The organism is Roseibium algicola, from assembly GCF_001999245.1.
Taxonomy (GTDB): Bacteria; Pseudomonadota; Alphaproteobacteria; order Rhizobiales; family Stappiaceae; genus Roseibium; species Roseibium algicola.
Genome location: NZ_CP019631.1, coordinates 229,096 through 344,438, shown reverse-complemented (window position 1 = coordinate 344,438; position 115,343 = coordinate 229,096). Strand labels below are relative to the sequence as shown.

102 protein-coding genes and 1 pseudogene (2 of these 103 only partly in view) are annotated in these 115,343 nt (G+C 59.2%); 40 read left to right on the top strand and 63 right to left on the bottom strand.

What is annotated here, in order from left to right:
* Positions 1 to 2,059 carry the 5' portion of a cation-translocating P-type ATPase gene (locus tag B0E33_RS29870; protein ID WP_322853570.1) on the bottom strand. The gene continues 560 nt to the left of window position 1, outside the view, so 2,059 of the gene's 2,619 nt are visible here — the first part of the coding sequence; the start codon lies at positions 2,057 to 2,059; its stop codon lies beyond the left edge, outside the window.
* A gap of 346 nt (positions 2,060 to 2,405) precedes the next feature.
* On the opposite strand from B0E33_RS29870, the gene B0E33_RS29865 reads away from it, so the two are divergent.
* Positions 2,406 to 3,248 (top strand): universal stress protein, encoded by an 843-nt coding sequence (locus tag B0E33_RS29865; protein WP_023001354.1) that lies wholly within the window; start codon positions 2,406 to 2,408, stop codon positions 3,246 to 3,248.
* A gap of 149 nt (positions 3,249 to 3,397) precedes the next feature.
* On the opposite strand, the gene B0E33_RS29860 is transcribed toward B0E33_RS29865, so the two are convergent.
* Both B0E33_RS29860 and B0E33_RS29855 read right to left on the bottom strand, forming a co-directional pair.
* Entirely contained in the window at positions 3,398 to 4,183 is a 786-nt protein-coding gene (locus tag B0E33_RS29860; protein WP_023001355.1) for a DNA/RNA non-specific endonuclease, read from the bottom strand.
* A 558-nt stretch (positions 4,184 to 4,741) separates the two neighbouring features.
* Entirely contained in the window at positions 4,742 to 5,263 is a 522-nt protein-coding gene (locus B0E33_RS29855) for a PRC-barrel domain-containing protein (RefSeq protein ID WP_167579709.1), read from the bottom strand.
* A gap of 909 nt (positions 5,264 to 6,172) precedes the next feature.
* Between B0E33_RS29855 and B0E33_RS29850 the strand changes: the two genes are divergently transcribed.
* Positions 6,173 to 6,658 (top strand): hypothetical protein, encoded by a 486-nt coding sequence (locus tag B0E33_RS29850; RefSeq protein ID WP_156912574.1) that lies wholly within the window; start codon positions 6,173 to 6,175, stop codon positions 6,656 to 6,658.
* Between the two features lie 25 nt (positions 6,659 to 6,683).
* Here B0E33_RS29850 and B0E33_RS29845 read toward each other — a convergent pair whose 3' ends face one another.
* The 17 genes from B0E33_RS29845 to B0E33_RS29765 form a co-directional block, all read right to left on the bottom strand.
* Entirely contained in the window at positions 6,684 to 8,234 is a 1,551-nt protein-coding gene (locus B0E33_RS29845; RefSeq protein WP_077294402.1) for an OpgD/OpgG family glucan biosynthesis protein, read from the bottom strand.
* A 322-nt stretch (positions 8,235 to 8,556) separates the two neighbouring features.
* Complete coding sequence (repC, locus tag B0E33_RS29840; protein ID WP_077294399.1) at positions 8,557 to 9,831, bottom strand: plasmid replication protein RepC; 1,275 nt, start codon at positions 9,829 to 9,831, stop codon at positions 8,557 to 8,559.
* 373 nt (positions 9,832 to 10,204) lie between these two features.
* Positions 10,205 to 11,209 (bottom strand): plasmid partitioning protein RepB, encoded by a 1,005-nt coding sequence (gene repB / locus B0E33_RS29835; RefSeq protein ID WP_077294397.1) that lies wholly within the window; start codon positions 11,207 to 11,209, stop codon positions 10,205 to 10,207.
* A gap of 2 nt (positions 11,210 to 11,211) precedes the next feature.
* Complete coding sequence (repA, locus tag B0E33_RS29830) at positions 11,212 to 12,450, bottom strand: plasmid partitioning protein RepA (protein ID WP_023001362.1); 1,239 nt, start codon at positions 12,448 to 12,450, stop codon at positions 11,212 to 11,214.
* Positions 12,451 to 12,941: 491 nt separating this feature from the next.
* On the bottom strand, positions 12,942 to 15,182 hold the full coding sequence (locus B0E33_RS29825; RefSeq protein WP_167579707.1) for a nitric oxide reductase activation protein NorD: 2,241 nt from the start codon (positions 15,180 to 15,182) through the stop codon (positions 12,942 to 12,944).
* A gap of 15 nt (positions 15,183 to 15,197) precedes the next feature.
* Positions 15,198 to 16,025 carry a CbbQ/NirQ/NorQ/GpvN family protein gene (locus tag B0E33_RS29820; RefSeq protein ID WP_077294391.1) on the bottom strand — a complete coding sequence of 276 codons (828 nt, stop codon included), beginning with the start codon at positions 16,023 to 16,025 and terminating at the stop codon, positions 15,198 to 15,200.
* A 189-nt stretch (positions 16,026 to 16,214) separates the two neighbouring features.
* The gene (locus B0E33_RS29815) at positions 16,215 to 17,252 is read right to left on the bottom strand and encodes an aliphatic amidase (protein ID WP_023001365.1); all 1,038 of its coding nucleotides are present in this window, start codon (positions 17,250 to 17,252) and stop codon (positions 16,215 to 16,217) included.
* A 33-nt stretch (positions 17,253 to 17,285) separates the two neighbouring features.
* On the bottom strand, positions 17,286 to 17,981 hold the full coding sequence (gene urtE / locus B0E33_RS29810; RefSeq protein WP_023001366.1) for an urea ABC transporter ATP-binding subunit UrtE: 696 nt from the start codon (positions 17,979 to 17,981) through the stop codon (positions 17,286 to 17,288).
* Positions 17,974 to 18,735, bottom strand: a complete 762-nt coding sequence (urtD, locus tag B0E33_RS29805; protein ID WP_075283434.1) for an urea ABC transporter ATP-binding protein UrtD — start codon at positions 18,733 to 18,735, stop codon at positions 17,974 to 17,976. Before urtD ends, urtE begins: the two co-directional genes overlap by 8 nt.
* Positions 18,732 to 19,850, bottom strand: coding sequence for an urea ABC transporter permease subunit UrtC (urtC, locus tag B0E33_RS29800; protein ID WP_077294388.1), 1,119 nt, complete (start codon positions 19,848 to 19,850; stop codon positions 18,732 to 18,734). The genes urtD and urtC overlap by 4 nt, the downstream gene beginning before the upstream one ends.
* A gap of 28 nt (positions 19,851 to 19,878) precedes the next feature.
* A complete protein-coding gene (urtB, locus tag B0E33_RS29795; RefSeq protein WP_023001369.1) occupies positions 19,879 to 20,748 on the bottom strand; it encodes an urea ABC transporter permease subunit UrtB in 870 nt (289 codons plus the stop codon).
* 80 nt (positions 20,749 to 20,828) lie between these two features.
* Complete coding sequence (locus B0E33_RS29790; protein WP_023001370.1) at positions 20,829 to 22,076, bottom strand: transporter substrate-binding domain-containing protein; 1,248 nt, start codon at positions 22,074 to 22,076, stop codon at positions 20,829 to 20,831.
* 220 nt (positions 22,077 to 22,296) lie between these two features.
* On the bottom strand, positions 22,297 to 22,953 hold the full coding sequence (locus B0E33_RS29785; protein WP_167579705.1) for an ANTAR domain-containing response regulator: 657 nt from the start codon (positions 22,951 to 22,953) through the stop codon (positions 22,297 to 22,299).
* Between the two features lie 56 nt (positions 22,954 to 23,009).
* Complete coding sequence (locus B0E33_RS29780) at positions 23,010 to 24,086, bottom strand: transporter substrate-binding domain-containing protein (protein ID WP_077294643.1); 1,077 nt, start codon at positions 24,084 to 24,086, stop codon at positions 23,010 to 23,012.
* A 131-nt stretch (positions 24,087 to 24,217) separates the two neighbouring features.
* On the bottom strand, positions 24,218 to 25,240 hold the full coding sequence (locus B0E33_RS29775) for an alpha/beta fold hydrolase (protein WP_077294382.1): 1,023 nt from the start codon (positions 25,238 to 25,240) through the stop codon (positions 24,218 to 24,220).
* A 57-nt stretch (positions 25,241 to 25,297) separates the two neighbouring features.
* The gene (locus B0E33_RS29770; RefSeq protein WP_077294379.1) at positions 25,298 to 26,614 is read right to left on the bottom strand and encodes a purine-cytosine permease family protein; all 1,317 of its coding nucleotides are present in this window, start codon (positions 26,612 to 26,614) and stop codon (positions 25,298 to 25,300) included.
* Between the two features lie 483 nt (positions 26,615 to 27,097).
* On the bottom strand, positions 27,098 to 28,405 hold the full coding sequence (locus B0E33_RS29765; protein ID WP_077294376.1) for an NtaA/DmoA family FMN-dependent monooxygenase: 1,308 nt from the start codon (positions 28,403 to 28,405) through the stop codon (positions 27,098 to 27,100).
* Between the two features lie 112 nt (positions 28,406 to 28,517).
* Between B0E33_RS29765 and B0E33_RS29760 the strand changes: the two genes are divergently transcribed.
* From B0E33_RS29760 to B0E33_RS29735, 6 genes are all read left to right on the top strand, one after another.
* On the top strand, positions 28,518 to 29,303 hold the full coding sequence (locus tag B0E33_RS29760; protein WP_228148154.1) for an ABC transporter ATP-binding protein: 786 nt from the start codon (positions 28,518 to 28,520) through the stop codon (positions 29,301 to 29,303).
* Complete coding sequence (locus B0E33_RS29755) at positions 29,303 to 30,316, top strand: FecCD family ABC transporter permease (protein ID WP_077294370.1); 1,014 nt, start codon at positions 29,303 to 29,305, stop codon at positions 30,314 to 30,316. The genes B0E33_RS29760 and B0E33_RS29755 overlap by 1 nt, the downstream gene beginning before the upstream one ends.
* Entirely contained in the window at positions 30,313 to 31,380 is a 1,068-nt protein-coding gene (locus tag B0E33_RS29750; protein ID WP_439126696.1) for a FecCD family ABC transporter permease, read from the top strand. The genes B0E33_RS29755 and B0E33_RS29750 overlap by 4 nt, the downstream gene beginning before the upstream one ends.
* A 10-nt stretch (positions 31,381 to 31,390) precedes the next feature.
* The gene (locus tag B0E33_RS29745) at positions 31,391 to 32,356 is read left to right on the top strand and encodes an ABC transporter substrate-binding protein (protein ID WP_077294367.1); all 966 of its coding nucleotides are present in this window, start codon (positions 31,391 to 31,393) and stop codon (positions 32,354 to 32,356) included.
* 299 nt (positions 32,357 to 32,655) lie between these two features.
* The gene (locus B0E33_RS29740; protein ID WP_167579703.1) at positions 32,656 to 35,679 is read left to right on the top strand and encodes a condensation domain-containing protein; all 3,024 of its coding nucleotides are present in this window, start codon (positions 32,656 to 32,658) and stop codon (positions 35,677 to 35,679) included.
* 339 nt (positions 35,680 to 36,018) lie between these two features.
* Positions 36,019 to 37,092 (top strand): fatty acid desaturase, encoded by a 1,074-nt coding sequence (locus B0E33_RS29735; protein ID WP_077294361.1) that lies wholly within the window; start codon positions 36,019 to 36,021, stop codon positions 37,090 to 37,092.
* Between the two features lie 271 nt (positions 37,093 to 37,363).
* Here the strand turns inward: B0E33_RS29735 and B0E33_RS29730 are convergent, their stop codons facing one another.
* The gene (locus B0E33_RS29730; protein WP_077294358.1) at positions 37,364 to 38,071 is read right to left on the bottom strand and encodes a response regulator transcription factor; all 708 of its coding nucleotides are present in this window, start codon (positions 38,069 to 38,071) and stop codon (positions 37,364 to 37,366) included.
* Positions 38,072 to 38,650: 579 nt separating this feature from the next.
* Positions 38,651 to 38,875: a DUF4287 domain-containing protein gene (locus tag B0E33_RS29725; protein WP_075283427.1), complete on the bottom strand. Its 225-nt coding sequence runs from the start codon at positions 38,873 to 38,875 to the stop codon at positions 38,651 to 38,653.
* Between the two features lie 117 nt (positions 38,876 to 38,992).
* Between B0E33_RS29725 and B0E33_RS29720 the strand changes: the two genes are divergently transcribed.
* The 7 genes from B0E33_RS29720 to B0E33_RS29690 all read left to right on the top strand — a co-directional run bounded on the left by B0E33_RS29720 (position 38,993) and on the right by B0E33_RS29690 (position 42,957).
* Positions 38,993 to 39,514 carry a MarR family winged helix-turn-helix transcriptional regulator gene (locus B0E33_RS29720; protein ID WP_077294356.1) on the top strand — a complete coding sequence of 174 codons (522 nt, stop codon included), beginning with the start codon at positions 38,993 to 38,995 and terminating at the stop codon, positions 39,512 to 39,514.
* 95 nt (positions 39,515 to 39,609) lie between these two features.
* Positions 39,610 to 39,987, top strand: a complete 378-nt coding sequence (locus B0E33_RS29715) for a YciI family protein (protein ID WP_077294637.1) — start codon at positions 39,610 to 39,612, stop codon at positions 39,985 to 39,987.
* A gap of 46 nt (positions 39,988 to 40,033) precedes the next feature.
* Positions 40,034 to 41,227, top strand: a complete 1,194-nt coding sequence (locus tag B0E33_RS29710) for an RNA polymerase sigma factor (RefSeq protein WP_265733579.1) — start codon at positions 40,034 to 40,036, stop codon at positions 41,225 to 41,227.
* 71 nt (positions 41,228 to 41,298) lie between these two features.
* Positions 41,299 to 41,763 carry an SRPBCC family protein gene (locus B0E33_RS29705; protein ID WP_077294350.1) on the top strand — a complete coding sequence of 155 codons (465 nt, stop codon included), beginning with the start codon at positions 41,299 to 41,301 and terminating at the stop codon, positions 41,761 to 41,763.
* Positions 41,764 to 41,774: 11 nt separating this feature from the next.
* Positions 41,775 to 42,170 (top strand): DoxX family protein, encoded by a 396-nt coding sequence (locus tag B0E33_RS29700; protein ID WP_077294634.1) that lies wholly within the window; start codon positions 41,775 to 41,777, stop codon positions 42,168 to 42,170.
* A gap of 254 nt (positions 42,171 to 42,424) precedes the next feature.
* On the top strand, positions 42,425 to 42,658 hold the full coding sequence (locus B0E33_RS29695) for a type II toxin-antitoxin system CcdA family antitoxin (RefSeq protein WP_023001389.1): 234 nt from the start codon (positions 42,425 to 42,427) through the stop codon (positions 42,656 to 42,658).
* Entirely contained in the window at positions 42,658 to 42,957 is a 300-nt protein-coding gene (locus B0E33_RS29690; protein ID WP_077294347.1) for a CcdB family protein, read from the top strand. Before B0E33_RS29695 ends, B0E33_RS29690 begins: the two co-directional genes overlap by 1 nt.
* 37 nt (positions 42,958 to 42,994) lie before the next feature.
* Here B0E33_RS29690 and B0E33_RS29685 read toward each other — a convergent pair whose 3' ends face one another.
* From B0E33_RS29685 to B0E33_RS29655, 7 genes are all read right to left on the bottom strand, one after another.
* Complete coding sequence (locus B0E33_RS29685) at positions 42,995 to 44,023, bottom strand: ABC transporter ATP-binding protein (protein ID WP_077294344.1); 1,029 nt, start codon at positions 44,021 to 44,023, stop codon at positions 42,995 to 42,997.
* Positions 44,020 to 44,769, bottom strand: coding sequence for a glycerophosphodiester phosphodiesterase family protein (locus B0E33_RS29680; protein ID WP_156912573.1), 750 nt, complete (start codon positions 44,767 to 44,769; stop codon positions 44,020 to 44,022). Before B0E33_RS29680 ends, B0E33_RS29685 begins: the two co-directional genes overlap by 4 nt.
* Positions 44,770 to 44,781: 12 nt before the next feature.
* Positions 44,782 to 45,591 (bottom strand): carbohydrate ABC transporter permease, encoded by an 810-nt coding sequence (locus B0E33_RS29675; protein WP_023001393.1) that lies wholly within the window; start codon positions 45,589 to 45,591, stop codon positions 44,782 to 44,784.
* Complete coding sequence (locus B0E33_RS29670; RefSeq protein ID WP_023001394.1) at positions 45,581 to 46,450, bottom strand: carbohydrate ABC transporter permease; 870 nt, start codon at positions 46,448 to 46,450, stop codon at positions 45,581 to 45,583. Before B0E33_RS29670 ends, B0E33_RS29675 begins: the two co-directional genes overlap by 11 nt.
* Before the next feature lie 70 nt (positions 46,451 to 46,520).
* Positions 46,521 to 47,777 (bottom strand): ABC transporter substrate-binding protein, encoded by a 1,257-nt coding sequence (locus B0E33_RS29665; RefSeq protein ID WP_077294338.1) that lies wholly within the window; start codon positions 47,775 to 47,777, stop codon positions 46,521 to 46,523.
* A 140-nt stretch (positions 47,778 to 47,917) separates the two neighbouring features.
* Entirely contained in the window at positions 47,918 to 48,802 is an 885-nt protein-coding gene (locus B0E33_RS29660) for a MurR/RpiR family transcriptional regulator (protein WP_023001396.1), read from the bottom strand.
* A gap of 128 nt (positions 48,803 to 48,930) precedes the next feature.
* Positions 48,931 to 49,590 (bottom strand): winged helix-turn-helix transcriptional regulator, encoded by a 660-nt coding sequence (locus tag B0E33_RS29655; RefSeq protein ID WP_077294335.1) that lies wholly within the window; start codon positions 49,588 to 49,590, stop codon positions 48,931 to 48,933.
* A gap of 100 nt (positions 49,591 to 49,690) precedes the next feature.
* Here B0E33_RS29655 and B0E33_RS29650 point away from each other — a divergent pair, with 100 nt between their 5' ends.
* The 3 genes from B0E33_RS29650 (at position 49,691) to B0E33_RS29640 (ending at position 51,660) form a co-directional block, all read left to right on the top strand.
* On the top strand, positions 49,691 to 50,416 hold the full coding sequence (locus B0E33_RS29650; protein WP_077294629.1) for a DUF1428 domain-containing protein: 726 nt from the start codon (positions 49,691 to 49,693) through the stop codon (positions 50,414 to 50,416).
* Positions 50,413 to 51,087, top strand: a complete 675-nt coding sequence (locus B0E33_RS29645; protein ID WP_077294332.1) for a glutathione S-transferase family protein — start codon at positions 50,413 to 50,415, stop codon at positions 51,085 to 51,087. The genes B0E33_RS29650 and B0E33_RS29645 overlap by 4 nt, the downstream gene beginning before the upstream one ends.
* Positions 51,088 to 51,177: 90 nt before the next feature.
* Positions 51,178 to 51,660 (top strand): VOC family protein, encoded by a 483-nt coding sequence (locus B0E33_RS29640; RefSeq protein WP_077294329.1) that lies wholly within the window; start codon positions 51,178 to 51,180, stop codon positions 51,658 to 51,660.
* 42 nt (positions 51,661 to 51,702) lie between these two features.
* On the opposite strand, the gene B0E33_RS29635 is transcribed toward B0E33_RS29640, so the two are convergent.
* From B0E33_RS29635 to B0E33_RS29590, 10 genes are all read right to left on the bottom strand, one after another.
* Positions 51,703 to 52,179, bottom strand: coding sequence for a deoxycytidylate deaminase (locus B0E33_RS29635; protein ID WP_077294326.1), 477 nt, complete (start codon positions 52,177 to 52,179; stop codon positions 51,703 to 51,705).
* A 10-nt stretch (positions 52,180 to 52,189) separates the two neighbouring features.
* Entirely contained in the window at positions 52,190 to 53,626 is a 1,437-nt protein-coding gene (locus B0E33_RS29630; RefSeq protein WP_077294323.1) for an aldehyde dehydrogenase family protein, read from the bottom strand.
* A gap of 13 nt (positions 53,627 to 53,639) precedes the next feature.
* Entirely contained in the window at positions 53,640 to 54,503 is an 864-nt protein-coding gene (locus B0E33_RS29625; protein ID WP_077294320.1) for a dihydrodipicolinate synthase family protein, read from the bottom strand.
* Positions 54,500 to 54,847 (bottom strand): 4Fe-4S dicluster domain-containing protein, encoded by a 348-nt coding sequence (locus B0E33_RS29620; RefSeq protein ID WP_077294317.1) that lies wholly within the window; start codon positions 54,845 to 54,847, stop codon positions 54,500 to 54,502. Before B0E33_RS29620 ends, B0E33_RS29625 begins: the two co-directional genes overlap by 4 nt.
* Before the next feature lie 14 nt (positions 54,848 to 54,861).
* Positions 54,862 to 55,638, bottom strand: coding sequence for an enoyl-CoA hydratase-related protein (locus B0E33_RS29615; RefSeq protein WP_077294314.1), 777 nt, complete (start codon positions 55,636 to 55,638; stop codon positions 54,862 to 54,864).
* Positions 55,635 to 56,744: a CaiB/BaiF CoA transferase family protein gene (locus B0E33_RS29610; protein ID WP_265733583.1), complete on the bottom strand. Its 1,110-nt coding sequence runs from the start codon at positions 56,742 to 56,744 to the stop codon at positions 55,635 to 55,637. The genes B0E33_RS29615 and B0E33_RS29610 overlap by 4 nt, the downstream gene beginning before the upstream one ends.
* Positions 56,745 to 56,815: 71 nt before the next feature.
* Positions 56,816 to 58,183, bottom strand: a complete 1,368-nt coding sequence (locus tag B0E33_RS29605) for an FAD-dependent oxidoreductase (protein ID WP_077294308.1) — start codon at positions 58,181 to 58,183, stop codon at positions 56,816 to 56,818.
* A gap of 77 nt (positions 58,184 to 58,260) precedes the next feature.
* Positions 58,261 to 59,070, bottom strand: a complete 810-nt coding sequence (locus B0E33_RS29600) for an ABC transporter permease (RefSeq protein ID WP_077294306.1) — start codon at positions 59,068 to 59,070, stop codon at positions 58,261 to 58,263.
* Complete coding sequence (locus B0E33_RS29595; protein WP_055660967.1) at positions 59,070 to 59,867, bottom strand: ABC transporter ATP-binding protein; 798 nt, start codon at positions 59,865 to 59,867, stop codon at positions 59,070 to 59,072. Before B0E33_RS29595 ends, B0E33_RS29600 begins: the two co-directional genes overlap by 1 nt.
* A gap of 4 nt (positions 59,868 to 59,871) precedes the next feature.
* Positions 59,872 to 60,915 (bottom strand): ABC transporter substrate-binding protein, encoded by a 1,044-nt coding sequence (locus B0E33_RS29590; RefSeq protein WP_031269507.1) that lies wholly within the window; start codon positions 60,913 to 60,915, stop codon positions 59,872 to 59,874.
* 182 nt (positions 60,916 to 61,097) lie between these two features.
* On the opposite strand from B0E33_RS29590, the gene B0E33_RS29585 reads away from it, so the two are divergent.
* The 8 genes from B0E33_RS29585 (at position 61,098) to B0E33_RS29550 (ending at position 71,187) form a co-directional block, all read left to right on the top strand.
* Positions 61,098 to 62,003, top strand: coding sequence for a LysR family transcriptional regulator (locus tag B0E33_RS29585; RefSeq protein WP_055660965.1), 906 nt, complete (start codon positions 61,098 to 61,100; stop codon positions 62,001 to 62,003).
* A 168-nt stretch (positions 62,004 to 62,171) separates the two neighbouring features.
* Positions 62,172 to 63,101, top strand: a complete 930-nt coding sequence (locus B0E33_RS29580; protein ID WP_023001413.1) for an ArsR/SmtB family transcription factor — start codon at positions 62,172 to 62,174, stop codon at positions 63,099 to 63,101.
* 151 nt (positions 63,102 to 63,252) lie between these two features.
* Positions 63,253 to 64,764, top strand: a complete 1,512-nt coding sequence (gene arfA, locus B0E33_RS29575) for an arabinosylfuranosidase ArfA (RefSeq protein ID WP_023001414.1) — start codon at positions 63,253 to 63,255, stop codon at positions 64,762 to 64,764.
* Between the two features lie 13 nt (positions 64,765 to 64,777).
* Positions 64,778 to 65,848: an ABC transporter ATP-binding protein gene (locus tag B0E33_RS29570; RefSeq protein ID WP_077294303.1), complete on the top strand. Its 1,071-nt coding sequence runs from the start codon at positions 64,778 to 64,780 to the stop codon at positions 65,846 to 65,848.
* 74 nt (positions 65,849 to 65,922) lie between these two features.
* A complete protein-coding gene (locus B0E33_RS29565) occupies positions 65,923 to 67,194 on the top strand; it encodes an extracellular solute-binding protein (RefSeq protein WP_077294300.1) in 1,272 nt (423 codons plus the stop codon).
* 90 nt (positions 67,195 to 67,284) lie between these two features.
* Entirely contained in the window at positions 67,285 to 68,166 is an 882-nt protein-coding gene (locus B0E33_RS29560; protein WP_023001417.1) for a carbohydrate ABC transporter permease, read from the top strand.
* On the top strand, positions 68,163 to 68,990 hold the full coding sequence (locus tag B0E33_RS29555; RefSeq protein ID WP_023001418.1) for a carbohydrate ABC transporter permease: 828 nt from the start codon (positions 68,163 to 68,165) through the stop codon (positions 68,988 to 68,990). The genes B0E33_RS29560 and B0E33_RS29555 overlap by 4 nt, the downstream gene beginning before the upstream one ends.
* A 202-nt stretch (positions 68,991 to 69,192) precedes the next feature.
* A complete protein-coding gene (locus B0E33_RS29550; RefSeq protein ID WP_077294297.1) occupies positions 69,193 to 71,187 on the top strand; it encodes an alkaline phosphatase D family protein in 1,995 nt (664 codons plus the stop codon).
* Positions 71,188 to 71,210: 23 nt separating this feature from the next.
* Here the strand turns inward: B0E33_RS29550 and B0E33_RS29545 are convergent, their stop codons facing one another.
* Both B0E33_RS29545 and B0E33_RS29540 read right to left on the bottom strand, forming a co-directional pair.
* The gene (locus B0E33_RS29545; RefSeq protein WP_228148153.1) at positions 71,211 to 71,831 is read right to left on the bottom strand and encodes a LysE family translocator; all 621 of its coding nucleotides are present in this window, start codon (positions 71,829 to 71,831) and stop codon (positions 71,211 to 71,213) included.
* Positions 71,832 to 71,833: 2 nt separating this feature from the next.
* Positions 71,834 to 72,715: a DMT family transporter gene (locus B0E33_RS29540; RefSeq protein ID WP_265733582.1), complete on the bottom strand. Its 882-nt coding sequence runs from the start codon at positions 72,713 to 72,715 to the stop codon at positions 71,834 to 71,836.
* Between the two features lie 141 nt (positions 72,716 to 72,856).
* Between B0E33_RS29540 and B0E33_RS29535 the strand changes: the two genes are divergently transcribed.
* The gene (locus tag B0E33_RS29535; protein ID WP_023001422.1) at positions 72,857 to 73,750 is read left to right on the top strand and encodes a LysR substrate-binding domain-containing protein; all 894 of its coding nucleotides are present in this window, start codon (positions 72,857 to 72,859) and stop codon (positions 73,748 to 73,750) included.
* A 54-nt stretch (positions 73,751 to 73,804) separates the two neighbouring features.
* Here B0E33_RS29535 and fba read toward each other — a convergent pair whose 3' ends face one another.
* Genes fba through B0E33_RS29510 form a run of 5 tightly spaced genes read right to left on the bottom strand, consistent with a single transcriptional unit; the run spans position 73,805 to position 77,877 of the window.
* The gene (gene fba / locus B0E33_RS29530) at positions 73,805 to 74,842 is read right to left on the bottom strand and encodes a class II fructose-bisphosphate aldolase (protein WP_077294288.1); all 1,038 of its coding nucleotides are present in this window, start codon (positions 74,840 to 74,842) and stop codon (positions 73,805 to 73,807) included.
* Positions 74,843 to 74,852: 10 nt separating this feature from the next.
* On the bottom strand, positions 74,853 to 75,839 hold the full coding sequence (locus tag B0E33_RS29525) for a class 1 fructose-bisphosphatase (protein WP_077294285.1): 987 nt from the start codon (positions 75,837 to 75,839) through the stop codon (positions 74,853 to 74,855).
* Positions 75,840 to 75,871: 32 nt separating this feature from the next.
* Positions 75,872 to 76,327, bottom strand: a complete 456-nt coding sequence (gene derI / locus B0E33_RS29520) for a D-erythrulose-4-phosphate isomerase (protein WP_077294282.1) — start codon at positions 76,325 to 76,327, stop codon at positions 75,872 to 75,874.
* A gap of 1 nt (position 76,328) precedes the next feature.
* Positions 76,329 to 77,108, bottom strand: a complete 780-nt coding sequence (locus B0E33_RS29515; protein WP_075281771.1) for a triose-phosphate isomerase — start codon at positions 77,106 to 77,108, stop codon at positions 76,329 to 76,331.
* A gap of 4 nt (positions 77,109 to 77,112) precedes the next feature.
* Positions 77,113 to 77,877, bottom strand: coding sequence for a DeoR/GlpR family DNA-binding transcription regulator (locus B0E33_RS29510; protein ID WP_031269510.1), 765 nt, complete (start codon positions 77,875 to 77,877; stop codon positions 77,113 to 77,115).
* 143 nt (positions 77,878 to 78,020) lie between these two features.
* Here B0E33_RS29510 and tkt point away from each other — a divergent pair, with 143 nt between their 5' ends.
* The gene (gene tkt, locus B0E33_RS29505; protein ID WP_077294279.1) at positions 78,021 to 80,036 is read left to right on the top strand and encodes a transketolase; all 2,016 of its coding nucleotides are present in this window, start codon (positions 78,021 to 78,023) and stop codon (positions 80,034 to 80,036) included.
* 26 nt (positions 80,037 to 80,062) lie between these two features.
* On the opposite strand, the gene B0E33_RS29500 is transcribed toward tkt, so the two are convergent.
* The 4 genes from B0E33_RS29500 to B0E33_RS29485 all read right to left on the bottom strand — a co-directional run bounded on the left by B0E33_RS29500 (position 80,063) and on the right by B0E33_RS29485 (position 85,246).
* Positions 80,063 to 81,007: a sugar-binding transcriptional regulator gene (locus tag B0E33_RS29500; RefSeq protein ID WP_206910401.1), complete on the bottom strand. Its 945-nt coding sequence runs from the start codon at positions 81,005 to 81,007 to the stop codon at positions 80,063 to 80,065.
* Positions 81,008 to 81,144: 137 nt separating this feature from the next.
* Positions 81,145 to 82,077: a sugar phosphate isomerase/epimerase family protein gene (locus B0E33_RS29495; RefSeq protein ID WP_055660940.1), complete on the bottom strand. Its 933-nt coding sequence runs from the start codon at positions 82,075 to 82,077 to the stop codon at positions 81,145 to 81,147.
* 45 nt (positions 82,078 to 82,122) lie between these two features.
* Positions 82,123 to 83,640: a glycerol-3-phosphate dehydrogenase gene (locus tag B0E33_RS29490; RefSeq protein WP_077294276.1), complete on the bottom strand. Its 1,518-nt coding sequence runs from the start codon at positions 83,638 to 83,640 to the stop codon at positions 82,123 to 82,125.
* Position 83,641: 1 nt separating this feature from the next.
* Entirely contained in the window at positions 83,642 to 85,246 is a 1,605-nt protein-coding gene (locus B0E33_RS29485; protein WP_369126934.1) for an FGGY-family carbohydrate kinase, read from the bottom strand.
* Positions 85,247 to 85,786: 540 nt separating this feature from the next.
* On the opposite strand from B0E33_RS29485, the gene B0E33_RS29480 reads away from it, so the two are divergent.
* The 6 genes from B0E33_RS29480 (at position 85,787) to B0E33_RS29455 (ending at position 92,217) form a co-directional block, all read left to right on the top strand.
* The gene (locus B0E33_RS29480; RefSeq protein WP_228148152.1) at positions 85,787 to 86,461 is read left to right on the top strand and encodes a DUF2291 family protein; all 675 of its coding nucleotides are present in this window, start codon (positions 85,787 to 85,789) and stop codon (positions 86,459 to 86,461) included.
* Complete coding sequence (locus B0E33_RS29475; RefSeq protein ID WP_077294273.1) at positions 86,458 to 87,999, top strand: sugar ABC transporter ATP-binding protein; 1,542 nt, start codon at positions 86,458 to 86,460, stop codon at positions 87,997 to 87,999. Before B0E33_RS29480 ends, B0E33_RS29475 begins: the two co-directional genes overlap by 4 nt.
* A 13-nt stretch (positions 88,000 to 88,012) precedes the next feature.
* Positions 88,013 to 89,062 (top strand): ABC transporter permease, encoded by a 1,050-nt coding sequence (locus B0E33_RS29470; protein WP_077294270.1) that lies wholly within the window; start codon positions 88,013 to 88,015, stop codon positions 89,060 to 89,062.
* Positions 89,063 to 89,160: 98 nt separating this feature from the next.
* The gene (locus tag B0E33_RS29465; protein WP_023001437.1) at positions 89,161 to 90,108 is read left to right on the top strand and encodes a D-ribose ABC transporter substrate-binding protein; all 948 of its coding nucleotides are present in this window, start codon (positions 89,161 to 89,163) and stop codon (positions 90,106 to 90,108) included.
* A 137-nt stretch (positions 90,109 to 90,245) separates the two neighbouring features.
* The gene (locus tag B0E33_RS29460) at positions 90,246 to 91,067 is read left to right on the top strand and encodes a DeoR/GlpR family DNA-binding transcription regulator (protein ID WP_167579701.1); all 822 of its coding nucleotides are present in this window, start codon (positions 90,246 to 90,248) and stop codon (positions 91,065 to 91,067) included.
* 169 nt (positions 91,068 to 91,236) lie between these two features.
* Entirely contained in the window at positions 91,237 to 92,217 is a 981-nt protein-coding gene (locus B0E33_RS29455) for a sugar-binding transcriptional regulator (RefSeq protein WP_023014444.1), read from the top strand.
* Between the two features lie 19 nt (positions 92,218 to 92,236).
* Here B0E33_RS29455 and B0E33_RS29450 read toward each other — a convergent pair whose 3' ends face one another.
* From B0E33_RS29450 to B0E33_RS29395, 12 genes and pseudogenes are all read right to left on the bottom strand, one after another.
* Complete coding sequence (locus tag B0E33_RS29450; RefSeq protein ID WP_077294264.1) at positions 92,237 to 93,181, bottom strand: carbohydrate kinase family protein; 945 nt, start codon at positions 93,179 to 93,181, stop codon at positions 92,237 to 92,239.
* A gap of 23 nt (positions 93,182 to 93,204) precedes the next feature.
* A complete protein-coding gene (locus tag B0E33_RS29445; RefSeq protein WP_031269518.1) occupies positions 93,205 to 94,215 on the bottom strand; it encodes an ABC transporter permease in 1,011 nt (336 codons plus the stop codon).
* Positions 94,216 to 94,220: 5 nt separating this feature from the next.
* Complete coding sequence (locus B0E33_RS29440) at positions 94,221 to 95,825, bottom strand: sugar ABC transporter ATP-binding protein (protein ID WP_077294261.1); 1,605 nt, start codon at positions 95,823 to 95,825, stop codon at positions 94,221 to 94,223.
* A gap of 78 nt (positions 95,826 to 95,903) precedes the next feature.
* The gene (locus tag B0E33_RS29435) at positions 95,904 to 96,905 is read right to left on the bottom strand and encodes a substrate-binding domain-containing protein (RefSeq protein WP_023001443.1); all 1,002 of its coding nucleotides are present in this window, start codon (positions 96,903 to 96,905) and stop codon (positions 95,904 to 95,906) included.
* Positions 96,906 to 96,985: 80 nt separating this feature from the next.
* Positions 96,986 to 97,966, bottom strand: coding sequence for an ABC transporter permease (locus B0E33_RS29430; RefSeq protein WP_077294620.1), 981 nt, complete (start codon positions 97,964 to 97,966; stop codon positions 96,986 to 96,988).
* 131 nt (positions 97,967 to 98,097) lie between these two features.
* Positions 98,098 to 100,184 (bottom strand): annotated as a pseudogene (locus tag B0E33_RS29425) (bifunctional sugar-binding transcriptional regulator/dihydroxyacetone kinase subunit DhaK).
* A complete protein-coding gene (dhaL, locus tag B0E33_RS29420) occupies positions 100,184 to 100,846 on the bottom strand; it encodes a dihydroxyacetone kinase subunit DhaL (protein WP_023014445.1) in 663 nt (220 codons plus the stop codon). Before dhaL (B0E33_RS29420) ends, B0E33_RS29425 begins: the two are co-directional and overlap by 1 nt.
* A 19-nt stretch (positions 100,847 to 100,865) precedes the next feature.
* Entirely contained in the window at positions 100,866 to 102,602 is a 1,737-nt protein-coding gene (dhaL, locus tag B0E33_RS29415) for a dihydroxyacetone kinase subunit DhaL (protein ID WP_077294616.1), read from the bottom strand.
* Positions 102,603 to 103,187: 585 nt separating this feature from the next.
* Entirely contained in the window at positions 103,188 to 105,569 is a 2,382-nt protein-coding gene (gene feoB, locus B0E33_RS29410; RefSeq protein ID WP_077294258.1) for a ferrous iron transport protein B, read from the bottom strand.
* Positions 105,569 to 105,898 carry a ferrous iron transport protein A gene (locus tag B0E33_RS29405; protein WP_077294255.1) on the bottom strand — a complete coding sequence of 110 codons (330 nt, stop codon included), beginning with the start codon at positions 105,896 to 105,898 and terminating at the stop codon, positions 105,569 to 105,571. Before B0E33_RS29405 ends, feoB begins: the two co-directional genes overlap by 1 nt.
* Positions 105,899 to 106,077: 179 nt before the next feature.
* Positions 106,078 to 106,659 (bottom strand): UbiX family flavin prenyltransferase, encoded by a 582-nt coding sequence (locus tag B0E33_RS29400; protein ID WP_077294252.1) that lies wholly within the window; start codon positions 106,657 to 106,659, stop codon positions 106,078 to 106,080.
* Complete coding sequence (locus B0E33_RS29395; RefSeq protein WP_228148151.1) at positions 106,656 to 108,170, bottom strand: UbiD family decarboxylase; 1,515 nt, start codon at positions 108,168 to 108,170, stop codon at positions 106,656 to 106,658. The genes B0E33_RS29400 and B0E33_RS29395 overlap by 4 nt, the downstream gene beginning before the upstream one ends.
* 149 nt (positions 108,171 to 108,319) lie before the next feature.
* Between B0E33_RS29395 and ubiT the strand changes: the two genes are divergently transcribed.
* The 4 genes from ubiT to B0E33_RS29375 are packed head-to-tail and all read left to right on the top strand — an operon-like array spanning position 108,320 to position 111,158.
* Positions 108,320 to 108,877 carry a ubiquinone anaerobic biosynthesis accessory factor UbiT gene (gene ubiT, locus B0E33_RS29390; RefSeq protein WP_075281785.1) on the top strand — a complete coding sequence of 186 codons (558 nt, stop codon included), beginning with the start codon at positions 108,320 to 108,322 and terminating at the stop codon, positions 108,875 to 108,877.
* Entirely contained in the window at positions 108,874 to 109,884 is a 1,011-nt protein-coding gene (ubiU, locus tag B0E33_RS29385) for a ubiquinone anaerobic biosynthesis protein UbiU (RefSeq protein WP_077294246.1), read from the top strand. The genes ubiT and ubiU overlap by 4 nt, the downstream gene beginning before the upstream one ends.
* 3 nt (positions 109,885 to 109,887) lie before the next feature.
* Positions 109,888 to 110,799 carry a ubiquinone anaerobic biosynthesis protein UbiV gene (gene ubiV, locus B0E33_RS29380; protein ID WP_077294613.1) on the top strand — a complete coding sequence of 304 codons (912 nt, stop codon included), beginning with the start codon at positions 109,888 to 109,890 and terminating at the stop codon, positions 110,797 to 110,799.
* Positions 110,772 to 111,158 carry a hypothetical protein gene (locus B0E33_RS29375; protein WP_077294243.1) on the top strand — a complete coding sequence of 129 codons (387 nt, stop codon included), beginning with the start codon at positions 110,772 to 110,774 and terminating at the stop codon, positions 111,156 to 111,158. The genes ubiV and B0E33_RS29375 overlap by 28 nt, the downstream gene beginning before the upstream one ends.
* 11 nt (positions 111,159 to 111,169) lie before the next feature.
* Here the strand turns inward: B0E33_RS29375 and B0E33_RS29370 are convergent, their stop codons facing one another.
* A complete protein-coding gene (locus B0E33_RS29370) occupies positions 111,170 to 111,931 on the bottom strand; it encodes an NnrU family protein (protein ID WP_228148150.1) in 762 nt (253 codons plus the stop codon).
* 250 nt (positions 111,932 to 112,181) lie between these two features.
* Between B0E33_RS29370 and B0E33_RS29365 the strand changes: the two genes are divergently transcribed.
* A complete protein-coding gene (locus B0E33_RS29365; protein WP_265733578.1) occupies positions 112,182 to 113,288 on the top strand; it encodes an NnrS family protein in 1,107 nt (368 codons plus the stop codon).
* 153 nt (positions 113,289 to 113,441) lie between these two features.
* A protein-coding gene (locus B0E33_RS29360) for a NosR/NirI family protein (RefSeq protein WP_156912571.1) crosses the window boundary here: on the top strand, positions 113,442 to 115,343 show its 5' portion. 312 nt of this gene lie beyond the right edge of the window; 1,902 of the gene's 2,214 nt are visible here — the first part of the coding sequence; it begins with the start codon at positions 113,442 to 113,444; its stop codon lies off the right edge, out of view.

Sequence of the window (115,343 nt, the reverse complement as noted above, 5' to 3'; positions counted from 1 at the left end):
CAACCGCAATGCCGACAATCAACACCTCGCTGACGTTGCAGGACATCAGATAAACGACGAATTTGCGGATATTCTCGAAAATGATCCTGCCCTGGCGCATTGCGGCGATGATCGTCGCGAAGTCGTCGTCCTTCAGGACGATGTCAGACGCTTCACGGGCAACCTGTGTGCCGCGCTTACCCATGGCAATTCCGATATCCGCTTTCTTGAGCGCCGGAGCGTCGTTGACGCCGTCGCCCGTCATGGCGACCACATGTCCGCCATCCTGAAAGAGTGAAACCAGGTTCAGCTTGGTGTCGGGTGCCACCCTTGCAAAGACATCGGTCGCCATGAGCTGTTCGCGCTGCTCTGTCGTCGCCTGTGCCATGTCGATCCCGTTTAACTCATGGCCGGACAGCACTTTCAGGCCGGACGGTCCGATGCCTGCGTCCTGTGCGATTTTCGCCGCGGTCTCGGCATGGTCACCGGTCATCATCACAACTCTGACACCCGCCTGCTGACTGGCCCTGATCGCTCCTGGAACGTCTTCCCGTATCGGATCAAGAAAGCAGACCAGTGCGACCAGCGTCAGACCCTCATTGGGATCTTCGGAAGGTGTTGCTGCCGTCTTGAAGGCAAGGGCGAGGAGACGCTGGCCGCATCGGGCTGCCTCTTCCTGACGGCCGCGCCACGCGGCACGGTCCGCATCCGTGAAGGCGCGGATACCTTCGTTTCCTAGAACCTCTGAAGCCGCGTTCAGGACGGCTTCCGGAGCGCCCTTGACGGCATAAAGAAAGTGCCCGTCACCATGATGGACCGTCGCCATCATCTTGCGTTGTGGAGTGAAAGCATACTGTTCTGCCGGCTTCATTGTCTGCAGCAGGCGAGATCTCGCAAGACCCGCGGCAGATGCAGTGGCCAGCAACGATATCTCCATCGGATCACCGATCCGTACTTCATCCGGACCATCTGAATATTCCGCCGAATTGCACAGCGCACCAATCCTGAGAGCGACAGCAAGGCCCTCCGTGGACGCTGGTTCGATGTCCTGGCCTTCTGAACAAAAGCGAATGCCGTTGCCTTCATGCAGAATGTCGATATCCGCGCTGTCGAGAAGATAACGGACGGCCGTCATCCGGTTTTCCGTCAAGGTTCCGGTCTTGTCGGTCAGGATCAGTGTCGTCGCCCCCAGCGTCTCTACAGCCGAAAGTTCGGTGACGAGCGCGTTGCGGGCCGCCATGCGCCACATGCCTCTGGCCAGGCACAACGTCGCCACGATTGGCAGACCTTCCGGAATGGCGGCAACCGCAAGCGCAATTCCGGTTTTAAGCATCTCTGACAGAGGATGACCCCAGAGAATGCCTGCCACGATCGTGAGCGCGGCAAGCACCAGCGTCAGCCAGACCAACTTCTGCCCCAGCCTGTCCAGTCTCCTTTCGAGGGGAGAGATTTCGGCGTCGGCCTGCTGCGCAAGGGCGCTGATCCGGCCAAGTTCCGTCGACATGCCGGTGGCAACAACGATGCCTTCGCCAAGCCCCTGGGTGACCGCCGTTCCGCTGAAAGCCATGTTGAAGCGTTCGGCAAGCACCGTGTCTTCGGCCATCCTGGAAGTCTGTTTTTCAACCGGGACGCTTTCCCCGGTCAGCAGGGACTCATCGCAATGAAGATCGGAAGCGGCCGTGAGGCGAAGGTCAGCCGTGACGACGTCTCCTGCCTCAAGGATCACGATGTCTCCAGGGACCAGAGCCGTTGCCTCGATCTCAAGCACCTTGCCGCCTCGGCGCACACGGGAGTGCGTCGTGGTGACCCGCAACAGTGCTTCCATCGACCGGGCCGCGCGCAACTCGGTGAAGAACCCGATGGCACCGTTCAGAACCAGGACGATGGATATCGCGATCGCGTCGGCGAAGTCGCCCAGAAGCAGAGACATGAAAACGGCGGCTGCAAGAAGCCAGACGATGATGCTCGCAAATTGATGGGCAAGGATTGCGAATGCACTCTTGGTTTTCAGCTCGCGAAACCTGTTGGTGCCGTAACGCCGTCGACGCCTGACAACTTCATCGTCCCCGAGCCCCGCCATGGGGTGAACCGAAAGCTCCTGAGCAACCACTTCAGGGTCGATTGCGAAGGGAGTGTCGATGCTGGTTTGGTGCAAACGGTTCAGGGCTGATGGATCCGTCGAGGCAGCGGCAACTTGGCCGTTCAGGATTAGATGAGAATGCTGAATACACTTGTATCACGGACGAATTCTCGCGGGTGGAACGCGGTACGCCAAGTCGGGACCAATGCTTAGTCCACCCGGAACACCTCGCCGACTGGCTACGTAGTCACCACCAGTTTGCCTCTCAATCGTTTTCCCGGACAATGCAGATGAAGCCCTGTACGGCGCGCGCCCACGCAGGCGAACAGGGGAGGGAGCCGGTACGATGACCTACAAGACGATACTCGCAATCACGGAACTTGATGTCTCCACGGAAACCGTCGGCAAGGCTGTCACGGTAGCGAGGGCTTTTGATGCTCATCTCACGGTGTTACCGATCGGTGAAGTCCCGCAACTGCCGTTCTACGGATCTGGCGGGCACGGATACATCGAAATCTGGGCGAAGGAATTCGACCAGCGAAAGATCGAGCTGACATCCCTTGCATCCCGAATAGAAGCACAGCTTGCAAGGGAAGGTATCTCGTTCGACGTCCGGCCAAGTCTGTCTTCTACCGCTCGCCAAGACAATCTTGTTGCCCGCCATGCCATCTATTGTGATCTGGCTGTTGTCCTGCGCTCCGTGGAGCAAGAGCTCAATTCCGTCGAAAAGAATGCGATCGATGGAGCGCTGTTCGATTCCGGCCGGCCCGTGCTTTATGTTCCCAATTCCTTCAAGGCCGACCACATTGGCACAAAAGTGGCCATCGCCTGGAATTCACGGCGGGAAGCCGCCCGCGCCGTTTCCGAGTCGCTGCCGTTTTTGAAGTCAGCCGAGGACATCACGCTGCTGCTGGTTGACCCGGTCGTCGGCGACAATGATCACGGGGAAGACCCTGGCAGCGATATCGCAACGGTCCTTGCCCGCCACGGACTCGGCATTTCCGTTCAAAGTGTGGCGTCCGCCGACAGGCCCGTGTCCGAAGCCTTGCTGGACAGCGTACGCGAACTGGGAGCCGACCTTCTGGTAATGGGTGCCTACGGACATTCACGCCTGCGGGAGAACATTCTGGGAGGAACGACACGGGAAATGCTGGAGCAAACCGTCATCCCCCTATTGCTGTCGCGCTGAACGACGCAGCTTCTGGCCCCTGGATTTGTCAGGGGCCAGAGGCCCGCGAAAGGCTCAATGCTGACCTTTACCGCGCACGCCGTTACCTTCGCCACGAATACACCGTTGGATTTTCGGCTTGTTCCTCGCTGAGTTCTGCACTCTGCTCCTTAGCTCTGATCCATGTATTCATCCTCGTCATCAATGTGACGATTGGCAAAATCGAACCAGTTCATGCCGTTTTGCCGTTGGGTCATTACCGGTTGTGCGCCGGGGAAGCTGGGGCTGGGCGTAATGGGGGGAGGCATGCCGATCGGATCTACCTCGTCCATTTTCGAATCCAGTGGGTCCGCAATGCGCCAGAACATTTGGTCATCGACGGAGCTGTGGGTGTTGTCGATCTGGTAGCGTTTGAGCAGCGAGTTCGTGTCGTTCAAGGTCAGGTCTACCTGGAACCCCGAGGGGCAAAGCCCGCGGGTGTGCGACAGAGAACCATTGTAATAAAGATGCACGGTCATCTTCACCAGACTGTCGTGCGCTTCTTGCTGCTGCGCGATCTCATGAACCTCGACTTCCATTCGCCGCCATTCGCCGTTCCGTTGGAATTGCGACCATTGCGGACAGATATTGGCCGGGACATCGGGGCCACCCAACTCCAGAGCAATGATGTGTCCCTTGTCCATGTCGACCTTGCCGCTATTGCGTGGGCTGATCAGTTTGGCCTTCTTGGGAATGCGCTTGGTCGCGCCAATCCGAAAGCCCGAAAACGGTTCCGGCGCCGATTTACGGCCCGACGTGGTGTCAAGAGGATAGACATATCCATAGACCGAGGTCTGCCGCTCGTACTGATGATGGGTTCCAGGGGCAATGATTTCAGTTAATACAGTCACCTCACCATATTCGTCGGGACGTTTTTCTTTTCGATCGTACAAAGTGTTGAAGGTGTATACAGGCATCCGGCAGACCCTTTGATAGCTGATCAAGTTATTGGTTGTGAAAATATGTCAATAAACGCGAATGTTGCAGACAGAGAAGATCCGTTCAAGTAACGGATGCAGTTTGATGGTTTTTAGAAGGATTGAACATCCTGTCTGCATTCTTTGGAACGCAGGTTGCTCCGGGCCAGGAGACCGACGGCGGAAAGGTCCAGCGTACCGCCATCACGAACGGCCCCAGGAGCTTTGCCGCTGAACATGGCTTCAAGAGCCACAGTCGGTGTCATTTCCAGATAAATCGTCGATCAGTGTCGTCCAGGGATCATCACAATTCGGCAAAGTGACACTTTCGCCTGACACCAGCGTTCAATCTTGCGGCGCACATGCAACGTCAGGGTGACTGTATTTTGATGCCATGACACAATCGTCTTGTCTGATAACCTATTGGGTTCAAACAGAAGTCGCACTTGGGAATAGCGCGCAACCGCCCACAAGCGAGAATCGCGTAATTTTGATTATGGAATATTTTTAGCGCGGGCGGCATTTCGGAATGCAGCCCGCGCTGTTCTGGTCGTGATGTCAGTTTGCAGGCGTAACGTTTCTATCCGCTTCGGAATCAATCAGCTCCTCAGGAGCTTTCTCGACCGGCGCATTGTTCAGATCCTCAGCCGTTGCCGGCCTGGTTTCATTCACGCTCTCATCAGCTGGAACGGGCCGATATGCAGCTTCCTCGAAGGGCTCCAGCGCATCCAGCTTTTCTGCGGTCGTTTCAACCACCAGCACCTCGCTATCGCTGCGATCTTCGAACTTCACAAGGCCGTACTCGATCGCGACGTTTTTCTCGCCCAGGCCAAGAAAGCCTCCGACACCGATCACGATTGCCTGAATCTGACCTTCAGGACCCACAGTGAAGTCGTTGACGTCGCCAATTGCTTCAGACTCTTCGCTCGTTCCATTGTAGACCGTTCTGCCAAGGAGATCCGTGGCCAGATGTCCTTCTGCCTTTTTCACCATTTGAACGGGCTCAGGGGTGGCAGGAGTTGCCGGCACGGTAGTCGTAGGTACTTCAGTCGAGCTTTGCGCATACGCACCGCCGACCATGAACAGTCCTATTGCGGACGCAGTGACAAGTTCACGTAGCATTGTAACTCTCCCAGATTGAAGTCGCCGGTATCTGATGGGGATGGGGCGACGATATGGGAGTAACGCTCCGGAAATCACCGAGTTCCGGCGCATTTCAAGATTGAAACAGAATGTGAATGTACTGCTCTCATTTGCAGCCATAAATTGAAACTGAGATCGGGAGTACTGAGCTTCCCAAGAACGCGTAGCAGTACCTGCAGGGCATTCTCTGTGAGCCGATCTTCAGTTTCCGAAGATCTTCAGCGCCGTGAACGTATTTGAAGACCAACGCAATTCCGGTGGAAAAGGTGCTCGTTAACTTGCCGACAGGCCTGGGTTTGCAGAACAACCGAATGCCTCGAGCCGGATCCACAAAAGATAGCCACGTTGCAAGTCCGCGAAACGCGGTTTTTATCAACCCGGCGGTTATGAAATCAGTGTATTTCCACAGCAAAAGTGGAACTCATTCCATATGCATATCCATGTTCCCATGATCAGCGGAAGAGATTTCAATCAATCAACTCTGATACTTAGAGATATATATTTCGAAACCTAGGTAACTTTCGCAAGGTATCATTGGGTACTGTTGCATTAACCTTTTCGGAATCAAGTTCACTCAGTTTCATCACGTCAGACCGACAGCAAGCGACCTCAAGCTCTCGATAATAGAACATGCGCACACCGAGTTACCTACTGGCAGTTTCCGTAATCAAGGGCATAATCTCAGGCACTGCGGCAGCGGCCTCCGCAACAGTCACGCCTGTTCACGCTGAGAATATCAAACCTTACGTCTGGTCTTTTTCAAAGCCATCTGAAAGTTCCTACAACATGACGGTAGGCGCTCAGCTTCCTGTTCCAGGCCGGCCTGCATTCGGATCGGATATCAACATGCCAGCAGCATTGCCCAGGCATGTGCTCAATGCGCCACGCAGCTACGTACCGAGTGGAACGCTATGGACACGACTGCGTTTCGAAGACGACTACAAATTGGCAGGAATGGACGAGACGGACCTGACCTTGCGCTTTGACCCGGACAGCGACCTTGCATCAACCAGATTCACTGCAGGAAAGAAAATCAAACTCACAAGGCACGCCAACCTGATCTTGCGAGATTCCTATTCTTTCCGGACGCCCGGTTTCGAGACGAATGACATTGACTGGAACACCACCAAGAGCGTGGAAGTGTCTCTGGGCCCGACCGCGACAGTCCTGGCAGCGGAATTCAACAACTCAAAAGACGACGCCGTGTGGCACTCGAGCGTTTCGTTGCAACAACCCTTGACCAAAGCCTTCACACTTCGGGCAAGCATCAGGGAAATACAGACACAAAATCCCAGTTCCGTTTTCAAGGCTCGGTATTCCCGCACCTGGTAACTGTGCCCTTTGCCACACCGGGGATCTATTCCAATTCCAGGTGCTCCGCTATCAGTTGCCCGAGCCAGGTTTCACTCAGGACATCATCGCCGCCTTTCAGAAAAGCGCGCGCCTCCACCGGATCACGCCCGTCGACTTTGACATCGAACGTCAAGCGCCAACGATCCGTACCGACGACAGGTTGAACGAAAAGATTTATTGGCTCGCCCTTGGAAAGCTCAACAACGGCCTCCACATCGTCCTTCTTCTTCATCCCGTTCAAGGATTTGCCCTGGAATTCGACCACGACTTTCATCTGGTCCTTCGGTCGAGGTTGTCCTGGAATTCCTCCCTGGCCGATGCGGGTTGCGAAAACCTGAGCACCTGACTGAGGCAGCGGATGCTGATCACGCCAGGTCATCTGGTAGGAAAACGTACGTTCGTCACCCGCTTTCGGCAGTTCGTCCGGTAAAAAATATGCGACTATGTTGTCATAGATCTCGTCGTCCGTGGGGATCTCCACCAGTTGAACCACTCCCTTTCCAAACGGTTCGCCAGGTTCGATCCAGACGGACGGTCGACGATCATAAAACACTCCGTCATCCTGAAAGTTCTCAAACTCCCGGTCTCGTTGTGCGAGGCCAAATCCTCTCACATTGTCCGCCCGAAATGTGGACGTGCGAACTTCGGACGGGTTGTTGAGGGGGCGCCATATCATCTCTCCCGACTGGCTAATCATCGCAAGACCATCGGTATCGTGTACTTCCGGGCGCCAATCCCGGCCTTTCAGGCGATTGGACTCAGAGTACCAGTACATGCTTGTGAGTGGCGCTATTCCCAGTCTTTCCACGGACTTTCGGAAGAATAGGTGGCTTGTCACATCCATGACCTGCCCACTGCCCTCCTCATTTTTCATGTGCATTCGATAGGCGCCGGCGACAGATGGGCTATCAAGAAGTGCATAGACAACCAAACCGTCATCTGTCGATGCGGATGGTTCGAACCAGAATTCCGTAAATCTGGGAAATTCCTCCGGAATCGAAAGTCCGGTGTTAAGGGCAAGTCCGCGCGCCGACTGCCCATACTGGCGAGACTGGCCATCTGTCCTGAAATAGGATGCGCCCAGGAAGGAAACCCAGTCGGTTTTCAAATCCTCCCGCATGACGCGGAACCCGGCAAATCCGAGATTTTCGGGCAACTTTCGCGCCGGACTGTCGTGCGGCATGTCGAAATAGTCAGGTGAATAGAGAATTTCTCGGGAAACGCCATCAGCGACTTCGTTCAGCTTGACCGGTTGCTTGAAGAAGCGGCCCAGGTGAAAAAACTGAATTGGGACGCCTGGTACCAGCTCCAGGGTAGCCGACTTGCGAAAGCTGATCTTCCAATGCGCGTCGTAGTCAATTTCCTCCAGAAGATCTTCAGATCGCACTTTTTGCGCTTCATACGGTCTTGTCCCGAGTTCCCGAGCCTTCGCGATCACCGTCGCAAAACTGAATTCTTCAGGGTCTCCCCGGTGGTTCTTCAGGTCACTGGATTTCGCATAAGCGCTTTGGACAAATGCCATGAAAAAAAGTGCAATGAAAACAGATCTGCTCATGAAGTTTCCAGTCGGTCTTGCTTCGTTGTCGTTGAAAGACGAACGAACGGACAAATTAGTTCATGGTGCAAAACACCGGGCTTCCAGGTTGGGAACAGGATCGCAGGAATGAGGCGTCGTTTTGACAAAAGTCGGCCATGCGTAAGGCAAGTTTATGAAGGCTCGAATCCAGCGCCACCGACGTGCCCTGTTGCGATTATCCGAGTTCGTGCAGGATCAGCACTCCCGGGAAGACCGCAAAGTTTCAAGATCCCTTCATTTTGGCGCCCCCTGCCCGGAAGCAGTACTCGCACAAGAGGATCCCGCTCCCCGCGGCGCCCGATCAGCGCGCAGCGAGGCCGAACAGGGATTTTGCCAGCGCAAGTTTGCCTTCGGTCGCCCGTTCACAACATGCCCGGAAGTAACCGCCCGGCGAGCTGATTTTTTCCGGATCCCGCAAGGCCTTTTCGGCCACCATCGCCAGAATTGCCGCCGCAACATGCCGCCCCAGCCTTCCGCAGGCTTCGGTAAAGCCTTTTTCACTTAATCCGATACCGATCCTCAGCACGTCGGTTGCGGCAATGAGGTCCGGCCAGCTTTTGAGAGACAGCCCAAAATCGCCCTGGATCGACGTACATGCGCTTTCCAGCAAAGAGATCGAAACAGCGTCCAGGGTTTCCGATCGGACAAAATCCGCCTTACCGGAGCCTTTCTGCAGTGTATATCCCTTGTTGGAGCCCCCACCCCGCTCCGCTTGCTCCCTTTCAGGAGCTATTTCGGCGCCGTAGGCGACGTTAGTCTTGTTTTTGATTTCATCTGCCTGAGCAGATGTCCGGTTATTTGAACAAGAGTCTGGTGAGTTTGTATTAAATATAGGGGTGACATTGATGTCATCTTCGCATGACGATTCCTCATTTTTATGTGCTGTTGACTGCGTATTGGAGGCCTCATTCAGAGCTTCCATCACCAGGTCGTAAAGGTCCAGCAACGCCTGAGCTTTTGCCTGAACATCAGTCTCCGCGTCCAGAATGCTTGCCATCTGATCCAGGAAGTCTGTCAGGTCGACGTCTTTCGTTGCATCGACGATGTCGACAATCGCCCTGGAGACCCTCATGACCGTCCGTTTGGATTCCCGGACGGCATTGAGATGAGCCTGCCATTCGTCGGCCTGGCGCTTGATTTCGCGGTATCGCACTCTTGCCGGCGTGAAATCGAGACCATAGGCAAAGGTAATGTCGCCACTGTCGTTGCGGTGCACCCACCTGCGGCCGGTAGAACTGTCCCTGTAGGCAAGAATACGGGCCTCGACCAGCTGCTTGATGGCGCGAATGACCGTTCGTTCACTCTTGCCGACATATGAGGCAAGCTTCTCGTTGGAGATGGCAACGACAGGCCTGTTGTCCCCTTTCCAGTCGTCCGGCTTTGACAGGCCAAGCAGGATGTCCAGGACATGGTAGGCTGTCGACGTGAGACCGATCGGCTGGGCCGCACGTTTCAAGGCAATAGCGACTTCGGATTTTCCAATATCGGGAATGTCGTTCGACATTGCCAGACGCTGGGACGCAAGTATCCCCGGCGTCACCTTCCGGAAGGAAGAGACGTTCGAAACAGCAGGCATGACAACCTCCGTTCACCGACACGAGCCAACGTGCGGCGTTATGCGTTTCAGGAGGTTCAACTTCGGGAAATCGGCAGAAATCCACCGTTCACACAAGATGGATCTTGCGCGTGATTCGGAATTCGCCTAAAACAGGGAAGTGTTGAGGTTCCTGTTTGGACGTTCCAAGTTGAACCGTGATTAAAGAGACTGAACGGTTGCCGCCGTTTCGGTCTCTTTTCATTTGGTCTCTATTTCTCTCGCACCGTCTCCTTCCTCACGGGGCCTGGCCGAAATCCGGCCTCTTGCCGATATGGCCCGGGACGACACCTGAACACCTGCCCCGGATCATTGTGCGCCCGGCATACCCTTTCGAGGTATGCTGCGACCATCTTCAGCCCTTCGTACGTCCCGTTTCCTGCCGTTGCCGCAGAAAATCGCGATAGACGTCCGGAAGGTTCTCCTCCAGCCAGTGACTGAATTCAGCTTCGGATTTCGGTATCGAGAACACGGTTGCCGCCGATGTTCTCTTCAGTTTTGCCAGTACCGTTCCGTTCGATGTGATTTCTGCTGCAGCCTGTGTTGCCAGCGCAGCCTTCTTTTGTTTGCCTCTTGCGGCCTGCGTTACCATGGACATTCTGTCCTGCGCAGCAGCCAGCCTGAAATCCTCACCGCCTATGACGGATCGAACGCGCTGTTCGGCGGCAGGGTCTTCAAACAGCTTCGCCAGTTCCATCCACGCCGGCCGGCCAACATTCCTGGCACGGCCAATCGCGCGAATGATGTCGTGCGGGATGCTGTCGGCGATCTTCCGCATATTGGAAATGACCGTTTGAACCTGGCCGAGCACCGGCTGCATCTCGCGCTGCTTGAGCCCTGCTTCGCGCAGCTGCACAGCCCACAGGACCATCTCTGCGAAGGTCAGGTTTTCGCGGACGCCGTTTTCAAGCGACTGTTCCTTGATCAGCTCGGCGTCGCTCAGCTTGCGAACGTACGCCTTGACCTTGAACGTCTCCGGTTTGCCGGCTTCCGCCATCAATGTCTGAATGGCAAACAGCCTGCGGTGTCCATAGGCCAGCTGATAGCGGTCTCGTTCCGTGGGGTGCGGGCGCACCAGAACGGGGATCCTCTGCCCCTCATCCTGGATCGAAAGCTTGAGTTCCTCCAGGGCCTCCTGCGCTTCGAGGTCTGTTTCGAAGCGATCGGAAAACGGGCTTGGGTCGATTTTCGACGGATCAAGGGCAACGATGCTGTCCTCGCGCATATGCGACAAGGCGCGCCCCATGGAATTCACGACGGGTGCGGTTACCTTCTGGCCCGCAACCGGTTTGGGCGGCTCCTTCTTGTCGGCAGCTGCAGCCGCCGCGTCGGACATCATTTTGACGATCGACTTTTTCATCGTCAAACCTCCCTGCCCCATACACTCTTGATCAGATCGAGAATTTCGGCGTTGACGCGGTCTGCGCTTTCCAGCGCCCGCTTCAGGGTTTCCCGGCCGACTTCACCGGATTCGATCTCGTAGAGACTTTTCTTGGCAACGCCGGCAGATGCGATGGCGGTCGATTCAATCGCCTCGGCCACAAGGACGTCGGTCCCGAACAAGTCCCGCATGGTGCCGGACATGATCTTCTGCGGCCCGTCATTGGGGTTGACCCTGGTCAGCAGAAACTTCGTGAAGTCATGTTCGAAAACCGCACCGCCTTCGGACAACGTATGGGTCACATCCGAAATCATCTTCAGGAACTGGGAGCAAGACGAGACGTCGAGCATGGCCGGGTGAACGGTGATGATCAGGCCCGTTGCCGCATAGAGAGCCGCCATCGTCGTGTAGCCGAGCGAAGGTGGCGTATCGAGGACAACGACGTCATAGTGCTCTTCAACCGACTGGATCACGGCATCGAGGCGCTGGAAGAACAGGCCAAGCTCGTCGGTCGTCCTTTCGGCAAGCGCGGTCGGCGTATCGTATTCGAAATCCATCAGGCGCAGGTTGCCGCAGGCAAGGTGAATGCCCGGGAAGTAGGTCTCGCGTATGACCTCGGAGAACGGCACGCGGTAATTGTCATACCGCAAAGCGTCGTAAGTCGTGTCGGTCCGCTCGTCATCGTCTTCGCCGGACCGAAGATCACGGTCCGGCTGAATGCCGAAGGTCGTGGTCATGGAGGCCTGGGGATCCAGGTCGACACACAGCACCCGGTAGCCCTGGATAGCCAGGTAATGGGCCAGGTGAACGGAGGTGGTCGTCTTAGAGCTGCCACCCTTGAAGTTCGCAGCAGCAACGACCTGCAGTTTCTCTCCCGGTCGGCGATGAGGCACGAGGCGATGCGCATCGTCAGGCCTGAGTTCCGCGAGGAATGCCCTCAGTTCCCAAACCTGATCGACTGTATAGATCCGGCGGTTGTTTTCGGCGCGATGCGGCTGCGGGCCCTTGCCTTCCAGCGTCAGGGTGCGCAGCGTGCTTTCCGGCACGCCCAGCAGACGAACCAGATCCGTCGTGGAAAACGTCCGGCCGAAAACCTTGCGGGCTTCCGGCGGGTAGGTCATTTCGCGCATCGTCTGCAAACGGTCCGAAAGCTTCTGCGTGAAACTTTCGATTTTTGCGGTCGTATCGCGTCCACCGGAAAATTGTTCGGTAACGGCCATTAATGCCCTCTGACGGTTTCGTGCCCGATATGAGCGGTAACTCCGTCATGGATGCAGGATTCCAGCAGATGGTGCAAGGAAATTTAAGTTAACGAAACCCTAACCCGGCCTGGTTGAACCGGCATTCCAGATGCCTCTACGAAACTTTCCGACCCGACGGGTGTGCCAATCTTTGCCAGTGCCAGAGCATCATTCTAGCCGATCCTAATTTTTCCTTATTTATTTCAATTACTTAATTTGCCCTCGAATACTACCGCGAGGTCTCCGGCGATGGACCGGCCACATTTTCAGAACACTGGCTGAAGTTAAACCCACGCAAAATCTTCCTTGAAACTTTTCCGGGTGTTTTGCCGGTTAAAGGCAGATTTTCTGATGTTTCAACAGAATCGGTACGGTCAGAACAGGCGATCAGAGCTCGCTCAGGACTGGCGCAAGGTTCACCACAGAACTGGCAATCCGGCAAAATGAGAGCAGCTCACCAGAGGCTGCTCCTACTTTTTCAACTCCCCATAGAGCCCAAGCAGAGCGCCAGGAAGCCTGGAAAGGTCCGCGAGCTTTCTGACATTCTTGCTGCCAAAAATCCTGCCGGAATAATCGTTACGGTTGTCGCCGAGCGAGAAACAGAAAACATCGATGCCGGCCATCGCCAATTCGCGCGAGGCGAAACGGGCGTCTTCCAGGAGATAATCCGGATCATCGACGTCAATATCGGACGGCTCGCCATCAGTCACCACCAGCAATACTTTTCGATATGCCGTCCTTTCGGCAAGCTCACGCCCACCGTGACGCATAACCGGGCCCAGCCGGGTCGAGAATGCACTTTGCAGTCCGGCCAAGCGTTCATACACGCCTTGGTCGACCGGTTGGCCGAAGTCCTTGATCCGCGCATATCGGACCGTCTCCCGAGTGTCCGAGCAAAACCCTGCTAGTGCACAATTGTCGCCGGTCGTCTCCATCGACCCGGCCATAATTGCGGCAGACAGGCGTTCAAGATCGAGAACGCTGGCGCCCCCCTCGCCTGCCGGCTCGCCGGTGGAGTGTGACTGGTCGATCAGCAACAGGATGTCCAGGTCCCGGCCCTTGCAACTCTTCCGGCCGAAGATCCTCGGATCGGGGATCTCCCGGTTGCGGCGACTTGCCTGGGCATCGATGCATGCATCCAGATCGAGAAAGTCACCGGTTTCCAGCCGGCGCTCCCGCTGGAACGCATTCACATTGGCACCGGAGATCAGAGAGATGAGAGAACTCTGTATCCTGGTTTCTTGCCTGAGGCTCCGCAACAGACCGGTTGCCGCCTTTCGCGGCGCCTCAGTGACATGAACAGTGCACCAGTCCGGGCGCATGCGGCGGCTGACATGATCGTATTCGGGATAGGTGATCAGCCGGGTTACCGCGTCCTCATCTCGAAGCCTTAGCTTTTCCGCTGCCGCGGCCTCCTCTTCGTGCTTTTCTTGCTCTTCGGGCTCCTGCTGCTCGGCCTCGTCGCGTTCTTGTTGCTCCAGGCGCACACCTTCCGTTTCAACCGCAACATCCATCTCGATCAGGTCCGGTTCCTCGTCGAAGGTCCAAATACCGAGGTTGTCGTCCCTGTAGGCCGGCTGCACCACATAGGTGCGGGCGTCGAACTGCAGCCGCATCTGCCCCAGATCGTTGGCAAGCAGTCCGCCAATTCTTCGGCAGAAGGTCTGGTCGTTGGGGGTCGCGGCAAAGGCTTCCTCGAACAGACGTTTTCCTTTCTCCACCCAACCGTTGGCATCGCTGTATTCCGGATCTATCAGCGTGCGCGACAACCGAGCCATCAAGGTTGTCGCCAGGTCTGCGGAGCGTGCATCGATGGTGTGGAAGCTGCTCCAGAGAGACCTCAGTCCCGGCATCTTTTGCAGAGCGAGCCGTTCGACCCGCGCATCTTCAAGCAAGGAGATAACGGCGACTTGCAAGGGTTTCAGGGACTTTCGCTCAAACACCTGCCGGGTGAAGGCAATGTGAGCGCCGACATGGGCAAGAGCCGCATGATAAAGCTTCAGGCTGTCCGCGCGGTCAAAACCCGGGAATCCCGACGGCAGACGAATGCCATCCCGTCCGAACCCGGCCCTGCGACGCATTTGCTCCGGAGCTGTGGCCGGGGTTTCGACAATGGGCGGAAGCTGCCCCCACAAGGCGGCATGAAATGTCTTCAACCGAAGCTCTTCGTCGTCAAATCGCAAGACTGACGACTGCCGGTCAAGAAAGTGCCGCGCTTCCGGGTCTTCACCAGCGAGAAACAACCGCGCCTTTTCGCGGTTCGTCAGTCTGAGTGCCAACCCCATGCCGACGAATGTCCTGTAGCCGGACAAGCCGATTTCTGCCAGGGATCTGTCAGACGTCTCAAGCAGTGCTTCAACGGCTTCCGGCAAGTCGCGTCCGGTCCGTTCCAAAAGAGCGCACCACTCCGAAAAAGCAGGAAACGTCTTCAAGTACTGCGCTGCGCGAGCCGCTGTATGCGGCACCCTTGCCGATGCGCAGCGGCCGGAACGAATGGCAATCCAGGAAACCAGGCGTCCGAGATCGGCTGCGGCTTCTTCCGAAACCGCCTCCGCAACCATCGGGCCACAAGTACGATAGGCTTGCGTTACGGTTTCGCCGTAACCGGCCTGGGCAATCCGGGACAGGGCTTTAGTCCAGACGGCAGACATTTGCCGTTCATATTCGCGCGTCTCAACGGTGTTGGTCTTTGCCGTGGCAGCCTCGGTCATCGTCGCCGCCATGTCTTACAGGCAGGCAGAAACAGCGGAGGACATCGCAGCGCGGATCTCCGGCTCATCCACGAGCGGCAGCACGATGGCAATCTGGCAGGCCTCTTCCAGCGGCACGCCTTGCGCTGTCAGCTGACCGGCTGCAATCAACATGCGCGTCGATGCACCTTCGCGCAGTCCGTGACCCTTGAGGTTCCGGGATCTTTCCGCAACCCGGACAAGAACCCTTGCTGTTTCAAGCTCGACACCGGCTTCGCGCGCCACGATTTCCGCTTCGATTGCCGCATCAGGATAGTCGAAGGAAATCGCGCAGAACCGCTGCCGGGTGGATTCCTTCAGATCTTTAAGCACACTCTGATAGCCGGGGTTGTAGGAAATCACGAGCTGGAAGTCCGGATGCGCCTGGACCAGTTCATTCTTCTTTTCCAGCGGCAAATGGCGGCGATGGTCAGTCAGGGAATGGATGACGACCGTCGTGTCCTGCCGCGCTTCCACCACTTCATCGAGATAACAGATCGCACCGTGCCGGACGGCCGCCGTCAGCGGTCCGTCGTGCCAGACGGTACCGTCGGCATCCAGCAGAAACCGTCCGACCAGATCCGACGCGGTCATGTCCTCATGACAGGACACCGTGATGAGAGGACGCTTCAGCCGCCAGGCCATGTGCTCGACAAACCGCGTCTTGCCGCATCCCGTCGGCCCCTTCAGAAGGATCGGCAACCGTGCGGCATAGGCGGCTTCATAATGGCCGACCTCCTGTGCAAAGGGGCGATAAAAGGGTTCGCTGACAATGCGATAGGCGTCAATCGGGTCCTCAACCGGACCAGCTATCGGTGCATTCATTCCTGGACTTCCTGTTGAAGACGCTGCAGCGGGGGAAATCGCTGCAGCGCCAGGAGGATGCGGCGCTGCGAACCGCATCGCTCGGGAGGATCGCTGGATCAGCGCGTGCCGCCAGGTTGCTGGCCTGCGGCAAGAGCTCATCGATTTCGAACCGGGCGAGAGACTTCCCGCCCGGATTGGACCTGAGCCCTAGCGGTGGGTGCTTGCGCCGTTCGGGATGCCTTCCATCGGACATTCCTCGGTGCCTACCGTCGTGCGGGTCATGGCCTCGACCATCTCCCGCGTTCCTTCCGGATCGTTCACCCAGTTGGCGTAGAAGTTATAGGGGCAGGCTGCCTGGCCCTTGTCGCCGTCGCCGGAGTTGATCGTGCCGGTGTAGCCACGGTGCAGCAGTTTGAAGAGGTGGTTCTGCGACTGCATGTTCTTGCGGGCATCGCGGATCCCCGACACCGACATCTGGGCATATTGAATGCCGTTTTCTTCGGTGCCGCATTCCCCCAGCGTCCGGCCGTCGAAACCGATCAGGGCCGAATGGCCGAAATAGGAATAGACGCCATCGAAGCCGGCGGCGTTTGCAACCGCCACATAGCAGTTGTTCGCCCAGGCCATGGATTTGGAAATCTGGATCTGCTGCTCCTTGGCCGGATACATGTAGCCCTGGCAGCGGATGATGAGTTCCGCCCCGCGCATGGCGCAGTCACGCCAGATTTCCGGATAGTTGCCGTCGTCACAGATGATCAGGCTGATCTTCATCCCCTTCGGGCCTTCCGAGACGTAGGTGCAATCGCCCGGATACCAACCTTCGATCGGCACCCAGGGCATGATCTTGCGGTATTTCTGGACGATCTCGCCCTTGTTGTTCATCAGGATGAGCGTGTTGTAAGGCGCCTTGTTTGGGTGATCCTCGTGTCGCTCGCCTGTCAGGGAGAACACGCCCCAGACGTTCGCCTTCTTGCAGGCTTCGGCGAAGATGGCCGTTTCCTCTCCAGGCACCTGGGAAGCGGTTTCGTACATCTCCTTGGGGTCATACATGATCCCGTGGGTGGAATATTCCGGGAAGATCACCAGGTCCATGCCCGGAAGGCCGACCTTCATTCCCGCGATCATGTCCGCGATGTTGCGGGCATTGGCCAGCACTTCCTCGCGGGTATGCAGACGCGGCATCTTGTAGTTGACCACCGCCACGCCGACGGTGTCGTTGCTGCTGGAAATATCACCGTGATACATCAATTCCTCCTTCTAGGAACGGGTTGCCGCGCCTCAGACCACGAGGTGTTCGTGGACAAGGTCGTCGGACAGTTGGGCAATGCCGGAAGTGACCGCGACGGTGCCGCGGTCGAGGATCGCGAACCGGTTCGAGGCCCGGCGTGCGAAAGTGAGGTTCTGCTCCACCAGAACGATGGTGAGGCCCCTGGTTCGGTTCAGGTCGATCAGGACATCCTCGATCTGCTCGACGATGTTGGGCTGGATGCCTTCCGTCGGCTCATCGAGCAGAAGCACCTTGGGCTGGGAAAGAAGCGCCCGACCGATTGCAAGCTGCTGCTGCTGACCTCCAGAAAGGTTGCCGCCCCGCCTGTTCAGGAACTCCTTCAGGATCGGAAACAGCTCCAGCACCCAGTCGGCGATCTCACCCTGGCCCGACTGGGCGGCGAAGGTGCCGATCATCAGGTTCTCGCGCACGGTGAAGGCCGGCAGGATGCCGCGGCCTTGCGGGACATAGCCGATGCCGGCGAGCGCTCTTGCGTGCGTCGGCAGGCTGTTCAATTCCATTCCGTCCAGCTTGACCGAACCGGACGTGCGGCTCATCAACCCGAGGACACTGCGAAGAAGCGTCGTCTTGCCCACGCCGTTGCGGCCGAGAACGGAGAAAAAATCACCCTCGTCAATGTCCATGGAAACGGACTGGAGCGCACGGCTTCGGCCGTAGAAACCATCGAGACCGTTCAGCTCAAGCATGGCCGGCCTCCTTCGTTCCAAGATATGCTTCCTTCACCCGCGGGTCGCTGGAGACTTCCTCCAGCGAACCTTCGGCAAGCAGCTTGCCCTGGTGCATGACCGAAATGGTTTCAGCGATGTCGCGCACGAATCCCATGTCGTGCTCGACGACTATCAGCGTGTGCTCGCCCCGCAGCCTGTTGAACAACTCGGCCGTCTTGCCGGTTTCCTGCGCGGTCATGCCGGCTGTCGGCTCGTCCATCAGGATGAGTGTCGGGTTCTGGGCCAGGATCAGCGCGATCTCCAGCCATTGCGTCTGACCGTGAGACAGATGTCCGGCAGCAAGATCGAGATCGTCCTGAAGGCCGACCAGAACCGCAAGACGTTCGATTTCCTCGTCGTCGTGACTTGCGCCGAAACGTACGAGGTTGGCCAGAACGCCGGTGTTTCGTGATTGACCGATGTTCAGGTTTTCCCGAACGGTCAGTTCGCGGAAGACACTCGGCACCTGGAACTTGCGTCCGATACCGACGCGGGCGATCTGATATTCCTTCAGGGTATGGATCGCCTCCCCCTTGAAGCGGATCTCGCCTGAGGTCACACGGGTCTTGCCGCAGATCAGGTCGAGCGCAGTGGTCTTGCCAGCACCGTTCGGTCCGATCAGGCACCGCAGTTCGCCGCTGTTCACATCCAGCGATAGTCCTGAGATCGCCTGGAAACCGCCGAAGGACACACTGACGTCCCGAAGGCTGAGGTGGTCGGTTGCCGTCTTCATGACGCCGCCTCCGTGGTTTTCATGACATTGCTCGCGGATTTCCTGGCGCTGCCGGCGAAAAAGGGCAGCCGGTCGACGGCCATCGAGACGGCACCTGCAATGCCTTTCGGCAGAAACAGGACAGCGAGTACGAACAGGCCCCCCATGATCAGCATCCAGCTTTCCAGGAAGACTTCGGATTCCGACAGGGCACCCTGGACGCCGGTCACGATCAGGGCTCCGATGGCAGCCCCCAGAAGGCTCTGCCGGCCGCCCACGGCGACCCAGATCACCACGGAAAGACTGAGCGGCACGCTAAGGAATGTCGGCGAGGCGAATTCCATCACGATCGTGTAGAGCATGCCTGCCAGACCGGCGATGCCGGCCGACAGCGAGAAAACGAAGATCTGATAGAGCGCGACGTCGTAGCCGAAAAAGCGGACCCGGTTTTCCTGATCGCGGATCGCTTGCAGGATCATGCCGGTCTTGCTGCGAGTAACCGCGAGCGACAGGAGCAGCACGACACACAGGCACAGCGCGACCAGGTAATAGGTTGTCGCGGAATAGGCATCGAAGAAGAAACCGGCCACTTCGAACTGGGCGAGATCCGTGATGCCGTTGAAGCCGCCGGTGTAGCGCTGCTGATCGATGATCAGGAGATTGACCACCACCAGCACCGCCAGAGTGATGATCGACGCATAGACACCGGTGATGCGCCCGCGAAACATGAACCAGCCGAGCAGTGCAGCAAAGGCGGCAGGGATCAGGAGCCCCGCCAGAATGGCGAAGGTCATGGAGTGAAACGGCGCCCAGAACCAAGGCAGTTCGGTGACATTGTTCCAGACCATGAAGTCCGGAAGCCCTTCGCTGCCGGTATGTACCGGCACGGTGCGAAGCTTGAGGCCCATGGCCATGGCATAGGACCCGAGGCCAAAGGTGGCTGCCTGGCCGAGATTGAGAATTCCGGCGTAGCCCCAGGAGAGACTGAGCGAGACTGCCAGGATGGCGAAGACCAGGTAGCGGGAATATTTGTTCAGGAGAAACGCATCGTCCAGCACGGACGGCACGAGCAAGATGGCTGCACAAAACGCCAGATAGAGCACCAGCCGTGGTGTTGATTTTCCAGTCAGGTTCATTGAATTGCGATCCTTTTTCCGGCCGTGATCACGAGCGCACACGGGTCGAGAACAGGCCTTCGGGCCGAAAGCGGATGAGGATGACGATCGCCAGCAGGACCAGCGCCTTGGCCAGGGTGTCGTTGCTGTGGAAGGCCAGGAAACCCGAAAGTTCACCCAGGATCCCGGAGCTTGCGACAGTGCCGAGCAGGCTCTGGGCACCACCAAGGACAACCACCATGAAGGCGTCGACAACGTAGGTCGTCCCCATTTCCGGAGAGACGCTCTTCAGCGGCGACACGAGCGCACCGGCGAGACCGGCGATGCCGGCGCCATAGGCGAAGGTCGACCGATAGATGCGGGCGGAATTGATGCCGAAGCTGGAGGCGATCTCCCGGTTCTGGGTAATCGCGCGCAGTTTCAGCCCGAAGCTGGTGCGCCGGTAGATGACCCAGGTGAGCCCGAAGAGGACCAGCGCAAGACCGAGGATGAACAGCCGGTAGGCGGACTCGCTCGCGCCGAACAGGGACACGCTGCCACTGAGGAACGCCGGGATCTCGACATAACGCAGCTCGCCACCGGCAATCAGCCGGATCGCCTGCTGCGCCATCACGCCAATGCCCCAGGTCGCCAGGATGGTGTCGAGCGGCCGGTCGTAGAGATGGCGGATGACCAGGGCTTCCACGGCCCAACCGAACACCGCAAGAATGAAAAAGATCGGGATCAGGCTTTCCAGCAATCCCATGCCAAGCTGGGACTGCAGAAACCAGGCGCAATAGGCGCCCAGCATGACGAATTCGCCATGCGCGAGATTGATGACCCCGGTCACGCCGTAAATGACGGCGAGGCCAAGGGCGACCAGCATCAGGATCGAAGCGATACTGAGGCCGGTCAGGAGTTGGGAGACGACAAGTTCCATCTGCAAGCCTTCAAGGTCTGGAAAACATCAGGTCACGGAAAAGCCGGGCGGCGTGACGACACGCCACCCGTTTGCGCGCGTCAGCTGCTCTTCAGACCGTCAGCGGTGCAGACCTGGCCGTCGTAGGCCTTGTAGGGAATGGGCTCCAGCCAGTCGGCGGACTGTTGCAGGATCTCGAACTGGCCATCCGACTTGCACTGGCCGATCTTCGGTCTCAGCCAAGTATGAAGGTTCTCGCCCTCGATCTTGACCAGTCCCTGCGGCGCGTTGAACTGCTCGCCCTTGACGGCCTCGCGGATGGTGGTCGGATCGATATCGTCCGGCGACAGTTTCTCGACGGCCTGCTTGAACAGATGCACCTGGAAATAGGACGGCTCGGAGACGAAATGCGTGACCTTGTCGCCGCCCCAGCGGGACTTGTAGGCCTCTACGAATTTCTGGTTTTCCGGTGAATCCCAGACCATGAAATATGGTGCGGAGGTGAAATGCCCCGCGGCAGCGGCACCGCCCATCGCCGCCACTTCGTTTTCCGAGGTGGTCAGGCTCGCCATTGGCATCTTTTCCGGGTCGAGACCGGCCGCATGATACTGTCGGTGCAGGGCGACAACGGAATCGCCGACCACCGTCGAGAAGATCACGTCCGGCTTTTCCGCCTTCAGCTTGTTGATGACGGACGAGAATTCCGAATGGCCGAGCGGCACATATTCCTCGTGAACGACTTCGGCTCCAAGTTCGGCCAGCAACTTCTTGCAGTAGTTGTTCTCTTCCTTCGGATAGATGTAATTCGACCCGATCAGGTACCAGCGTTTGCCGAAATTCTTCACCAGCCAGGGCACGAACTCGTCCTGCTGCTGATTGGGAACAGCACCTGTGTAAATGACATTCTTCGAGCACTCGCGGCCCTCGTAGAGGGTCGGATACCAATAGAGATTGTCCCGCTTTTCGAACACGGGCAGCACGGCCTTCCGGCTGGCCGAGGTATAGGAGCCGAAGACCGAAACGCATTTGTCCTGGAGGACAAGCTTGCGCGCCTTTTCCGCGAAAGTCGCCGGATCAGAAGCCGGGTCCTCAACCACCGGAACGATCTCCATGCCGTTGACACCGCCGGCGGCGTTGATTTCCTCGATCGCCATGATCGTCGCCTTGTTGAGCGACTCTTCGATAATCGCAGTCGTCCCGGTCAGGGAGAACAGAACCCCCACCTTGATCTGGCCGCCGGCGGCGCGCGCCAGTCCGCTGTTCTTGCTCCAGATATGCGGGAAGGTGCCGAGACCGGCTGCCCCGAAAGCGGCCGACCCGAGAAGAAAATTGCGCCTGTTGGTTTTCACGTTGCTGCTCCATAAACAAAAAAAGCCCCGTCCGCCCTGCCCTGCGGCAGCTCGTTCGGGGCATCGTCGCCTCTGATTTTTGTGAACGCGGCTATGGTGCCGCTGAGGGAAATGTCTGAATTTCAGACAACAAAAAACCCCACGTTCCGCCAAGACGAAAACCGTGGGGCTCTTTTACCCGGATGTACGTGGCGCTGTTGCCACGAATAACTCTGAAAGATTAGCTAAGAAGTTCGTGCGAGTCAATTATCGCATTTGCAACTGCGCCGATAGTTACGCGCCGTTCCATCGCCTGTCGACGCAAATAGTTGTAAGCTTCCTCTTCGCTTACATTCTTGACGCGAACCAACAGAGACTTTGCACGCTCAACAAGGCGCATTGTTCTGAGATTTTCGTCAAGTTTATCGATCCGGTTTCTTAGTCGACGCTCGTAAAGAAAGTGCTCGCGCGCCAGAGCGACGCAAGTCTGGACCGCGCGCTGGACGACCGGATAGTGCAGCACGCCATGGGCAGCGCAATTATGGATCAGCTTGAGATCCAGATTGCTGACACCGCGATCCACCAACACCAGACCGGCTTCCGGCTCTCCCGGCAACCAGGGGATACGTTTGGGCATGTCCTCGACCAGCGTGCAGAACACAAGATCGCAATCGACAGGCAACTGCGGCGGGATCGGCCAGATATGGCGCACCTCGCAACGCAGGCGCTGCAACTCCCGGATCAGGCGTTCGCCATCCTCATCGGGTTCGACGATAACCGCGATCCTGAGGTTCTGATGCGGAGTTGTCGCGGTGGCGTTCTTGCGCATGGCAGCCGCTGCCGACGTTCGTTGCGAAAGCGGACGCTTGGTCGTCTTGGCCGCCGCGGTTGTGTCCATTTCCAGTGTCTCCCCGGTTGTCTGCTTGTTTGTCCAGGTTCTTCGGGAGGTTTGTGTCAGCTGTATTCGAGGCATCGGCCGTACCCAATCAAGTAAGGATCCGCCTTCACGCTGGAGGGCGATTCAAAAACGATATCGAACTGGCCGCTGCGGTTCGCGCGGCCGATGCGGGTCCACAGGTCGGCATGGCCCCACACGGGGTTGATGGAAACTTCGCCCTGCGGGGCATCGAATTCCGATCCCATGACCGACTGGCGGATCATCGAGGTGTCCATGGAGTTGGTCTCGGCAAGGGTCTTGGCGAAGACATTCACCTGGAAATAGGACGCCTCCAGACACATGTTGGTCGGCTCGTCCTCGCCGTAGCGCTTCTTGTAACGGTCGATGAAGGTCGCATTACGGTCGTTGCCGACACCCTGGAAATAGGAAGCGGCGGTCAGATGGCCGTCGCCGACATCATATCCCATCGCCCGGATCTCGGCCTCAGTGGTTGTCAGGCTGGCGATCGGCATCACTCTCGGGTCGATGCCGAGATCGGCATAGGCCTGATAGAGATATGTGGTCGTGTTGCCGACCACGGTGGAGAAGATCACGTCCGGCTGCACCTGCCGGATTTCGCGCATGATCGGTACGAAGGAACTTCTGTCCGCTCCCAGCCGGACATAACTCTCGCCGACGACACTGCCGCCGTTGTTGCGGATCAGCTCCCGCATGATGCGATTGGATTCGCGCGGATAGATGTAGTCCGACCCCACGAAATAAAACCGCGTTCCGTAGAGCTCCATCAGGATCCGGCACAGCTGGACACTGTTCTGGTTGGGTGTTGCTCCCGTGTAGATCACGTTGGAGGAAAACTCGAAGCCTTCGTAAAGCGTCGGATACCACAACAGGCCGTTCAGTCGCTCAACCACGGGCAGAACGGCCTTGCGGCTGGACGAGGTGTAACAGCCGAATATCGTGCTGCAGCCGTCCTCGACCATAAGCTTCTTTGCAAGAAGCCCGTAGTTGCGTGAGTCCGAACCCGGGTCATAGATAATCGGCTCAATGGGCCGTCCGTTGATCCCGCCGCTATCATTGATTTCATCGATCGCCGTCAACGTCCCGCGCAACTGGGTTTCCTCGATCACCGACATGTAGCCGGACTGCGAGAACAGCACACCGACGCGCCACGGTTCGGAAGTTTTGCATGAACTGGTCAACCCAAACTCTCCCCTTTCAGTCCTGCGCCGGCCGCCAAAGCGGCCGGCCGGGCTGGCCTTGCCTGTCAGGCACTACCCGCAAGTATTTCCTTCAGCTTCCCGTCCAGAAACGCCACATCAACCGGGCTGGTGCCCGGCCCACCTGCAAAATGTCCCCATATGGATTCAATCGGAATCAACGTCGCATTCGGCATGTTCGCGACTTCGATTTCGCTGTCTTCCGGCGGGAAGTATAGATCCGTTCGGCCGGGCATCACATATGCCTTCGATTGTATTGCCCCCAGCGCCTTCTTGTAATCGCCATGGTAGATGTCGTTGGCGCTGATATCGCCATTCTGCCAGGTCCAGAGCATGGCCAGCAGGTTGTTGGCGTCCTTGGGAAGGAAAAATCCTTCCCAGAACGCAACCAGGAAATCCTCCAGCGAGGAATATCCAAGCGTCTTCAGGTCCAGCTCTTCCCGGTAGAAGGATTGCGAGAAACCCCAACCGGCATAGACACGCGCCATCGCCCGAAGCCCTCGTTCCGGCTTTTTCTCGTACCAGCCTTCCAGAAAGGCGGCATCGGCTGTCAGGGCCGCTTTCACCCCCTCCAGGAACACGAAGTTGTGCCGGGAGCATTTGGCGGACCCGCAAAACGGCACGATCCTCTCGACCATGTCGGGATACATCGCGCCCCAGTGGAAGGTCTGCAGGGCCCCCATGGACCAGCCCGTGACCATCTTGATGCGCTCGACACCGAACTTCTGTGTCATGAGCTGGTGCTGTGCGCGGACGTTGTCATAGGCGGTCACTTTCGGAAACCGCGCCGCGTTGTAGGGCTCGGGCGTGTTGGACGGCGAAGATGACAAGCCGTTGCCGAACATGTTCGGAATCACGATGAAATACTTATCGGGATCCAGCGCCATGCCCTTGCCAACCAACCATTCGTTGTCGACGTGCTGGCCGGAATACCAGGTCGGGTAAACGATGACGTTGTCCTTCGCCGCGTTGAGCTTGCCGAAGGTCTTGTAGGCGAGCTTGCACTCGCGAAGCGTTGCGCCGCTCTGAAAGGTGAAGTCACCCAGTTCGTAAATTTCGTAGTCCGCCATGGAAGGCTATCCTCTGGTTTTTGGTATTGTCCGGCGGCCTAAGCCGCCGGAAATGGGTCAGGCACCGGCCCTTGCGGCCTCTGGCATCCGGTTGAACAGGAGGTAGGCAACCCCACCGGCAAGCCCTGCGGAAATTGCCGTCGAAAACTGCGGTGCATAGAACTCGACGATCACCGCAACGATGGAACCGGCCGCCCAGGCAGCGAATGCGGTTGGGCGCCAGTCACGGTCGATCGTGGCGTTGCGGCGCTGCAGATACTGGTCAACCAGAATGATCGCGCCGATCGGCGGAACCAGGATGCCGAGCAGGGAAAGCCACTGGATGAAGAACGCCCAGACGTTGCCGGCGGCAATGACGATACCGATGACACCCAGGACAACCGCCATCAACCGCATGCGGCTGTTGAGAATACGCGACCAGCCGGTCGCGGCATTGTAAAGGCAATGAGCGCAGACAGAGCCGAGATTGCAGTAGAGAAAGAGGAAGGCAAGGACACTGAGAAAAGTCAGCTGCTTGCCGTTCATGTAGCCGAACATGTTGTCCGTGCCGAAGGGATTGGCATCGGGAACCGCAAGGGCTGCCGTCATGATCCCTCCGACCAGCATGGCGCACATGTTGGCGAACGGAAAGGCGCTGAACGTTGCGATGACGGATGCCTTGGTATCCTTTGCCCAACGGTTGAAGTCCGCCGTCACTGTCCCGGCATCGATGAACAGGGCGATGACCACTGTCAGTCCGACACCCATGGACATGGTCGCCGCGCCGTTGTTGCCGGGATAAGCCGCGATTTCCGCCCAGCTTGTCGTCGACAGGCTGTCGGCAACCACCCAGCCGCCAAGCAGCACGAACAAGGGCACCGACACCAGCCCGATCAGGTGAAGACCGTGTACCCCGACGAAGGTGATGCCGATGTAAAGCAGGCCGGCGATCACGGTCATCGCGACATAGTTCAGCTCGTAGGCCGAGCTGATCAAGGATCCCGTGATGCCGGTTTGCACAGCGTACCAGCCGAGCAGCAAGGTCGACAGCAGGCCGGAGGCAAGCATGTATCCCTTCCGTCCGAAGACCACGCTGGCGAGAAGTGCGAAATTCATGCCCCTGCGCGTGCCCAGAACTCCCAGCAGGCCGACATAGGCAAACATGATCAGGTTGCCCAGGAGCATGGCCCAGACCGCATTTGTGAAACCCATGCCCAGAACCAGGAGGGACCCGGTCATGGCGCCGGTGATGATCATTGGAAAACCGATCCAGACGGTCGTGACCGAAAAGGTGCTCCTGCGGGCCGACATCGGGACCGGCGTGTGTTCATATTCTTCTCCGAGAACATGATCCACTTCGTCCAAGGCTTCCGCCTCGCCGTGTAACTTGCTCATTTTTACCCCTCATTTTTATTGTTCTGCCGCGCCCCGGCAGTTGTTCGGGGTCTCTCTCGCGGCACATCGCTGAGCGCAAAAGAAAAGGCCTCCCTACAGCTTCGTTTCCGAAGACATAGAGAGGCCTTTTCGCCTGCGAATTTTAAAGTGGCCCCGTTGCCACGCTCCAATCACTTGGAGATTGAAACGTTATCGAGAGGTTTTATTTCTGTCAACAAAATCGGCACACGGTTTCTGCCGAATTTTTGACCAGCCACCTAAAAGATTTTTCTTATTAATTTCAATTAATTACGGAAAATTTATCGCATAAGCGCCGGTCAGACAAAGATCAAAGCACTCTATTCGGGCTGCTGTTTCGCGATGTCAGGGGTTGGAATTTTCTTTCGCCAAGCCCCGACACCAGTTTTCGAAAATGGCGCAACCTCGGCCTCTGCAACTGCCTAGTCCGCCTGCTGTGACGCGCTTCTGCGTTTGTCTCGATGCCTATTCCTGGGTCAGATGCTCGAAGAAGGTCGAGCCTGAATAGTCTTTCCGGAAAAGGCCCAGATCACCCAATGCAGGAACCACCTGTTCCAGGAGCAGGCGCACCGCGTCCAGAGATCCACCCGGAAAGGCGACGAAACCGTCGATCGCACCTGCCGCTGCCCAATCCTTGATTTGTGCGACCGCATCGGAAGGTGTGCCGACGACGAGCCAATGGGCCGAGCCGATAACCTCCGGCCGGCACAACAGGTCTTCGACGGCCGGTTCGTCCCGCTCGATCATCCGCCGCAGAAGTTGCGAATGGGTGCGGCTGCGCACCGTTTCCGGTGGCGGGGGCAGATCCGTGGCTTTCACCTGTCGTTTTGCCGGCCAGTCGCAAAGATCGAGCCCGGTCATTTCCAAAACTGTTGCCAGGCACCTGTCCCGGCTCACGCGTGCGTTGGTTTCGGCAAAGAGCTCCTCGGCCTCCGCCCTGGTCGGCGCAAGGTAAAGGCTCAACCCTGGCAAAACCCGGATATCGTCGCCCTTTCGTCCGCGCTGTTCGGCCCGTTTGCGCAAATCGGCCCGCAAGTCCACGGCTGCAGCCTTGTCCGGTGTCGAGGCGAAGATCGCGTCCGCCACCGAAGAGGCAAAGTCACGGCCTGCGCCCGATGCCCCTGCCTGCACAAGCGGTATCCGTGTCTTGCCGAAGCGCGGCAAGTTGAGCGGACCCTTCACGTTGAAGAACGAACCTTCGTGGTCGACCGGTTTGACGAGTTCCGCATCGGCGAACAGCCCGCTTTCCCTGTCGAGCTTGAGAGCTTCATAAGGAAAGCTCTCCCAGAGCTGCCGGACGACTTCGGTAAATTCGGCGGCCCGTGCATAGCGTTCCTCCGGGCTCGGCATTTCGGACAGACCGAAATTCGCGTTGCCGTCCAGCGCAGTGACGATGTTCCAGCCGGCCCGCCCGTTGCTGAGCCAGTTCAGCGACTGGATCTGCCGGGCGACGATATAGGGTGGAAAGAAGGTCGTCGACGCTGTCGACAAGAGCCCGATCCTCGACGTCTCGCGCGCGATCGCGGCCAGCAGCAATGTCGGGTCAAGGCTGGCAAACCCGGTGCCGGATGCCAGCAGCCCGGTGTTCAGAAACAGCGAGTCCGGCAGAAACGCAAAGTCCAGTTTGACCTGCTCCGCGCGCAGTGCGACGTCGAGATAAAAATCACTGCCGTAAAGGCCTTCCACGCCACTGTCCGCACGACGCCACGCGTCGCCGCTGAGCCATGTCGGGGCGAGCGACATGCCGATATGCAATTTCTTTGAGGGGGTCATCAAATCCGCTCTTGATTGGATTGGAAACGAGTTCGAGGGCTGGCTTTGGGTTTGCTGGCTCGTTTCGGATAGTATAAAGACTTCTGCATTGCAGAAGGTCAAGAGGTCGAAATTGCTGGAGACGAGACACGTAAGCGCGGCTTACGGACCCTTGAATGTGCTCAGTGATGTCTCCGTCCGGTTCAGCAAAAGCCGGCTTACGGCGATCGTCGGGCCGAACGGGTGCGGCAAGTCCAGCCTGTTGAAAGCCATCATGAGCTTCCTGCCGATCAGCGCCGGCGACATTCTGCTGGAAGGCGCACCTCTCCATGGCATAGGCCGGAAAGCTCTTGCCCGCCGGATTGCCTATCTGCCTCAGGATTGCTTCTGCCCGGATTACATGACACTTGGCGAGCTGATCGAGCTTGCCGGCTATTCGCGGTATTCACTGACGGGTGGTCCGTCGGCGCAGGATCGTGATCTCTTCAAACAGGTTCTGGAGACGGTCGGCCTGAGCGACCGGGCCGGTTTTCCCGTCAACAAATTGTCCGGTGGTCAGCGTCAGCGCGCCTGGATCGCAATGGTTCTGGCACAGGATACCGATGTCATCCTGATGGACGAGCCAGTCAATCATCTGGACATGAAATACCAGTTCGCCGTTCTCGAACTTGTCAGGGAGCTGATCGAAACCCACGGCAAGACGGTGATTGCCGTTCTGCACGACCTGAACCTGACCACCGCCTTCGCCGACGAGGTCGTGCTGATGCAGTCAGGCCGGTGCATTACGGCAGGACCGGTTGCGGACACGGTCACCAGTGACAACATCGAACAGGTCTTCGGCCTCAGGACCCAGATCTTTCCACGCAATGGGCGCCTCGTCTGCTTTCCGGAGCGCATTGGGCACACATCGGTAGCCTGATGGACCGGCGTAGTCTCCACCTTCTGCTCATCCTTGCAATGCTTGCCATCGTGCTGGTGGTGCATTTGTTCTTCGGTTTCCACGCGGCCGATCTGCCGAACCTGATTGCCGCGCTCCAGCGTTTCGAAGCTCAAAGTTACGAAGACGCGGTCTTTCTGTTCCAGCGGTTGCCGCGCACCCTGATTGCCATTTATGCCGGCGGCATCGCCGCGGCCAGCGGCTTCGTCCTGCAAAGCCTGGTGCGCAATCCCCTGGCCTCCCCGGCCACACTGGGCGTCAATTCTGGTGCGGCTCTGTTTCTGGTTGCCAGTGCGCTCCTGTTCGGCGCCAGCACCGAGCTGCAGGGCGTTGCGGCACTGGCCGGAGCACTTGCCGGTTTTCTCTCCAGCCTTGCGGTTGCCCGGCTCGCAGGGCGCCGGAACGACCCGCGCGGATTGTCCCTTATCCTGTCCGGCGCCCTGGTTTCCATGCTGTTCACCGGCATGACCAACGCCTTGCTGTTGTCCGACCCGGCCCGCCGCGCCGATTTCCTGAGCTGGGTAACGGGCAACATCAACCACGTCTATATCGATCGCCTTGCCATGTTCTGGTGGATCGGGGCCTTTTCCGTCGTAATCCTGCTGCTGTTTGCCCGGCCGCTGACTCTGATCCTGCTGGGCGCCGACAAGGCCGCCTCAACCGGTGTCAACGTTCCTCTTGTCTCACGTCTTGCCATCGGAGCAGCCGTGCTCGGGTCCGGCTCCGCGGTTGCGGTGTGCGGTCCGATCGGCTTCGTCGGGCTGGTCGTGCCGCATATCGTGCGCCCCTTCATGGGCAACAATCTTGTTCACGCCCTGCCGGCCTCCCTGATCGTGGGCGCGATTGTCGGTCTGGCAGCGGATCTCATCGCTCGGGAAGCCTTTTACCCCTACGTCGTGAACACCGGCCTGGTTACGGATCTGATCGGCGGCATCGTATTCATCGTGATCGTCAAACGCTTCTATCTCTCCCCCGGTAGCCGGGAGGCCTCATGATCAGAGGCGGTAGAGCAATCGACGGCAAACGGGTTCTGCGTCTGCCCGGCGGACTTCAGATGAGGACCGGCAATCTGCTTGCCGGAGCCTGTCTTGTGGCTGCTGCGCTTGCACTTGCGGCTCTTGCCACTGGCCTCGGGCTGACGGACACCGGGCTAACCGATCTTTTCCGAACGCTTGCCGGTGAAAGTTTGCCGGGTGCGGAGAACTATGCCCTCTGGACGGTCCGCCTGCCTCGGATCCTGCTCGGGTTCATGGTCGGCTGGGCGGTCGCACTTGCCGGGGCAATGCTTCAGTCGGTTGCCAGGAACCCGCTGGCTGACCCGGGACTTTTCGGCTTCAGCCAAGGGTCGATGACGATGATCATGTTGCTGCTGGTCTTCCTGCCGGCGGCACCCAAGAGCCTTGTGGTTCTTGCTGCGCTCGCCGGTGGGCTGACGGTTGCCGGTCTGCTTTTATGGCTTGTCGGCAGCGAGCGATCCAGCGGTCTTTCCATCGTCCTGATGGGGATAGCAATCGAGACGGTCCTGTCCTCATTCGGATCGCTTCTCATCCTGTATCTGCCGACCGAGACCTCCATCGCCCTTTCCGAGTGGCTGGCCGGCTCGCTGTTCCAGGCCAACTGGACAGTCATCGCCGCCTTTGCGCCGTTGTTCGTTCTCAGCCTCGCGGCAATCTTCGTTCTCGGCCCTGCCATGGCGACCTATGACCTGGGCAGCGAAATGGCGATGGCATTGGGCGAACCTGTTGGCCGTTCCCGCCCGTTGATCCTGCTCACTGCCGTTGTGCTGAGCTCCGCTGCCGTGACGGCGGTTGGCCCTCTGGTCTTTCTCGGCGTGCTGGCACCTCACATCGCCGGCTTTCTTTCACCGGCCGTCGCCCGGGCGCGGCTTTTCCTGTCCGCCTTGATGGGCGGGATCCTCGTCCTGATCGCCGATGCAATGACACGCGGGCTTGGTGGCTCCCTGCCAATGCCTCTCGGCCTCGGCCTGACCATGGTCGGCGTGCCGCTCTTCATCATCGCGCTGCGTCTGCAGGCGCTGCGCAAACTCCAGTCACACTGAAAGGATCTTCATGCGTTTTCTCGTCTCCTGCGCAATCGCAGCCCTACTGGCGACAAGTCCGGTCCTTGCAGCCGAGCGCACCCTCACCGACGACACGGGCCGGAAGGTCACGATACCGGAGCAGCCCGAACATATCGTCGTCATGCACGAGCCGTTGCTCGGCATTCCTCTGATGGATCTCGGGCTCGATCTTACCGGCAGCTTCGGCCGGGCGGATGACGGCAGTTTCGTTATCGCGGTAGACTTCATCGACACCGTTCTCGGCGAAGGCAAAACGAAACCAAAGGGTTTCGGCCCCGTCGGACAGCTCGATCTTGAAAAACTGAGAGCGTTGGAACCTGATCTGATCGTCGCGAGCGAACTGGATGCCGGCAAAGCCGATCAACTGGCCACTGTCGCGCCGGTCTATCTGCAGAATATTGGCAGCTCGAAGGTCTACGGTTTTGATGTCGAGGAAGACCTGGCAGCTCTCGTCGGCCGGGAAGATGTCTTTGCCGCCCGCAAGGCGGCTTATGAAAAGCGCGTGGAAGATCTGCGAACCAAACTGCCCTTCGATCCTGCCGGCAGGACCTACCTTCCCGTCTTTCTGACCGACCAGCTCAATGTTGTGGGCGATTCCTCCGGCATGGTTCAGGCACTGGAAGACCTCGGATACAGCCGTCTGGATGTCGGTGCGCCGAGTGGCGCCTCTCCGGCAGGCGGTTCCATGATGCTCATGCCGTTGAGTGCGGAGGAATTCGGCAAGCTCGACCCTGATGTTCTTGTCCTGCTCAACAGCTACATGGCCGGCGGCCGCGATGAGGCCGGCACCCGTGCTTCGCTGAGCAAGATTGTTCCCGGTTGGGATCAATTCATGAAACCGGCCAAAGAAAACCGGATCCTGTTCGTCGATCCCGCCAAGGTGATTACCCCGAGCGTTGCAAGCGCGGAACACATGCTGGACGCGATCGCAGGCTGGAACGAGACGACGCAGTAAAACCGGAGCTGCTCCGTCTATCGGTTTTCTGCATCGAACATGCCCGGACAGCACACTGAGTGCTTGCCCGGGTGTCTTGCCTTCTCCCGTCCAGAAATCATATCCGGCCCACCTGGATACCCGAACTTAAAAAACATGAGTATTTGATACAAGTTTAATTGCTCCCGCTGGCTGTGCCTGCTAACAAATGCAACTCATATCCGCTTACTCAGTGAGCCCCCGCGTCGTCGGCCCGAATGGCTGCGGACGAGCTCCCAAGGCAAGCAATCAGCACGACACATGAGTATCGGGAGACTGACATGACCGGAGGTTTCGACCGCCTGTTGACAGCAACCGAGTTCGAGCGTTTCGACGCGGAACTCAAATCCCTGGACGGGTCAACCCAGCCTGCCGTCCCGGCTGGCCGTTTGCCGAAAAAAGGCCGGGAGCCGCGCACCGTCACGCAGCATCAGGAACGGATCTGGCTGGCGCAACAGCAAGATCCGGACAAGGTGTTGCGACATGCCCAGGTCTACCGGCTCGGTGGCACACCCGATATCGCGCGCCTCGCCCGCGCCGTGGACGCGATGGTCGAAGCCCTTCCCGAGCTGGCGATGCGCTATCGCTTCAGTGACGAGGGAGAACTCGTGAAGTCCCTCTCGCACGGGCCGGACGGAACACTTGAAATCATCAAAGCTGACAACCAGCAGGAAGCCGTTTCACTTGTCCTGGCCGCCCAGAAAGCACATTGGGACAGCGAAGCCGAACCCCCTTTCAAGGTGCTGCTGATCCTCTGCGGTCAAGCGGTGATCCTGGGCCTGCTCATGCACCGAATTCTCGAGGAGGTCTGTTCACCGGAAGATGTCCTGAGAAGTCTTGTGTCAGCCTATGACGACAAGGTCATTGCTGCACCGGCGCTGCGTCAAGTGAAGCAACTTGAGCCTGATTTTCCCGGCCTTGCGCCGGTCACCTGGTTGCGACGGGGCGAAGGATTGACCGATACGGCCGTTTTCGATTTCAACGGAACACCTGGTCTTCTGCCAACGGGCGACCGGCTCGCGCTGAGGTTCGGAACCTTGCTCGAACCTGTCCTCCATCATGACCACGGTTACTCTTCTTCGGACCACACCACATTGCTGGCACAGGTTGGGGTTCGTTTCGCGCAGTTCCTGTGCAAGCTCGGCGGTCACGAACGGATCGAAGCCATTTTCCCGGCACGGCAGACAGACAGCCTGACTGACCCTTGCGGCGCATTTGCCCGTTCGGACAGCTTTGCTGTTTCGGTTGGACGGGACATGGCTCCTGAAGAGGGTGAACGGCAGGTTCTGTCTCATCTGAATGCGATTTCCAGATCGGAAAAACACGACATCAACGCACTGGCGGCAGACCTTCCAAAGGTCTGGATCCAACGGCTTGCCGATCCGAAAACCATCGTCCCGACAGACACACTCGCCTTCGACCGGATACCCCTGCCGACATATGAAGCGCGCCCCGATTTCGGGCTGGCAGTGGGCTTTGACACAGAAGGCAGGGCAATTCTTGAACTGGTCACGGGACAGACGATCAGGCGACATGCCGGCAGTTTGGTGCTGGATCTGTTTTCCGAATACCTCCGGAACCCGGAAGGTCTTTCAATCGCGACGGGCAAGCAGCCTCTCCAGAGCGAAAGTGCCTGTGTTTCTGACGCTCCTTTCCACACACGGCAAGGAACTTCCCTCGACGTGACCGCCATTCAGGCGGCCATCCTGCAGGAGTTTCGGGATGCGCTCGCGGTTGCAGATCTCGCACCAGACGACGACTTTTTCGATTTCGGCGGACATTCGCTGGTTGCCACCCGGATCATCGGCCGCCTGCTTCATGATCATGGCATAGAGGTTCGTTTCAACGATCTTTTCGGCAACCCGACAGCAGCAGGTCTTGCCCGGCACGCGACACTGGTCGATGGGGCCGGCGAAAGCGCCGGGAACCACAATGTCGAGATCAGAAACGGCAAGGCCAGCGACGCTGCCACACCTCTCGCTCTTGCGCAGATGTCGCTCTGGAAGATCTATTCGGCTCTTGGATACCGCGAGATCTTCAACTTGCCGTTTGCCCTGGATTTTCTCGACCCCGTGGACGAAACCGTTTTCGAAGCCGCCTTTGGTGACCTGATGAAACGGCATGCCGCCCTCAGGACTCTCTACTTCGAAACGGAGGAAGGTGATGTCTTGCAGAAGGTTGTTCCCGTCGAGGAACTGGCGACCTACAAATGGTTCTGGACCAGCACGGAAAGCACCAGTGCGGACCGCAATGCCGAAGCCATTTATTGCTTCGACCTTGCAAAGGAATTGCCGGTCAGGTTGCGGTTTCTCACCGATCCGGAAACAGGTCGGCAAGTGCTCTCGTTCCTGTTCCACCACCTCGCGCTCGATGAATGGTCCGTCAACCTGATGATGGACGAACTGGTTGAGGCCTACCGCGCACGCAGCCTTGGCGTTGCGCCCGAGTGGCCGGACGAACCAGCACCTTTTCACGAGTTTGCCCGCAAGCAGGTGCAGTTGGGCGTCAATGCCCGGCACCTTGCCTTCTGGACGGACATGCTCGGTGATGCACCCAGGGAACTGGTTCTCTTCACCAACGAACCCAAACTCCTCGATGAACCCGCCACTGACGATTGTTCGGTCGCAGGCGGCTGGGTTGAAATGCGGCTGGAGAGCGACGTTTCCGAGGGGCTTTATGCCATTGCCAAGGAAAACAGCGCTTCCCTTTTCAATGTCGTCTATGGCGCGATTTCCGCCGCACTTCAGGCCCTTGGGGAATTGTCCGATCTGGTGATCGGCACCTCTGCCGCGGGCCGTACGGACCCCGACTATTTCGACACGATCGGCTACTTCACCACTGTCGTTGCCCACCGGGTTCGCTTCGGAAACGATCCGACTGTCGGCACCCTGATCGGTAACATCAAGGACATGATCAACGGATCGATGCCCTTTACCGACATTCCGATCGACCTTGTGGAAGATGCCCTTGGCATGACGCCTGGAATGGACCACCTGTTCGATGTGTTCATTCAGATCCATGCGCAAAACAAGTTGAACGGCAACCTGCCAACGCCGGATGGCGGTACCATCGCGTTTCGCCAGGTCGACCCGGACAAGCATGAATCCCATCTCGGACTGCAATTTGAAGTGATGGAAGAGGTCATCGACGGCAACCGCGCCATCCGCGTGCTGATGAGTTACCAGGCCAGGCGTTATTCACCTGCGCAGGTAGACGCAATCCGCGCGTCCGTCATGTCAATGTTCACGCAATTCTCGCGTGGAGATGCCTCGAACATGAAAATTTCCCAACTGGCCAGGACCTGACCTTCCCACATCATCGGAAAAACACCTTCGGACTGACGGCCCGAAGGTCCCCAGTGTCAGACACAGCTCCCGAAACCGCTGACTGCCTCCGGTTGGGCTGACTTCCGTTTCACACTGGCGCGAGACGCCGAATTTCTGAAATGAATTTGATAATCGGCGGATCTTCCGTCGATTTTTCTGAATAGTTTTCCGTAAATGCAAAAATATGATTGTAGATGCGGCAGAAAACCTGCAGACCAACTTGACCGGCAACGTCGGTTTAATAGCTGCTCGATATCCACGGACGTCATTCCTGGAGAAACGATCAAACTCCGGAATACTGCGTGGAAGGCCGCATGAATGACCGTAACCTCTAATAATACCGCGGCCGAGCTCCGCCACGGCTCTGAAAATTCGACTGCTGATCGCCAGAACCGGTCCTGGATCGCAGCTCTTGCCAAATTCCGGAACATCAGTGCGCGCCGCAGCAGTTTCGAGATTGCGATCACGGTCCTCCCCTTCATTGCACTGTGGGGAATTACCGCGACGCTCGTCGTACACGGCTACTGGTTCGGATTGATCCTGACAGTCCCGGCGGCAGGGTTTCTGGTCCGGCTTTTCATACTGCAGCATGATTGCGGCCATGGGAACTTGTACGCCCGGCGCAGCATGAACGACTGGATCGGCCGGGTCATCGGGGTACTTACCTTTACCCCTTACGATTACTGGCGCCGAACTCACGCCATCCACCATGCCTCTGCCGGGAACCTCGACCGCCGCGGCGTCGGTGACATCGATACACTGACCGTGCGCGAATACAGAGCCCTGTCCCGCTGGGGCCGCCTGCGCTACTGGCTCTATCGGCATCCGGTCGTCATGTTCGGCCTGGGACCGGCATGGCTGTTCGTCGCCCAATACCGGCTTCCCTATGGCCTGATGCGCGCCGGAATGCAGCCCTGGGTGTCGACAATTGCCACAAATCTCGGGATCGCGGCACCGTTTGCGCTCATGATCTGGCTGGTCGGCGCAAGCACGTTTTTCCTTGTGCAGGTCCCGATCACTCTGATGGCAGCCAGCGCCGGCGTTTGGCTCTTCTATATCCAGCACCAGTTCGAAGAGACCCATTGGTCTGAAGAAAGTGACTGGGATTTCCAGCATGCCGCGCTTGAAGGCAGTTCACACTACGACCTGCCGCCCCTGTTGCGCTGGTTCTCCGGGAATATCGGCATCCACCACGTGCACCACCTGTCTCCCAAAATTCCCTTCTACCGGCTATCTGAAGTCCTCAAGGAACATCCGGAACTGCGCAATGTCAGCCGGCTCACTTTGCGTCAAAGCCTTGGCTGCGTGAAGCTGGTCCTGTGGGATGAAAACGCAAGGCGTCTTGTTTCCTTCCGCGATGAGCGGCTAGCAAGACTGGCCGCCCCGGCCTGACCGGGTTCGAAGCGACAGAGCCTGTCAGGAGCGCCCTGAAATAGGAACATGAAACAAAGAGGCGTGACGGACACCACGATCGCGCTCTCAATGCCGCCGGACAACCGCAGCATGAGGCAAGTTGTATCCATATGAAATAACCATACGTATAGATACAATTCTCAATAATCTTCACACCAGGACTCGGCAGCATCCATAGACTTGTTTCTGCCAATTTACATTCAGCAGATTGGACCATTCCCGGTCCTTGGCAGAGTTTTCGAATTTCAGCCTAACCGTTACCGCCGGCGGATCGATGTATCTGAAGATATGCGGCGGCTGCTTCAGTCCTGTTTGATACGCCCATCTTCGAAATGATGTGGTGAATGTGAAGTTTGATCGTGTGCTCCGACAGCGAGAGATTTGCAGCAATATGCTTGTTTTGCTGCCCTCGTGCGATCAACTCCAGCACTTCCCGCTCTCGGGGTGTCAGCGAATTTACGATGTGCACCCCGGACACGCCGCTGGCAGCAGTCGCCTTGCGCGCCTTTTCCAGCTGCATGCTCCTGTCGGTCTCGAGAAGTTCGACAAGATCCGGCGGCATGTAGGAGCCACCATGCAGCATGATCTGGATCGCATAGAGCCAAAGATCCAGCCGGAGGTTCATGGGTATGACGTTATTGATGATACCGGTTTTCAGACATTTTCGAATGTGCAGCCTGGACGTGTACTCACCGTTAAAGGTTAGACACAGCACGGCATTGGGATACGTGTCCTGGAACACTTGCAACAAATCAGCATTCGTGGCGCCAAAGGCTTCATCAACCAGGATCAGAGAAGGCAAAATCCCTTCCTGTTCGGCCTTTTCAACCAGCACATCCCAGTCAGTTGAAACCTGCACAACGAGACCCGGCAGCTCCCGAACCAATGCATTTTCCAAGGGTTTCGGCAATTTGTCCCTGGGACCTATAAAAAATAAGTAACGCAAATGCTTGGACATTGAACGTCTCCCGAAGGACCATGACCAGCTCTATTGATTACGTAAAGTAATTTCAGGTCATGACTCGGCTAAAAAGGACCAATGGCTTTTAAATTCCAGCCAACATTTTAGGGCAATTAGTCTACACCGGGGAAAAAATCAGTGACATAAATCATTATATCTAATCGCACAGATATCATCACCGCAACTTCTTCTTTTTATTCTGAATACAAAAGCCTTCACCAAAATCAACACCCGATACGGATGAAAATATTTAATGCAACTACAGTCGAACTCACCTCAGTTTTATTGTTTTTTTCATGTAGGTTTTGATTATGACCAAACGCTTCTCCAGGCAAATATTTAGCCGGAGAATTCAACTGGCAATATATCTTCAAACCGCCACTTAAACGCTAAAGTCTTACCTACTTCCGCGTGGCACTTAAGATGCTTGAGAAGCACAACCAGCAAACAAACAAATCGGTGAAGACTGACCGGCTTTTGCCTGTCGCTCCGCTGGCGACATCCTGGGTGGCGGAGGCGATCTCATCTTTAGCGGCGCGCACTTGAAAACAGGCCCATCACCGCTCAAGCAATCGATCAGCTTTTATCTTCAGCGAGCGTGGCCGCGACGATTGCATTTGCATGTCCGTGCCCAAGCCCGTGTTCTGTTTTCAGAAAGTCGACAATTTCCATGTGCTTCTTTCCGGCCTGGGCGCGCACGAGAGCTTGCCAATCGCCGATAGGCTTGCCGTATTTCTTTTCGATAGACGGAAAGTACGACGCAGGCCCCTTCACCTTGGCGACCTGATCTTTTTCAGCCACCGCACTCTCCTCTCGTGATGTATGCGACGCCCGAGACCAAGCACCTGAAGTCGCCGGGTTGATTTATCTTGCGCGAAAGATAAACTGAATTGTCTCGCACGCAAGATAAAATCGAGAATGAGCAAAAACGATACGGATCACGTTGAACGCCGACGCCGGCAATGGGAGCTGGAGTTGCCGGAGGTTGATACACGCGGCATGGCAATCCTTGGCCGCGCGCGGGTGATCACCCATTTGGCCCGGCCGGGCATCGAGGCCATTTTCTCTAGACACGGCCTCGATAGCCGGGAATTCGACGTGCTGTCGACGCTGCTGCGCTCCGGATCACCTTACCAGCTTCGCCCCACGGAACTGTTCAATTCCCTGATGCTCACCTCAGGAGGGCTAACCGGCATTCTGGCACGCCTGGAAAGGGCCGGATTGATCGAAAGGCCAAAGGACCTTGCAGACGGCCGGAGCTCGCCCGTCCGCTTATCCAAGAAGGGGATGGACCTCATCCGGTCCGCTTTCAAGGAAGACATGGCTCACGAAGCCCGATTGATCGACTGCCTTACAGATGAGGAACAGCGCACGCTTTCGGCATTGTTGGGGAAGTTGACGAAGGCTCTGGAAGGATCGGAAGGCGGTCGCAAGATCTGAAAGGCCGAACAGCCTTACTGCTCTTGCCAAAAAACTATCCGTAATGTCGCAATTCGAATGTCAGAACCGTCCTTGTAACTATGGAACCGTTTTTCATGTTGTACATGCTGCTTTGCTATAATGATGAAGAGGTCACCTCCGCGTGGAGTGACGAGGAAGACGCTGCTGTCATGAAACGGCTGCAGGTCGTCCACGAGAAGTGGGCTGATCAGTATGAGCTGGCTGCCCGCCTCATGCCCACCAAAACGGCCTCTACCCTCCACAAGAAGGAAAATCTCGTTACCGATGGCCCCTATGCGGAGACCAAGGAACAGCTGCTCGGCTTTTATCTGGTTGAGGTTGAGGATCAGCAGCAGGCCCTGGACTTTGCCAGAGACCTTACCGAAGCCAACCCCGGTGGAGCCTATGAACTGAGGCCGGTCAAGAGCTTCCACCCGGGAACCACGACTGACACCGACAATGCAACCGCCTGATCTCACATGGATTGACAGCAAATTGACTGCCTCGCGGCCACGGGTGATGGCCGCATTGCTCCGGTATTTTCGTGATCTGGATCTGGCCGAAGAAGCCTTTCAGGAAGCCTGCCTGCGCGCCTTGAAAAACTGGCCGGACAACGGACCGCCGCGAAACGTGGAAGGATGGCTGATCACCGTCGGCCGCAATCTGGCGCTGGACGTGCTGAAACGCGAGGCAAGGACCTCCGGTCTGCCCCCCGAAGACGTTCTGTCGAACGTGGAGGATGCCGAACCGGACCTGGTTGAACGGCTCGATACGGCAGACTACCGTGATGACATCCTGCGCCTTCTGTTTATCTGCTGTCATCCGGATCTGCCGGCTACCCAACAGATCGCGCTTGCATTGCGCATCGTATCCGGCATTCCGGTAGGTGACATCGCCCGGGCATTTCTGGTCGGCGAACACGCGATGCGGCAGCGGATCACCCGTGCAAAGGCGACGATAGCCGACGCTGGCGTGCCGTTCGAGACACCGGATCAGGCAGAGCGGGAAAACCGTCTGGCGGCTGTATCCGCGATGATTTATCTCGTCTTTAGCGAAGGCTACAGCGACCCTGATCCGGCTGGCGAGCGCTCGGGGCTGTGCCACGAGGGTATTCGGCTGGCCAGGCTGCTGCTGCGGATGTTCCCCTCCGACCCGGAACTCATGGGACTGCTTGCGCTCATGCTGTTGCAGCATTCCCGTCAAGAGACGCGAGTTGACGCAAACGGCCTGTTGGTCCTCCTGGAAGATCAGGACAGATCACGATGGAACCGGCCCATGATAGCCGAAGCCCTTGTCCTCATAGACAAGGCGATGCTCCGCCGCGGACCGGGGCCCTATCAGATACAGGCTGCAATTGCTGCTCTGCATGCGCGTGCCGCGACACCGGAAGACACCGACTGGAAAGAGATCGAACAGCTTTACGCCGCACTCGAGCGTCGCTCGCCATCTCCCGTTGTCACACTCAACCGTGCCGTTGCGGTGTCGAAAACGGAAGGGGCCGCAGCTGCGTTGCAGATGATCGAACCGCTCGCAGTCAAACTTCGCGGATATTTCTATTATCATGGCGCGCGTGGGGCGCTGCTCAAGCAATTGGGGCGGACAAGCGAGGCACGCTGCGCATTTGATCAGGCCATTTCACTTGCCGGGACGGTCGCGGAAGCCGCTCATATTCGCCAACAGCTCGACCAGATGACAGGCCTTGAAAAAAACTGAACTCATTTGTCGCACGTGCCCTCCTTCATTCGTCCTTGAGCTATCAACAACAGCGCAATGGACGAAATCAGATGTCAGAACAACAGCATGCACTCGAACTGATCCTTGACCTGGATGCTCCACGAGAAAAACTCTGGCGTTGCTGGACGGAGCCGAAACTGCTTGAAAAGTGGTTCTGTCCCAAGCCCTGGTATGTCACCGATGCCCGTATCGATCTGCAGCCCGGCGGCGAGTTTTCCTGTCGCATGCATGGTCCAAACGGCGAGGAATTCCCAAATACCGGTGTCTTTCTGGAAGTCGTTCCAAACGAACGTCTGGTCACCACCGACGCATTCCATCCCGGCTGGAAACCAACCGGCCGCCCCTTCATGGTGGCTGAGGTAACCTTTGAAGATCTGGGTGGTGGCAGGACCCGTTACCACGCTCAGGCTCTTCATTGGACGAAGGAAGCCAGGGAGGAACACGAACGGATGGGGTTTCACGAAGGCTGGGGCAAGGCTGCCGAGCAGCTTGAAGAACTTGCCAAGTCTATCTGATGGAGCGCGAAATGAGTAACGGCACCACCATGCTTTGGGCAGGTCGCATTCTGACGGGCCTGTTCGCCCTGTTCATGCTGGGCGCTTCCATTGCGCCGAAGCTGCTCCATCTGCCGGTTGCCGAAGACACGCTGGCCGAGCTTGGCTGGCCTGCGGGGTACGCATTTCCGATTGGCTTGATCGAACTGGCCTGCCTTGTTCTTTACCTCATTCCGCGCACCAGCGTGTTAGGAGCAATCTTGATGATGGGCTTGCTCGGCGGTGCCATGGCAACCCAGATCCGGGCCGGGTCCCCCCTGTTCAGCCATGTGCTGTTCAGTCTTTATCTGGGCCTGTTCATGTGGGGTGGCCTGTGGTTACGCGCTCCGGACCTGCGCAGGCTGTTCCCGTTGCGGGGATGGACTTGAACTGACACTCCCGATCAATCGAGAAAGACCTGTCCAAGGGAAACTCTTGCCGCTCACTGGCCTTGTCCCCTTCGCGGTGTCCCTTCGTGAAAGGATACTCGTCTGCCCGGACAATACGGGCGCTTCGTGCTGGACAGGTCTTTCTCGAGGCCATCGGTCTCTCAGTGTGATAATGCGCATTTATAGTGCGCATTGAAAATGCGTAAGCATGCCGCTATTATCCGGATACCGGGTATGAATGGTTTGGAAACAAGATGGCACGCGTTCACGCACGCAAAGCGACCAATTTGACAATTGATATGACGCTGGTCGGTTCGGCGAAGGAACTGGGCGTGAATATTTCCCAAGCAGCCGAAGAAGGTATCCGGCGCGCGGTTTCACAAGCCCGCGCGGAACGGTGGAAACTGGAAAACAGGGCGGCCCTGAACAGCTCCAACGACTTTGTCGAGGAACACGGCCTGCCGCTTGAAGCGAGACGCCTGTTTTAATGGCCAGAAATCAGCTCTACCGGCTGAAACCGGACAGCGTTCTGGTGCTGGATGTGCAGGCGGACCTTCTGGAAAGCCTCAACACACGCGTCGTCGTGCCGCTTTTGCCCAGGTCTCGCGCACCGGCGCCCGCGGCCTACCTGAACCCGACATTCGGCTGGGAGGACGAGGAATACGTCATGGCGACCCAATTCCTCGCCGCCGTGGCGGTTTCCCAGTTGGGAGACCCGATCGGCAGCCTCGACGAGAACTTTGCGGAAATTACCCGCGCGCTGGACACCCTGTTCCAGGGCTTCTGATTGCCGGTTCAGCCGGCTTCAAAAGACGCCGTACCGCTCAAGCCATTTCCACCCGGCTTTCACTTGCTGCATCGAAGTAGATGGCCTGATCGGTGTCATAGCCGATCCAGACGGTTTCGCCTCCGGAGGTCATGTCATGCCGCGGGGCGGTCACGATCAACCTGCCGACGTCGCTTTCACAATGCAGGACCAGATTGGCTCCGGTCATCTCCGAAAAGACAATCCGTGCGGGGATCGCGGGAACGTCCGGTGACGAGGTGTGTACCTTCATATGCTCCGGCCGCATGCCGACAGTGAGGCCTGTTCTGTCGGACCAGAAGGGCAAGGTTTCAATGGGCAGAAAATTTGTCGGCAGCATTCCGAGGAACCCGGCGACGAAGCGGTTCGCCGGCCGGTCATAGATCGTGCCGGGCGTGTCGAACTGCAGAAGATCTCCGTCTTTCAGGACGGCGATCCGATCCGCCAGGGAAAGGGCTTCACCCTGATCGTGGGTTACGTAAACGACAGTCGCCCCCAGTTGCCGGTGGAGCTCCTTGATTTCCGAGCGCATGGCAACCCGAAGGGCGTTATCCAGATTGGACAGCGGCTCGTCCATCAGGAAGATGGAACTGTTGCGCGCCATGGCCCGACCCATCGCGACCCGCTGACGCTGGCCGCCGGACAGGGCGCCCGGCTTTCGGTCGAGATAAGGATCAAGTTTCAACGTTCTGGCCACTTCCTCTGCTCGGGCGTTACGCTCTGACTTGGCGACGCCGCGCAACTCCAGACCAAAGGCGATGTTCTGGCGCACGTTCATATGCGGATAGAGGGCGTAATTCTGGAAGATCATTGCAATGTCCCGATCCTGCGGCGCAACGTCATTGACGCGTTTGCCACCGATGCGGATATCGCCCTGATCGCATTTCTCCAGGCCGGCGATGAGGCGTAGCAGCGTGGATTTTCCGCAGCCCGAAGGGCCGACGATCACGACGAATTCCCCGGCTTGCATGTCCAGCGAAACACCATGCAGAACTTCCGGTCCGCAAGGATAGGATTTGCGGATATCTGTCAGTTCTATCCCGCTCATGACCGCCCCTCCCCCTGCCAGCGGTTCCGGATCGCGATCGCGAGACTGGGCCGGTCGGTGGTGAAAACCTTCACACCGAGCCGAAGGGCCTTTTCGATCTGCGCACAGGTATGCGCTGCCCAGCAGCCGAACTGAAGTCCGGCGTTCTCGACAGCTGTCATCAACTCTTCATCTGCGCAATCGACATGAACACCGATTTCCGGGATCCCGTGAGCCTTTGCCACTTCGAGCGTGCCTGGTGTTCCCAGTTGCTGAAGAACCGGCGGGCTGACAAGCCATAGCCTTGGCCTCTCTGTTGCCCTGGCCAGCTCGTCCTGTGTTTCGACCAGAAAGGAGGAAAACACCGTACGCTCCAGCATGTCTTCTGCGGCAAGCATTGCGACCACCTTCGGAACGAAGTCGGCATAAGGTCTGCGATCCGGACCAGGCTTGATCTCGCAGCGGAAGCCAACGGCACTGCGCCGGTAAATCGCGCAGAGCTCCTGGAGGGACAGCGGATGGCCTCCCGCGCCGTAATCGATCGTTGCCGATCGAACCTCGGCCTCGCGCAGATCGCGGATCGCGCCGGATCTGTCAGTCGTTCGCTCGAGTGTCGCATCGTGGTGGACCATGATGGCGCCATCTGTCGTCGGGTGCAGGTCGAATTCGACTTCCTCAAGCGCCATCCGCGCAGTGGCTTCGAAGCCCGCCGGTGTGCTGTCGCCAAACTCCAGGGTGCCGCCGCGATGAGATGCAATACGTGTCATTGAAACTTCCATTTACTTGACCGCACCCATGGTGATGCCACGCACCAGGTGCCGTTCGACGAATATGAAACCGAGCAGGACGGGAAGAATTGTGATGGTGGATGCCGCCATCACCAGCGGCCAATTGACCACGTCTTCGCCCGGATTGACCCGGTAGAGACGCGCAAGACCGATCTGGAGCGTGTAGAGGTCTTCATCACCAACAGCGACCAGCGGCCAGATGTAGCTGTTCCATTCCGTGATGAAGATGAACAGCCCCATGGAGAAAATGGCCGGGCGGGCAATCGGCACGATTACGCGCCAGAGCACCTTGAGCGGTGTTGCTCCATCCATGTAGGCCGCTTCATCCAGGGCGATCGGAATGCCGCGGATGTACTGCCGCAAAAAGAAAGCCGCGAAACCGTTGGAAATCGCCGGAAGAATGAGCCCTGCATAGGTGTCCAGCAGCCCCACCTTTGCAAGGGTCAGGTAGTTCGGGATCAGCGAGATATGGCTGGGGATCATCAGGGTTGCCACCACGGCTGCAAACAGCAGGTTGCCGCCTGGAAAACGAAATCTGGCAAAGGCAAATGCGGCCATTGTCGACACCGTCAGGGCAATGAATGTGACCAAACCCGATACGACGATGCTGTTCAGCAGATAGCGGGCAAAATGGTATTGCCCGATGGCCAGCTCGTAATTCTCCAGTGTGAACTCGAACTTGCCAGTGTAATAGGCGTCCACCGTCTGGAACGACATGAAGACCGAATAGAGCGCCGGAGACAGGAACAGAAGGCCGGCAATCAGTGCAAGCCCTGCGAGGATGCGGCTGTCAGGCTTCATAATGCACCCTCCGACCCAGAACTCGTGCCTTGAAGAGGGCCAATGCCATCAGCAGCACGAAGAGCACAACGGCCAGTGCAGAGCCCTGCCCGATATCGAACAATGTGAAGCCGACACGGTAGAGCATGTTGACCAGCATGTCGGTGGCCCCCGCCGGACCACCCTTGGTCATGACGTCCACGACGGTGAACACCTGAAAGGCCTCGATCACCGAGACGACAAGCAGGAAATAGGTTGTCGGCATTACCAGCGGAACGGTTACACGGCGGAAGACGCGGCCTTTCCTGCCGCCATCGACGGCGGCGGCGTCATAAAGTTCCTGCGGGATTGCCTGAAGCCCGGCGATGTAGATGACGATATCGTAGCCGAGCTGCTTCCAGGTGTTGACGATGATCAGCACCCAGAGCGCGAGCTGCGGGTCCTGAAGCCAGGGAACCTTGCCGAAGCCGAGAGTTTGCAGGAAGGCATTGATCATGCCGTAGTCCGTCGCAAACAGCCAGGAAAACACCACCGCGATGGAAACGGTGGACGTAACAGATGGCAGGAACAGCGCGCCGCGCAGAATACGGGACGGCAAGGCCTCCCGGACCAGGTAACTTGCAACCACAAGCGCAAGGCAAAGCCGGATCGGTACGGAAATGACAGCAAAGATCGCAGTCACCTTGAGCGAGTTCCAGAACTCGTGGGACGAGAACAGCAGCCGGTAGTTTTCGAAACCGACAAGGGGCATCGTCGGCGACAGGAAATCCCATTCCCGGAAGCTGAGATTGAGACTGGCTGCAATCGGAATGTAGGTGAACACCGCGATGAAGGAGATCAGCGGCAGCACCAGAATATAGGGTGTCAGGCGGGACAGCATCGGAAAAGGCTCCGGAGACACCGGGCTTCATCTGGAAGCCCGGTGCTGATGTCGAAAGAAAATCGGGCGATCAGTTGGTACGCTCGGCTTCCTTTCGGGTGCGGTCCGCGAAATCCTTCAAGGTTTCCGTGACATCACGCTGACCAAGGGCCATGGCCTGCCACATGTCGTATTCGGTTGCACGCATCCAGGTGACCACCGGCGGGCGCGGACGGCCACGGGCGAAGTCCAGCTGGTCGATCGCAACCGTGATGCCGGGCTTGTCCTGAACGGCGGCGGCGGCCAGCGGCTGTTTGGCGGTATTCTTGTTGATCGGCATATAGCCGGTGCCAGAGAACCAGGTGGCGTTGGACTCAGGAGATGCGGCAAAGCTGATGAACTTGTAGGCGGCGTCCTGGGTTTCCTTGTCGGCTGACGACAGAATACCGATACCAGCCCCACCGATCGGCACGGCACACACCTTGTTGCAAGGCATCGGACGAACGGCAAGGTTATCGCCGAGCGCCTTCTTGGAGCGGCCGTAGTTGCCGGTTGAATTCAACATGATGCCGACCTTGCCGGCCAGGAAGGCATCCCTGCCGTTGTTTTCCTTGGTCACGCCGTCGGCAGAGGCAACCTTGTGCTCATGCACCAGCGAGGCCATCCATTCATAGGCTTCGATCGTGTTCGGGCTGTCGATCAGGATCTCGCCGGTCTTGCTGTCGATCAGGTCACTGTCGTTATCCATGATGAGACCCCAGCGTGCGAACTGACCCGGTGCGGCAATGCCCGTGATGCCGTCGTCGCCCAGCTTCTCGGTAATCTGTTTGGATACCGCCAGAAGATCGTCGTAGGTCTTGAGCGCCGGTTCTTCGGCAAAGCCGGCCCGCTCGAAGATCTCCTTGTTGTAGTAGAGCACCGGCGTGGAGGAGTTGAACGGCACGATGTAGTTCTTGCCTTCAAAGACGCCGACTTCGCGGGCAAAATCGAACAGGTCGTCCTTTAGTGGGTCGTTGTCGACCTTTTCGGTCAGATCCAACAGTACGCCGCGGTCAGCGAAGAGACCATACCGGGTGACTTCCATGATAACCGCGTCCGGCGCCCGGCGCGCCGGGATGGCAGCCTGGAGCTTGGCGACGATATCATTGTAGTTGCCGATGAACTGGGCATCGATCTTGATATCAGGGTTGGCAGCCTGAAAGTTCTCAATGATCTCGCCAAGCGCTTCGCCGCCGCTCCCATCGAAGCTGTGCCAGAATTCAACCGTGACGTCCGCCTGCGCGGCACCGACGCTGCCAGAAAGGCCGATCAGGCCCGCCAACAGCACTTTCTTCAAATTCTTCAACATGGAGTCATCCTTGTCAGAGTGAACTATTTCCGTTTGCGCACGAGACTTTGCCGCCGGTTCCAACGGCGGTCTTTCTTGGTTTGTTCAGCGATTTCCGTGTCCGGCCCTGCTTCCGGGAGAAGGCAGGTCTGCTGGCAAACTCATCTGCGCCAGCGTGGCGGCAGCGATTGACGAAATGCCTTGAATTCCTCCAGGGACCGGATCGATCTACCGCCATCGATACCGGCGAGATCGAGAATGACCGCGTTGGCAATGGTCATCGGCACGACCAGCGACTGGGATTCGCCCGCCTCACCGCGCGAGGCGCAGATCTGATGATCGGGCGCGGGGTCGAACCGGGCCGCGAGCAGGTCCGTCAGCGCCAACCTTGTGGCGCCGCGCATGGACGCAATCCCGTTTGCATCGCTAATTTGCTGTGAAGGGCGGCGGAAGGCGAGCAGCCAGACGACATCGTCCGGTGAGAGCCTGTTCAGCATCTCGGCAAAGTGATGGGTGCGGTCGCCAAGGTCGGCGGCATCATAGCCGGAGCGCTGCAAGCGCAGGGCAATCAGCGAGGACAGGCTCGCGGCATGACCGCGACCGAAAATGAAGATCTTGCGGGCATCGCGCAGGGCTTCGGAGAAGGCGCGGATATCGCTATCGGGGACGGCGGTACGCAAGGCCTCGAGGGCGGCAATTTCACTATCGAGCACGGACGACAGCACTTGCCCTTCTTCCGCCCGCACCAGCCGGGCCGCCATGCGGGCGGCCGGGTTCTCGAAGTCGTTGCCTTCCTCAACCAGATTTGCCTGCAGGTAGGCTCGAAATTCCGGATAACCTTCAAAGCCGAGCCGCTTGGCCAGACGCACCGCTGCGGCGGGATGCACGCCCGCACGAAGGGACACTTCCTTGCCGTTTTCGATAGCGGCACGGATCGGGTCCTTGACCAGCACATCGAGTAGACGGGTATCGGACCCTGTCAGCCGGGAGGCGTTGCGGGTGATGAGATCGGACAGGAAACCGGAGGATGGCACAGGTTTTGACATGCCATCGTTCTAGTTTTGCAATTTGAATTGCAGGCTACAGTTCGATGAAATTTTTATTACAAACCCCGGAGCCGGTACTGGCACGGGCACGGGCACGGGCGACAGCACCAACTGGCCGTCCGGCCAACTCAGGCCTTCCGTTGCAGCTTGAACCGCGAGACGAATTCAGTAGCAAGGGGAACATCTCCCGACACCTCAACCACGCCTTTGGCGATCAGATCCGCAAGCGGGACTGACCCATAAACGGCTGAAGCCATCCGGTTGCCATTGCCGGAAAGCACAAAGGGCGCGTCAGGCCGGGAAACCGCCTTGGTGTGGACCCTGCCGGAGATCAGCTGCATCTCGAATGCCTCGCCCTTGAAATCGAACCCGGCAAGTGCGTCTGCTTGCGCCGCAGCCTCCGGAACGACGTTGACACCCATGGAAATCATCAAGGCAGACGGGCTGATGAAACGCGTCGGATCGTGACCGGGCACCAGCAACGCCCACCGGCACAGCGATTCCAGCACGGGCAGCAGAGCCTGACCCGCCTCCGTCAGCGAATACACCCCCAGTCGCTCATCGTGTTCGATGACATCGACCTCTACGAGCTGTGCAAGACGGCCGGTCAGAACACTCGCGGTTATGCCCGGCAACCCGGCGCGGATCATCTGAAAGCGTTTAGCGGAAAACATAAGCTCGCGCACAACGAGCAGAGCCCACCTGTCACCTATTAGGTTCAGGGCGTGGGCGGCCAGGCACCCCTCGTCATAACGAAGGCGCGTTGCTGTTTTTGTCTCTTTGGTCATTTTTTCATACTGGCAGTTGTTTTTTCATACTAACGCTGTCACGATAATGCTGCAACCGGGATGTTCCCATCATCCCGACAAAAAGGAGGAAATGATCGCCATGTCCTATTTCACAGGTGCGGTAGCGGCTGTTCCGGCCGCAAACAAGCAGAAATATGCCGACCACATCGCCGCTGCCTGGCCTCTGTTCAAATCCTACGGCGCCACCCGCATGGTCGAAACCTGGGGTGTTGATGTTCCGAAGGGCAAGGTCACGGACTTCTACGGCGCCGTGGACGCCAAGGCAGACGAGGCAATCGTGTTTTCCTGGATCGAATGGCCGGACAAGGCTGCTGCCGATGCTTCCTGGGAAAAGATGCAGAACGACCCTGCCATGAAGGAAATTCCGGAAATGCCGTTCGATGGCAGCCGGATGATCTTCGGCGGATTTGCCCCTGTCTATGAGGCAGGCAGACACAGCGATGCTGGCTATTATCAGGGGTTTCTGCTGGCAGTGCCCGAAACGAACAAGAAGGCCTACGCCGAGATGGCGGACGAAGGCTGGAAGATGTTCGAGAAATTCGGCGCTCTCGGGATGATCGAAAACTGGGGCACGGATGTACCGCGCGGGCAGAAGACCGATTTCTACCGGGCCTCCAAGGTGGAAGACACCGAAGTGCCCGTCTTCAGCTGGGTTGCCTGGCCGGACCGTGCCACATGTGATGCCGCTGCCAAAGAAATGGAAGCGGGGATGGCCGACATGGACATGTCCGCAATGCCCTTCGACGGAATGCGGATGATGTGGGCCGGCTTCGATCCGCTCTTCGACTCGGAGAAAGCCGCATGACCCTTACCCTCTACACCTTCGACTGGCTGCCGGAGTTTCCACGCGGGTTCGTGCGGGATCTACGGGTCCGCTGGGGCCTGGAGGAGATTGGTCGCAGCTACCAGGTTGCGACAGTACCCGCACACCCCAAGAGCGCCGAACACCGCAAACTGCAGCCATTTACGCAAGTGCCCGTAATCCAGGACGGTGAGCAGACGCTTTTCGAAAGCGGAGCGATCCTTGTCTACCTTTGCGAAGGCACCCCGTTGCTGCCGGATGACCGGAAAGCGGAAATCTGGCAGTGGCTGTTCGCCGCGCTGAACACGGTTGAATTGTCGGTGATGCACTGGGTCAGCATGATCCTGGCCGAGCGGGTCCCGGAATTCTTCGGCCCTCCTCCGGCAGCCGACGTCAAAGCTCACGCAAAGGCAGACATGGATACCAAGCTGACTGCGCTACAGCAGGCTCTGGGCGACAAGGAGTGGCTCGCCGGTGACTTCTCCGTCGCCGACATCGCGATGGTGGAAGTGCTGCGCGTGGTCGCGGCCGAAGAGGCCCTTGATGCCCATCCGCATCTTGCAGCCTATGTCGAACGGGCAACATCCCGCCCCGCTTTCAAGAAGGCCATGGCAGATCACATGCAGCATTGGCAGACGGCGGACGCCGAACAAGCGAAACGAAGCACGGGCTGACGCGGGCTTTTCCGCAAACAATGTCATGTCGCCTCTGGATCTTTGAGTACAGCCATCCGGGGCGACGGTATAACTCCAGGACTGGAAACAATGTCGATTGCAAAGAACACGATTTGCCTCTGGTACGAAAAAGACGCCGAGGCCGCGGCACGATTTTACGCTGAAACCTTTCCGGACAGCGCCCTGAAAGCCGTCAACCACGCCCCCGGCGACTATCCTTCCGGGAAAGAGGGCGACGTTCTGACCGTGGAATTTACCGTGCTGGGCATTCCTTGTCTCGGCCTGAACGGCGGCCCCACATTCAAGCACAGCGAAGCGTTCTCTTTCCAGGTTTCGACCGAGGATCAGGAAGAAACCGACCGTTACTGGAACGCCATTGTCGACAATGGCGGCGAGGAAAGCGCCTGCGGATGGTGCAGGGACAAATGGGGCATTTCCTGGCAGATCACCCCGCGCACGCTGATGGAAGCCCTGGATGCCGGCGGCGGCGAAGCAAAGCGCGCCTTTGGCGCAATGATGGAGATGAAGAAAATCGACGTAGCTGCCATCGATGCGGCCCGCCGGGGCGACTGACCACCACCAAACCGGCCCCCCCCACCCAAGGAACTCCCGGTTTTAGCTGGAGCCGCCGGCAGTCGGCTTAGCAAGCGTCATCTTTATTCCAGCTTCCTTGAGCATGATCTCGGAAACCTCAAAACTGTGATCAAGCTTGCCGTCATGCGATGGTCTGGGCGGGCATTCCACACAGGACAGCCCGCTTTGAATGATAGCCCTCGCGCAGTCCGCACAGGGAAACCGGTTGACGTAGAGGGTGCAACCGGCAAGCGCTACACCGGCGCGGGCTGCGTTGTAGATCGCATTGCGTTCGGCGTGTTCCACCCAGAAGAACTTTTCACCGCTCGGGCGATCGAGACGGGTTTCATCCGTTCCGGAGACCCCGCGCGGCAGGCCGTTGTAACCTGTCGCGCGGATTTCCTGGCCAGGCCCGACAATGACTGCGCCCACCTTGAAGTCGCGATCTTCAGACCATTGTGCGATGTGATCGCACAGCCCGAGAAACCGGTTGCGCAATTTGCCGGATTTGCTGTCCAATGTGCTTCTCCTAGCCTGCAAACAGGTAGCTGGTCTTGACCGTGGTGAAGAATTCCGCCGCGTAGCGGCCCTGTTCACGTGGTCCAAAAGACGATCCCCTGGTGCCGCCGAAGGGAACGTGAAAATCAACACCGGCGGTCGGCAGGTTGACCATCACCATACCGGCCCTGGCACGCCGCTTGAAGTCGCGGGCGTGTTTCAGGCTTGAGGTGCAGATACCGGCTGACAGGCCGAATTCGGTGTCGTTTGCAACTGTAATGGCTTCCTCGAAGTCGGCCACCTTGATGACGGATCCACAGGGACCGAAAATCTCTTCCCGGTTGATGCGCATGGAATTGGTCGTCTCGAGAAACAGTGCCGGGGCCTGAAAATAGCCGGGTACGGCATGTTCGAGCCGCTCGCCGCCAATCACCTTTGCGCCTTCTTTCCGGGCAAGGTCCACATAGGCAAGGTTCGAAGAGAGCTGTTTTTCGTCGACCACCGGTCCAATCTGGGTAGCGGGATCAAGCGCATCCCCGACCTTCAATGCCAGCATTGCTGTTTGCAGCTTCTCAACGAAAGCGTCGTGAATGCCCGCCTGCACGATCATGCGCGAGGACGCGGTGCAGCGTTGGCCGGTGGAAAAGAACGTCCCGTTCAGGCATGCGGAAACGGCGACATCCAGATCGGCGTCATCCAGCACCACCATCGGGTTCTTGCCGCCCATTTCAAGCTGGCACTTGCGTTTAAGCCGTCCGCACACTTCGGCAATATGGCTTCCCGTGGCAACGGACCCGGTGAAGGAAACCGCATCGACATCCGGGTGGGTGACGATGGCCTCGCCAACAACAGAACCTCGCCCCATGACCAGGTTGAAGACACCGGGCGGACAGCCGCATTCATCCAGCAGAGTTGCGATCACATGAGCGCAGCCCGGTGTCAGGTCCGCCGGTTTCAAAACGACGCAATTGCCATAGGCCAGCGCGGGTGCTGCCTTCCAGGCGGGAATGGCGATGGGAAAGTTCCACGGGGTGATCAGGCCGATCACACCGACCGGCTCACGCGTAACCTCAACGTCGATGTCGGGCCGCACGGAGGCCTGCATATCGCCGGTCACGCGCAGCGCTTCACCGGCAAAGAACTTGAAAACCTGGGCGGCGCGCATGGTTTCGCCGATGCCTTCCGCCAGCATCTTGCCTTCCTCGCGCGACAGCAGGCGGCCATATTCTTCGGCCCGTTCCGCCAACTTTCGCCCAACCGCGTCCAGCAGATCATGGCGGGTCTGCGGCGTTGCCGCTGCCCAGCCTGGCGCGGCCTTGCGCGCTGCGGTGACGGCGGCATCGACATCGTCAACGCCTCCCTGGGCATAAAGGCCGACGACATCATCGGTGTTCGAAGGATTGCGGTTTTCGGAATAGGTGTTGGAAGGCAGCCATTTGCCGCCGATCAGATTGTCGTGCTTTGTCATTGGAACTCCGGTTTCAAAGGGTTTCGGCAATGCGGTCGAGAGACCCGCATGCGGCATCGTCCAGTTGTTGAAAGGGAGGCAGGACACGGTTCCAGGCACTTTCAGCAGCGCGTCGGCCAACAAGATATTTGACCGCAGGCACCAGCGGGTGGGCGGCAATGTCCGCCCGTATGCTGGCGACCCGGTCAGCCACTGTCTCGTTTGCAGGATCCTGCAGGAGCCGTGCACAAAGTGGCGCGCTGATGTTCACGGTGGCGGAAATGCACCCTGCGAACCCGGCTCCAGGCCCTTCCGTGAGCGCCGTTTCAGAACTTGGGAACACCTTCAGGTCTGGCAGCCGCCGGACAAGCTCCCGGCAATAGTCGAGATCGCCGGAAGAATCCTTGATGCCCGTGAACCTTTTCGGATGAGTCTTTGCCAGACGCTCGACGACATCCGCGGGTATCTTCAAGCCCGTCATCTGCGGGAAATTATAGAAATAGATCTCGATCGGCGTCGCGCCGAGTGCCCGGTCCAGCGCTTCGTACCAGGCAACCAGCCCCTCTTCGGTGACAGGCTTGTAGTAGAACGGCGGCAGGACCAGCGCGACGCCATAGCCCATGTCGGCAGCTGCACGCGTGAGGTCCAGCGTGTCCTCAAGCGACGTGAGACCCGTGCCGACCATAAGACGGCTCGGGTCAAAGGCTTCGGCCGCCCAGGCCATCACTTGCTTGCGATGGGCCAGACCGAGTGAATTCGCCTCACCGGTCGTTCCCAGGATGTTCAGGGCATCGCACCCGTTGGCCAACGCCCAGGCGCAATGTTCCAGAAAGGTATCTTTCACCGGTGCGCCATGCGCATCGAGCGGTGTCGGCACCGCCGCAACTATCCCCTTCATGTCGTCTGTTCCTCAAAATCGCGTTTGAAAAAATCCCGCACCGCAGGGTGGTCCCGGAAAGGCGTATCGCCCCTGGTCCAGCCACCCGGCGAAACCAGCCCTCCGTCCGGACCCTGGAACACATCCTTGTTGATCTCGATGAACGCCCGGTCCGCACCGGTCACCTCGTCGTAGTAGCGGATCGCGTCGACCGGGCAGATGCTCTCGCACATGCCGCATTCGATGCATTCTTCGGGGTGGATGTAGAACATCCGCTCGCCTTCATAGATGCAGTCGACCGGACAGGACGTGGTGCAGATCCCGTCCTTCACATCAATGCATTCGCTCTTGATGATCAGCGCCATCTTGATCTCTCAACTCATTTGCCTTGCCAGACCGGCGCGCGCTTTTCCCGGAACGCCCGAACCCCTTCGAGGGAATCCTCTGACGTTAGGGCGGCGATCAGTTCGGGAGACCGCACGGCCTGTGCCTGGTCGGGCGGCATTTCACCGGTTTCGCGTACTGTGGCCTTGATCGCCTGCACGCAAAGCGGCGCACTTGCCAGAATGTCGGCAATCCAGCGTTCCACTTCCGCATCGAGTTCGTCTTGCGGCACGACGGCATTCACAAGCCCGTAGCGCTCCATCTCCGCAGCGCTTGCCATCCGGCCGGTCATCATCAGACCGACAGCGATATTGCGGGGGACAAGACGCTGAAGCAGCGTCATCCCGCCTGCCAGCGGAAGGTTGCCCACCTTTGCTTCGGGCAGGCCGAACCTGGCCGTATCGCTGGCAATCACGATGTCGCAGCCAAGAACCATTTCCATGCCGCCGCCGAGCGCAAGACCGTTGACGCGGGCAACCACCGGCACCTTCAAGGATCGCCTCAAGGCGATGCCGCCGAACCCAAGCGGGTTTGCGGACGCCCAATATTCAAGCCCACTCAGTCCGTTGCTGTCCTTCAGGTCTGCACCGGCGGAAAAGGCACGTTCACCCGAACCGGTCAACACCACGCAGCGCACGGTCGGATCGGCTTCGATCTTCCGCCAGATGGTTTCCAGCTCGTCCGAAGTTGCCCTGTCGACCGCGTTCATGCGCTCCGGGCGGTCTATGACAACCCGGGCGACATGGTTTTCGAGGGTGAAAAGGACACTCATTCCGCCGCCCCTGCCACCTGTTGCAGGCCGAACTCCGCAATGACTTCGTCGGTGTGTTCGCCCAGGCGCGGCGGCGCGTGCCGCAGTTTCAGGGGGGCTTCACTCAGGTGCACGGGAGACCCCACGACCCTCAAGGGGCCAAGGACCGGATGGTCGAAATCCAGCAGCATGCCGTTGATGGCGGTCTGCGGGTCTTCGAGTGCCTCACCGAGCGCCCGCACGGGTGCGCAAAGCAGATCCTGCTCTTCCAGCCTGGCGATCCAGTGCGCCGTCGTGTCCGTTGCGAAGACAGCCCGAAACCGGTCCTGCAGATAGGGCTTGTTGGCACGCTGGCTGGCGAGATCCGGATAGGTGGGTGAAAGGTCCTCGATGCCAAGCGCGGTGCAGATGTCGCGCAACGGATTAGCCTTGAAGGCACCGACCACCACCAGAGCACCGTCAGTGGTGTCGAAGACACCGGTCAAGGGCATGGCGGCCCAGTTCAGCACTTCACGATGCTTGGTCCACTGTGCGGCTTCCTGCATCTGCATCGCAATCATGGAATCGTAGAGCGAAACGGAGACCCTCTGGCCGCGGCCGGTCTTCGTCCGTGCCAGCAAGGCCGCCAGAATGCCCTGAACCAGGTGCATGCCTGCCGTATAGTCGCACAAGGTTGTGGAGTAGATGGACCGCTCAATCGACGGGTCGGCGGTCTTTTCCATGACACCGCTCATCGCCTGGGCCAGAACGTCCTGCCCGCCCTTGTGGGCATAGGGGCCCTTCTCGCCAAAGCCCGTTCCGGATGCACAGATGATGCGGGGATTGATCGCCTTGAGCGCGTCATAGCCGAAGCCCAGACGGTCCATGACACCGGCGCGGAAATTGTCGACGACCACGTCCGCGTTGCGCACCAGATCGTACACCATCTGCTTGCCCTCATCGGACTTGGTGTCGATCTCGACAGACCGCTTGTTGCGGTTCAGCGACGAGAAGACGGCATTGTTCATGCCCTCTTCCGACCGCACGTCGAAGAAATGCCGCGACAGGTCGCCCGCACCGGGGCGCTCTATCTTGATGACGTCCGCGCCGAAGTCGGCCAGCATCTGAGTTGCACATGGCCCCAGCATGACCTGGGTGAAGTCCAGAATGCGGACACCGGAGAGTGGGAAAGCTTGGGTATTCACGTTTGTTATCCTTTTTATTCTGCAGCGACGGTGCCTTCGACGAGCGCATTTGCTGATGGGATGTCGCCGGGGTCGGCGCCCTGGGCACGCATGCGTTTCTGGATCGTGGCAACGTCGGCGTCGCGCAGTGCACAGTTCTGTTCCAGAGCGACCGAAACGGCGACGCCGGCGGCTTCACCCTGCGCCATGCACGGCGGAATTTCCCGCGAAAGCTTCTGGGCTTCGCTCTCGACCGAGTAGTGGCGACCGGCAACGATCATGTTGTCGATGCCCTTGGGCAACAGAGCCCTGTAAGGCGTGTAGTAGTCCCTGCCCCGGCAGACGCTGTCGGAGAAATGACGGCGGGAGCGCACGTCATCGCGGGTGACCACATATTCACCCTGCAACAGACGGGTCTGGCGAATGCCGAGTTGTTCCGCGGCACCCAGCATCTTGGCGTTTTCGAAACCGGGCAAATTGGCGCGCACGAAGGCAAGCAGCTTCATCATGCGCTCGCGGCCTTCGACTTCCGCCGCAAGCATGTGTTCCGGCGACAGGCCGTCATAACCCGGCATGTGCGGGCAGTTGCACCAGACGATGCCCGGCAGCGGCGTCTTCAGCCACCACATGCCCCAGGCACCACCGATCACTCGGCGCACCTGACGGTCCAGGGCCTTGTATTCTTCCGGATTTTCGAACTCGAAGGCTTCGGCCTTGTCCGTGTCGACGTCGCACAGGCGGAACACGGTCGTGACGATGTACTGTCCGGTCTGGAAAGACGCGCCTGCGGAGGATGCGACATCCAGATCGCCGCTGGCATCAATCACCATCTTCGCCTTGATCGCCTGACGGCCAAGCTTGGTCTGGCAGATCACGCCGGTCACTCGGCCGTCTTCCACCATTGCTTCGGAAAACCACGAATGCAGGCGCAAATTGACACCTGCCTCACGCACCAGATCGAGGCTCACCCGTTTCCAGCAATCGGGGTCGAAGGCAACTGCGTGAATGATCGGCTGAGGCATGCCGGTCTTGTGAAAATCGATGCAGCCCCAACGGGACCACTTCTTCCACATTTCCCAGTTGGTCAGGCAATCTTCCGGCGGCGGAAAAACTGCGCCGTCCTGCGCCGACATCCGGTCGACGAATTCGTTGACGATGCCCGTCGTGACGATTTCGTTGCCCTCGTTGACCATGTCGTCGAGCACCAGAACCATTCCACCGGAGGCCATGCCGCCAAGGTGATGGTAACGCTCGAGCAGGGTCACCGAGCAGCCGTTTCTGGCAGCCGATACGGCGGCACTCAGGCCGGCGGGGCCACCGCCGATGACGACCACGTCGCAGTCTGCGACGACCGGAACCTGCTCATTGCGGTTCAAGGAAATCTGCGTTGTGTTGGTGCTCATTTCGGCGCACTCCTCCCGTTGGGCCGCCAAGCGACGGCCCGGTTTCAGTTCAGATTTTCGTTTGGTTCAAATCCGCTTCACCACCGCACGATCATGCGTTCGGCAATGGAAACGGCGGCAAACATCAGCACCGACAGGCCCGACGACAGGAAGACTGTCGCGTAGAGCAAGGCGGAGCGGAAATTGAACGTGGCATCGATGATCAACGCACCCAGCCCGACATCCGCGCCAACCCATTCCCCGACGATGGCGCCGATGACACAGGTGGTGGCCGCGATCTTCAGTGCCGAAAACAGGAACGGCAGCGAAGACGGCAGGCGGATCTTCCAGAACACTTCCGACTTGGAGGCGGACAGGATCCGTGCCAGCTCCAGCGCCTGAGGGCTGACCGACTGCAGGCCGCGCACCATGTTGACCAGTGTCGGGAAGAAACAGATCAGGGCAGCGATGACGACCTTTGCGGTCAGTCCGGCTCCGAAGATCAGAACCAGGATCGGGGCAATGGCCAGGATCGGAATGGTGTTGATGAACACCGCGATCGGGAAGAACGCCCGCTCCACCATTCGGCTGTGCACGAAGGCGACCGCGATTAGCACTGCAGCCACATTGCCGACGACAAAGCCGAGCACGCTTTCGAACAGTGTTGGCCAGAAGTTCCGCATCAACTGCGGAAATTCGGTCACCAGCGTTGTTGCGACTTCGCTCGGAGCCGGGGCGATGTAGCTCGGCACTCCAAAGGCCCGGACGCCGATTTCCCAGGTGGCGATCAGGCCGACCGCAGTCAGCACCGGCGTCGCGACAGCAGTCAGCCGTGCCCTGCGCGCCATGGCCTTTTCGGCAGCGTCATCATCCACCGGCATGCCCATCGTTTCGTCGACGGCAGTCATCAGCACGCCTCCAGAAGTTTGCGCAAATGCGCGGAGTATCGGGTGAATTCCGCCGTATCCCGCAACTCGGTGGTGCGCGGATATGGCAGATCGATATCGACGATCTCGTGCAGGCGGCCCGGATGCGCCTTGAGCATCAGCACCTTCTGCCCCAGAAAGACTGCTTCCGGGATCGAGTGGGTTACGAACAGGATCGTCACGCCGGTTTCCTCCCAAACCTTCAGAAGCTGAAGGTTCAGGTGGTCGCGGGTCATCTCGTCGAGCGCACCGAAGGGCTCGTCCATCAGCAACAGCTTCGGCTTGCAGACCAGTGCACGGGCAATCGCCACACGCTGGCGCATGCCTCCGGAAAGCTCGTGCGGCAGTGCGTGTTCGCGGCCCTTGAGCCCGACCAGCTCAAGCAACTCCATCGGCGACTTGTCGCTGACGGGGATCTGGATCCCACGACTCTGCCCCATTTCCAGGGGAAGCTGGACGTTCTCCAAGGCCGTGCGCCAGGGCAGCAGTGTCGCGTCCTGAAACACGAAGGCAAATTCCCGTGCCAGGCGGGCAGCCTCGGTCGTCTTGCCGAAGATAGACACGTCCCCGGATGCAGGCGGGATGAGATCAGACACCAGCCGGAGCAAGGTCGACTTGCCACAACCCGACGGACCAAGGATGGAATAGAAGGCTCCCGCCTCGATCTCCAGGCTGATGTCCTGGATCGCGGTGAACTGACCGAACTTGACCCAGGCATTGCGCAGGCTGGCTGCAGGCACCAATGTGCCTGCGTCCAGATTTTCCAATACCGCTTCCATGGCCTTAACCGACCTTCGGGCGGCTGTCTGCGGTGCTCTCCAGGACCGACAGCGTCATCACATCGTCGACGGCAGGCGCGCCGTTCGCGAATTGCTCGAGATTTTCGTAAGTCTCGATCTGGGCCTGCCAGTTTTCGCGGGTCATGGTGCCCCAGCCGTTTTCGGCGGTCTTTTCGTTGAAGGAATATCCGACCACCAGCGGCACCGCCTTCAATTCGCTTTCCCTGTCCAGGTTCGGCAGACGCTCGACCAGATAGTTGACGGCTTCTTCCTGGTTCTCACGAACCCAGCCCCAGCCGCGCGAGATGGCGCGGATCATGGCCTGCACCTTGTCGCCATGCTCGTTCAGCACAGTGTCCGTGGTGTAGAAGGGGTTGGCATAAAGCTGGATGCCGGCATCCCACAGGGACATGTCAACACGCTGGTCCCCAAGGATCGAAAGTGCGTTGACGTTTGTCTTCCAGCCAGTAATCGCATCGACCTGCCCCGTCAGCAGCGGCGCCATGTCACTGCCGATGACCTTCAGTTCAACCTGGTCCTCGGAAATGCCGTTCTTGGCCAGAAGCGCGCGGAACAGGATCCGTCCGGTCGCCTGGGTGCCGATGGTCTTGCCGATCATGTCCTGCGGCGTCTTGATCGGGTTCTTCTTGAGCGAGAAATACGTGTATGGATGCTGCTGGTAACCGGCGGCAATACACTTCACCGGAATGCCCGCCGAACGCGCCAGCATGAGAGAGGGGCTAGAAGACACCTGGCCGAGATTGGATCGCCCGGAAGCGACGGACGCCACACCATCGACATTCGGCCCCCCCGGCACGATTTCGAATTCAAGACCTTCTTCCGCAAAATAGCCCAGCTTGTCGGCCGCGATTTCTCCCAGGTTGCCGTTACCGGCCAGCCAGCCGAGCTGCATGGAAACCTTGAAGGTGTCCTGAGCAAAGCCTGGTACGATATTCACAAGTGTTCCGGCGCCTGCCAGACCAGCGCCCGCGGCCATGGTCTTGAGCATCGAGCGGCGGTTCAATCCATTCGAGAATAGGTATGACATACTGTTGGTCCCCCTCATTTGAGATTGGGCGGTTTGTGGCCGACTGTTCCCCTTGCCGACTTCACAGTGAACTCTAACGGGAAGATGCACGGTGCAAAAAGTGCAAAAACATGCTAACGGTGATGCATTAAATGCACCGCACTTTGTGATGCACTGTTTGCCACTCTGTCCGGGGGGACATCGTGCATTCGAATTTTCTGCGTTATTTCGACGAAGTCGCCCGCCAGGGCTCCATCCGCAAGGCATCTGCGGTTTTGAACGTGTCTTCCACCACGGTGAACCGGAAGATCATCAGCACCGAGAACGAGATGGGCGTTCGCCTGTTCGAGCGCACCCCCGAAGGCGTGACGCTGACCGATGCGGGGGCCATCGTCCTGGAACACTGCCGCAAGACGCTGCAGGATTATGAACGCACCCGCACCATGCTGGACGATATCCGCGACCTTCGGTCCGGGCACCTCAACATTGCCGCCATCGATTCCGTAACCTACGGCCTGTTGCCCCGTATCCTGCTCGACTTCAACCGGATCTATCCGCAGGTCACCTATTCGATCACCACTGCGCAGCCGGACGAGATCATCACCGCTGTTGCAGGCGGGATTGCCGATATCGGCATTACCTTCACCTTCGATCTGCATCCAAACGTTCGGGTAATCTCCGACAAGACCGCGCCGATCGGCATCATCATGCGATCCGACCATCCCTTCGCAGGCCGAACTAACCTTGCCATAGAGGAACTCTCCGGCCAGAAAATGGTGCGCACCGTGGATGCGCGCGGTCGCAATTCGATCATTGATCAGGCAATCTCGGGCATGTCCTCCGCCCTCTCGACCAACTGCTTTACCGACACCTTGCACGTGGCAAAACAGATGATCCTGGCCGGCCGAGGCCTCGGCCTTTACACCAAGATCGGTTTCATCGACGAAATCGATCAGGGCATTCTCCGCTTCGTGCCACTGATGCATGACATCCTGTCCAACCTGCGCATTGGTGTCGTCATGTCCGCCTCTTCCGGCATCTCGCCCCCTGAACGGTTGCTCGGCAACGAAATCAAGCGCGCCCTCACCCAGCTGCGGCTGGATTCCTGAGTTTGCAAGAACACTGTCTCTCAGCTGAAGACCGGTTGTCTGTGGACTGCACTCTGTCTGCCGGATGGTTCAAATCGGTCTTGCGAACCGGCGCAGTGAAACAGCAATTGTAATTATCGAAAAAAGCGATACAAATAGCTGTTCCAGATTTACAGCCGGGAACAACCCATGCGCGCAAATTTTCTGATCGTCGATCCCGTCAAGGACAAGATCGCCATGAAGGCGATCGCTTCCCAGCCTCGCCTGCACCTGTTGCAGGAGCTGGTTCGGACACCCGGGATGAACATCAACGCGCTTTCGGAAGCTTCCGGCATGCCGCAATCCTCCGTCTCCACCCACATCCAGGTTCTGGAAGAAGCAGGCCTGGTGCGAACGGAAGTGCAGCGGGCAAAAAAGGGCAGCCAGAAGACGACCTTCGCCATCTACGACGAGATCATCCTGGCCTTCCGCTCGTCGGAAGAACGCATCGAGCCGAACCAGATCGAAGTTTCGATGCCGCTCGGCCTTTACACCAACAGCCTCGTCACAGCGCCTTGCGGCATCTGCTCGACAGAAGGGATCATCGGCCTTCTCGATGTGCCGGAAACTTTCATGGATCCGGAGCGGATGAAAACGGCTTTGTTGTGGTTTACCAGTGGCTTCGTCGAATATCAGTTCCCCAACAACGCCAAACTGACGGGCAAGCAGATCGACGGTTTGGACGTGGTGATGGAGGTGAGTTCCGAGGTGCCGGGCACCATGAGCAACTGGCCCTCCGACATCGTCCTGTCGATCAACGGCAAGGAGATCGGCGTCTGGACATCCCCGGGTGATTTCGGCGACAAGCGCGGGGCCTACACACCCGACTGGTGGAAGCTTTCCGGTTCGCAATACGGCATGCTGAAGACCTGGAGCGTGGGCAGGAACGGCACCTTCGTGGACGGTCACAAGATCTCCGATATCAAGACAGAAGACCTCCAGCTCGACGAACACCGGTCGGTTCGGTTGAAGATCGAGGTAAAGGCCGAAGGACGGCACCCGGGCGGAATCAACGTCTTCGGCCGCGGTTTCGGCAATTACGATCAGGACATTATTTTGCGGCTGCACACCCGCAATTGACCGAAACTGCACTTGAAAAGACGTGGGGACATTCACTTCTGGTTGCACCGCAACAACATTGTCCAGTTGACAATTTTCGCCAAGCTCGCATTCTTATCAGAAATAAAGATTCATATCGATTTATTCGATATATATTTCTGGGAGAATGCGAATGAAGGCACGCGTCACCGTGCATCGGGATTTCCGGATCAGTTCCATTGATGAGCGGCTTTATTCCGCATTCATTGAACACATGGGACGGGCGATCTATTCCGGCATTTATGAACCTGACCATCCGCAGGCCGATGCCAACGGCTTTCGAAAAGACGTGCTGAAATTCGTACAGGACCTCAGGATCCCGGCCATTCGTTACCCGGGCGGCAACTTCGTTTCCGCCTACAACTGGGAAGATGGTATCGGCCCGAAGGACAAGCGCCCCGTCCGCCTCGATCTTGCCTGGCGCAGCAAGGAAACCAACCAGGTCGGCATCGACGATTTCGCAATCTGGGCGGAACAGGCAGGCATCGAGATGATGCTGGCCGTCAACCTGGGTTCGCGTGGTCTGGAAGAGGCACGCAACTTCCTGGAATATGTGAATTTTCCCGGTGGCACCCAATGGTCCGACCTGCGCCGTTCCAACGGCCGCGAGGATCCTTACGGGGTCAAGATGTGGTGCCTCGGCAACGAAATGGACGGCCCGTGGCAGATCGGCCACAAGGTCGCCACGGAATACGGCCGGCTGGCCAACGAGACGGCCAAGGCGTTCAAAGGCTTTGACCCGACAATCGAGGCGGTCGTCTGCGGTAGTTCAAACGACCGCATGCCCACCTATCCCGAATGGGAACGCGAAGTCCTGGAAGAGTGCTACGAGAACGTCGACTACATCTCGCTTCACAAGTATTTCGGCAACAAGAGCAAGGACACGCTCAACTACTTCGGCAAGATCGAGGAAACCGGCCGCTACATCCAGACCATTGGCGGTGTCATCGATTACGTGAAGTCCAAGAAGCGTGCGAAGAACGACGTCCATATCTGCTTCGACGAGTGGAATGTGTGGTACCACATCCGCGAGGACGACAGCCGCCGCATCAAGGAATGGGACTGGCCGGAAGCACCCCCGCTGCTTGAAGAGAACTACAACTTCGAGGACGCCCTCTTCGTCGCCGGTCTGCTCAACGAGTTCATCCGCCGCTCCGACCGTGTGCGTATTGCCTGCATTGCCCAGCTGGTCAACGTAATCGCCCCGATCCGGGCGGAAAAGGGCGGTCCCGCCTGGCGTCAGACCATCTATTACCCCTATCAGTTCGCGTCTCTTTACGGCCGCGGTGATGCACTGAACGTTGCCGTGGATGCACCTACCTACGACTGCTCCGTTGCCGACGACGTCTGCTACCTCGACGTTGCCGGGGTACACGACAAGGCAGCAGGAACGCTGACGCTTTTCGTCCTGAACCGGCATCTGACCGAAACGGCCGATCTCGACGTGTCCTTGACGGGTTTCGGCTCGCCGTCCCTGGCCGAACATCTGTCCATGGAAGGCTACGGCCTCAATGACACCAACGGTCCGGACAAGCCGGACAACGTGGTTCCCGGCAAGGGGACAGGCGTTGGCGTGGAGGATGGTCAGCTCAAGGGCAAGCTTGCGCCGCTTTCCTATCATGTCCTGCGGTTGAGCGTCGGCTGAGGGGATCCATGCAATGGGGGTTCAGCTTCGCAACATACGCAAGGTCTTCGGCCCGGTCGGGGTGATCCATGATGTCAGCATGGACATTCCGACGGGTGAATTCGCGGTCTTTGTCGGTCCTTCCGGTTGCGGAAAATCGACATTGCTGAGGATGATCGCAGGCCTCGAGGACACAAGCGGCGGCAAGATCTCGATCGAAGGCACCGATGTGACCTGGCAGGAACCGGCCAAACGCGGCGTTGCCATGGTCTTCCAGTCCTATGCGCTTTATCCGCATCTTTCCGTCTTCGAGAACATGGCGTTTTCCATGCGTCTGAAGCGGGCGCCAAAACAGGACGTGCACAACAAGGTGATGGAGGCGGCCCGCATCCTCCAGCTTGAGGAACAGCTGCAGAAGAAGCCGTCTCAACTGTCCGGAGGCCAGCGTCAGCGGGTCGCGATCGGACGGGCGATCGTGCGCCAGCCCAAGGTGTTTTTGTTTGATGAGCCTCTGTCGAACCTGGATGCGGAATTGCGTGTCCAGATGCGGCTGGAACTTGCCCGGCTGCACAAGCAGATCGGCGCGACGATGATCTATGTCACCCACGATCAGGTGGAGGCCATGACACTGGCCGACCGGATCTTCGTCCTGAAACAGGGCGTCGTGCAGCAGGCCGGAAAGCCGCTCGATCTCTACGACGACCCCGACAACAAATTCGTCGCCGGTTTCATCGGATCGCCGGCCATGAACTTTCTGCCGGCAACAGTGCTCGGCCGGGAAGGCGACTGCCTGCGCATTGCCATCAACGGAACGGACGCAGTCCTGCTGGCGAAAGTTTCCGGCGATCTTCCGGCCGACAGCCGGGTCACCGTCGGACTGCGTCCGGAACACCTGACCAGCGCGGACACGGGCATTCCCGTGACCGTGGAAATGGCGGAGGACCTGGGAGGTGTTTCCTACCTGCACACGCATATGCCGGACGGCCGCGAGATTGTCGTTGAATGGCGCGGCAACCGCCATGCCGGGGGCGGTGAGGCAATCAAGCTCACCTGCTCACCGGAACAGGTTCTGGTCTTCAACGAGCAGGACCAGCGTATTCGGTAGACCCTCTGTCTGCCTGGTACCTTTGAACCGGCCTTGATGGGAAATGCCGGTTTTTCATACGGGAGGAAGAGTCGATGAAATACCTTAAGACACTTCTGGCAGCGGGGGCGATGAGCCTTGCCAGCCTGCCGGCATTTGCCCAGCAGGACATCACCTGGTGGGACTTTCTGAGCGGTGGGGACGGCGTTCGCATGAAAGCGTTGATCGCACGCTTCAACGAAGAGCATCCGGACATCAAGATCAACGGAACCACTCTGGAATGGGGCGTGCCCTTCTACACCAAGGTGCGCACTTCCGTTGCCGTCGGCCAGGGCCCGGACGTGATGACCTATCACCTGTCGCGCATGCCGCTCGGGCTTGAGGAAAATGTGCTGGACGTGATCAGTGATGACGATCTTGCCGCCGCCGGTCTCAGCAAGGATGACTTCTTCCCGGCAGCCATTGCCGCCGCGAGCGATGCGGACGGCAAGCTCCACGCAGTGCCGTTCGATATCCACGCGATCGTGCTCTACGTAAACAAGACCTATTTCGAAGGATCACGCTTCCTAGATGACCAGGGCAACCTGACCGGCATTGAAAGCCTCGCCGATTTCGAGGAAGCGCTTGCGCTTGCCAAGGAAAACGGCTCCGAAGCACCCGTCTCCTACGCAACGGGTGACGACGGCGGCACCTACCGGGTCTTCTTCACCCTGCTCAAGCAGCAAGGCGGCGAGCTGATCACCGATGGCGAGGTTCTGGCAGGCGACAATCTGGACAAGGCCGCCAATGCCATCGAAATCATGACTAACTGGCACAAGCAGGGCTGGCAGCCGGAGCAGGCCGAATACGAAGCCTCCGTTGCGTTGTTCACGTCCGGCAAGGCCGCTTTTCACATGAACGGCGTCTGGGAAGTGCCGACCATGGTCGACATGGCGGAAAAGGGAACGCTCGGGTTCGACTGGGGTGCGGTACAAATTCCGACGCTGCTTGGAACCACGGCCACCTGGGCGGATTCCCACGCCTTCGCCATTCCTCAGGGAACGGAAATGAGCCCGGAAAAACGCGCGGCGGTGATGACCGCAATCGGCTGGATGGAGAAGAACTCGATCTCCTGGGCCGGGGCAGGACATATTCCAGCCTACAAGCCTGTCGCGACCAGCGATGAATTCGGGGAAATGGAACCCAACGCCACCTATTCGTCACTCGCCGAAACCGCGGCCTACGATCCAAGGTCGCCGATCGCAGGGGTAGCCTCGCCTGTCTATGACGCAGCCATCAACATCATCTCGCCCGCCATGCATGGTTATCTGGAGCCTGCACAGGCAGCACAGCAGATGAAAGACGAGCTTCAGTCGAAGCTTCAATAGACGAAGGCTTTGCCCGGGACGCCTGCCGCACGCACACCATATGCGGCAGTCGTCTCCTGCGGCGAGAAAAGGACGATTATTCAAGTGGCCATGATTACCAACCGGCGCAGGGAAGTGGCGGTCGCCATGACGCTCATCGCGCCCTTTGTCCTGACCTTCGTGCTGGTCTTTCTCTATCCGACGATCCGGATGATCGAGCTGAGCTTCACCAACGCGCCCCTGATCGGTCCGGGGGAATGGGTCGGCCTTGCCAATTTCAAACGGCTGCTTACCGACAACCTCTTCTACACATCTCTGAAGAACAACGGTTATTTCGTTCTCCTGACCGTCGTTCCAACAACCGCACTGGCCCTTGCCATTGCAATGATGATCACGCGCCTCAAGGGGCCGCTTCAGGCGTTGATCCTCGCGCTTTTCTTTCTTCCCTACATTCTGCCCGTGTCGGTGGTGACGCAAATCTGGGCCTGGATGCTGGACTTCCAGTTTGGCGTGCTGCAGCCGGTGTTCGCGTTCTTTACCGGTAAACCGGTACCGGTCTTCAAGAACCCCTATTGGGTCATGCCGACAGTCGCCACGGTGACTATCTGGTGGACCAATGGCTTCAACGTGCTTCTGTTCATCGCGGGCCTTCGAAACATCTCCAGCGATTATTATGAAGCAGCGGCACTGGACGGGGCGACACGCTGGCAACTGTTCACCAAGGTCACCTGGCCCCTGCTCTGGCCGGTAACCGCACTTGTCCTGACCCTTCAGCTGATCCTGCAGCTCAAGATCTTCGACCAGATCTACCTGTTGTCGTCCGGCGGACCGTTCAATTCGTCCTACGTTCTGCTTCTGATGGTCTACCGGGAAGCCTTCCAGTTGAACCACGGCGGCTATGCCTCTGCCATCGCCCTTGTTCTGTTTGTGCTGATCGTGGTCGTGTCGGTGCTGCAGTTTCAGTTGCTGCGCGCGGGAGGGAACAAGCAATGAAGACACGCAAACTGGAAAACTGGGTTCTGGGCATCGGCAGCCTCTTGGCCGCGGCCATCTGGATCTTCCCTCTCTACTGGGCGTTCATTACCTCGATCCGCACCGAGGAAAGGGTCGTCAGCGAAGGCGCGGGTGTCATTCCGGACGAATTCAACCTGACCTCCTATATCGACGTTCTGTTCGATACCAAGCTGCTCAACTGGTACTGGAACTCCATCGGCACATCCGTGATCATCACGCTGGTTGTCATTGTCTCCGGCATGATGTGCGCCTATGCCATTTCCCAGATGCGGTTTCCCGGCCGGAGGCTGCTTTACGGCGTGGTGCTCGCCAGTTTCATGGTGCCCTCGCAGGCGCTTGTGGTGACGCAGTTCATCCTGATGAACGACATGGGCCTGATAAACACCTGGGCCGGCATCATTCTGCCGCAGCTCATCGTTCCGGTGGTGATCATCGTCTACAAGCAGTTCTTTGACGCCGTACCGAAGGAAATGCGCGAGGCCGTCGTCCTGGATGGCGGCGGTGACTATACGCTGCTGTTCAGGATCTACCTGCCGCTCAACTGGGGCATCACGACCGCTCTGGCGATCATCACCTTCATCATGGCGTGGAACCAGTTTCTCTGGCCCTTCCTCGTCATCACAACGGAGAACCAGATGACGATCCCGGTCGGGATCACCCAGGTGAACGATGCCTTTGGCGTCTATTACGCCCGTCTGATGTCCGTCGCGCTTCTGGGTGCCATGCCCGTCGCCGTTGCCTATCTGATCTTCCAGAAGAAGGTGACGGAAGCCGTCATGATCTCCTCGGGCGTGAAAGGCTGAAGCCTGCCCTTTCGGGAGCATTTCTTCTTCCGGTTTCCTGAAACTCTTCAGCCCCGCGAACAATGTCGCGGGGCAATCGGTCTTCTGCAGGCACTTGGATGCGGGCACTGCAGTTCATATGTCTACGTCGACAAGATCAGAATGACGAAGACAGTTGAGCACTCACACCGTGTGTGTTTGGCAGACGGATGAGGAGTTCAGAATGACAGTTGGAGCCGGTCTCCCGATCGTCCTGGCGGGACCGATCCTGCGCCATGTCACGGCGAACAACGTTAGCGTCTGGCTCGCCACATCCCGACATTGCGATGTTCGATTTGAGTTTTTCCCCGAAGCACAGCCGGACCTTAACCAGACATATGAAACCGGCGACCAGGACTGGCAGGTTCTGAAGGCGGGAGAGAGCCTCTATTATCATCTCGTCGATATCGAACTGGGCACTTCGCTCCCCATCGATGTCCTGATTTCCTATCGCCTGAGCGTCAAGCCGACTGGTGAAGCAGGGACAGCGTGGCAGGATCACACGGTGTGGGCGCCCGATCTCTGCTATCCGGGACGTGACCTGCCCTGTTTCAAGGTGCCGGACCGTATCACCTCCCTGTTTCACGGGTCCTGCCGCAAGCCGCATGCGCGAACCCCTGACGGCCTTGCCGGAGCCGACGTGGTCCTGAGGCAGGCCCTTGGCCCTGAGGGCGAAACGACAGCCGGCAGTCCCGCCTTGCCATCGCTGCTTGTGATGAGCGGTGACCAGGTTTATGCCGACGACGTTGCCGGACCGATGTTGCAGGCAATCAGCCTGCTTGTCGAAAAACTAGGCCTGCCGGACGAACCGCTGGACGGCGTTGAGCCTGGCCTGCCGGCGTCGGGCAACGAACTGCGGAATGTCGGTAACCTGCTCTATCACCGCGATACGCTTCTGCCCCGGGTCTACAAGAACAAGACCGTGTTCGACGTCCTGTTCGGAGGCACCGAAAAACCGGTTTTCACAACCCAGCACGCCCGCAACCACCTCGTCACACTCGGCGAAATGCTGGCCATGTATCTGCTGGTCTGGTCGCCGGCGTCCTGGCAAGGCATGCCGGAGCTGAAAGCGCCGGAAGGCCTGGAGGCCAAGGACGCGGAGATGTACGCCGAAGAGACGGTAACGCTAAAGGATTTCCGGACAGATCTGCCTGCCTGCAGACGGGTCATGGCGCATCTTCCGACGGCGATGATTTTTGATGATCACGACATCACCGACGACTGGAACCTGTCGCTTGCGTGGGAGCAGGCCGCTTACAGCCACCCCTTGTCGCGCCGGGTTATCGGCAATGCGTTGGTCGCCTATGCTCTGAACCAGGCCTGGGGGAACCGGGCACGCACGATCGGTCCGGACATTCTTCCGCCCGTGAAGGCCGCGCTTGCCGATCCCGGTTCCGAGGCGCATGAAACCGCGATCACCACGCTGCTTGAATACGAGGAGTGGGACTACCAGTGGCAGACATCCCCGCCGTTGATCGTTCTGGACACGCGCACGCGGCGTTGGCGGTCAGAACGCAATGCGCATAATCCGTCTGGCCTTCTGGACTGGGAAGCGGCCACCGACCTTCAGACCCACCTGAAAGGCAAGGACGCCGTTCTTCTTGTGTCCGCTGCCCCGATCTTCGGCGTCAAGCTGATCGAAACGGTGCAGAAGATGTTCACGCTGGCCGGCAAACCGCTGACTGTCGACGCGGAATACTGGATGGCGCATTCGGGAACCGCCAGTGCGATCCTGAATGTGTTCGGTCACCGCGGCACCCCCCAGCACTTCGTCATCCTCTCCGGCGATGTGCACTACTCGTTCGTCTATGACGTCGAACTGCGCCAGACCGCACCGAGCCTGTCCGGTGCAACCGACGACGGTCCGAAGATCTGGCAGATCTGCAGCAGCGGGATAAAGAACAAATGGCCGGACAAGCTGATCAAGATCCTGGATCGCGGCAACCGATGGGCTTTTTCACCCCGTTCGCCGCTGAACTGGTTCACCAAGCGCCGTGGTATGCGTGTCATTCCGCGCAAACCCGTTGGAACGCCACATGGCCGCCGGATCCTGAACGCGTCGGGGATCGGCCTCGTGGAGCTGGACGCGACAGGCGCGCCCGTCGACATTCACCAGGTTCTGCCGGACGGTTCGCTGGTGTCGTTTGAACGCCGTGAAGCCGAAGCCCGGGACGACTGACCGTTCCGGCGGACGGTGCTGCTTCAGCGCGTTACCGCCATCAAGGCACTTCCACCGATCATGAACCCGCCCCCGGCATAGCCCATGCGGCGCCGGGCGAGGCGTGTCTGAAAAAGTTTGCGCGCACGCGCGGCGATCAACGCATAGCCCGCCAGAAGCACCATGACGACAACGCTCGAGGTCAGCGTCAGCACAACGAGTTGAACCGTCATGTCCGCGGCCGGGTCGATGAACTGGGCGAGGAAGGCCATGTAAAAGACGATCGCCTTGGGATTGAAGATAGCCGTCAGGGTACCTGCCCAGAAGCTGCCCCACGCAGACCCTATGCGTACGTCCGGTTCAAGGGAAACGCTGTCGCGATGTGCCTCACTGATCTGGCTGTACCCCAGCCAGGCGAGATAGACGACGCCTGTCCATTTCACGATCTGGAACAGCACCGTGGACGCGGCCAGAATGGCGCCGACACCTGCGAAGGAAAGGCCTGTCAGAACGATACTTCCGACAACGTCGCCGAGAATGCACATCACAGCAGCGGTTTTGCCGCGCATCAAGGTTTGCCCGACAACCAGCATGACACTCGGTCCCGGAATGATGGTCAGAACGACACAAGCGAGTGTGTAGGCAAGCCAGGTTTCCAGAGACACGTTCAACTCTCCCTTGGGGTCAGGCAGCGGCGGGTTGCGGCAAGAGGCAGTGAGGTGAGGAGCGCGGCACACCCGATGAGGAGTATGCCGGCCAGATCTGCCCTGTCTGGCATATCCGCGAAGAAGACGACACCCCAAACCACCGCGAAACCGAGATAACCATTGTCGAAAAGCCCGATCAGAGGTGCCGGTGCCAACTGATAGGCAAATGCCACGGCCACCGTAATGAAGGCAAGCAGCAGACCCAGCAGGATCAGAAGACCCCAGGCAGCAGCTGAAAGAGCTGGCCAGGCGCTCAGCAGGAACCCTGCCCCGGCAGGGACGGAAAAGAGATGAAGCCAAAGCACATAGGCACCACCCGCCAGGGCAAGCACCAGGTTCAGGTTGAACGCCATTGCCAGCGGCCCCTTCTTCCGGCACCTGGCCGATGTGACGACCGCCGCAAGCGCATAAAAGAAGCCTGCCAGCAAGGGCAAGACCACTGCCGGAGACATGTCATCAATTCCCGGCCGCAGGAGCATGACAACTCCCGCCATCCCGAGGACAATTGAAACCGTGCCTTTCGCACCCACGGGCCTTCCCAGAAAGACAGATGTCAGAATGGCCATCCACAGGGGCGCGGTGTAATAGCAGGCTGCCGCAAGTGACAGCGGCATCAGCGGCAATGCGGCGTAGTAACAGCCCCACATCAGCGCAAGGCAAAGGCTGCGCGTCCAGACCCAGGCGTTTGCCGCAAGAAGCGGCTGCGATGGGCGCCCGGTGTACGCGAATGCCAGCCCAAGCAGAATGGCTGCGACGAGTGAGCGGACCAGAAGCAACTGCCCAAGCGCTATACCGCCGCTGTTCAATTTGACCAAGGCGTCGGACAAGGACAGCAACAGCACTGCTCCGGTAATCGAAATGATCCCGGCAAGGAGCGATCCAGCCTGTTGTTTCGGCAGAATTAAAGATATCATTTCAGCATGGAAACATGTCGCCTATCTTTGTAAAAATGAGAAATTTCGAGAAATACATGACTGAAACGCATGCATAAGGACGACCTCTCACTGGCCCGCCTGAAACCGTTCGAAGCCGCTGCGCGATATGAAAGTTTCACACGCGCGGCCGATGAACTCGGCCTGACCCAGACGGCCATCAGCCGGCAAATTGGTCAGCTTGAAGAGGAACTGGGTGTCCGCCTGTTCGAGCGGCGCAACCGCGCGGTGTTCCTGACCGAGGAAGGAAAACGCCTGGGCCAGGTTGTCGGAGAAGCACTCAGGGCAATCCGCACGGAAGTTGCCGCCATTCGCGGGACAGGCGATCCAGATACCATCGTCCTGCGATGCCAGCTATGCGAAGCCTTCTACTGGCTGATGCCGCGTCTCTCGGGTTTCCATGCGGCACATCCTGAAATCCAGCTTCAACTGGTCAGCGCGTTGGAACCCCTGACAGAGGCTCGCGAACCATTTGACGTCGCCCTTCAGACCACCGGGCGGGCGGCCGGAGCGGCACGGTTGGTGTTCACGGCGTCCGACGAGATCTTCCCGGTCTGCGCTCCGGCGCTCTTGAAAGACGTTTCGTTGCCGCTGACACCGCAAGAGGTCTCCACCTTGCCGCTCCTGTCGCACCGTGTGGTGCCACAGGACTGGTTCGACTGGCCGGACTGGTTCGAAGCTGTCGGCGTTCCGCGATCCGCCCACAAGAAGGTCATCTATTTCGACAGTTACCCGCTTGTTCTTCAGGCCGCCGTTGCCGGTCAGGGTGTTGCCCTCGGCTGGAAGCGCACGGTGGACGGCCTGGTCGACGAAGGCAAGTTGCGCTCCATCTGTGATGTTGCCCTGAAGAGACCAAGCGAAATCTCGGTTTACCGAGGCACCAAACAGTCGCGGCACAATGCCGTCGACCAGTTGATCGCCTGGCTCCGCGCAGAGCTGACGTAACTCGTTGATATCATTCGAAAAACCTAGTTTGGCCAGACCAATAACGCGTGATGTTCAGTTGTAGCGCTGTGCCATCGCTTCCAGCGGCAACGGGCGAATGCGGCTGGCGTGGCCGGCTGTTCCGAAAGCCTCGAAACGGTCGCGGCACACCTGCGCCATCAACTCCATGGCCGGCTTCAGGTATTTGCGTGGATCGAATTCGGACGGATCGTTCGTCAGGGCCCTGCGTACGGCTGCCGTCATTGCCAGGCGGTTGTCGGTGTCGATGTTCACCTTGCGCACACCGCTCTTGATGCCGCGCTGGATTTCCTCGACCGGAACGCCCCAGGTCGGGCGAATATCACCGCCGTAGGAATTGATGATTTCCTGGAGATCTTCCGGCACCGAAGACGATCCGTGCATGACGAGGTGCGTGTTCGGCAGACGGGCGTGAATGGCCTCGATCACGTTCATTGCCAGAACGCTGCCATCCGGCTTGCGCGTGAACTTGTAGGCGCCGTGGCTGGTGCCCATGGCAACGGCGAGCGCATCGACACCCGTGTCGGCAACGAAGCGTTCAGCCTCTGCCGGGTCGGTCAGGAGCTGGTCTTCGCTCAGCTTTTCGGTCGCGCCATGCCCGTCTTCCTGATCCCCCATTCCGGTTTCGAGCGAGCCGAGCACGCCAAGTTCGCCTTCCACCGAAACACCGGCCGCATGAGCCATGTCCACGACCTGCCGGGTGATGCCCGCGTTATAGGCATAGTTGGCAGGCGTCTTGCCATCCGCTTCCAGCGACCCGTCCATCATCACGGAGGTGAAGCCATGCTGGATAGCTGTCACGCAGGTTGCCAGGTTGTTGCCGTGGTCCAGATGCATGCAGACGGGAATATCGGGATAGGTTTCGGCGAACCCATCAATCAGGCGGGCCAGCACCCTGTCACCGGCGTAGGCCCGTGCGCCCCTGCTTGCCTGCAGGATGACCGGCGCATCGCAATCGGCCGCGGCGCGCATGACAGCCATGCCCTGTTCCATGTTGGAAATGTTGAACGCAGGCACAGCGTAGCCGTTGTCAGCTGCGTGATCCAGCAGCTGACGCAAAGTGATGCGGGCCATCAAAAGCTCCTTAGGTGTTGTCCGTGCAATAGGTAATGAACATGTCGACGTTTTCGGGTGACCCGAAAATCAACGGAATGTTCTGGTGCAGGCTCTCGGGCATCAGGTCGAGGATGGGCGTTTGCCCGTCCGTTGCCTTGCCGCCGCCCTGCTCGATCAGAAACGCGATCGGGACCGCTTCATAGACCAGACGCAGGCGCCCGTTCCCATAGCCGGGCCGCCGGTCGCCGGGATAAAAGAACAAACCACCCTGAAGCAGGATCCGGTGAAATTCGCCAACAGCCGAGGCCAGCCAGCGCATGTTGTAGTTTTCGCCAAGACGCCCCTCCTTGCCTTTCAGAACGTCGTCTGAAAAGCGCCGGACCGCGTCCGGCCAATGACGGGCGTTGGAGGCGTTGAAGGCCAGTGTTCTTGATTTTGCGGGCACCTGATGGTTCTCCCGCAACATGCGGAACACGCCCGTAACGCGGTCGAAGACTGCAAGGTGAAGGCCGCTGCCCAGGCTGAACCCCAGGTCTGTGGAATGGCCAAACGAAACATATCCCGCCGCAATGACGGATCTGCCCGTGCACAGAAAACCCTGGTCCGATGCCGGCAGGATCGAGAACAGGGTCCCCAGCGGAGCGCCTGTTCCGATACTGCCGGACCCGTCGATGGGGTCGATGGCAACGTCGAGCGTGCCTTCCGGATTGAGAACAATGATCTCTTCGGCTTCTTCCGAAAGCAGTTGGCGGACGCCTGCTGCCCGCAACACCTCGACCATGTGAAGATGGGCACCGACGTCGAGTGCCTTCTGCTTGTCGCCACTTTCATTGGTGCCGACGACCTCGCCGGGGTCCCCCGGCAACCGGCCTGCGGCAAGCCTGTCTGCCAGGACGCCGGTCGCATCCGCAATGGCCTGAAGAACGGCGGCGGTATCGCTCCCCCCATGCTGTCTTGCCAGATACGCCTGCAGCGTTTCGGCATTCACGTCCGTATCGTTCGGAAGTCTCAGCATGGTCTCATCATTCCTCAGGTCAGCAATTTCGATCAGACCGCATGATACTTCGAATCGACGGCATTGATCGCGTCAACATTGCTAGCAGAACGGCCGTTGACGTCGAATGTTTCCTTCAGGAAGGCGTCGGCGATGGATTTGGCGAGTTCAGGCCCTACGACACGCGCGCCCATGGTGATGATCTGGGCATTGTTGGAAAGGGCTGCCCGCTCGGCGGAGTAGGTGTCGTGGGTCAGTGCGGCGCGAATGCCCGGCACCTTGTTGGCGGCAATGCACACTCCGATACCGGTTCCGCACACCAGGATCGCCCGGTCGTAGGCACCGGAGATAACCTGGCTGGCAACACGCTCGGACAGATTGGCATAAAACGCATCCGGCCCTTCGGGCGTTCTGGAGATCTCCTCGACCTCGAAACGATCCTTCAGGTAGTCCGCCAGCAGTTTCGCAAGGCCCTCGCCTGCACTGTCGCCCGCAATTGCAAGTTTCATGTCAAACCTCTCCGAGTTTCGACGAGCACCTGGCGAGAATGTCGAGATAACCCTCGACTTCCCAGGCTGATCGCCCGATGAACAGCCCGTCCACATGAGGACAGGAAATGAGCTCTTCGCAGTTTCCGGGATTGACCGACCCGCCATAGAGGCAGGGGATACGCCGGTTGAGAACATCCTCGGCAACGGCAATGATCTCCGCCTGGCGAGCGTCGGCATAGTCCGACGTTGCCGGCACACCATTGACGCCGATTGCCCAGACCGGTTCATAGGCAAGCAGGATCTCGGCCTGTTTCTGCCCATCGGACAGATTGCCAAGAGCCGCGCGAACCTGCGCCTCAAGCACCGCCTGTGCCTGTCCGGCCTCTTTTTCCGCCAGCGTTTCACCGATGCAGATCAACGGAACGAGCCCGTGACGCACGGCCGCTTCGGTCTTCAGGCCGACGGTCTCATCGGTTTCACCGAAAAAACTGCGCCGTTCGGAATGCCCAAGTTCGACAATGTCGAGACCGCAATCGGTCAGCATGAGCGGCGAGACTTCTCCCGTCCACGCGCCTGCATCTTCCCAGTGCATGTTCTGCGCGCCGACCTTCACCGATGTGCCTGCGAGCATCGCCTTCACTTCGCGCACCGCGGTGAAGGGAGGGATGACAAACCGCTGGATCCGGGGATCCCGATCCGCGTCGGACGTGACAAGCCCGTCCGCAAACCGTCTGGCATCCGCCAGCAGCTTGTTCATTTTCCAGCTCGTACCGACCCATTTTCCGGTGAGGGCAGCCATTCGCTCAGTCCTTTGCGATCATCAGCTTGAGCCCCGCAGCCTCGATTTCCTTCGCCGCATCTCCGGCCGGCTGGTCATCCGTGATGATCCAGTCGAACCGATCCAGATCGGCGAGGGTATGAAGTGCGGTGCGTCCGAAACGCGTGTGATTGACGAGCAGGCAGCGCCGAGACGCAGCACCCATCATCTTTTGCTTGGAACGAACGACGTTGTCGTCCATGTGAAAGGCCTTCAGGTCCGCTACGGCCGGGGTCGACACGAAAGCGATATCCGCGCGCAACTGCGACAGCGCCGCTTCGGTAACGACGCCGAAAAAGCCGTTGAACTTGGCCGAATAGACGCCGCCGAGGCCTAAAAGGGTGATGCCGGGCTCATCCCGCAAACCATCGAGAATGGCGGCGTTATTGGTGATGACCGTCAGCGGCCGCTTTTCCGGCAGCATTGAACCGAGCACTGCGGCCATCGAACCGTCGTTGATCATCACGGTCATGCCGGGTTCGATCAGCTCGAGCGCCGCACGGGCCATCCGCTCCTTCGCGGCCGCGTCCTGGCGGGCCCGGATGCGGAAGTCGCTTTCGAACTGCGTTCCTGAATCCGCAGTGGCACCCCCGCGCACCTTGCGCAGCACGCCGGCCTGTTCGAGCTCGTCCAGATCCCGGTGAATTGTCATTTTCGAGACGGCAAATCGCTCCGCAAGGTCGTCGAGATCGACTTCCCTGTGCTCCACGAGCAGATCCATGATCGCCTGTCTTCGTTCTTCGCGTTTCACGCAAATCCTCCTCGTCCGGCGTTCACCGGATGCTTGATACCTAACATCACAAAATCACAAAATCAAAGTTATTTTGTGATTTTGTGATTTATTTTTGTGACATCCTCCGCTACGCCTATGCCGTAAGCGCAGAGGAGGACCTCATGACTACAGACACATTTCTATCGTCGAAAGCAGCCCTGGACCCGGAAAATTTCAAACTCGCCAACTGTATTCGGGCGTTGTCCATAGATGCCGTCGAGGCAGCCGCCTCCGGACATCCGGGCGCGCCCATGGGTCTCGCGGATGCAGCGACCGTGCTGTTTCGCAAACACCTGAAGTTTGACGCGCAAACACCGGACTGGCCGGACAGGGACCGTTTTGTGCTGTCAAACGGTCATGCCTCCATGCTCCTCTACAGCCTGCTGCACCTGTGCGGCTATGAAGACATGACGATCGAGGAGATTCGAAATTTCCGGCAGTGGGGCTCGATAACCGCAGGTCATCCCGAGCATGGTCACGCCAAAGGCGTCGAAACCACCACCGGCCCTCTTGGCCAGGGGATTGCGACCGCCGTCGGCATGGCCTTGGCCGAACGGCGTCTTGCAGATGAGTTCGGTGATGATCTCGTAAATCACAATACTTATGTGATCGTCGGTGACGGCTGCCTTCAGGAAGGCATTGGTCAGGAAGCGATCAGCCTTGCCGGTCATCTGGGCCTTGGCAAACTGATCGTACTCTACGACGACAATTCCATCACCATTGACGGCCCAACCAGCGTTTCCTTTTCCGAGGATGTTCCGGCCCGCTTCGCTGCCTGTGGCTGGCATGTTCAAACGTGCGACGGACATGACGGTTCTGCAGTCGACGCCGCACTGACCGCAGCCAAGGCAGCCACCGACAAACCCTCGATGATCGCCCTGAAAACGGTGATCGGCTTTGGCTCCCCCAACAAGGCAGGCACCGCCGGCGTACATGGCGCGGCGCTTGGCAAGGACGAAGCGGACGCGACCAAGAAGGCTCTCGGATGGACGGCCCCTGCTTTCACCATTCCGGATGAACTCGCTGAAAGCTGGAAGAAGATCGGGACAGTTGGCCAGGACAGCCGAAAGGCCTGGGAAGGCCGGCTGGCAGCTGCGCCTGAAGACAAGCGCCGCGAATTCGAAAGACGCGTGAGCGGCACGTTGCCGGCAGGCTATGAGGCAGCAGTCTCCAGTGCGCGCGACAGCCTCTTTTCAGAGCCCAGGTCCGCTGCCACCCGCAAGGCAAGCCAGATGGCCCTGGAAGCCCTTGCCCCGGCCCTGCCGGAAATGATCGGGGGATCAGCCGATCTGACCGGGTCGAACCTGACCCGCGTTCCTGCCGTCAACAGCCAGTTTTCGCGGGAAGCGTCCGGCCGTTATATCGGTTACGGAGTTCGTGAATTTGCCATGGCGGCAGCCATGAACGGCCTCGCGCTGCATGGCGGCTTTCTGCCCTACGGCGGCACTTTCCTTGTCTTTTCCGACTATGCAAGGAACGCCATTCGCCTCTCGGCCTTGATGGGGCTGCGCTCCATCTATGTCATGACACATGACTCCATCGGTCTTGGCGAAGACGGCCCGACCCATCAGCCGGTCGAACATCTCCTCTCGCTGAGGGCAATCCCCAACCTGACGGTGTTCCGACCGGCAGACACGGTTGAAACGCTGGAAGCCTGGGACTGTGCCATTCGCTCCATGAATGCACCGAGCCTTCTGGCCCTTTCCCGTCAGGCTGTCCCGCAACTGCGCCTGGAGCGGACAGAGGAAAACCTGACGGCACGCGGTGCCTATGTCATCCGCCAGTTCGGAGAGGGCCGCGACATCACGCTGATCGCGACCGGAACCGAAGTCGCACTGGCGGTCGAGGCAGCAGAGAGCCTGGCAGCCGATGGACTGGCCGTTGCGGTCGTATCGATGCCGTCGTGGGAACTGTTCGACGCACAGTCGGACGCCTACCGCGCCGACGTTCTCGGCACCGCCCCGCGCATTGCCATCGAGGCCGCGGGAAAACTTGGCTGGGCCCGTTATGTCGGCAGTGAAGACAATGTCATCGGCCTGAGTGGTTTCGGAGCTTCAGCCCCGGCCGAACGCCTCTACGAGGAATTCGGCATCACGACAGAAGAGATTGCCCGCAAGGCGAAGTCTCTGGCCGGCTGATCAAGCCGTCTGCGTTTCCTGACCGGTCACGCTCCGGTCAGGGCATGCGCGGTGGTCTCGTCGGTGATGAGGCCACGCAAGCGTCCGCTGCGCAAGATAGCGCGAATGGCCTCGATCTTTTCAGGGCCACCTGCAATCGCAATGATCTGACTGTCGGCCCGTTCGTCCAGCGTGGCCGCAAGCGTGCGGGCGGTCAGGGTCGTTTCCAGTGTCCGTCCACTGGCATCGAAGAAATGGCCGAGCATTTCACCGACGCCTCCACCGGCCTTGATTTCCTGGATCTCACTGAGTTCGATCATGCCGGACGAGACCAGCTGCGCCTGCGGCTCTACGGTGCCAATCCCGACGAGCTTGATATCGGCTGCGTTCGCCATGTCGAACACGTCCTGAACCCCGCGCTGCGCGAGCAGCACCTCCCGGTCTTCCGACGAATTGGCAAAGAAGGGCACCGGCATGACAAAGGCGCTCGCCGCCGTCTTTTCGGCAAGGCGATGCATGACGTCGTACGGATTGGCGGAAAAGTTGCGGGTCAATCCGCCGAGCAGGGAAACGAACTGGACACCGCCTGCATCCATGCGGCTCATCAGACGAACAGCGTTGGAAAGCGTCCTGCCATGGCCAAGGCCAATGACCTTATGCTCCTTACGCTCGATTTCCCGGCGGATGAAATCCGCACCGGCCTGGCCCAGAGCTCGCAGCGGCATGCCGGGCTCACCCAGATCCGGTGCGACATCGCAGAATTCGAGGCCAAAACGGTCGCAGAGGCTGTCTTCCAACTCGACGCATTCGATGATCGCACCATCAATGGAGACCTTCACCACCCCTTCGGCAGCCGCCTTTGCGATCAGCCGGTGCGCCTTGACCGAGGCAACCCCGAGCCGCTTTGCCACGGCCGCCTGTGTCAGTCCACCGGCGTAATGCAGCCAGGCAGCCCGCGTCGCGAGCGATTCCTCCGGGTCGATATCCCTCACCTTGCGTACCTTCCCAATAATTCGCAATGCCGCTTGCCGCCGCCAGCCGAACCGCGACGGTCACCTGATTTCAATAGCTTAGATATCGGGGCCTTGCTACCGCAAGCCCGTTGGCAAATAGCCGAAGACGCGATCAGCTAGATGTTGAGATCCTGCTGGCCCGTATCGATATGAGGTGCCCAGAAGGCAACACTCTCGGCGATCTGCGGAATGACCTGGCGGTCATTTGGCTCGCGCTCCTTGAAGCTGAGTTCCAGGCAGATCTCATTGTCCTCGGCGCCGCCTTTCGCCAAAGCTTCCAGAAGCGGCTCGGGATGGATCTGGCCGCGGGCGTTGAATTCCGCCGTAAAGGGCCGATGGCCGCTCTTGTCCAGAAGGCTCTGCTTGATGTGAATGATCGGCGACACCCGTGGAACGGCTTCGGCCCAGGCAAATGGGTTGAAATCGTCCGGATTTGAGCTGGTCACGTCACCGTGGTCGATATCGGCCATCATCCACATCGGAATGGCCATCGGCGTGGCTGAAATTCGTTCCTGAAGGGCAAGGCAGGTCGCTATTGTCTCACCGAATTCCCGGCCAATGCTCATCGGCTCCCAGAAAACATATTCCAGGCCCGCCCCCTTCGCGTGTTCGGCAACCTCCGCCCAGCAATCGATGGCGATCCTGATCAGGTCGTCCCGCCGGACCGGATCGTCGTAATCCTTGTAGGTGAAAATCGCGAACTGGGTGCCGACGGAAACGCCTCCGAGATCGCCGATGATGTCGGCGAAGGTCTTGAACCAGTCTACATAATAACGCCGCACATCGGCATCTGGATGACCGAAATGATTGAGACGGCCGTAGGGGCCCGTCATACCGCTGGTCACCCGCACACCTGTCCTGGCAAGTGACGCCGACATCTCGCGCGTCAACCGCCGGATAAGGGGCGCCGGCCAGCTGGGGTTGATGAACTCGTGCGTCAACTGCAGGTCGCGGATCTTCAGGTCGCGTGCAACCGTCTCGATCAGATCCGCGGGATCCGCGTAGCGATTGACCAGCGGGTTTGTGTTGAGCGAAAGCGTCAGGGGCATGAAGTGTCCAGTCGTCGGGGAAATGGCAGGCGTCCGAGCCGGATATCAGGCGGCGCGTGCGGCGTATTCGGCGTTGAACCAGCTCGAGAAGGCCGCTTTTTCATCCGCGCTCAGGTGCAAGCCGTGTTTGGTCCGCCGGGTCAGGATGTCATCGGCGGTCTGCGCCCATTCCTCGTTGACAAGATGGCGCACCTCGGCCTCATAGAGTTGCGCGCCGAAGTGTCTGCCAAGCCCGTCCAGTGCGGTGGCCGAGCCGACTATCCGGCTGGTTCTTGCCCCGTAGCAGCGCCCGTAGTGTTTCAAAAGGGCGCGCGGCATCCACGGATAGGCCTCCCGCATCGTTTCCGAAAAGCTTTCGAAATCCGCATTCGGAATTTCGCCGCCAGGCAACGTGGCGGTTTCCGTCCAGTCCCCGCCCATCTGCGGGAAGATCCGGTCAAGCTTATGCATCGCCCGCTCGGCCAGCTCGCGGAAAGTCGTGATCTTGCCGCCGAAGACATTCAGAAGCGGGACATTGTCCGTCATGTCGAGATCGAACACATAGTCGCGCGTTACCGCGGACGGATTGCCCTTGCCGTCGTCGAACAATGGACGCACACCCGAGAAGGAGGTCAGGACATCCGACCGGCGCAGCTTTGCCTTGAAGTACCTGTTCACGGCCTTGATCAGATATTCGATCTCGAATTCTTCGGCCTGCACGTCCTCGGCCCGGCCTTCATAAGCGATATCCGTGGTTCCGATCAGGGCCTTGTCGCCCTCATAGGGGTTTATGAAGATCACCCGTTTGTCGTCGTTCTGAACCAGATAGGCCTGTTGCCCCTGCCAGAACTTCGGCACAACGATATGGCTTCCCTTGACCAGACGCACGTTCCGGCTGGAGTTCGATCCGGCTACGTTCAAGATGACATCGGATACCCAGGGACCTGCCGCGTTGACGATGCATCTGGCCCGAACTGTTGACGTTTCGCCGGTTTCGCTGTTGCGCAATGTTGCCAGCCAGGCTCCGTTGTCGCGGCGCGCGCTGGCAACAGCCGTACGCGTGAGAACCCGGGCCCCTTTCTCGAAGGCGTCCAATGCGTTGATGACAACAAGGCGGGCATCGTCGACCCAGCAGTCGGAATATTCGAAACCGCGTTTGTAACGGTCCAGGATTGGCGCACCTTCCGGATCCCTGTGCAGATCGAGCGTCCGGGTGCCCGGCAGCTTCTTGCGGCCTCCCAGGTGATCGTAGAGAAACAAGCCGAGACGCACGAGCCAGGCCGGGCGGTCCGCCGGGCTGTGCGGCAGCACGAAGCGCATGGGCCAGATGATATGGCTGGCGGAATTCATGAGCACTTCCCGCTCGATCAGAGCTTCGCGCACCAGCCGGAATTCATAATATTCCAGATAGCGCAGACCACCGTGAACCAGCTTGCCCGACCGGGATGACGTTCCTTGCGCAAGGTCGTCCTTTTCGCAGAGCCAGACGGACAGTCCCCGGCCGGCAGCGTCGCGCGCAATGCCGGCGCCATTGATACCGCCACCAATCACCAAAAGATCGATCGTCTGCGTTTCGCTCGTCATTTCATGCTCCTGTGGTGACACTGCTGGCAGGTTCCGTCTCGTCGCGGCTTTCGGTGCGCAGTTTCGCGAGCAGGTCCCATGTGCCTGCAAGATCCCTGCGAAGACCTGCAAAGACCGGGAAAATAGTCTCGTAGGACCGGACCAGGCCGGGATCGGGTGCTTCCGCCTGTGCAAGCAAGGGCGTGACCCACTCGCTGATGCAGCTGCGCATGTCCGGATAAACGCCGGTGGCAACCGCCGCCATCATTGCGGCACCCGCCGCTCCGGCCTCGTCCCGGGCCGAGACGCGAACCGGTGCGTTCACCGCGGCTGCCAGTATCTGGCGCAGTGCCGGGGAGCGTGCCGCGCCTCCGGTCAACCGAAGTTCGGAAGGAAGTGCTCCCATTGCGGCGTAGCAATCACGGGCGGCCATACCGAGACCTTCCGCCACCGCACGCACCAGATCCGCGTAGCCATTTGCGGCGGAAAGCCCGGTAAATCCGGCGCGGGCGTTGGCATTGACGAAGGGACCACGTTCGCCGGCTTCAGAGATGTAGGGGTGATAGAGGATGGCGCCCGGCTTGCCGGCGGCAAGCCAGCCCTCGATGTGGGACACCAGATCGCGGTGAGAGACATCCTGTCCCATGCCGCGCATCACGTCCGCGGCAATGTTGAGAACCCAGTCGAGATTGAGCGTGGCCGCCATGTTGGTCTGCACCTGGGTGACGATGCCCGGCACCGGCAACGCAATCACATAACCTGTGCCTTCAGCATTGAGGTGCACTTCTTCGGCTGGCTTGGCATGCATGTGCACACCGGTGGAGCCAATCGTCGAACAGGCGGCATCCGCTTCGCCCGTGTAGACACCGGCGCCAAGTGCCGTCATCACCATGTCGACGTAGCCGAGCGAAACCGGTGTCCCTGTCCGAAGGCCTGTCGCCTGCGCGGCCGCATCGCTCAAGCCGTGGGTTGTTTCCGTTCCCTCAACGATCTCCGGCAGCAGATGCCGCCGGTGCCTGAGGCCGAGCGCTTCGATAGCCACATCATTATATTGCCGGGTCCGGAAGTTGCCGAAGGTGAAACTTGCCTCGGACGGGTCCGTTGCCCGGACGCCCGTGAGGTTCAGGTAGAGCCAGTCCTTGCAATGAAGCGCGACTTCCGCGCGGTCCAGGCTTGCGGGATCAAACCGGTCCATATGTGCAAGCTGGGCGCCTTGCTGACAGGTATTCAGCCCTGTTCCCGTTGCCTCGAACCGGGCCCGGTTCAGCGCATTTCCTTCCAGCCGGCTGACAGTAGGTGCGGCACGGGCATCAAGCCAAAGCCAGGCGTCACCGACCGGAACATTGTCCCGCCCCACCAGCCAGGTTCCGTCTCCCTGCGCGGTCACGCCGATCGCGACAGTGCGCCCGCTCAGGCCATCGACCAGATTACCAAGCTGTTTCAGGGCTGTGACACAGTCCTGCCAGGTTCGGCTCATGCACTGGGTCGCGGCACCTCCGGCGCCGGTGTCATAGGCATTCGTGACCGAAGCCACCGCAATCTGGGTGCCTGAAAGGTCGAACGCCACCGCTTTCACCACGGACGTGCCGGAGTCGATTCCGATAAGAATGTCGCCCTTATGCATGATGGCGTCCACCGCCCAAGCCATGCTGAAGAGCCGCTATTTCGGCTTGCATTTCATTCCTCCCAGAAAGCTTCAACTGACCGGACTCTCGCAGATCCTGACTGTTTGCACAGCCCTGCATGCGCCGTTCGGGACGAAGCTTCTGCAGTCTATATATAACACTATTATCTCATATGCATGTATTTTTTTACTGACAAAGTAATTTATTTCATCTAGGGTGATTGTCATTGGGAGGCATGCAGCAGGCATTTCTCCCGGTGCGAGGGTGGGAGCAACGTTCGCAGGAACGGGACCCTCAAACGAAAAAGCCGCGCAAGCGCGGACTGGGAGGAGAACAATGGTTTTCACGTTAGAAATGACGGTCACCCGGAAGCGCATCGCGGATCAATGCCGCACGCGGCACCGGGCATTTGCGCATCCAGTTGCGCATAGCCGCTAAGAACGTGCTGAACGGGCGCGATTAACGGGCGCCCGACACATCCAGCTCCTGACACGAGAAGAACATGCCGGCCGCAAGCCTTGTCGCGGCCGAACGAGAATTGCATGCCGGAGGAAGATATGGCCAAGGTCGAAACAGCAGTCGGCGGCGCATCATTCGTGAAGCCCAGCTATGGAAAGTGGATCGCGGTCGCGATCGCCGCTGTAGTGGTCGGCGCCATAGTCCTGGACACCAAGGTCGTGCGTGTCGGCTCCGAGAGCGACATTCGGCAACAGGCTTTTTCACCTGACGTCTACGGCGTGGACACTTTCCCGCGTATTCGCGACTTCGTTGCGCAGAAGGCTGTCGAAGCTAGCGAGATCGGAGCCCTGGCGCTTTCCGACAAAGCAAAGCTGGCCGAAACCTACGGCACGGCTTCGTCTACCGGCTCGATCATTCCGGTGAAGTTCGAAGGTGTCGTCGGCGAAGGAAAGTCGGGACTTTACAACGTCACGATCGACGGCGTGCCGTCGGAAATCCGGGTTCGCGTCCAGACGGGTCCTGCCATCAACGGCACGGATCTTCGCGATGTCCCGGGGGATATCGCCTTCGGCGATTTCAAGAACCAGATCGAGTATCAGAACGCCGCTTCCGCCATCAACCGGGCAATGAAGCAGGTGGTGCTTGAAGGCCTCGACACGAGCGCCCTCACCGGCAAGACCATTCAGGTCACCGGCGCGTTTCGCCTGATCAATCCCAAGAACTGGCTGGTAACACCGACGGAGGTCACCGTTCGATGAACGCGATCCATCCCGTTGCCGCAGTTGAAGACGAAGTCGTGCTCGCCGCGCGTAATGTCGCCAAGTCCTACGGTGCGATCCAGGCTCTGAAGGGCGTCAACTTCGACATTCACCGTGGCCAGGTCACCACCCTTTTCGGTGAAAACGGCGCCGGCAAGTCGACCTTGATGCGCATCCTGTCCGGCATCACGACGCCGACGACGGGTGAAATCATCCTGGATGGCGCACCGATCACCTTTGCCTCGGCTACCGAAGCCCGGGACAGAGGCATCTCCATCATCCACCAGGAGCTGAGCCTGGCGCCGAACCTTTCCGTGCGGGACAACATCTTCATGGGCCGTGAAATTCGCGGACCGATGGGGGTCGACTTCGCGGAGGAAGAACGCCAGACGCGAGCGCTGATGGTGGAGCTGGAAGAGGAGATCGACCCGCTGACGCCGGTTGAAGATCTGCGCCTCGGCCAGCAGCAAATCGTCGAAATTGCCCGTGCGCTTTCATATGACAGCCGCATCCTGATCATGGATGAGCCAACCTCTGCCCTGTCCGCCTCGGAAGTGGAAGTGCTGTTCAAGGTCATTCGCGATCTGACGAGCCGCGGCGTTTCCATCGTCTATATTTCCCATCACCTGGAAGAAGCGCTCCAGATCACCGATCACGCGGTTGTCCTGCGGGATGGCGTGATGACCGCCTATGCGCCACGCAGCGACATCGACCTGGAATGGATCGTCCGCAACATGGTGGGCGAGAACTATGATCTCGGCTCACCACCGACCGGTTACGAATTTGGCGAAACCGCCCTTTCCATTCGCAATCTGACCGTCGCCGACCCGTCAGGCGCGGATTACAACGTGGTCGACGACCTGTCGCTTGACGTGAAAGCCGGCGAGATCGTCTGCATCTACGGATTGATGGGCGCCGGACGCACCGAACTTCTGGAAACCGTCGCCGGGCGGTTGAAGCAGGAGACGGGAGACATCCTCCTGAACGGCGGCAATGTCTCGCCACTCTCGATCGGCCAGAGAATTGCCAACGGTCTCGCGCTTGTTCCCGAGGATCGGCAGAAGGACGGCCTCGTCCAGACAATGACGGTCGGCCAGAACCTGTCGCTTGCCTCCATCATGGATTTCACGCGCGGCATCTTCACGTCCAGAAAGCTGGAATCCGATCTCATCGAAACCAGCATCCGCAAGGTCACCGTCAAGACCTCCGGACCGGACGCGGCGATCGGCTCGCTGTCTGGCGGCAACCAGCAGAAGGTCGTGATCGGCAAGATCCTGGCCACCGAGCCGAAGGTGATCATGCTCGACGAGCCAAGCCGCGGCATCGATATCGGCGCCAAGGCGGAAGTGTTCCGGCTCTTGGCCGAACGTGCCCGCGAAGGTCTGGCCGTCATCTACTCGACCTCGGAAGTCGGCGAATGCCTGTCCATCGCCCACCGCATCATCGTCATGCACCGGGGCCGGATCTCGGCGGAATTCGATTCAACCATCAGCAAGGAAAAGATCATGGCCGCCTCCGGCGAAGCCGTGGTCGCCTGACGGAGATCAGATCATGAGCGTTACGAGCGCCAACACGCAACCGGTCGCCAAGAACCGCCAGTCCCGCGAGCATAATATAGGACGGCTCCTTCTCGAAGGCCGCGCTTTCTTCGCCCTTATCGCGATCATTGCAGTTTTCTCGTTCCTGTCGCCGCATTATTTCACGGTCGGGAACTTCCTGATCATGTCCTCGCATGTGGCGATCTACGGCATTCTGGCCATCGGCATGCTGCTGGTGATCCTGAACGGCGGCATCGACCTTTCGGTCGGCTCCATTCTGGCCCTGTCCGGTGTCATTGCCGGCTTCCAGATGCAGGGCATCGTTCTGAATGCCTTCGGCGTCATCGTCTATCCGCCGGTCTGGGCGGTGGTCGTCATTACTTGTGTCGTCGGGGCGCTGGTTGGCGCGGTCAACGGGATCCTGATCGCCTGGTTCCGCGTTCCGGCTTTCGTGGCAACGCTCGGCGTCATGTATGTCGCCCGCGGCATCGCCCTGTTGATGACCAACGGCCTCACCTACAACAACCTGTCAGGCGATCCTTCGCTTGGAAACACCGGTTTCGACTGGCTTGGTTTCAACCGTCTGTTCGGCGTGCCGATCAGTGTTCTGGTGCTGGCGGCACTTGCGATCGTTGCCGGCCTGATGCTCAGCCGTTCCGCCTTCGGTCGCTGGCTCTACGCTTCCGGCGGCAATGCCCACGCGGCCGATCTTTCCGGCGTTCCTGTCAAGAAGGTGCAAGTTGCGGTCTATACGCTCTCCGGCATTCTTGCGGCCATCGCAGGTCTAGTTCTCTCGTCCCAGCTGACATCCGCTGGCCCGACCGCGGGAACGACCTACGAGCTGACCGCAATTGCTGCTGTGGTGATCGGCGGTGCAGCCCTGACCGGTGGCCGAGGCACCGTCCGAGGCACCATGCTGGGTGCCTTCGTCATCGGCTTCCTGTCCGACGGCCTCGTGATCATCGGCGTCTCGTCCTACTGGCAGACCGTCTTCACCGGTGCCGTGATCGTGCTCGCCGTCCTGATGAACTCCATCCAATACGGCAGCGCGCGGAAGAAATAGCCACTGCTTCGAACAGATTTCGCCGCTCCCGGAGGACTTAGGGAGCGGGAATACCCGCCAATTGGCGACCCCCATTCACGCTAAGGGAGGAATACTCGATGTTGAAATTTACCAGACGGACCCTGCTTGCCGCTGCCGCCGTCCTGCCGATGATTGCAAGCCCGGCTCTTGCCGACGGCCTGATCTCGATCATCGTCAACGATCCGGCCAACCCCTACTGGTACACCGAAGGCCATGTGGCAAAGGCGACTGCGGAAGAGCTCGGTTACGAGGCCCAGGTCAGCGCCCATAAGGGTGACACCAACACCGAAAGCACCCTGATCGACACCGCGATCACCAACCAGTCCAAGGCAATCATTCTCGACCCGGCCAATGCAGACGGTTCTGTCGGCGCGGTGAAGAAGGCCGTGGCCGCCGGCATTCCGGTGTTCCTCATCAACGCTGAAATCAACCAGGAAGGCCTTGCCCAGGCACAGCTCGTTTCCAACAACGCCCAAGGCGCTGCAATCGGTGCGCAGCAGTGGGTGGAAGCCGTTGGTGAAGAGGGCAAATACGTCGAGCTTTTCGGTGCGCCCTCCGACAACAACGCAGCAACCCGTTCCAACGGTTTCGAAACCGTGCTGACCCAGTACCCGGATCTGGAAAAGGCAGCACAGGAAGTCGCCAACTGGGACCGTACCCAAGGCTATCAGAAGATGCAGTCCATGCTTCAGGCCAATCCGGACATCATCGGCGTCATTTCCGGCAACGATGAAATGGCTCTCGGCGCCATCGCCGCCTTGAAGGAAGCCGGCAAGCTTGACCAGGTGAAGGTCGGCGGCTTTGACGGTTCGCCGGACGCTGTTGCTGCCATCCGTGCTGGCGAACTTCAGTACACAGTACTGCAGCCGGTTGCTGTCTTCTCCGCTGAAGCAATCCGCCAGGCCGACAAGTACATCAAGACCGGCTCCACCGGCGCGGAAAGCGAAAAGCAGCTCTTCGATTGCGTGCTGATCACGGCCGACAACGTCGACAAGGTCACGGCAGCCTTCACCCTGACCCAATAATACCTCCCCACCTGACGGAGGCATCGCAAGGTGCCTCCGCTTTTTTCCGGGCAACCGGACCGCAACGCTGCCACTTTGCCAAATTCAGACTTTGACGTTAAGTGAAGCTGATCGAGCAGCAGCAGAAGCGACACAGAGTGGCATCGGACAACACCAGTTCCCCCGGAAACCGGGCCCAGCTTCCCACCGACAGCCGACAGGCGCGCCAGATTGCGCGCAGGCGTTTGATCGCCGACTACGTCAACAGCCGCCAGAGTGCGCGCATCGACGAGATTTCGAAACGCTTCGGCATCAGCCTGATGACGGTCCATCGCGATATCGACACGCTGGTCGAGGACGGGCTTGTCTCGAAGTCCCGCGGTGTGATCACCTCCAGAACCAGTGCTGCTGGTTTACCTGAACCGGCTGATACCGCGGCAACTGACGACGGCGACTATCAGGCGATCGCAGCGGCCGCTGCGGATCTGATCCAACCCGGCCAGACCGTTTTTCTCGCAGGTTCCCCGATCCTGAGGCACGCAGCCAGGCACCTCGCCAGCAAGGTGCCGCTCACCATCGTGACCAACTCCCTCGATCTGATGAACGATTTCCGCGAACTTCCCGATATTTCTCTCATCGGGCTCGGCGGGACTTTCAAATCCTGGTCTGGCTGTTTCCACGGTCTGCAAACAATCCGGGAAATCAATGACATCGATGCGGATGCGGCGATTGTCTCTGCGGATGCGATCTTCGAGGAAAAGACCTTCTACGAGACCGAAGAAGACCTGGCCGTTCGGAATGCGATGCAGGAAAAGGCCAAGCGGATCATCCTGGTTGCCAGCCATGGGATGTTCGACAAGAAGGCCTTTTACGGTGGCAACGATCTTCGTGACTACGACGCGGTTGTCGTGAATTCCGCCGTTCCCCCGCTGCTTGTCGACCGAATGCTGTCCAGAAAAATCCACGTCCGGCTTGCCTGAGATCCTCTCGACAATTCTTGTCTCCAGACATTCGTAACATTGTCGTCTTTTGTTGCAACGAAATGACAAATGTTACTTAATGTTGCCAAAAGTCAGATTCACTAATCGGCGGATTGGACTATCGGCCGAAATCGTGCAATTCAGATCGGCAACAAAGGGGGGAGCGGTCATGACAATGGAACCGTCTCGAGAGGTCAATCGCCGCGTACCTGCGGAGTTTGACGATGTCGTCGTCTGGGCAGCCTGGCTCTATTACGAAGAATCGCTCAACCAGAGCGACATTGCCGGCATCATCGGTGTCTCGCGCGCGACCATCGTGAACTATCTTCAAGAAGCACGAGAGCGGGGTGTCGTTCGCATCGCCATGGATGCGGGCGTCATGGCACGTTCCGATCTCTCACGGGAGATATGCGAACGCTTTGGCCTCAGCGAAACGCTGGTGGTGCAGCATCAACCCGGCGCGGATGCCCAGACACGGCTATTGACCCTTGGTGCAGCCGGTGCGCGCCAGCTGGAGCGGATGATCGACCCCGGTGAGATCCTCTGTGTTTCCTGGGGCAAGACTGTTCTTGCGGTTGCCGACGCGTTGAAACCCATGAGCGACGTCGACGGGGTCACGGTGGTTCAGGTGACAGGAGCAGCGACCAGCAAGCGCGACTTTTCCGCCGAACTCTGCACCGCAATCATGGCCCGTAAGCTTGGTGCGATCAGCATGAACCTGAATGCACCGGCTGTCCTGTCCAGCGCAGACCTGTGCCAGGCGCTGCGACGGGAACCTGCCCTCGAACGCCAGTTCGACATGATCCGGCAAGCCCGTACGATCGTTTTCGGGCTCGGCGGCCTTGGGCCGGAAAGCACCATCCGCTTTGCCGACATCGCGACGGACGAGGAAATCGACGCTTACGGTGAAGACGGCGCGAAAGCCGTTCTGATCTGCCGGTTCCTCGATGAGGAGGGCAATCAGATCACGCGGGAATTCGACAAGCGCATGATGGGGATCGAACTCGACGAACTGCGCGCCATTCCACGCCGGCTTTGCGTGGCAGGCGGCTTGTCAAAGCTCGAGGCAATCCGCGCAACGCTGAAGGGTGGCTATGCAACCCATTTTGTCACCGACCTGGAAACGGCGCGGGCCCTCCTCAAGGGCTGAGGCCCGCGCGTACCGTCGGTCAGGCAAGAACCTTTGCCGAATTCATGAAGTTGACGGTGTCCTCGAAGCTCTTGATGCCCGCGTCAGACCCAAGCCCCGTCGCCACAAGCGCCGCCGAGGCCTGCGCAAAGTTCAGCGCAGTCTTCAGATCCATCTTGTGGTGAAGGGCCGTGATGAACCCGGCATCGAAGGCGTCGCCGCAACCGGTCGTATCCACGACGGAAATTTCGAACGCTGGCTGGCGGACAAACTCGCCCTTGTGATCCATGAAGCAGACGCCATCACCGCCGAGCGTGAAGACACACTGCTTGACGCCGCGATCCAGGAAAAAACGTCCTGCTTCCTGGATGTCACCTGCACCGGAAATCAGACGGGCTTCTTCGATCGACGGCATGAAATAATCGACATGCGGAAGCAGCGGCAGGAGCAGGTCGATTGTGTTTTCGTTGGCTCCCAGCAGATCGAAGGTGACCGTGCGGCCACGTTTCTTGGCTTCCGCCAGAAGTCTCGCACTCGGCTCGCCGTCCAGTTTGGCCAGCAGTCCGGTTCCACCCAGGTGAATGATTGACGGCGCCAGCACGGCATCAAGCATGTCGGCGGGGACATCGAAATGATCGGACGCGCCGCGCTGGTGCAGGGCCGGACGGTCACCGTTGCGGCGCACGTTCAGGATGGTTGCCGACGTCGGTACGCCCTCGAGCCGCTGCATCAAGCTGGTGTCGACCTTGAACCGGCTGAGCGTCGACAGCACGAAGTCGGCCTTTTCATCGTCGCCGACGGCTCCGACGGCCAGACAGTTCAGCCCGAGTTTTGCCAAATCGATCACCGTACCGCCTGCAGTACCGGCAACGGTCAACCGAATTTCGTCGATGAACTCGACGTTGCCGCCCTCGGGGATCCCATCGACCGGACGACCGAGAACGTCAAGAATGTAAAGGCCTATGACAGCAGCATCGTGGCTCATTTTTCCTCCCGGGAAATTATGTTTCAGGCGCGGTTGCGCAATGCGAAGATCGTGCCCGCCAGCAGGATGAAGGCGCCGATGATGGCGAGCTGAAGCGTGCTGGGGATACCGATGAAGACAAGAACGTTGCTGACCAGCGTGATCAGGACAACGCCGAGCAGTGTGCCGACCACGGTTCCCGAACCGCCGGTGATCTTGGCGCCGCCGAGCACCACTGCCGCGATGATTTCCAGTTCCATGCCTGCAAGGTCGAACGGGTTAGCGAGCCGGTTCGAAGCGACATGCACGATACCAGCGACACCAGCCAGAAGGCCGGCCCAGCCGAAGACGAACAACCGGACATAGAACAGATTGAAACCGAGGCGCTCGGCAATGCCCGGATTGCCGCCAGCCGCGAAGATCGCCCGTCCCATGAGCGTTCTTTCCAGGATGAACCAGGTCGCAAAAGCCGCCGCGACAAGCACCAGCACTGTTGCCGGCAAGGTCGAGATCACACCATTGGTGCCATGCCACGTGATCAACGAGGCTTTCCCGAAGCCATCCATTGCGGCCGGAATATTCATGAACAGGGCCGTTCCGATGAACGTCAGCAGGAAACTGCGAATGAAGTACTGGGTGCCGATGGTGACAATCAGCGAAGGCGTGCGCAGCGCATGGACCAGAAGCCCGTTGACCACGCCGAAAGCAGCTCCTCCGGCGGCGGCCAGCGGCAGGATGACCCAGATCGGCATGCCCGGAAACACATTCGTGACCAGCATGGTCAGCGCGTACATGACGAAGGCTGCAATCGCGGTAAACGATACATCGATCCCGCCGGCGGCAAGAACGGCAAGCACGCCCATCGCAAAGATGCCGCGGACCACCGAGGCCCGCAGAATGTCGAAGAGATTGTTGACCGCCAGAAAGTCCGGATTGGCAATCGCAACGCCGATCACCGTCAGGATGACGAGTGCAAGCGTGAACAGCTCCGGTCTGCGGCCCATCAGATCCCAGATGCGCTTGAACACGCCGGGTCCGCTGTTGGTAAGGGTCATGTCGGTCACTGTGCGGCTTCCTCGTCCATGTTCGCCGACGCTTCCGTCGCCGGGCCTGCAGCCATTGTCTGGTAGATCCCGTCTTCATCGACCTCTTCGGCCGCATAATCTGCGACGATCCCACCCTGTCGCATGACGAGAATGCGGTCGCAGTTCTGCAGCAGCTCGGGAAGGTCATCGGAAATGATCACGACAGCCATGCCGTCGTCCGCCAGACGCTGAATGATGCGGAAGATCGTGTCCTTCGAGCCGACATCGACGCCGACAGTCGGGCCGTGCAGTACCAGAAGGCGTGGTTCGATGGTGAGCCAGCGTCCGATCAGAACCCGTTGCTGGTTACCGCCCGAAAGCGACTGCACCGGCACCGTGACATCGGGCGCGACCACCTGAAGATCAGTGATCTGGTCTTCGGAGAGCTTGCGCGCCTTGCGCTGGCTGATCATTCCGAAGAAATTGCGAAGCCTGTTCAGCACGGGCAACGTGACGTTGTCCTGAATGGATTTCTCCAGGAACAGGCCTTCAGTCAGGCGGTCTTCGGGAACATAGCCGACGCCTTCCCTGATGGCTTCGGCCGGTGAGCGCAGGGCAACCGACCGGCCGTCCAGACGGATCGTGCCGCGCTCTGCCGGGACGACACCGGACAGCGCAAGGGCCAGCTCGTTGCGGCCGGAATCCAGAAGGCCGGTCACACCCAGAATTTCCCCCTTGCGCACCGTGAACGAGAGGTTCTTGAAGGCACGTCCCTGGCTCAGTCCTTCGACCTGAAGCAGTGTATCGCCGATTTTCGGTTCGGTCCGATACCGGGCCTCGGAAATCTCGCGACCGGTCATCAGATGACCGATTTCGGCCTTGTTGGTGGTGGTCACGTCGCGCTCGGCAACCTTCTGACCGTCACGCATGATGATGGCGTGTCCACCAAGCGACTTCACCTCGTCGAGCTTGTGCGTCACAAACAGGACCGTCACGCCCTTGTCCAAAAGCTTCCGGACGACGGAAAGCAGGTAGTTCACCTCCTGCCGAGTGAGCGAAGTGGTCGGCTCATCCATGATGACGAGCCGTGCCTCTGCGGCAATGGCGCGAGCAATCGCGACCAGCTGCCGGGTTGCAAGAGGAAGCGTGTCAATTCTGCGCGTCAGGAAGGCACGGTCCGTCGGCAGATGAACCTGCTCAAGAGCCTTGGCCGCAGTTTCGTAAAGCGCGCCCAACTTCAGCCTCCGGGCGAGACTGCCGTCTGCCTCCACGAGCTGACCTGTGAGGGCGACATTTTCGGCAACCGACAGATTGGGGAGTAGGGAAAGGTCCTGATAGACGGTCTCGATGCCCGCACGCAGGGCACCGATGGCACCGAGATCGCCTGCGACCTCGCCTTCGGTCTGCACGCCATCGATGAAGATCTGTCCCGATGTCGCCGGTTGGGCGCCAGAGATGATCTTGATCAACGTGGACTTGCCGCAGCCGTTTTCACCCATGAGATGGTAGATCTGTCCGGCATGAAGCGTGACGCTGACATCCTTCAGCGCCTGCACGCCGCCGAACGACTTGCGCACATTGCGGATCTCTAGAAAAGGCGCCGTGCCTGTCTTTTGAGACTGAGCGGGCTGGGGCTGCATGGTGACGTCCTGTGAATTCGATAGGTTCGGGGACGCGGTGTTCCCGCGCCCCCTGTTTTGCAGTCGTGTGTCAGAGGATCAGAACGGGTATTCGCCGTAGTTTTCCTTGCCGACATCAACCCAGGCCTGACCCTGAATGATGATGCCCTTGCCCGGACCCTGGCTCACCTTGACCGAGTTGTAGCCCTGCACGCCGAGGTCGGCGCCATCGGTGATTTCTTCGCCGTTGAGGATCTTTTCCGAAACGACGTTCATCACGTAGCCGGCATCCTTCGGATCCCAGAAGTAGATCCGGTCGACAGCGCCGGTCTCCAGGTAAGGTCCGGTGTCCTTGGGCAGACCCAGGCCGAAGACGCAGGTCTGATCAGACCGGCCAGCTTCCTCGATCGCACGGCCGATGCCGATGACGTCGATTGCGGAGGAACCCTGGAAACCCTTGATGTCCGGATAGGCGCGCAGGATTTCCTTGGCCTTCTCATACGCCTTGTTGGCGTCGTTGAAGGATTCGTTTTTCGCAGCAACCAGTTCCATGCCCGGATACTTTGCTTCCGCGTTGGCCGCACCGGCATCAACCCACTGGTTGTGCGTCAGGCTGCCGAGCGAGCCGACGAAGGTCGTCCACTTGCCTTCACCGCCCATGCATTCAGCCAGACCTTCGTTGATCTTGGTGCCGAACGCCGCGTTGTCGAAAGCTTCGATGTCGGCATCCGCGTTGACGATGCTGTCACCTTCATGGGCGATGACCTTGATGCCACGGCCTTGTGCACGGCGCAGCACGCCTTCCAGTGCGGACGGATCCATCGGCACTACCGCGATCGCGGATACGCCCTTGGCAACCAGATCCTCGATGATGCGCGCCTGCTGAGCGGCATCGGCCTGTGCCGGGCCGATCTGGGTGGCGTCGATAGCCTCCTTGTCCGCATTGAAGGCATCGACGCCTTCGTTCATGCGGATGAACCAGTTTTCGCCGGTAACCTTCACGACCGTCGTGATGGTCTGCTCGTCTGCAGCCAAAGCCGGGCCGGCAAGTATAGTGCTCAGGACGAGCGCGCTTCCAGCCAGTTTCTTGACTGATTTCATAGTCTTTCCTCCACGGTTTTTTAAAAGGGCTGTTCATTCTTGCGCCGCCCGGGATGCCCTCAGGCCCGCGGCGCATCCGTTCATTGCCTTGATGGCAACCAGATGCTGAAGTTCACGCGAGCCGAGGCCAGCAGGGCGAGCAGAAGGACACCCCAGGCAAGGTCGCGGAAGAAGTTCGAGATTCCGAGAAAGTTGAACAGGCTCGACAGGATCTGCAGCGCCGTTGCCGCAAGAAGAACGCACAGCACCTTGCCGTATCCGCCTTCCGGCTTCACGCCACCCAAAACCGCAATCAGGATCGCGATGAGGACATAGGAGCTGCCGTAATCCCATTTGACGGACAGATTGCGTGAAGCGATGACGACACCCGCGATAGAGGCCAGAATTCCGCAGATCGTATAGGTGATCACGATCATGCGGCGGGCCGGAATACCGCCATAGTGAGCGGCCTTCGCATTCGACCCGAGCAGCATCAGCTTCACACCGAAGGGCGTATAGCGCAGGACATAGGCAATCAGCGCGGCCACCACGACAAACAGCGTGAAGCACAGGGGAACGCCGAGAACGGGCAGGTTTCCAAAGCTGTCGAGCGGCGGAATATATCCGAGGCTGAGTGCCGATCCGTTGGTCAGCCAGACGGCGACACCGGTGAACAGCAGCTGGGTGCCGAGTGTCGCGATCAGCGGCGTCAGACCGGCAAAGGCGATGACTATTCCATTCAGAAGACCACCGACGAGACCGACCGCAATTGCAACGCCGGCGAACGTCCAGGAGAACAGCAGCGGATCGTCACCCGGCACGACAAGTGCACGAACGACCAGAAACGAAACGATGCCGGAAAGATTGGCCAGGGCGATACCGGAAAGATCGATACCGCCGTTCCCGGAGATCATGGCCAGGGTCACGCCAAGCGCCAGCAGGCCGAGCTCCGGTACCTGGGCAGCCATGATCTGCAGGTTATAGCTGTCGATAAAATTGGCACCTGCAAGCAGGGCACCGGTGACCAGCACGATCACATTGATCAGCGCCAAAAACACCGTCTGTCGGTCAGCTCTAGGCAACAATCTTTCCTCCCAGGGGCCGGAGCGTTTGCACTCCGGATCGTTAATTGTATTTAGACAAGGGTATCTGACAAATGTCAATCACCCTGATTCAAGGTTTGACAATTCACCTTTAACCCATTGTCTTTTCGTCATTTTCCACCCTTCTGCTCACCGAGTTCCGTCAGTGCAGGAGTGTGGCAGGGATGGTCGAGAAGGGTGATAAGCTCGTCGTCCAGCTTCATCAGCGAGAGCGACACTCCCTTCATGTCCAGCGAGGTGAAATACGGTCCGACGAAGGTGCGGTGAACGCCGATGCCATGCGCCTTCAGACGCTGGCGAACACGGCGTGCCAGAATGTAGAGTTCCATCGTCTGGGTGCCGCCGAGCGAGTTGATGAGCAGCGCCACGCGATCGCCGCGCACCGGTGCCATCTCGCTCAGAATGCGGTCCAGAAGCAGATCCGCGGCATCATCCGCCTTGACGATCTTCTGCCGCATCACACCGGGTTCACCGTGGATGCCGACCCCGATCTCCATCTCGTCCGGACCGACCTCGTAACTCGGCTGACGGGTATCGGGCAGCCTTACCGGCTCCAGGGCCAGACCCATCGTGTAGGTACAGTCGACCGCGCGCCGCGCAACGATTTCGCAGGCCTCGAGCGAGGCATTGAGATCTGCCGCAGCCCCCGCGATCTTGAAAACGAAGACGTTGCCGGCAACACCCCGGCGCGACCCGCGGGCATCCGGTGGTGACGAGGCGATGTCGTCTGTCGTCACAACCTGACGAACACGAATTCCCTCCGCGGCCGCCATTTCGGCAGCCATGTCGAAGTTCATGACGTCACCGGAGAAGTTTCCGTAGATATAAAGAAGCCCGGCATCGCCATGAACTGCACGGCTCGCAGCCAGAATCGGATCAGGCGGCGGCGCGGCAAAGATGTTGCCCATGACGGCAGCATCAGCGCAGCCCTGGCCGACATAACCCCAGAACCCGGGGTCATGGCCCGAACCGCCCCCTATGACGATGCCGACCTTGCCGGACCTCGGCCCGTGCCGCACCATCACGGCACGATGGGTCCCCGGCACCTTGGCAAGCAAGGGTTCATGCGCCAGCAGAAGACCGTCGATACTCTCGTCGACAATGTCCCGTGCTTCGTTGATCAGTTTCTTGTCGCCGCCGTGATGGACGCGCGGTGCAGCCCCGTCGACAACAGGGGCCGGGACTTGCGAACGCCGCTTCGGCTCCTGCCAGCCATCCGCCGTGAGCACACCTCTTGCACTGGCCGCATCGGTGATCAGCACGTTGACGTATCCGCCACGCAGCGCAGCAAGGATCGCCGAAACCTTTTCAATGCCGCCGGCAACGGCAATGCGCTGCGGGATTGCCCGCAACGCTGCAAGATCAAGGCCGATCGTCCGATCGTTGACCGGACCGATGACCGGTTCCCCACGTGCCGAGATGAAGCGCCCGCTGACGCTGCCGACCGCGTCCTGATAATGCGCTTGCCGGTCGACCCCGTCGAGAAAGCCGCTTGTGTGAATTGTGCTTTCCGGGCGCATCGACGAAATGCCCATCACGATGCGATTGGCTTCCGAAAGAACGACCATCTGCTCGGACAAGACGGTTTCGGCCAGCAGCCGTTCGCGCATTTCCGGCGAGGATACGATGGCAGGTGCCGACAGGGGCACCCAACGAGCCCCGAGCGCTTCGGCAAGGCGCGCGGCGCAAGCCTCCGGGGTCCAGGGTATACGCGCCGTCGTGCTGCCGGACGCCTGAACAACGCGAATGTCGGCAAGGCCCGGATGGTGCATTTCCTCGGCAAGGGACAGAACAGACCGGCCCCAGGCCACTGCAATCGTATCGCCGGCGCGCACCAGCCTCTTGAGCACCTGCGCACCTGCAGCGCCAAGCCGTTCGAACAGAGAGCGATCACCGCCTTCGCTGGGATGACCAGGCAATCCTGCAGGTTGAAGCGGTCCTTCATGGCCTTTGCGATCATGACCGAACGGAAGCGATCCGGTTCGATCTCGATATTGACCAGCCCCCGCGTGCGCGCATCGGCCAGATAGGTATTCACCGACGCCCGGGAAAGCCCCATGAGGTTGGCGATATCCGCCTGGGTCATGCCGTCTTCGTAATAGAGCCAGGCAGCCCACAGCAGCGGATCGTCGCCGAACCGCATCGGCATTTCACTCAGGACGGCCTTGTCGGATTTCCCGCCGGAACGCTTCACCATCAGCTTGCCTCCCCTTGCAGGAGGTTCGCGAGACCCTCGCGCAATGCGGCAATGATGATGACTGCGGAGGCGGCTCCCGGGTCGACATGCCCGAGGGATCTTTCACCCAGTCTTGCGGCCCGGCCGACGGAGGCGACCATGGCGCGCGTGGCTTCTCGCCCTTCGCTCGCCGCCTCCAGCGCGGCATCGAGGCAAGCAACCGGGCCTGCCCCGTTCTGTTGTGCTTCTGTTACGGCACGCGCAGCCGGCCCCCAGGCGTCCAGCATGGTCTTGTCGCCAGGGGTCGCCTTGCCCCGTTGTGCAATCCCGTCGCAGAAGCAGACAACCATCTCCGGGAGACGATCGACCGGAATATCCTGCTGCGCATCAAAGGCCTGACCAGCCCGAAGGAAGGCGCTGGCATAGAGCGGGCCGGTCGTTGCACCGACGGCATTCAGGAACGAGCGTCCTGCAATCGGCAACAGGGCACCGGCCTTCACGTCCTGGTTTGCAGCCTCAACGCATGCGGTAACGACCGCGGCAAATCCGCGTGCCATGGTGTTCCCATGGTCGGCATCACCGATGGCGCCATCCAGGGCGCCAAGTTCGGCACTTGCTTCGTCGATCCGCATCGAGACGATGCGGAGCAATTCGGTCATTTGCGTTGCGTTGAGGTTTGTCATGGTTCGTCTGCTGCTCCGTTTAGCCCAGCCTCTTTTCAAGTGAGTCGGCCAGTGCCACCAGGATAAGGCAGCAGGATGTCGCGCCTGCGTCCAGCACACCGCGCGATCGTTCGCCCAGACGGCTGGCACGTCCGATCTTCGCGACCAGATCGATCGTGCTGTCACGTCCCTGTTCTGCGGCCTTGCGCATGGCGGCAAGGGCAGCAACGAACCCTTGCGATTTCGCACCGTCAAAGGCTTCGACCGCCGGAACAAGCGTGTCGATCAGTGTCTTGTCGCCGACCTTTGCCGAACCGGTCCGGCGGACGCCTACAAGCGCGGCATTGAGAACGGCCGAGAACCCGACGGCATCGATGGCGGGGCGCCCCTGAACGGTCGTTGCCATTTCCTGGAACATGAAGCCGTACAATGGCCCCATGGATCCGCCGATCTCGCTCATCAGGACATCGGACAGAACGCTCATTGCCTCATCAAGTGAAAGGGACTTGCCGGAAATACGCTCCGCGGCACGACCAAACCCCTTGGCCATGTTGATCCCGTGATCACCGTCCCCGATCAGACCGTCTATTTCGGAAAGATAGGCCTTGTTCGCGACGATCACCTCGGCAACTTCCGCCACGATCTCCTGAGATCCTGCAACAGGCACAGAAGGTCCCTCGATGGTGACATCCTTTGCGACGGTGGACCGCGCTTCTTTTCGGCTTCCCCGTGACCTGTGGGTCGGAGCGCCTTCGGTAACTTCCGGTGCTTCGACCTTCCCGGTCGACATGCCCGGTGCCTCGGCGGCCATGTCCAGCAGCTCTTTCAGCTCACTGTCGAGCGCCATGACCGTCAAGGTCGCACCAATCATTTCCAGCGAGGTGAAGTAGTTGCCGACAAACGCCTTGTGCACACGAATGCCCTGCGCCTGGAGACGTGTCTCGATGCGGCTGTAGAGGACATAAAGCTCGTTCACGGGCGTGGCACCGAGACCCGAAACAAGCACGGCGACTTCCGCACCGTCCTCAAGTCCGTGATCATCGAGAACGATCTTCAGCATGTCGTCGGCCACGGCATCGGCAGAAGCGAGCTTTTCGACACGAACTCCGGGTTCGCCATGGTGACCTATGCCGACTTCCATCGTACCGGCTTCGATCGAAAAATTGGGATGACCCACAGCGGGCAAGGTGCAGGGCCCGAGACCCACACCAACGGACCGGCAGGCATCGATTGCCTTTTGCGCGGCCGCCTGCACTTCCGTCAATGACCCGCCGAGCGCAGCCTTCGCTCCGCCGATCTTCCACATGAAGATTTCTCCGGCGACACCCCGGCGCTTTTCCCGCTCGGAAAGCGGCGCAGAGCAGACGTCGTCGTTGGCCACCACCGTAACGACCTCGATGCCGTCGGGAGCCACCATTTCCTTGGCCATTTTCACGTTCATGTTGTCGCCGGCATAATTGCCATAAAGGACGGCAACACCCTTGCCGCCATCGGCGGCGCGGATCGCATCGGCAAAGCTCTTGGCGGTCGGTGAGGAGAACAGCTCGCCAACAGCGGTGGCGTCGACAAGGTTCCGGCCAGTATAGCCGATAAAGGCCGGCTCGTGACCCGATCCACCACCAGTGACGATACCCACACGACCTGGCCGCGGCGCTGTGGTGGACACGACAACACGGTCGTTTTCCGGATCCAGCCGGACAAGGTCGCTATGCGCCCTCACGAAGCCGGCAACGGTCTCGTCCACGAGGTTGTCTGGGTCGTTGATAAATCTCTGCATTCTCTTTCCGCTTGAAAAAACGTCACAGAAGGACTCAGCCCCGGAAGCCATGCGCGAGACGCCTTTGAACAAAGATCCGCGCTCGGCCAACCGAAGTTTCCGAGACTAGAGTGACGCTGATTAGCTCCTCCCTGAGCCGCCCTGAACGTGCAGGTCCGGTCTTGATGGGCTCTATGCTTCATCCGTATTTTGTCATTTGTCAAGCAAGAGTCGAATAATATCAAAAATTGACATTTTCCGTGTCGAGACGCTGTCGTCCAGCGACGCTACAGCATTGCAGCCGCAATCTCGGCCAGGGCCGGAACCGCATTCCCACTACCTAAGGTTTCGGTATCTGCACTTGTTTGGAGAACGAATTTCGATGCCGTCACTTTGACCTCGCTCCGTCCAAATCGACAGAACGGCGGGTAATGACCCACGGATCTAAGGAACTGATCTAAATGAGCATTCAGACATGCCCTTTGGCTGCTCTTATCGACTCAGGGAAGCGAAGGCCTTGCAGATGCCCACAGCATCGATCGCCTTTCGCCACCCCTCGAACGCCCGACGGCACAAATTGGCACTTTCTAGTTATGAGGGTAAAATTCACCCGGATGCGGAAGGTCGAAAATCCGCCTTGGACGGACCACTTCTTCCAACGGTCCGGCTTATGAAGAAGGTCAGTCCGATCAGTCCCGTCATGAGTGCCAGCCAGAAAAGGGAGCGGTCAGGGTGGCTGCCGATCTGGCTGAGCTGATAGGCGATCGTGGCACCGGAATAGGCAACAAACGTTGTCCATGCCGCAGCAAAGACGGCCCAACCGGCACCGATTTCCCGAGCAATCGCTGAAAGGGTCGCAACGCAGGGGATGTAAAGCAATACCGCCAGCATGTAGGCAAATGCAGCGCTTTGGCTGCCGAAGTACCTGGACATTTCGGCAAAGACGGCTGGCTGGACGTTCTGTTCGCCTGCCGCAGCTTCGAAACTGGATATGTCACCGACATCCAGTCCAAGCGGATCAAGCAGGGCATCCGCCAGGCCGAGCAGGGATTCGCCCAGGGCAAGCACCGTGGCTTGTGCGGTATCCATCGGATTGGGAACCACTTCACCTGCCGTTTCGCCGGAGGCGTAGAGAGCCTGCAGGGTTCCCACGACGGTTTCCTTTGCGAACATGCCGGTGAAAAGACCGACCGCTGCCGGCCAGTTGTCCGCACTGACGCCCATGGGTTCAAGAACGGGCGTAACCTGCCGGGCTGTGAGCGCCAGTATGGAGGTGCCATTGTCCTCATTGCCGAAGCTGCCATCGGGGCCGACGGAATTCAGAAACGACAGCAGCGCAACCACGATCACGATGGTCTTCCCGGCCTCGGCTACAAATTGCCGAATCCGGGCCCAGCAAAGCCGCAGGACCCTGGAAAGTGGTGGCATCTGGTAGATCGGGAGTTCGATTGCCAGAGGCCGGGGTCGCTGCAAGGTCAGCCTGGGAGCCAGCATCCAGCCGGTGAATAGCGCTGCCGCGATGCCGATCAGATACAGCGCGAAAACAACATTCTGGCCCCCAACCGGGAAGAAAGCAGCGGCGAACAGCGCATAGACCGGAAGGCGCGCCCCGCAAGACATGAAGGGCGCCATCATCGAGGTCAATATGCGCTCGGCGCGCGTGTCGAGTGTCCGCGTTGCCAGCACGGCCGGAATTGTGCATCCGAAGCCCAGCACAAGCGGCAGGAAGGCGCGGCCCGACAGTCCCAGACGACGCATCACACGGTCCGCGACCACGGCTGCGCGGGTCATGTATCCGCTTTCCTCCAGAAAGATCTGGCACAGGAACAGGAACCCGACCACCGGCACGAAGGTCCCAACCGTCTGAATGCCGGTACCGATTGCGCCGACGGCAATGTCGAGGACCGTGCCAGACAGCCCCAGCTGATGGAAAACGAGCGCTGGTGTATCGACAAAGGCGGCCTGACCGAGGCCGTCGAACAGATCGATGAAGACGCCGGACACATTGATCGTCAGGAAGAACAGGAGATACATAACGCCAAGAAACAGCACCGGGCCGAACCATGGCGAAAGGGCGATCCGGTCGAACCTGTCAGACAGAAATCTGCGACCTGCAGGGGGCGGCATATCAATGCGGCGCGCCAGAAGGGTTGCCTGTGCGAGGGGCGCGTCCGCCAGATACTGGTCAAGCAGCACGCCTTCCACAGGTCCAGTCTCCTCGATCAAACGGTCACGGATTTCAAGAAGGTCTTGTCTCGCGCGTTTTTCCGTCAGCCAGTCCCGTTCCATCAACCGGCGCGATGCGGCAACGGTGTTGGCGTTTTCATATTCGGGCCTGCCGTCCAGAACCTGTTGCAACGCCTCCAAGGCATCGCAGACCTTGCCGGGCAAGGATATCTGCTGAGGAGAGGAAACGTGCTGCCGATCTTGCAGGCAACGTGCAAGCTGGTCATGGAGCTGATCGAGCCCTGAAAGGGTTCTGCCGGAAACCGCAACCACTGGAACATTCAATTGTTCGCTCAGAACCCGCGCGGCTGCGTCCACGGCAGCCGACGTCCAGCAGTCGGCCTTCGTCAGAACCGCCACAACCGGCACGCCGTTGCCACGGGCCTGCAGCAACATGGACAATCCGCGATGCGGCGCGGACAGATCCACCGCAACAATCAGGGCATCATGCGCCACGTTGACGAGCGCGTCTCTGGCAACCCTTTCATCTATCCGTTCCGCCTGGGGAGCGGACAGGCTCGAGATTCCCGGCAGATCGACGAATTCAACGGTCAGACCCTTGATGACAGCCGTTCCGCTCTTTCGATCGACGGTCACGCCGGGCCAGTTGCCGATCGTTTGCCGGGCGCCGGTGAGCATGTTGAACAGCGTGGACTTGCCCGAATTGGCAGGGCCGAGCAGGAACACCCGGTACTGCGCCGGCGCACAGGGCAGAAGATCCCGCCGAACGCAACCGGGCGCGGCACAACTGGAACAGCCCATCAGACGTCCCTCCCCCGGAAAACGTGTTCGTGGGCTTGTTCCTTCTGGCGATTGCTATCGCAACCGCAGCCGCAGTTACAAGGAGAGAGATGGACCGACAAGGCCAGATCCGCGCCGATGGCGGCGCGAATGTCACCACAGGCCACGATGCGCGGCCGCAGACCGTTGCCGCGAAGAAGATTGATGACCGTGTCAGGTGCAAGCCCGGCCGCAAGAAGTTCCATGCGCGAGTGGCGTGTCTCGCCCAGGCAGACAACGTGATATGCCTTGCCCGGCACAGCATGCGCAAGCGTCAGAACATCCGCGCCATCGGCTGTCGGCGGCGGCATTATTTGTCCACTCTCGGTTTGAAGGATTGTTTCAGACATTGGCGAAGCCCTTCTTGTTCCGAATAAGGGCGTAGCACCGGGAGAACCCGACCCAATTGACCATAGTCAAGTCTGACAGGGGGCCCGGTCGCGGCAAAAGATCACAGATCGACCGGCAAAGGGCTGCCGGAGATCTAATTTCAGGCTGGTTCACCAGTCCATCGCCGCAGGCTGTCTCCCGGATCGATCCCCGCCGTTGCGAGCGCGCGGGCAGCAATCTGCTGGGTCATTTCCTCCATCGTTGAAAGGCCCAGATAAAACGGAGGCACCGGCGGTGCGACGATCGCACCCATGCGGGTGACCTTGAGCATTGCCTCCAGGTGCCCTTCGTGGAGCGGGGCTTCACGAGCCAGCAGGACAAGCTGCCTGCGTTCCTTCAGAGTGACATCTGCAGCGCGCGCCAGCAGTCCCTCCCCCGTGCCGTAGGCGATGGCAGCGAGGCTGCGCATGGAACAGGGCGCGACGATCATGGCATCCATCTGAAAGGATCCGCTGGATATGGGTGCGGCGACATCCGAAGCGGCATATTCCTGCGTCGCGAGATCGTGGATTTCCCGGCGTGCCGCATCGCCCAACTCAAGCTGTATCGTCCGTTCCGCCGCAGCGCTCACCGTGGTGAAGGTGTCGAGCCTGAGTGCCTTGCACAACCGCAGAATTTCAAGTGCAATTGCCGCACCCGACGCCCCGGAAATGCCGATTACAAGTCGTTTGCGCCGGCTCATGGGTGCACCTCGGCCGCAGGTGTCCGGCACAGCTGCGCGAAGAGGCTGTCAGCACGCGTTTCCATCTCCGCCGGCATGGTCAGTTTCTCCGCAAACCTCCGTGCCGTCTCTGCGCCAATCTTGATCGTCGCATCAATGCCGAGCTTGCCTCCCAGTCCCTCGCGCGGGCTGGAAAAGTCCAGTTGATCGACCGGTGTTCCGGTCAGGACGAGCAGGTCGCGCTCCGGGTCGGACCGTGTCGCGACAGCCCACATGACATCGTCCCAGTTCCGGATGTCGATGTCCTGATCGACAACGATCACGTATTTGGTCATCGAGAACTGCGGCAAGAGTGACCAGAAGCCCATCATCGCCCTCCGTGCCTGACCGGGATAGGTCTTGGCGATCTGAAGGACCGCCACTCTGTAGGAGCAGGTCGCAGGGGGCAGATGGACATCGATAATTTCCGGAATTGCCTGTTGCAGCAGCGGGCGGAAGAGACCCGTCATGGCCTCGCCGATAACAGAGGGTTCGTCGGGCGCCCTGCCGGTGAAGGTCGACAGATAGACGCAGTCCCGGTGCATCTTCATGGCCTTCAGCCGGAACACAGGATAATCGGCGGCTTCGTTGTAGTAACCGGTGTGATCGCCAAAAGGTCCTTCCAGCGCCGTCTCTCCCGGCTGGACCTCTCCCTCCAGGACAATCTCGGAACTCGCCGGGACATGAAGATCGATCGTATCGCAGGGAGCAAGCTTTGATGGCGTGCCGTTGAAGATGCCGGCCAGCGCCAGTTCACTCACGTTTGCCGGAGCCGGGATAACGGACGCCAGCAAGGTTGCCGGATCGCAGCCGATTACCACGGCAACAGGCATTGCCTCGCCTGACTGCTGCCACTGGCGGTAATGCTGTGCACCGCCGCGAAACGGCAGCCAACGCAAGATTGCCCTGTCCTTGTCCAGCACCTGGATCCGGTAGATGCCGAGATTATAATTCCTGGGATCGTCCTTGCTGGGACGACGGGTAACGACCATTCCCCAGGTGATCAGCGGTCCCGCATCGCCCGGCCAGCAGGTCTGGACCGGAAGCTGCGAGAGATCCGGCTCAACCCGGTGAAGATCCTTGGGAACGCCAGTCATCTTCGGCCTTGAGTTAAGCCCTGCCTTTGCCATCGGGATCAGGGTTCCAGCCTCCCGCCAGGAAGCTGGCGGTTGTGGACTGCGCAAGCTGGCCAGAAACTGTCCGAGGTCGGGCAGGTTTTCGGGGTGAAGACCCAGTCCGTTCGCAACGCGCTTCGAGGTGCCGAAGAGATTGATCAGAAGGGGTGCGGCAAAACCGCCCCGGTCTGCCCGGACTGGATTGGAAACGAGGACCGCGGGACCGGCACTCCCGATCACCTTCTGATGCAACGCGGTCGCTTCAAGATGAACATCCACGGGGGTGCTCAGGGTCTTCAGATCGTCTTCACGATCCAGAAAATCCAGGAATTTCCGCAAGTTGGGAAAGGGAGGCAGGTCGCGACCGGTCTTTTGCATCGTGGTTCCAGCAAGACATGCGCGTGTGGCAACACGCTGCTCAGAGTGTCCGGCGATATCGGCAGAACGACCGATGCCTGCCTTGATAATTGTCAAGTTGGCAAGGGGCGATGCCGGTCTAGGCTCCGCTCACAGAAAGTGAGATCCGGATGCAAACACACCCCTCTTCGGAAAGCCTGCCACCACTCGTTTCCTCCCTTGTTTCGCCCCTGCCGAAACCTCCAATGGAAGCGCTGCTCTCGACCCTCACGAAACGCCTCGTCGCACGCCGTCCGGATCTGATCCGCAGGCTCGGCGACGTTGTCCAGGTGCCGATCGCGATCGTCCCGGACGATTTGCCCCACGCCTTTCTTCTGTCACTAGATCCGGACAACTCCAGGGTCCGAATCTGTGACAAGAGCCGGATCGGCGATGCCAGGGCGATCGTGCGCGCTCCCTTTCTGGTACTGCTGGGACTGCTGGACGGCACCTATGATGGCGACGCCCTCTTCTTCAGCCGTGATCTTCGTATCGAAGGCAGGACAGAGCACGTGTTGGCCCTGCGCAACACGCTGGAAGAGGCAGATCTCACCCCGGGCGAATTCTTCGGCCTGAGCGGACAATCGGCCGACTGGGTCAACACCATCAGCGACAAGCTGCTGGGCCAGGTTCGTGCCTTTGCGCAAAAATCCGCCCAGGCTGACTGTTCCCGGCAGAAACTCTCATGACATCACCTGAAGCAAAGCCGTTGGAACTGGTTTGCCCGGCAGGAACCCCTGCCGCGTTACGCGCAGCAGCGGAAGCCGGTGCCGACGCGATCTATTGCGGCCTTGCAAACGAGACCAACGCGCGCAACTTTCCCGGACTGAACTTCTCGCCGGAAGAGCTGGCGGAGGGCGTTGCCTTTGCCCACCGCAAGGGGTCCAGGGTGCTGGTCGCGATCAACACGTTTGCCCGGGCCGGAGATGTCGGTTTGTGGCGAGAGGCCGTTGATACGGCTGTGCAATGCAGGGCCGACGCCGTCATTGCCGCAGATCTTGCCGTTCTCGATCATGCGGCAAGCAACCATCCGGAACTGAGGCTTCATCTATCCGTGCAGGCGGCCGCCAACACGCCCGAGGCGATCCGGTTCTATGCGGACACTTTCGGGGTGAAGCGCGTCGTCCTGCCCAGGGTGCTGTCGGTGCCTGAAATCGCAAGTCTGAACAAGGAAATCGACGTTGAAACCGAGGTCTTCGTTTTCGGCGGGCTCTGCGTGATGACAGAGGGCAGATGCTCGCTTTCCTCCTACGCCACGGGCAAGTCGCCGAACCTGACCGGCGTGTGTTCGCCGCCGGAACATGTCGACTACACCGAAGACGCCGATGGCAAACTTCAGGCCCGGCTCGGCGGGTTCACAATCGACAGTTTCGAGCAAGGCCAGGCAGCCGGTTATCCGACGCTCTGCAAGGGCCAGTTCACCGCGGAAGGCAAGACCGGCTACCTGTTCGAGGACCCGGTTTCCCTCAATGCCTTCGAGCTTCTCGGAGACCTTTCCAAGGCGGGTGTCACAGCGCTGAAAATCGAAGGTCGCCAACGCGGCAAGGCCTATATCGCGGGCGTCGTCGGCGCGTTCCGGAAGGCGGTCGACAGTCTTTCAGACGGCGGCGACCCCGGCCCGGCCATCGGCGCCTTGAAAGCCTTTTCGGAAGGCGGTCGTCAGACCGCAGGCTCCTACAAGAAAACATGGCGATAGATGATGCCGGACCATCCGAAAATTGAACTTGCGCTCGGGCCCTGTTTCTTCAACTGGTCTGCGGAGCGGCTTGTCGACTTCTACCGCGGCATCGCCGAGGAAGCGGACATCGACCGCGTGTATCTGGGTGAAGTTGTGTGCGGCAAGCGCATGCCGTTCACCGATGCACTCTGGCCGGACATCATGGAGATGCTGACCAAGGCCGGTAAACAGGTGGTCCTGTCGGGGCTTGCGCAACCCGTCAACAAGCGGGAACGGGAGATCCTGCGCCAGCAGGCCGGTTATGACATGCCGATAGAGATCAACGATCTGTCGATGGTCCCGGGTCGCGCTGGCCAGGAATTCACGGCAGGCCCGTTTCTGAATGTCTATAACGAAGCCAGCCTCAGACTGCTTGCCGACAGAGGAGCCACGGCCTGGTGTCCTCCGGTCGAGCTGCCTCTTGATTCGATCCAGAAAATCGCCGCGCTCGTGCCGGAGGTGGACATTGAACTCTTTGCGTTCGGCAGGCTTCCACTCGCACTCTCCTCCCGTTGTTATCATGCAAGGGCACATGGGCTGCGCAAGGATGCCTGTCAGTTCGTCTGTGATCGCGACCCGGACGGAATGAACATCGCCACACTGGACGATCGCAGGTTCCTGGCGGCAAACGGAATTCAGACCCTGTCGGATGCCGTTCATGTTGCTGGCGTAACCAGCGGACAATTGCAGGCAACGGGTATCCGCCGGCTACGACTGTCTCCTCATTCGCTGGACATGGTGAAGGTCGCCGGCACATTCAGGCGTTTTCTGGATGGCGAGCTGACATGTGAAGACTTGAATGCAGAGCTCGCAGGCCAAGGCCTGCCCGGCCCTGTCTGCAACGCCTATCTCGCAGGAGATGCAGGATGGAAGACAGCAACACTCCCGGCCTGAGACCGGGTACCGAAGCGCGAAGCGAACCATTTCCGGATGTCATCGAGCAGATCCACCGTGAACTGCAACGCCTGGACATGCCCTGTACGTGCAAGGAACAACTGGACCGGACGATCGTCGCCATAGAAACCTGGAGAACCCTCAAGCTGCAGAGGGACCTGACCGGCAATATCGAGACCGAGTATGCCCAGATGGCGTCCGGCATATCCTTTCTGAGCGACCTGGCGCTCCTCAGCCGCAAGCCGCTGACACCGCAGGAGATGGTCGATCATGCCGAAAGCCTCAAGTTTCTGGCGGACATGGCGGATCGGTGTGCCCGGCGGCTGACGGAATTGGCCAGAATTTCCGGCAAGACCTGACGACTGCTGCCTTACGGCATCAGCGTTGCCACGGGATCGACACCTGCAAACAAGGGGTGCGCAACAGCCAGGACAATGTAGAGCACAAGCCCTGCCGTTGCCCTGAAAAGGATTGCTTGCCAGTTGACCGGAGCCACGCTGGACGAACGCTTCATGTCGGCAAGCAGGCAAATCCAGGTATTGCCCATTTCCCTTTGTTTGCGCCGATCGATCAGTTTCATGCCCGCCAGGGAGAAAACCGCAAACGTTCCGAACAGGATGACGTGTGCCAGATCTCCGTTCGGAACAACATGCGCCACTGACCACAGAAACGCAGCCACCAGGATCGGGTGACGGGTCAGGCCGACGATGCCTGGACGCTCGGGATCGAACCGGTTGTTGTGCCGCCCGCCGAAGGAGAACGGGTTTGGTGCACCGATCCCGAAGGCGAGGATCAGACAGACGGGCAGCATCATCAATACGGGTACATAGGTCTGCCAAGTCTCCCAGGGCCAAAGCGCAACGTATGGCGCATCACGGGCTGCCACAATCAGCCACCACAGGATCCCCAGCGAAAGCAGCGAATAGCAGAGTGAAAACCCGCGCGGTGAGAGGAAGGCGACCAGAAGCGGACGAATCGGCGGCCTGACCAGAACCATGTGGGAGGCGAAGAAGACCAGGAAGGCCGCGATAAAATTGAGCCAGTTGAGGCTGGGCATGGCAGGGGCGCTCTCTACAGGAACACGTTTCCGGAGCCTGGCAGCCCCGTCGATATACATGACTCTTATAGTCATGAATCCAATCCGACTTGACGATGGTCAAGACACTTGCAGACCCGTCTTGGGATCATGAGCCAAGGGCCCTTCGGCCTGTTTCATCTTCAGCTGCATTTGCCGGCCTGCCGGCAGAAACACCCTGAAAGGCAAGCTCATGATGGCAACTCATCGTTTTGGGGCATTGGGCAGCCCTACCCGGATCCCGACAGTGTTGACCGCCGGGTTCAGGTTCTTTTTCCTCTCCGCAGGCATTTTTTCGGTATTTGCCATGCTCGCCTGGACAGTCTGGCTCGGTGTGCACGCCGCCGGAGGCACCTTTATCTCCACACCCATGGCCATGGCACCGCACCTCTGGCACGCGCATGAAATGGTTTTCGGCTATACGGCTGCCGTGATTGCAGGGTTCTTCGTGACAGCAGTGCCCAACTGGACCGGAACGAAGGAAGCCGGTTCGCTGTTTGTCATTGCCAGTGGCACGGTCTGGCTTGCCGGACGGTTTGCGATCTGGTTTTCCAACAGCATCGACCCGGTGATCGTTGCCGCGGTAGACCTTGCCTTTGTCCCGGTCCTCTCCACCGCCGTACTCGGGCGCCTTGCTCGCAAATCCCAGGCCCGCAACATGGTGTTTCTGGCCCTGCTGACGGCTCTCCTCACCGGCAATCTGATGATGCATCTGGAGTGGATCGGCTGGACGGACGACACCGCCCAGGCTGGTGTTCGGATGGGAATATTCACCAGTACGGCCATGATCGCGATTATCGGTGGCCGGGTCGTGCCGGCGTTCACGCGCAACGCCCTGCTTCGGGTGGGCTATCAAGGGTCCCTGCCCGTGTCGCGTGTCTGGCTGGACCGGGCAGGTATCCTGCTTGTGCTGCTGACAGCTCTCGCATTCCTGCCGTTTGTGCCTGAGGTGTTGCGTGGTGGGCTTTGCCTGGCGGCCGGGCTGGTCACGCTATTACGTCTTGCCGGTTGGCAAGGCTGGGCGGCGCGAAGGGAACCGATCCTCTGGATCCTGCATGCCGCCTATCTGCTGCTTGGGTCCGGGTATCTGGTTTACGGTGTGACTTTACTGACCGGCGAATACTCCGAAACGGCTGCCCTGCATCTGCTTGCTGCCGGAGCAATCGGCAGCATGACACTTGCAATGATGACGCGCGCCTCGCTCGGTCACGCGGGTTTGCCGTTGAAGGTGTCGAGGCCGATCGTGCTCGCCTATGTGCTTCTGATCGCCGCCGCGCTGGTGCGAAGTTTCGGGCTCAGCGCCCTCGGCTATTTCGAAACCATGCTGCTGTCGGGCAGTTTGTGGATCATGGCCTTCGCTTTGTATGTCGGGGTCTATTTCCCGATCCTGACAACACCTCGAATACGTAAATAAACATATTTTTCAAGGCGTTCACCAAAAGTGGGCGCTTTTTTTTGATGTCCCCAAAATCATTTCCACACACTTGACTATCGTCAATGTCCCGACCACCGCAAAGGCCGACAACGAACCCCAAGAGAAAACACACGACTTCTTGGAGCGCGTCTCGTGGGTCATCCCCGTCACATTTTTCTGTTCGCCTTCCTGAGCATCGCTGTCGCCCTGGGTCTGGTGGGAATCGCACCGGTCAAGGCAGATGAAGCGCTGGTCCAGCATTACCTCGACAAGGTAGCGCCGGGCGAACTCGTGCCGGGGGCCGAAACTTTCGGCCCGCTGAAGAACGATGTTCCGGTCGTGCCTGCCCTGAAAGGCAAAGACACGCTCGGCTGGGTTTACCTGACTTCGGATTTCGTCTCCACAACGGGCTATTCCGGCAAACCGATCCACACTCTTGTCGGGGTCGACAAGGACGCCGTCATCACGGGTGTCCGACTGGTCAAACACTCCGAACCGATTGTCCTGATCGGAATTCCGGACAAGAAAATCCGTGCGGTCACGGAAGGCTATGCAGGTCTCGACCTGAAGGCGGAAGCCGCCAGTGGTGGCTCGGCACACGATCTCGACATCATATCCGGCGCGACCGTGACCATCATGGTCATCGACGATTCCATCATCCGTTCGGGCCTGAAGGTTGCACGGACCCTGGGTCTGGGTGGTCTTGCTTCCGAAGTTGCGGAGAGTGGCCCGCAAAGGGAAGTCGATACCGGCAAGAAAGACATCAGTGACTGGATGACGTTGACCGGTGATGGCTCGGTACGGCGCCTCTCCCTGGATGTTGCTCAGATCAACGAATCCTTTGTGAGCCAGGGTGACAAACGTGCGGTCGACAGGCCTGAAAAAGGCCCGGAAACCGACACTTTCATCGACCTCTACCTCGCTCTTGCAGATGTACCTTCAATCGGCCTGTCTCTGTTGGGCGAAGCGGAATATGCCAACCTGATGGCACGGCTGAACGACGGCGACCATGCCATTCTTGTGGCCGGCCGGGGACGCTATTCCTTCAAGGGGTCCGGTTATGTGCGGGGCGGGATCTTCGACCGGATCCAGCTCATCCAGGACGATGTCTCGGTTCGTTTCCATGACCGCCAGCACAACCGCGTCGGAACCATCGCCGCGGAAGGTGCCCCGGCATTTTCCGAAATGGACCTCTTCATCATTCCGGCAGACTCAGGTTTCGATCCTGCCAAGGAATTCCGGCTGCAGCTGCTCGTGCAGCGCCCGGTCGGGCCGATCGAAAAGGTGTTCCTGACGTTCGACCTCGGCTACCGCCTGCCCGACAGTTATCTGAAGACCGTTGCACCAGCCGCAGCGCCTGCCGCAACTTCGGGTCAATCCAGCGGAGCCGTCGCGGAAAAGGACACAGGTGTCCAGGCCCTCTGGAAACGGATCTGGAATGACCGCAAGACGGACGTTCTGATCCTTGGCGCTGCCATCGCCGTGCTCACGCTGGTGTTCTTCTTCCAGATGCAGGTGACCCGTAACGAGCGTTTCACCTTCTGGTTCCGCATCGGCTTCCTCACCTTCACGCTGGTCTGGCTCGGCTGGATGGAAAACGCCCAGCTGTCGGTGGTCAACGTGCTGGCCTTCTTCTCCGCCCTCACGAGCGACTTCAGCTGGGACGCCTTCCTGATGGATCCGCTGGTGTTCCTGCTGTGGTTCTCCGTGGCTGCTGCCCTTCTGTTCTGGGGACGCGGCGCCTATTGCGGCTGGCTGTGCCCCTTCGGCGCCCTGCAGGAGCTGACCAACCGTATCGCCAAGCTGTGCCGTATCCCGCAAATCGAAGTGCCGTGGGGTCTGCATGAGCGCCTGTGGCCGGTGAAATACATCATCTTCCTGGGTCTGTTCGGACTGTCGCTCTATTCACTCGATGTGGCCGAACACTATGCCGAGGTCGAACCCTTCAAGACGGCCATCATCCTGAAGTTCCAGCGCGCCTGGCCCTTCGTCCTGTTCGCGGTGGCCCTGCTGGCAGCCGGCCTGTTCATCGAGCGGTTCTACTGCCGGTATCTG

Bases quoted from the DNA above. Each gene is read 5' to 3' on its own strand.
- B0E33_RS29465 (WP_023001437.1), top strand. From the start codon at position 89,161: ATGTTGAAATTTACCAGACGGACCCTGCTTGCCGCTGCCGCCGTCCTG.
- B0E33_RS29770 (WP_077294379.1), bottom strand. From the start codon at position 26,614: ATGAGCAAGTTACACGGCGAGGCGGAAGCCTTGGACGAAGTGGATCAT.
- B0E33_RS29740 (WP_167579703.1), top strand. From the start codon at position 32,656: ATGACCGGAGGTTTCGACCGCCTGTTGACAGCAACCGAGTTCGAGCGT.
- B0E33_RS29765 (WP_077294376.1), bottom strand. From the start codon at position 28,405: ATGACCCCCTCAAAGAAATTGCATATCGGCATGTCGCTCGCCCCGACA.
- urtB (WP_023001369.1), bottom strand. From the start codon at position 20,748: ATGGAACTTGTCGTCTCCCAACTCCTGACCGGCCTCAGTATCGCTTCG.
- B0E33_RS29495 (WP_055660940.1), bottom strand. From the start codon at position 82,077: ATGCCCCTGACGCTTTCGCTCAACACAAACCCGCTGGTCAATCGCTAC.
- repB (WP_077294397.1), bottom strand. From the start codon at position 11,209: ATGAAAAAGTCGATCGTCAAAATGATGTCCGACGCGGCGGCTGCAGCT.
- B0E33_RS29860 (WP_023001355.1), bottom strand. From the start codon at position 4,183: ATGCCTGTATACACCTTCAACACTTTGTACGATCGAAAAGAAAAACGT.
- B0E33_RS29480 (WP_228148152.1), top strand. From the start codon at position 85,787: ATGCCGGAGGAAGATATGGCCAAGGTCGAAACAGCAGTCGGCGGCGCA.
- ubiU (WP_077294246.1), top strand. From the start codon at position 108,874: ATGACATCACCTGAAGCAAAGCCGTTGGAACTGGTTTGCCCGGCAGGA.
- B0E33_RS29610 (WP_265733583.1), bottom strand. From the start codon at position 56,744: ATGCTGGGGCCATGTGCAACTCAGATGCTGGCCGACTTCGGCGCGGAC.
- B0E33_RS29735 (WP_077294361.1), top strand. From the start codon at position 36,019: ATGACCGTAACCTCTAATAATACCGCGGCCGAGCTCCGCCACGGCTCT.
- B0E33_RS29730 (WP_077294358.1), bottom strand. From the start codon at position 38,071: ATGTCCAAGCATTTGCGTTACTTATTTTTTATAGGTCCCAGGGACAAA.
- B0E33_RS29370 (WP_228148150.1), bottom strand. From the start codon at position 111,931: ATGACTATAAGAGTCATGTATATCGACGGGGCTGCCAGGCTCCGGAAA.
- B0E33_RS29715 (WP_077294637.1), top strand. From the start codon at position 39,610: ATGTTGTACATGCTGCTTTGCTATAATGATGAAGAGGTCACCTCCGCG.
- B0E33_RS29405 (WP_077294255.1), bottom strand. From the start codon at position 105,898: ATGCCGCCGCCGACAGCCGATGGCGCGGATGTTCTGACGCTTGCGCAT.
- B0E33_RS29815 (WP_023001365.1), bottom strand. From the start codon at position 17,252: ATGTATCACGGTGATATTTCCAGCAGCAACGACACCGTCGGCGTGGCG.
- B0E33_RS29365 (WP_265733578.1), top strand. From the start codon at position 112,182: ATGCTCGCCTGGACAGTCTGGCTCGGTGTGCACGCCGCCGGAGGCACC.
- B0E33_RS29435 (WP_023001443.1), bottom strand. From the start codon at position 96,905: ATGAAATCAGTCAAGAAACTGGCTGGAAGCGCGCTCGTCCTGAGCACT.
- B0E33_RS29620 (WP_077294317.1), bottom strand. From the start codon at position 54,847: ATGGCGCTGATCATCAAGAGCGAATGCATTGATGTGAAGGACGGGATC.
- repA (WP_023001362.1), bottom strand. From the start codon at position 12,450: ATGGCCGTTACCGAACAATTTTCCGGTGGACGCGATACGACCGCAAAA.
- B0E33_RS29755 (WP_077294370.1), top strand. From the start codon at position 29,303: ATGGACCGGCGTAGTCTCCACCTTCTGCTCATCCTTGCAATGCTTGCC.
- derI (WP_077294282.1), bottom strand. From the start codon at position 76,327: ATGAAACTTGCAATTGCGGGCGACAGTGCAGGCGAGGGCCTTGCGAAA.
- B0E33_RS29690 (WP_077294347.1), top strand. From the start codon at position 42,658: ATGGCCAGAAATCAGCTCTACCGGCTGAAACCGGACAGCGTTCTGGTG.
- B0E33_RS29745 (WP_077294367.1), top strand. From the start codon at position 31,391: ATGCGTTTTCTCGTCTCCTGCGCAATCGCAGCCCTACTGGCGACAAGT.
- B0E33_RS29570 (WP_077294303.1), top strand. From the start codon at position 64,778: ATGGGGGTTCAGCTTCGCAACATACGCAAGGTCTTCGGCCCGGTCGGG.
- B0E33_RS29645 (WP_077294332.1), top strand. From the start codon at position 50,413: ATGACCCTTACCCTCTACACCTTCGACTGGCTGCCGGAGTTTCCACGC.
- B0E33_RS29825 (WP_167579707.1), bottom strand. From the start codon at position 15,182: ATGACCGAGGCTGCCACGGCAAAGACCAACACCGTTGAGACGCGCGAA.
- B0E33_RS29595 (WP_055660967.1), bottom strand. From the start codon at position 59,867: ATGGAAGCGGTATTGGAAAATCTGGACGCAGGCACATTGGTGCCTGCA.
- urtE (WP_023001366.1), bottom strand. From the start codon at position 17,981: ATGCTTGAGCTGAACGGTCTCGATGGTTTCTACGGCCGAAGCCGTGCG.
- B0E33_RS29565 (WP_077294300.1), top strand. From the start codon at position 65,923: ATGAAATACCTTAAGACACTTCTGGCAGCGGGGGCGATGAGCCTTGCC.
- ubiT (WP_075281785.1), top strand. From the start codon at position 108,320: ATGCAAACACACCCCTCTTCGGAAAGCCTGCCACCACTCGTTTCCTCC.
- B0E33_RS29400 (WP_077294252.1), bottom strand. From the start codon at position 106,659: ATGAGCCGGCGCAAACGACTTGTAATCGGCATTTCCGGGGCGTCGGGT.
- urtC (WP_077294388.1), bottom strand. From the start codon at position 19,850: ATGAACCTGACTGGAAAATCAACACCACGGCTGGTGCTCTATCTGGCG.
- B0E33_RS29850 (WP_156912574.1), top strand. From the start codon at position 6,173: ATGCCAGCAGCATTGCCCAGGCATGTGCTCAATGCGCCACGCAGCTAC.
- B0E33_RS29675 (WP_023001393.1), bottom strand. From the start codon at position 45,591: ATGAAGCCTGACAGCCGCATCCTCGCAGGGCTTGCACTGATTGCCGGC.
- B0E33_RS29785 (WP_167579705.1), bottom strand. From the start codon at position 22,953: ATGGACACAACCGCGGCGGCCAAGACGACCAAGCGTCCGCTTTCGCAA.
- B0E33_RS29555 (WP_023001418.1), top strand. From the start codon at position 68,163: ATGAAGACACGCAAACTGGAAAACTGGGTTCTGGGCATCGGCAGCCTC.
- B0E33_RS29615 (WP_077294314.1), bottom strand. From the start codon at position 55,638: ATGAGTGTCCTTTTCACCCTCGAAAACCATGTCGCCCGGGTTGTCATA.
- B0E33_RS29640 (WP_077294329.1), top strand. From the start codon at position 51,178: ATGTCGATTGCAAAGAACACGATTTGCCTCTGGTACGAAAAAGACGCC.
- B0E33_RS29605 (WP_077294308.1), bottom strand. From the start codon at position 58,183: ATGAGCACCAACACAACGCAGATTTCCTTGAACCGCAATGAGCAGGTT.
- B0E33_RS29660 (WP_023001396.1), bottom strand. From the start codon at position 48,802: ATGTCAAAACCTGTGCCATCCTCCGGTTTCCTGTCCGATCTCATCACC.
- B0E33_RS29580 (WP_023001413.1), top strand. From the start codon at position 62,172: ATGCGCGCAAATTTTCTGATCGTCGATCCCGTCAAGGACAAGATCGCC.
- B0E33_RS29705 (WP_077294350.1), top strand. From the start codon at position 41,299: ATGTCAGAACAACAGCATGCACTCGAACTGATCCTTGACCTGGATGCT.
- B0E33_RS29395 (WP_228148151.1), bottom strand. From the start codon at position 108,170: ATGCAAAAGACCGGTCGCGACCTGCCTCCCTTTCCCAACTTGCGGAAA.
- B0E33_RS29695 (WP_023001389.1), top strand. From the start codon at position 42,425: ATGGCACGCGTTCACGCACGCAAAGCGACCAATTTGACAATTGATATG.
- B0E33_RS29600 (WP_077294306.1), bottom strand. From the start codon at position 59,070: ATGACTGCCGTCGACGAAACGATGGGCATGCCGGTGGATGATGACGCT.
- B0E33_RS29525 (WP_077294285.1), bottom strand. From the start codon at position 75,839: ATGCTGAGACTTCCGAACGATACGGACGTGAATGCCGAAACGCTGCAG.
- B0E33_RS29550 (WP_077294297.1), top strand. From the start codon at position 69,193: ATGACAGTTGGAGCCGGTCTCCCGATCGTCCTGGCGGGACCGATCCTG.
- B0E33_RS29535 (WP_023001422.1), top strand. From the start codon at position 72,857: ATGCATAAGGACGACCTCTCACTGGCCCGCCTGAAACCGTTCGAAGCC.
- tkt (WP_077294279.1), top strand. From the start codon at position 78,021: ATGACTACAGACACATTTCTATCGTCGAAAGCAGCCCTGGACCCGGAA.
- B0E33_RS29625 (WP_077294320.1), bottom strand. From the start codon at position 54,503: ATGAAGGGGATAGTTGCGGCGGTGCCGACACCGCTCGATGCGCATGGC.
- B0E33_RS29865 (WP_023001354.1), top strand. From the start codon at position 2,406: ATGACCTACAAGACGATACTCGCAATCACGGAACTTGATGTCTCCACG.
- B0E33_RS29685 (WP_077294344.1), bottom strand. From the start codon at position 44,023: ATGAGCGGGATAGAACTGACAGATATCCGCAAATCCTATCCTTGCGGA.
- ubiV (WP_077294613.1), top strand. From the start codon at position 109,888: ATGCCGGACCATCCGAAAATTGAACTTGCGCTCGGGCCCTGTTTCTTC.
- B0E33_RS29780 (WP_077294643.1), bottom strand. From the start codon at position 24,086: ATGTCGGTGATCGAGGAAACCCAGTTGCGCGGGACGTTGACGGCGATC.
- feoB (WP_077294258.1), bottom strand. From the start codon at position 105,569: ATGGGCTGTTCCAGTTGTGCCGCGCCCGGTTGCGTTCGGCGGGATCTT.
- B0E33_RS29650 (WP_077294629.1), top strand. From the start codon at position 49,691: ATGTCCTATTTCACAGGTGCGGTAGCGGCTGTTCCGGCCGCAAACAAG.
- B0E33_RS29655 (WP_077294335.1), bottom strand. From the start codon at position 49,590: ATGACCAAAGAGACAAAAACAGCAACGCGCCTTCGTTATGACGAGGGG.
- arfA (WP_023001414.1), top strand. From the start codon at position 63,253: ATGAAGGCACGCGTCACCGTGCATCGGGATTTCCGGATCAGTTCCATT.
- B0E33_RS29440 (WP_077294261.1), bottom strand. From the start codon at position 95,825: ATGCAGCCCCAGCCCGCTCAGTCTCAAAAGACAGGCACGGCGCCTTTT.
- B0E33_RS29855 (WP_167579709.1), bottom strand. From the start codon at position 5,263: ATGGTCGGCGGTGCGTATGCGCAAAGCTCGACTGAAGTACCTACGACT.
- B0E33_RS29475 (WP_077294273.1), top strand. From the start codon at position 86,458: ATGAACGCGATCCATCCCGTTGCCGCAGTTGAAGACGAAGTCGTGCTC.
- B0E33_RS29445 (WP_031269518.1), bottom strand. From the start codon at position 94,215: ATGACCCTTACCAACAGCGGACCCGGCGTGTTCAAGCGCATCTGGGAT.
- B0E33_RS29670 (WP_023001394.1), bottom strand. From the start codon at position 46,450: ATGCTGTCCCGCCTGACACCCTATATTCTGGTGCTGCCGCTGATCTCC.
- B0E33_RS29820 (WP_077294391.1), bottom strand. From the start codon at position 16,025: ATGAATGCACCGATAGCTGGTCCGGTTGAGGACCCGATTGACGCCTAT.
- B0E33_RS29845 (WP_077294402.1), bottom strand. From the start codon at position 8,234: ATGAGCAGATCTGTTTTCATTGCACTTTTTTTCATGGCATTTGTCCAA.
- B0E33_RS29515 (WP_075281771.1), bottom strand. From the start codon at position 77,108: ATGGCTGCCCTCACCGGAAAATGGGTCGGTACGAGCTGGAAAATGAAC.
- B0E33_RS29680 (WP_156912573.1), bottom strand. From the start codon at position 44,769: ATGACACGTATTGCATCTCATCGCGGCGGCACCCTGGAGTTTGGCGAC.
- dhaL (WP_077294616.1), bottom strand. From the start codon at position 102,602: ATGCAGAGATTTATCAACGACCCAGACAACCTCGTGGACGAGACCGTT.
- B0E33_RS29490 (WP_077294276.1), bottom strand. From the start codon at position 83,640: ATGACGAGCGAAACGCAGACGATCGATCTTTTGGTGATTGGTGGCGGT.
- B0E33_RS29590 (WP_031269507.1), bottom strand. From the start codon at position 60,915: ATGTCATACCTATTCTCGAATGGATTGAACCGCCGCTCGATGCTCAAG.
- B0E33_RS29710 (WP_265733579.1), top strand. From the start codon at position 40,034: ATGGCCGCATTGCTCCGGTATTTTCGTGATCTGGATCTGGCCGAAGAA.
- B0E33_RS29560 (WP_023001417.1), top strand. From the start codon at position 67,285: ATGATTACCAACCGGCGCAGGGAAGTGGCGGTCGCCATGACGCTCATC.
- B0E33_RS29750 (WP_439126696.1), top strand. From the start codon at position 30,313: ATGATCAGAGGCGGTAGAGCAATCGACGGCAAACGGGTTCTGCGTCTG.
- B0E33_RS29665 (WP_077294338.1), bottom strand. From the start codon at position 47,777: ATGTTGAAGAATTTGAAGAAAGTGCTGTTGGCGGGCCTGATCGGCCTT.
- B0E33_RS29450 (WP_077294264.1), bottom strand. From the start codon at position 93,181: ATGAGCCACGATGCTGCTGTCATAGGCCTTTACATTCTTGACGTTCTC.
- urtD (WP_075283434.1), bottom strand. From the start codon at position 18,735: ATGAAGACGGCAACCGACCACCTCAGCCTTCGGGACGTCAGTGTGTCC.
- B0E33_RS29630 (WP_077294323.1), bottom strand. From the start codon at position 53,626: ATGACAAAGCACGACAATCTGATCGGCGGCAAATGGCTGCCTTCCAAC.
- repC (WP_077294399.1), bottom strand. From the start codon at position 9,831: ATGCCTGCTGTTTCGAACGTCTCTTCCTTCCGGAAGGTGACGCCGGGG.
- B0E33_RS29470 (WP_077294270.1), top strand. From the start codon at position 88,013: ATGAGCGTTACGAGCGCCAACACGCAACCGGTCGCCAAGAACCGCCAG.
- dhaL (WP_023014445.1), bottom strand. From the start codon at position 100,846: ATGACAAACCTCAACGCAACGCAAATGACCGAATTGCTCCGCATCGTC.
- B0E33_RS29375 (WP_077294243.1), top strand. From the start codon at position 110,772: ATGGAAGACAGCAACACTCCCGGCCTGAGACCGGGTACCGAAGCGCGA.
- B0E33_RS29700 (WP_077294634.1), top strand. From the start codon at position 41,775: ATGAGTAACGGCACCACCATGCTTTGGGCAGGTCGCATTCTGACGGGC.
- B0E33_RS29455 (WP_023014444.1), top strand. From the start codon at position 91,237: ATGACAATGGAACCGTCTCGAGAGGTCAATCGCCGCGTACCTGCGGAG.
- fba (WP_077294288.1), bottom strand. From the start codon at position 74,842: ATGGCCCGCATCACTTTGCGTCAGCTGCTGGATCACGCAGCTGACAAC.
- B0E33_RS29775 (WP_077294382.1), bottom strand. From the start codon at position 25,240: ATGGCGGACTACGAAATTTACGAACTGGGTGACTTCACCTTTCAGAGC.
- B0E33_RS29720 (WP_077294356.1), top strand. From the start codon at position 38,993: ATGAGCAAAAACGATACGGATCACGTTGAACGCCGACGCCGGCAATGG.